At 67.9% G+C, this 115,343-nt stretch carries 83 protein-coding genes, 10 tRNA genes and 1 pseudogene (1 of these 94 running past the window's edge); 63 read left to right on the top strand and 31 right to left on the bottom strand.

Features of this window, described 5'->3' with window-relative positions; translation table 11 throughout:
* A protein-coding gene (locus AC07RM_RS34245; protein WP_495337315.1) for an acetate/propionate family kinase crosses the window boundary here: on the top strand, positions 1 to 660 show its 3' portion. 531 nt of this gene lie to the left of the window's left edge; the window shows 660 of its 1,191 coding nt (coding positions 532-1,191); the start codon falls outside the window, past its left edge; it ends in the stop codon at positions 658 to 660.
* Here the strand turns inward: AC07RM_RS34245 and AC07RM_RS34240 are convergent.
* Entirely contained in the window at positions 657 to 1,598 is a 942-nt protein-coding gene (locus tag AC07RM_RS34240) for a LysR family transcriptional regulator (protein ID WP_093340290.1), read from the bottom strand. The two genes, AC07RM_RS34245 and AC07RM_RS34240, sit on opposite strands and share 4 nt — an antisense overlap.
* An 81-nt stretch (positions 1,599 to 1,679) precedes the next feature.
* Here AC07RM_RS34240 and AC07RM_RS34235 point away from each other — a divergent pair, with 81 nt between their 5' ends.
* The 4 genes from AC07RM_RS34235 (at position 1,680) to AC07RM_RS34220 (ending at position 7,288) form a co-directional block, all read left to right on the top strand.
* Positions 1,680 to 4,619, top strand: a complete 2,940-nt coding sequence (locus AC07RM_RS34235) for a molybdopterin oxidoreductase family protein (RefSeq protein ID WP_495337314.1) — start codon at positions 1,680 to 1,682, stop codon at positions 4,617 to 4,619.
* A gap of 149 nt (positions 4,620 to 4,768) precedes the next feature.
* Positions 4,769 to 5,488 (top strand): 4Fe-4S dicluster domain-containing protein, encoded by a 720-nt coding sequence (locus AC07RM_RS34230; protein WP_431509974.1) that lies wholly within the window; start codon positions 4,769 to 4,771, stop codon positions 5,486 to 5,488.
* Positions 5,489 to 5,493: 5 nt separating this feature from the next.
* Positions 5,494 to 6,426, top strand: a complete 933-nt coding sequence (locus AC07RM_RS34225; RefSeq protein WP_495337313.1) for a dimethyl sulfoxide reductase anchor subunit family protein — start codon at positions 5,494 to 5,496, stop codon at positions 6,424 to 6,426.
* Between the two features lie 106 nt (positions 6,427 to 6,532).
* Positions 6,533 to 7,288, top strand: a complete 756-nt coding sequence (locus AC07RM_RS34220) for a helix-turn-helix domain-containing protein (protein WP_296781437.1) — start codon at positions 6,533 to 6,535, stop codon at positions 7,286 to 7,288.
* Positions 7,289 to 7,356: 68 nt separating this feature from the next.
* Here the strand turns inward: AC07RM_RS34220 and AC07RM_RS34215 are convergent, their stop codons facing one another.
* The 5 genes from AC07RM_RS34215 to AC07RM_RS34195 form a co-directional block, all read right to left on the bottom strand.
* On the bottom strand, positions 7,357 to 8,853 hold the full coding sequence (locus tag AC07RM_RS34215; RefSeq protein ID WP_495337312.1) for a carboxylesterase/lipase family protein: 1,497 nt from the start codon (positions 8,851 to 8,853) through the stop codon (positions 7,357 to 7,359).
* Between the two features lie 195 nt (positions 8,854 to 9,048).
* Positions 9,049 to 9,978 carry an SMP-30/gluconolactonase/LRE family protein gene (locus AC07RM_RS34210; RefSeq protein WP_495337311.1) on the bottom strand — a complete coding sequence of 310 codons (930 nt, stop codon included), beginning with the start codon at positions 9,976 to 9,978 and terminating at the stop codon, positions 9,049 to 9,051.
* A gap of 31 nt (positions 9,979 to 10,009) precedes the next feature.
* On the bottom strand, positions 10,010 to 10,468 hold the full coding sequence (locus AC07RM_RS34205; RefSeq protein ID WP_495337310.1) for a GNAT family N-acetyltransferase: 459 nt from the start codon (positions 10,466 to 10,468) through the stop codon (positions 10,010 to 10,012).
* Between the two features lie 9 nt (positions 10,469 to 10,477).
* Positions 10,478 to 11,434, bottom strand: coding sequence for a phosphate acetyltransferase (locus AC07RM_RS34200; RefSeq protein ID WP_495337309.1), 957 nt, complete (start codon positions 11,432 to 11,434; stop codon positions 10,478 to 10,480).
* Positions 11,435 to 11,447: 13 nt separating this feature from the next.
* A complete protein-coding gene (locus AC07RM_RS34195) occupies positions 11,448 to 12,491 on the bottom strand; it encodes a LacI family DNA-binding transcriptional regulator (protein ID WP_495337308.1) in 1,044 nt (347 codons plus the stop codon).
* A gap of 135 nt (positions 12,492 to 12,626) precedes the next feature.
* Between AC07RM_RS34195 and AC07RM_RS34190 the strand changes: the two genes are divergently transcribed.
* The 9 genes from AC07RM_RS34190 to AC07RM_RS34150 all read left to right on the top strand — a co-directional run bounded on the left by AC07RM_RS34190 (position 12,627) and on the right by AC07RM_RS34150 (position 16,752).
* Complete coding sequence (locus tag AC07RM_RS34190; protein WP_495337307.1) at positions 12,627 to 13,901, top strand: extracellular solute-binding protein; 1,275 nt, start codon at positions 12,627 to 12,629, stop codon at positions 13,899 to 13,901.
* Positions 13,902 to 13,935: 34 nt separating this feature from the next.
* Positions 13,936 to 14,859: a carbohydrate ABC transporter permease gene (locus AC07RM_RS34185; RefSeq protein WP_495337306.1), complete on the top strand. Its 924-nt coding sequence runs from the start codon at positions 13,936 to 13,938 to the stop codon at positions 14,857 to 14,859.
* Between the two features lie 5 nt (positions 14,860 to 14,864).
* Positions 14,865 to 15,698, top strand: coding sequence for a carbohydrate ABC transporter permease (locus AC07RM_RS34180; RefSeq protein WP_495337305.1), 834 nt, complete (start codon positions 14,865 to 14,867; stop codon positions 15,696 to 15,698).
* A gap of 536 nt (positions 15,699 to 16,234) precedes the next feature.
* Positions 16,235 to 16,311 (top strand) — tRNA-Leu (locus AC07RM_RS34175).
* Positions 16,312 to 16,318: 7 nt separating this feature from the next.
* Positions 16,319 to 16,396: transfer RNA gene (locus tag AC07RM_RS34170), tRNA-Pro, on the top strand.
* Between the two features lie 16 nt (positions 16,397 to 16,412).
* Positions 16,413 to 16,488, top strand: a tRNA-Trp gene (locus AC07RM_RS34165).
* A 19-nt stretch (positions 16,489 to 16,507) separates the two neighbouring features.
* Positions 16,508 to 16,583, top strand: a tRNA-Glu gene (locus AC07RM_RS34160).
* Positions 16,584 to 16,590: 7 nt separating this feature from the next.
* Positions 16,591 to 16,667, top strand: a tRNA-Arg gene (locus AC07RM_RS34155).
* 8 nt (positions 16,668 to 16,675) lie between these two features.
* A tRNA-Asn gene (locus tag AC07RM_RS34150) sits at positions 16,676 to 16,752 on the top strand.
* Positions 16,753 to 16,770: 18 nt separating this feature from the next.
* Here AC07RM_RS34150 and AC07RM_RS34145 read toward each other — a convergent pair.
* The 3 genes and pseudogenes from AC07RM_RS34145 to AC07RM_RS34135 form a co-directional block, all read right to left on the bottom strand.
* A complete protein-coding gene (locus AC07RM_RS34145; RefSeq protein ID WP_495337346.1) occupies positions 16,771 to 18,225 on the bottom strand; it encodes a YadA family autotransporter adhesin in 1,455 nt (484 codons plus the stop codon).
* Between the two features lie 549 nt (positions 18,226 to 18,774).
* Positions 18,775 to 20,997, bottom strand: a pseudogene (locus AC07RM_RS34140) (ESPR-type extended signal peptide-containing protein); the annotation flags it as partial.
* A 124-nt stretch (positions 20,998 to 21,121) separates the two neighbouring features.
* Entirely contained in the window at positions 21,122 to 21,811 is a 690-nt protein-coding gene (locus AC07RM_RS34135; RefSeq protein WP_495337304.1) for an acyl-homoserine-lactone synthase, read from the bottom strand.
* Between the two features lie 496 nt (positions 21,812 to 22,307).
* Here AC07RM_RS34135 and AC07RM_RS34130 point away from each other — a divergent pair, with 496 nt between their 5' ends.
* Positions 22,308 to 23,021 (top strand): autoinducer binding domain-containing protein, encoded by a 714-nt coding sequence (locus tag AC07RM_RS34130; RefSeq protein ID WP_495337303.1) that lies wholly within the window; start codon positions 22,308 to 22,310, stop codon positions 23,019 to 23,021.
* A 7-nt stretch (positions 23,022 to 23,028) separates the two neighbouring features.
* Here the strand turns inward: AC07RM_RS34130 and AC07RM_RS34125 are convergent, their stop codons facing one another.
* Positions 23,029 to 23,871 (bottom strand): hypothetical protein, encoded by an 843-nt coding sequence (locus AC07RM_RS34125; protein ID WP_495337302.1) that lies wholly within the window; start codon positions 23,869 to 23,871, stop codon positions 23,029 to 23,031.
* Positions 23,872 to 24,036: 165 nt separating this feature from the next.
* On the opposite strand from AC07RM_RS34125, the gene AC07RM_RS34120 reads away from it, so the two are divergent.
* The 15 genes from AC07RM_RS34120 to AC07RM_RS34050 all read left to right on the top strand — a co-directional run bounded on the left by AC07RM_RS34120 (position 24,037) and on the right by AC07RM_RS34050 (position 47,498).
* On the top strand, positions 24,037 to 24,753 hold the full coding sequence (locus AC07RM_RS34120; RefSeq protein WP_495337301.1) for an SIR2 family NAD-dependent protein deacylase: 717 nt from the start codon (positions 24,037 to 24,039) through the stop codon (positions 24,751 to 24,753).
* A 208-nt stretch (positions 24,754 to 24,961) separates the two neighbouring features.
* The gene (locus tag AC07RM_RS34115; protein ID WP_057597029.1) at positions 24,962 to 25,444 is read left to right on the top strand and encodes an Hcp family type VI secretion system effector; all 483 of its coding nucleotides are present in this window, start codon (positions 24,962 to 24,964) and stop codon (positions 25,442 to 25,444) included.
* 88 nt (positions 25,445 to 25,532) lie between these two features.
* Positions 25,533 to 28,760 carry a type VI secretion system Vgr family protein gene (locus AC07RM_RS34110; protein ID WP_495337300.1) on the top strand — a complete coding sequence of 1,076 codons (3,228 nt, stop codon included), beginning with the start codon at positions 25,533 to 25,535 and terminating at the stop codon, positions 28,758 to 28,760.
* Between the two features lie 29 nt (positions 28,761 to 28,789).
* A complete protein-coding gene (locus AC07RM_RS34105; protein WP_495337299.1) occupies positions 28,790 to 29,116 on the top strand; it encodes a hypothetical protein in 327 nt (108 codons plus the stop codon).
* A gap of 16 nt (positions 29,117 to 29,132) precedes the next feature.
* Positions 29,133 to 29,567, top strand: a complete 435-nt coding sequence (locus AC07RM_RS34100) for a DcrB-related protein (RefSeq protein WP_495337298.1) — start codon at positions 29,133 to 29,135, stop codon at positions 29,565 to 29,567.
* A gap of 34 nt (positions 29,568 to 29,601) precedes the next feature.
* A complete protein-coding gene (locus AC07RM_RS34095) occupies positions 29,602 to 34,140 on the top strand; it encodes an RHS repeat-associated core domain-containing protein (protein WP_495337297.1) in 4,539 nt (1,512 codons plus the stop codon).
* 26 nt (positions 34,141 to 34,166) lie between these two features.
* Positions 34,167 to 34,661, top strand: coding sequence for a hypothetical protein (locus AC07RM_RS34090; RefSeq protein WP_495337296.1), 495 nt, complete (start codon positions 34,167 to 34,169; stop codon positions 34,659 to 34,661).
* A 28-nt stretch (positions 34,662 to 34,689) separates the two neighbouring features.
* Positions 34,690 to 35,058 (top strand): hypothetical protein, encoded by a 369-nt coding sequence (locus tag AC07RM_RS34085; protein WP_495337295.1) that lies wholly within the window; start codon positions 34,690 to 34,692, stop codon positions 35,056 to 35,058.
* Between the two features lie 225 nt (positions 35,059 to 35,283).
* Positions 35,284 to 35,973, top strand: coding sequence for a DUF6088 family protein (locus AC07RM_RS34080; protein ID WP_495337294.1), 690 nt, complete (start codon positions 35,284 to 35,286; stop codon positions 35,971 to 35,973).
* A 22-nt stretch (positions 35,974 to 35,995) separates the two neighbouring features.
* The gene (locus tag AC07RM_RS34075) at positions 35,996 to 37,330 is read left to right on the top strand and encodes a DNA cytosine methyltransferase (protein ID WP_495337293.1); all 1,335 of its coding nucleotides are present in this window, start codon (positions 35,996 to 35,998) and stop codon (positions 37,328 to 37,330) included.
* Between the two features lie 465 nt (positions 37,331 to 37,795).
* On the top strand, positions 37,796 to 39,463 hold the full coding sequence (locus tag AC07RM_RS34070; protein ID WP_495337292.1) for a hypothetical protein: 1,668 nt from the start codon (positions 37,796 to 37,798) through the stop codon (positions 39,461 to 39,463).
* Positions 39,460 to 40,983 carry a hypothetical protein gene (locus AC07RM_RS34065; protein WP_495337291.1) on the top strand — a complete coding sequence of 508 codons (1,524 nt, stop codon included), beginning with the start codon at positions 39,460 to 39,462 and terminating at the stop codon, positions 40,981 to 40,983. Before AC07RM_RS34070 ends, AC07RM_RS34065 begins: the two co-directional genes overlap by 4 nt.
* 2 nt (positions 40,984 to 40,985) lie before the next feature.
* The gene (locus AC07RM_RS34060) at positions 40,986 to 46,466 is read left to right on the top strand and encodes an ATP-binding protein (protein WP_495337290.1); all 5,481 of its coding nucleotides are present in this window, start codon (positions 40,986 to 40,988) and stop codon (positions 46,464 to 46,466) included.
* A gap of 16 nt (positions 46,467 to 46,482) precedes the next feature.
* Positions 46,483 to 46,935: a very short patch repair endonuclease gene (locus AC07RM_RS34055; RefSeq protein WP_495337289.1), complete on the top strand. Its 453-nt coding sequence runs from the start codon at positions 46,483 to 46,485 to the stop codon at positions 46,933 to 46,935.
* Between the two features lie 275 nt (positions 46,936 to 47,210).
* Positions 47,211 to 47,498, top strand: a complete 288-nt coding sequence (locus AC07RM_RS34050; protein WP_495337288.1) for a hypothetical protein — start codon at positions 47,211 to 47,213, stop codon at positions 47,496 to 47,498.
* Here AC07RM_RS34050 and AC07RM_RS34045 read toward each other — a convergent pair.
* Positions 47,476 to 47,808, bottom strand: a complete 333-nt coding sequence (locus AC07RM_RS34045; protein WP_495337287.1) for a hypothetical protein — start codon at positions 47,806 to 47,808, stop codon at positions 47,476 to 47,478. The genes AC07RM_RS34050 and AC07RM_RS34045 overlap by 23 nt on opposite strands.
* Positions 47,809 to 48,132: 324 nt before the next feature.
* Here AC07RM_RS34045 and AC07RM_RS34040 point away from each other — a divergent pair, with 324 nt between their 5' ends.
* Entirely contained in the window at positions 48,133 to 49,560 is a 1,428-nt protein-coding gene (locus AC07RM_RS34040; protein ID WP_495337286.1) for a hypothetical protein, read from the top strand.
* A 108-nt stretch (positions 49,561 to 49,668) separates the two neighbouring features.
* Here AC07RM_RS34040 and AC07RM_RS34035 read toward each other — a convergent pair.
* The 6 genes from AC07RM_RS34035 to AC07RM_RS34010 form a co-directional block, all read right to left on the bottom strand.
* Positions 49,669 to 49,744: transfer RNA gene (locus AC07RM_RS34035), tRNA-Thr, on the bottom strand.
* A 25-nt stretch (positions 49,745 to 49,769) separates the two neighbouring features.
* On the bottom strand, positions 49,770 to 50,783 hold the full coding sequence (locus tag AC07RM_RS34030; RefSeq protein ID WP_093340257.1) for a class 1 fructose-bisphosphatase: 1,014 nt from the start codon (positions 50,781 to 50,783) through the stop codon (positions 49,770 to 49,772).
* A gap of 43 nt (positions 50,784 to 50,826) precedes the next feature.
* Entirely contained in the window at positions 50,827 to 53,544 is a 2,718-nt protein-coding gene (gene pepN / locus AC07RM_RS34025) for an aminopeptidase N (RefSeq protein ID WP_093340254.1), read from the bottom strand.
* Positions 53,528 to 54,214 carry an HAD family hydrolase gene (locus tag AC07RM_RS34020; protein ID WP_398500706.1) on the bottom strand — a complete coding sequence of 229 codons (687 nt, stop codon included), beginning with the start codon at positions 54,212 to 54,214 and terminating at the stop codon, positions 53,528 to 53,530. Before AC07RM_RS34020 ends, pepN begins: the two co-directional genes overlap by 17 nt.
* A gap of 49 nt (positions 54,215 to 54,263) precedes the next feature.
* A protein-coding gene (gene prfB / locus AC07RM_RS34015; RefSeq protein ID WP_495337285.1) for a peptide chain release factor 2 occupies positions 54,264 to 55,368 on the bottom strand; the annotation gives its coding sequence in 2 pieces (ribosomal slippage) (positions 54,264 to 55,286 and positions 55,288 to 55,368; 1,104 coding nt in all).
* A gap of 179 nt (positions 55,369 to 55,547) precedes the next feature.
* Complete coding sequence (locus AC07RM_RS34010; protein WP_093340251.1) at positions 55,548 to 56,369, bottom strand: MetQ/NlpA family ABC transporter substrate-binding protein; 822 nt, start codon at positions 56,367 to 56,369, stop codon at positions 55,548 to 55,550.
* A gap of 285 nt (positions 56,370 to 56,654) precedes the next feature.
* Between AC07RM_RS34010 and AC07RM_RS34005 the strand changes: the two genes are divergently transcribed.
* From AC07RM_RS34005 to AC07RM_RS33990, 4 genes are read left to right on the top strand one after another with little or no spacing between them, the layout of a single operon-like run.
* A complete protein-coding gene (locus AC07RM_RS34005; protein WP_495337284.1) occupies positions 56,655 to 57,548 on the top strand; it encodes a methionine ABC transporter ATP-binding protein in 894 nt (297 codons plus the stop codon).
* Positions 57,541 to 58,203, top strand: a complete 663-nt coding sequence (locus AC07RM_RS34000; protein WP_093340247.1) for a methionine ABC transporter permease — start codon at positions 57,541 to 57,543, stop codon at positions 58,201 to 58,203. The genes AC07RM_RS34005 and AC07RM_RS34000 overlap by 8 nt, the downstream gene beginning before the upstream one ends.
* Before the next feature lie 53 nt (positions 58,204 to 58,256).
* Positions 58,257 to 59,081: a MetQ/NlpA family ABC transporter substrate-binding protein gene (locus AC07RM_RS33995; RefSeq protein ID WP_208508281.1), complete on the top strand. Its 825-nt coding sequence runs from the start codon at positions 58,257 to 58,259 to the stop codon at positions 59,079 to 59,081.
* Positions 59,082 to 59,111: 30 nt separating this feature from the next.
* The gene (locus AC07RM_RS33990; protein WP_495337283.1) at positions 59,112 to 59,483 is read left to right on the top strand and encodes a hypothetical protein; all 372 of its coding nucleotides are present in this window, start codon (positions 59,112 to 59,114) and stop codon (positions 59,481 to 59,483) included.
* A 45-nt stretch (positions 59,484 to 59,528) separates the two neighbouring features.
* Here the strand turns inward: AC07RM_RS33990 and AC07RM_RS33985 are convergent, their stop codons facing one another.
* Both AC07RM_RS33985 and AC07RM_RS33980 read right to left on the bottom strand, forming a co-directional pair.
* Entirely contained in the window at positions 59,529 to 60,887 is a 1,359-nt protein-coding gene (locus tag AC07RM_RS33985; protein WP_495337282.1) for an LLM class flavin-dependent oxidoreductase, read from the bottom strand.
* Between the two features lie 7 nt (positions 60,888 to 60,894).
* Positions 60,895 to 61,713 (bottom strand): MetQ/NlpA family ABC transporter substrate-binding protein, encoded by an 819-nt coding sequence (locus AC07RM_RS33980; protein ID WP_495337281.1) that lies wholly within the window; start codon positions 61,711 to 61,713, stop codon positions 60,895 to 60,897.
* 108 nt (positions 61,714 to 61,821) lie between these two features.
* Between AC07RM_RS33980 and AC07RM_RS33975 the strand changes: the two genes are divergently transcribed.
* Positions 61,822 to 62,520, top strand: coding sequence for an aspartate/glutamate racemase family protein (locus AC07RM_RS33975; RefSeq protein WP_495337280.1), 699 nt, complete (start codon positions 61,822 to 61,824; stop codon positions 62,518 to 62,520).
* Here the strand turns inward: AC07RM_RS33975 and AC07RM_RS33970 are convergent, their stop codons facing one another.
* A complete protein-coding gene (locus AC07RM_RS33970; RefSeq protein ID WP_398501815.1) occupies positions 62,521 to 63,447 on the bottom strand; it encodes an alpha/beta fold hydrolase in 927 nt (308 codons plus the stop codon).
* Positions 63,448 to 63,573: 126 nt separating this feature from the next.
* On the opposite strand from AC07RM_RS33970, the gene AC07RM_RS33965 reads away from it, so the two are divergent.
* Entirely contained in the window at positions 63,574 to 64,635 is a 1,062-nt protein-coding gene (locus AC07RM_RS33965; protein ID WP_495337279.1) for an aldo/keto reductase, read from the top strand.
* 9 nt (positions 64,636 to 64,644) lie between these two features.
* Here AC07RM_RS33965 and AC07RM_RS33960 read toward each other — a convergent pair whose 3' ends face one another.
* From AC07RM_RS33960 to AC07RM_RS33950, 3 genes are read right to left on the bottom strand one after another with little or no spacing between them, the layout of a single operon-like run.
* Positions 64,645 to 65,238 carry a hypothetical protein gene (locus tag AC07RM_RS33960; RefSeq protein WP_495337278.1) on the bottom strand — a complete coding sequence of 198 codons (594 nt, stop codon included), beginning with the start codon at positions 65,236 to 65,238 and terminating at the stop codon, positions 64,645 to 64,647.
* Positions 65,214 to 65,429, bottom strand: coding sequence for a helix-turn-helix domain-containing protein (locus AC07RM_RS33955; RefSeq protein WP_093340234.1), 216 nt, complete (start codon positions 65,427 to 65,429; stop codon positions 65,214 to 65,216). Before AC07RM_RS33955 ends, AC07RM_RS33960 begins: the two co-directional genes overlap by 25 nt.
* Before the next feature lie 3 nt (positions 65,430 to 65,432).
* Entirely contained in the window at positions 65,433 to 65,987 is a 555-nt protein-coding gene (locus tag AC07RM_RS33950) for a DUF2975 domain-containing protein (protein ID WP_495337277.1), read from the bottom strand.
* Positions 65,988 to 66,086: 99 nt separating this feature from the next.
* Here AC07RM_RS33950 and AC07RM_RS33945 point away from each other — a divergent pair, with 99 nt between their 5' ends.
* From AC07RM_RS33945 to AC07RM_RS33935, 3 genes are all read left to right on the top strand, one after another.
* A complete protein-coding gene (locus tag AC07RM_RS33945) occupies positions 66,087 to 66,581 on the top strand; it encodes an aminoacyl-tRNA deacylase (RefSeq protein WP_208507902.1) in 495 nt (164 codons plus the stop codon).
* 103 nt (positions 66,582 to 66,684) lie between these two features.
* Positions 66,685 to 67,323: a glycerol-3-phosphate 1-O-acyltransferase PlsY gene (gene plsY / locus AC07RM_RS33940; RefSeq protein ID WP_093340229.1), complete on the top strand. Its 639-nt coding sequence runs from the start codon at positions 66,685 to 66,687 to the stop codon at positions 67,321 to 67,323.
* 9 nt (positions 67,324 to 67,332) lie between these two features.
* On the top strand, positions 67,333 to 67,686 hold the full coding sequence (locus AC07RM_RS33935; protein ID WP_093340227.1) for a RidA family protein: 354 nt from the start codon (positions 67,333 to 67,335) through the stop codon (positions 67,684 to 67,686).
* Positions 67,687 to 67,701: 15 nt separating this feature from the next.
* Here the strand turns inward: AC07RM_RS33935 and AC07RM_RS33930 are convergent, their stop codons facing one another.
* Positions 67,702 to 68,352, bottom strand: coding sequence for a retropepsin-like aspartic protease family protein (locus tag AC07RM_RS33930; protein WP_296796907.1), 651 nt, complete (start codon positions 68,350 to 68,352; stop codon positions 67,702 to 67,704).
* Positions 68,353 to 68,362: 10 nt separating this feature from the next.
* On the bottom strand, positions 68,363 to 68,848 hold the full coding sequence (locus AC07RM_RS33925) for a YajQ family cyclic di-GMP-binding protein (protein WP_093340224.1): 486 nt from the start codon (positions 68,846 to 68,848) through the stop codon (positions 68,363 to 68,365).
* Between the two features lie 45 nt (positions 68,849 to 68,893).
* Here AC07RM_RS33925 and murB point away from each other — a divergent pair, with 45 nt between their 5' ends.
* A complete protein-coding gene (gene murB / locus AC07RM_RS33920) occupies positions 68,894 to 69,952 on the top strand; it encodes a UDP-N-acetylmuramate dehydrogenase (protein WP_490879214.1) in 1,059 nt (352 codons plus the stop codon).
* A 25-nt stretch (positions 69,953 to 69,977) separates the two neighbouring features.
* Positions 69,978 to 70,811, top strand: a complete 834-nt coding sequence (locus tag AC07RM_RS33915; protein WP_495337276.1) for a glycine-rich domain-containing protein — start codon at positions 69,978 to 69,980, stop codon at positions 70,809 to 70,811.
* A gap of 74 nt (positions 70,812 to 70,885) precedes the next feature.
* Here AC07RM_RS33915 and argG read toward each other — a convergent pair whose 3' ends face one another.
* The 4 genes from argG to AC07RM_RS33895 form a co-directional block, all read right to left on the bottom strand.
* The gene (argG, locus tag AC07RM_RS33910) at positions 70,886 to 72,232 is read right to left on the bottom strand and encodes an argininosuccinate synthase (RefSeq protein ID WP_093340219.1); all 1,347 of its coding nucleotides are present in this window, start codon (positions 72,230 to 72,232) and stop codon (positions 70,886 to 70,888) included.
* 20 nt (positions 72,233 to 72,252) lie between these two features.
* On the bottom strand, positions 72,253 to 72,576 hold the full coding sequence (ppnP, locus tag AC07RM_RS33905; RefSeq protein WP_093340218.1) for a pyrimidine/purine nucleoside phosphorylase: 324 nt from the start codon (positions 72,574 to 72,576) through the stop codon (positions 72,253 to 72,255).
* A 129-nt stretch (positions 72,577 to 72,705) separates the two neighbouring features.
* Complete coding sequence (locus AC07RM_RS33900) at positions 72,706 to 73,350, bottom strand: hypothetical protein (protein WP_495337275.1); 645 nt, start codon at positions 73,348 to 73,350, stop codon at positions 72,706 to 72,708.
* A gap of 133 nt (positions 73,351 to 73,483) precedes the next feature.
* Entirely contained in the window at positions 73,484 to 73,855 is a 372-nt protein-coding gene (locus AC07RM_RS33895; RefSeq protein WP_398501165.1) for an ArsC family reductase, read from the bottom strand.
* Positions 73,856 to 73,890: 35 nt separating this feature from the next.
* Between AC07RM_RS33895 and folC the strand changes: the two genes are divergently transcribed.
* The 9 genes from folC (at position 73,891) to AC07RM_RS33850 (ending at position 81,307) form a co-directional block, all read left to right on the top strand.
* Complete coding sequence (folC, locus tag AC07RM_RS33890; RefSeq protein ID WP_296778954.1) at positions 73,891 to 75,210, top strand: bifunctional tetrahydrofolate synthase/dihydrofolate synthase; 1,320 nt, start codon at positions 73,891 to 73,893, stop codon at positions 75,208 to 75,210.
* A gap of 72 nt (positions 75,211 to 75,282) precedes the next feature.
* A complete protein-coding gene (locus AC07RM_RS33885) occupies positions 75,283 to 76,197 on the top strand; it encodes an SPOR domain-containing protein (RefSeq protein WP_495337274.1) in 915 nt (304 codons plus the stop codon).
* A gap of 22 nt (positions 76,198 to 76,219) precedes the next feature.
* Positions 76,220 to 76,705: a CvpA family protein gene (locus AC07RM_RS33880; protein ID WP_495337273.1), complete on the top strand. Its 486-nt coding sequence runs from the start codon at positions 76,220 to 76,222 to the stop codon at positions 76,703 to 76,705.
* 12 nt (positions 76,706 to 76,717) lie between these two features.
* The gene (gene purF / locus AC07RM_RS33875) at positions 76,718 to 78,217 is read left to right on the top strand and encodes an amidophosphoribosyltransferase (RefSeq protein ID WP_208507909.1); all 1,500 of its coding nucleotides are present in this window, start codon (positions 76,718 to 76,720) and stop codon (positions 78,215 to 78,217) included.
* Between the two features lie 44 nt (positions 78,218 to 78,261).
* A complete protein-coding gene (locus tag AC07RM_RS33870) occupies positions 78,262 to 79,479 on the top strand; it encodes an O-succinylhomoserine sulfhydrylase (RefSeq protein WP_082321975.1) in 1,218 nt (405 codons plus the stop codon).
* A gap of 11 nt (positions 79,480 to 79,490) precedes the next feature.
* Positions 79,491 to 80,882, top strand: a complete 1,392-nt coding sequence (gene gltX / locus AC07RM_RS33865) for a glutamate--tRNA ligase (RefSeq protein ID WP_495337272.1) — start codon at positions 79,491 to 79,493, stop codon at positions 80,880 to 80,882.
* A 72-nt stretch (positions 80,883 to 80,954) separates the two neighbouring features.
* Positions 80,955 to 81,030 (top strand) — tRNA-Ala (locus AC07RM_RS33860).
* 55 nt (positions 81,031 to 81,085) lie between these two features.
* Positions 81,086 to 81,161 (top strand) — tRNA-Glu (locus tag AC07RM_RS33855).
* Positions 81,162 to 81,230: 69 nt separating this feature from the next.
* Positions 81,231 to 81,307, top strand: a tRNA-Asp gene (locus AC07RM_RS33850).
* Positions 81,308 to 82,210: 903 nt separating this feature from the next.
* Here AC07RM_RS33850 and AC07RM_RS33845 read toward each other — a convergent pair.
* On the bottom strand, positions 82,211 to 83,107 hold the full coding sequence (locus AC07RM_RS33845; RefSeq protein ID WP_495337271.1) for an AraC family transcriptional regulator: 897 nt from the start codon (positions 83,105 to 83,107) through the stop codon (positions 82,211 to 82,213).
* 99 nt (positions 83,108 to 83,206) lie between these two features.
* Here AC07RM_RS33845 and AC07RM_RS33840 point away from each other — a divergent pair, with 99 nt between their 5' ends.
* Complete coding sequence (locus AC07RM_RS33840) at positions 83,207 to 83,968, top strand: SDR family oxidoreductase (RefSeq protein ID WP_495337270.1); 762 nt, start codon at positions 83,207 to 83,209, stop codon at positions 83,966 to 83,968.
* Between the two features lie 116 nt (positions 83,969 to 84,084).
* Entirely contained in the window at positions 84,085 to 84,669 is a 585-nt protein-coding gene (locus AC07RM_RS33835; RefSeq protein WP_495337269.1) for a BPSL1445 family SYLF domain-containing lipoprotein, read from the top strand.
* 22 nt (positions 84,670 to 84,691) lie between these two features.
* On the opposite strand, the gene AC07RM_RS33830 is transcribed toward AC07RM_RS33835, so the two are convergent.
* Positions 84,692 to 85,528: a plasmid replication/partition related protein gene (locus AC07RM_RS33830; protein WP_495337268.1), complete on the bottom strand. Its 837-nt coding sequence runs from the start codon at positions 85,526 to 85,528 to the stop codon at positions 84,692 to 84,694.
* 420 nt (positions 85,529 to 85,948) lie between these two features.
* Between AC07RM_RS33830 and AC07RM_RS33825 the strand changes: the two genes are divergently transcribed.
* The 10 genes from AC07RM_RS33825 to AC07RM_RS33780 form a co-directional block, all read left to right on the top strand.
* On the top strand, positions 85,949 to 86,473 hold the full coding sequence (locus AC07RM_RS33825) for a sigma-70 family RNA polymerase sigma factor (RefSeq protein ID WP_495337267.1): 525 nt from the start codon (positions 85,949 to 85,951) through the stop codon (positions 86,471 to 86,473).
* Between the two features lie 119 nt (positions 86,474 to 86,592).
* The gene (locus tag AC07RM_RS33820; RefSeq protein WP_495337266.1) at positions 86,593 to 86,847 is read left to right on the top strand and encodes a DUF4880 domain-containing protein; all 255 of its coding nucleotides are present in this window, start codon (positions 86,593 to 86,595) and stop codon (positions 86,845 to 86,847) included.
* A gap of 177 nt (positions 86,848 to 87,024) precedes the next feature.
* A complete protein-coding gene (locus AC07RM_RS33815) occupies positions 87,025 to 87,279 on the top strand; it encodes an MbtH family protein (protein ID WP_495337265.1) in 255 nt (84 codons plus the stop codon).
* Between the two features lie 2 nt (positions 87,280 to 87,281).
* Complete coding sequence (locus tag AC07RM_RS33810) at positions 87,282 to 88,031, top strand: thioesterase II family protein (protein WP_495337264.1); 750 nt, start codon at positions 87,282 to 87,284, stop codon at positions 88,029 to 88,031.
* Between the two features lie 102 nt (positions 88,032 to 88,133).
* A complete protein-coding gene (locus tag AC07RM_RS33805; RefSeq protein WP_495337263.1) occupies positions 88,134 to 93,464 on the top strand; it encodes an amino acid adenylation domain-containing protein in 5,331 nt (1,776 codons plus the stop codon).
* Entirely contained in the window at positions 93,464 to 98,074 is a 4,611-nt protein-coding gene (locus tag AC07RM_RS33800; protein WP_495337262.1) for a type I polyketide synthase, read from the top strand. The genes AC07RM_RS33805 and AC07RM_RS33800 overlap by 1 nt, the downstream gene beginning before the upstream one ends.
* Positions 98,071 to 103,842: a non-ribosomal peptide synthetase gene (locus tag AC07RM_RS33795; protein ID WP_495337261.1), complete on the top strand. Its 5,772-nt coding sequence runs from the start codon at positions 98,071 to 98,073 to the stop codon at positions 103,840 to 103,842. The genes AC07RM_RS33800 and AC07RM_RS33795 overlap by 4 nt, the downstream gene beginning before the upstream one ends.
* Before the next feature lie 2 nt (positions 103,843 to 103,844).
* The gene (locus tag AC07RM_RS33790; protein WP_495337260.1) at positions 103,845 to 106,937 is read left to right on the top strand and encodes a non-ribosomal peptide synthetase; all 3,093 of its coding nucleotides are present in this window, start codon (positions 103,845 to 103,847) and stop codon (positions 106,935 to 106,937) included.
* Positions 106,938 to 106,951: 14 nt separating this feature from the next.
* Positions 106,952 to 113,512 (top strand): amino acid adenylation domain-containing protein, encoded by a 6,561-nt coding sequence (locus tag AC07RM_RS33785; RefSeq protein ID WP_495337259.1) that lies wholly within the window; start codon positions 106,952 to 106,954, stop codon positions 113,510 to 113,512.
* Positions 113,512 to 115,343 (top strand): condensation domain-containing protein (locus tag AC07RM_RS33780; RefSeq protein WP_495337258.1); only part of this gene is annotated, 1,832 nt, incomplete at its 3' end. The genes AC07RM_RS33785 and AC07RM_RS33780, both read left to right, overlap by 1 nt.

The following is a 115,343-nucleotide window of genomic DNA, read 5'->3' as shown; positions in this document are numbered from 1 at the left end:
GGCGTGCGGCGCTACGGCTTCCACGGGCTCTCGTACGAATCGATCGCGCATCAGCTCGCGCGGCAGGCACCCGAGGCCGCGAACGGCCGCGTGATCGTCGCGCACCTGGGCAATGGCGCCTCGATGTGCGCCATCGCGCGGGGGCGTTCGGTCGCCACCACCATGAGCTTCTCGCCGCTCGACGGCCTCACCATGGGCACGCGCTGCGGCCGGCTCGATGCGGCCGTGGTGCTCTACCTGATGCGCTCGCGCGGCATGTCGGCCGATGCGGTCGAGAGGCTGCTGTTCCGCGAATCGGGCCTGCTCGGGCTCTCGGGCGTGTCGAGCGACATGCGCGCGCTGGAAGCATCGGACGCACCCGCGGCCGCCGAGGCCATCGACCATTTCGTCGAGCAGGTGGTGCAGCACATGGGCAGCCTCGCGGCGGCCCTGCGCGGCGTCGATGCGATCGTGTTCACGGGCGGCATCGGCGAGAACGGCACCGCGCTACGCGCGCGGGTGCTCGAAGACTGCGCCTGGATGGGCGTGGAACTCGATGCCGCTGCCAATGCCGGTGGGCAGGCGCGGATCTCGACCGGTAGCAGCTGCATCGGCGCATGGGTGCTGCGCACCGACGAGGAAGCCGTGATCGCGCGCCACACGGCGCGCGTGCTCGCCTAACCCGGCAGCGGCGCCACCGCCCCGCGCGGCACGCTCGCGCCGCAATGGCGCAGGAAGTCCGCGGTCGCGCGGCCCAGCAGCTTGTCGCGGTGCATCACGGTCGCGAGCCGCCGCGTGCCCGCGGGCAGTTTCGTGCGCAGCTCGACCAGGTGCCCGTCCTCCAGCGCCTGCGCCACCGTGTAGCGCGAGAGGCACGCCAGCCCCGTGCCCGAGGCCACCACGCGCTTGATGGCCTCGGTGCTGCCGAGTTCGAAACCCACCTGCACCTGCTCGAGGTTCTGGATCAGCCAGGCATCGGTGACCTGGCGCGTGCCCGAGCCATGCTCGCGCAGCACCCAGGTGGCCTGCGACAGCTGCCGGTGCGTGGCGACCCGGTCGGCCAGCGCATGGCCGGGCGCAGCCACGATCACGAGTTCGTCGGTGCGCCAGGCGCGCACCACCAGGTCGGGATGGGTCTGCGGCCCCTCGATGAAGCCGACGTCGACGTCGAAGCCCGCCACCGCGTCGATCACGTCGCGCGTGTTGGCGATGTGCAGGTGCACCTGGCTCTGCGGATGCAGCGCGGTCCAGGCCGACACGCGCTCGGGCAGCAGGTATTCGCCGATGGTGAAGCTGGCCGCCACGCGCAGCGGCGCCGCATGCTCGCCGCTGAACAGGGCCTGCACCTCCGCCGCCTGGTCGAGCAGCGCCTGGGCCTTGGGCAGCAGCGCGCGGCCGTTCTCGTTGAGTACCAGCCGGCGGCCGATGCGGTCGAACAGCAGGGCGCCGACCGAGCCCTCGAGGTCGGCCAGCGCGCTGCTGGCGGCCGACTGCGAACGCGCGATGCGGTCGGCCGCGGCACGCGTGCTGCCGCCGCGCGCGGTGGCCACGAAGACCTCGAGCTGGCGCAGGTTGAGGCGCAGGCGGGTCGAATTCTGCTGATCTGATTTTCCGGTCATCGTGAGCAATATTCTGCGCTTTTCCGTTCGATCGATGCTGCCTACCATCGGCCGGCCACGCTTGAAAACAAAGGACCGCCAGTGTTCAGTTTCCTGTCCCGCGAGCCCGTGCACGATCCGCTGGCGGCGCCCACGCCCACCGACCGGACCGAGGTCAAGACCACCACCTGCTACATGTGCGCCTGCCGCTGCGGCATCCGCGTGCACCTGCGCGAGGGCGAGCACGGGCCGGAGGTGCGCTACATCGACGGCAACCCCGACCACCCGCTCAACAAGGGCGTGATCTGCGCCAAGGGCTCCTCGGGGATCATGAAGCAGGTGTCGCCCGCGCGGCTCACGCAGCCGCTGCTGCGCAAGCCCGGCAGCGAACGCGGCGCCGGCGAGTTCGAGCCGATCGGCTGGGACCGCGCCTTCGAGATCCTGACCGAGCGGCTCGCGAAGATCCGCGCCACCGATCCGAAGAAGTTCGCGCTGTTCACCGGCCGCGACCAGATGCAGGCGCTCACCGGCCTGTTCGCGCGCCAGTTCGGCACGCCCAACTACGCGGCGCACGGCGGCTTCTGCTCGGTCAACATGGCCGCGGGCATGATCTACACCATCGGCGGAAGCTTCTGGGAATTCGGCGGCCCCGACCTCGAGCGCGCCAAGCTGTTCGTGATGATCGGCACCGCCGAGGACCACCACAGCAACCCGATGAAGATCGCCATCAGCAAGTTCAAGCGCGATGGCGGCCGCTTCATCTCGATCAACCCGGTGCGCACCGGCTACTCGGCCATCGCCGACGAATGGATCCCGATCAAGCCCGGCACCGACGGCGCGCTGCTGATGGCGCTGCTGCACGAGCTGATCGCGAGCGAGCTGATCGACCATGCCTTCCTCAAGCGCTTCACCAACGCGCCGCAACTGGTGGTGCTCGACGACTGCGAGCGCGAAGGCCTGTTTGCCTTCGACCCCGAGCGCGGCCCGCCGGGCGACGGCCGCCATCCGCACAACAAGCTGGTGTGGGACCGGGCCAGCGGCACCGTGAAGCCCGCCTATCCCGAGGGCATCGCGGACGGCTGCGATCCCGCGCTCGAAGGCCACTACACGCTGGCCGACGGCACGCGCGTCGCGCCCTCGTTCCAGCTGCTGCGCGAGCGCGTGGCCAGCTGCACGCCCGAATGGGCGCAGGCCATCACGGGCATCGATGCGGCGCGCATCCGACAACTGGCGCGCGAGATGGGCGAGACCGCGCTGCGCCAGGCCTTCGAGCTGCCGATCGCCTGGACCGATGCCTGGGGCAAGCGGCACGCCACCACGCAGGCGCGGCCCGTGGCCTTCCATGCGATGCGCGGGCTGGCCGCGCATTCGAACGGCTTCCAGACCGTGCGCGCGCTCGCGATCCTCATGAGCGTGCTCGGCACCATCGACGCGCCCGGCGGCTTTCGCCACAAGGCGCCGTACCCGCGCCACATCGTGCCCAACTACCGGGCCTTCAACGACCCCGGGATGATCCAGCCCAACACGCCGCTCAATGCGGCGCCGCTGGGCTTTCCGGCCAGTCCCGACGAGCTCGCGATCAACCCCGACGGCTCGCCGATCCGCATCGACCATGCCTTCTCGTGGGAGCATCCGCTGTCGGCCCACGGGCTGATGCACAACGTCATCACCAATGCGGTGAAGGGCGATCCCTACCGCATCGACACGCTGCTGATCTTCATGGCCAACATGGCCTGGAACTCGAGCATGAACACGATGGCCGTGCGCGAGATGCTCAACCGCAAGGACGAGCAGGGCGAGTACATGATCCCGTTCCTGGTGGTGTGCGACGCCTTCCAGAGCGAGACCGTGGCCTTCGCCGACCTCGTGCTGCCCGACACCACCTACCTCGAGCGCCACGATGCGATGAGCATGCTCGACCGGCCGATCTCGGAGTTCGACGGGCCGGTCGATTCGGTGCGCATCCCGGTGGTGCCGCCCACGGGGCAGTGCAGGCCCTTCCAGGAGGTGCTGATCGAGCTGGCCTCGCGGCTGAAGTTTCCGGCCTTCACCACGGCCGAGGGCGGCCGCAAGTACGCCGACTATCCCGACTTCGTCGTCAACTTCCAGCCGCAGCCGGGCATCGGCTTCCTCATGGGATGGCGCGGCAAGGACGGCACCGAGCACCTGCGCGGCGAGCCCAATCCCAAGCAGTGGGAGGCCTATGCGCAGAACAACTGCGTGTTCCAGTACCACATGCCCGAGACCATGCACTACATGCGCAACTGGAACCGCGAGTACCTCGACTTCGCGAAGGACAAGGGCTGGCGCCAGCGCAACGACCCGGTGCAGCTCGCGCTCTATTCCGACACCCTGCAGAGCTTCCGGCTCGCCGCGCAGGGCAAGAGTGCGGGCCGCCAGCCGCCCGAGGGCCTGCGCGAGCGCATCGCCACCTACTTCGATCCGCTGCCCTTCTGGTATGCGCCGCTCGAGGAGGCCGCGACCGACACCGCGGCCTATCCGCTCAACGCGCTCACGCAGCGGCCGATGGCGATGTACCACTCGTGGGATTCGCAGAACGCGTGGCTGCGGCAGATCCACAGCCACAACTACCTGCATGTGAATCCGGTGACGGCCGAAGCCGCGGGCATTGCCGATGGCGGCTGGTGCTGGGTCGAGAGCCAGTGGGGCAAGGTGCGCTGCATGCTGCGCTACAGCGAGGCGGTCGAGCCCGGCACCGTGTGGACCTGGAATGCCATCGGCAAGGCCGATGGCGCATGGCAGCTCGCGCCGGGCGCCGACGAGGCGCGCAAGGGCTTCCTGCTCAACCACCTGATCAGCGAGGAGCTGCCGTGCGCGGGCACGGCCAGCGGGCGCATCAGCAATTCGGATCCGATCACGGGGCAGGCCGGCTGGTACGACGTGCGTGTGCGCATCCGGCCGGCTGAGCCCGGCGAGCCCGAGGAGAGCTATCCGCAGTTCGCGAGCATGCCGAGCGCGCCCGGGGTGCTGGGCAAGACGGCGCAGGTGTTGACGTACTTTGCGGGGAGGGGGCGGAAATGATGCAGTGGTTGAAGGACTTGCTGGCGAGCGCCGCCCAGCCCCAGCCCGTGGCGGAAGCCGCTGGCGCCTTTCTCCCTCCCCCTCTGGGGGAGGGCGGGGGTGGGGGCAGCGGCGATGCCATCGGGTGCATTGCTTCTGCGAAGGCTGTCGTGCCCCCACCCCGACCCTCCCCCAGAGGGGGAGGGAGTCCGGCGAGCCAGCGCGCCGAGCCCGGCGAAACCCTCGCCAAGCAGCTCGCCCTCGTCATCGACCTCAACGTCTGCGTCGGCTGCCATGCCTGCGTGACCTCGTGCAAGCAGTGGAACACCTCGGGCAGCGCGGGCCCGCTCGCGGACTTCGAGCCCTATGGCGCCAACCCCACGGGCACCTTCTTCAACCGCGTGCAGACCTACGAGGCCGGTTCGTTCCCGAACACCGACACCGTGCACTTCCCCAAGAGCTGCCTGCACTGCGAGGACCCGCCCTGCGTGCCGGTCTGTCCGACCGGCGCGAGCTACAAGCGCAAGGAAGACGGCATCGTGCTGGTCGACTACGACAAGTGCATCGGCTGCAAGTACTGCGCCTGGGCCTGCCCCTACGGCGCGCGCGAGCTCGACGAGGAGCGTCAGGTCATGACCAAGTGCACGCTGTGCGTCGACCGCATCTACGACGAGCAGCTGCCCAAGGAAGACCGCAAGCCCGCCTGCGTGAAGGCCTGCCCGACCGGCGCGCGCCTGTTCGGCGACGTGAAGGACCCCGACTCCGAGGTCTCGCGCGCGATCCGCGAGCGCGGCGGCTATCCGCTGATGCCCGAGTGGGAGACCAACCCCGCCAACCGCTACCTGCCGCGCCGCAACATGGCGGCGCCCGCGCAGGGCACGCCGGAGTAGCGCGCATGCATCCCGCCTTCTCGATCCTCTTCTTCACCACGCTGGCCGGCGCCGCGCAGGGCCTGGTGGCCGCGCTCGCGCTGGCCGTGCTGTTCGGCCTCGGACTGTCGCCGGGCTTCCTCGGCAGCGCGCTGGCGCTGGCCGAGCTGCTGCTGGTCGCGGGCCTCGCGGCCTCGTTCATGCACCTGGGCCGCAAGACGCGCGCCTGGCGCGCGGTGCTGATGTGGCGCACCTCGTGGATGTCGCGCGAGGTGATCGTGCTGCCGGCCTTCATCGCGCTGGTCGCGCTGTGGTGGCTCGCGCTGCGGCTCGAGGTCGCGGCGCCCTGGTCGGTGCTGCTGCCCGTGCTGGTGCTGGGGGGCGCCGTCGCGCTGTGGTACTGCACCGCGATGATCTACGCCTGCCTGCGCTTCATCCAGGAGTGGGCGCATCCGCTGACCATCGCCAACTTCATGCTGATCGGGCTGTCGTCGGGCCTGGTGCTGGCCTGCGCGCTCGCTGCGGGGGCCGGCGAGGCGCGCTTCGTGCAGGCCTTTGGCCCATGGGCGTTGGCCTTCACGCTCGTGGCCTGGGCCGTGCGCGCGGTCACGCTGCGCCGCAATGCGCGGCTGCGCCCGCGCTCCACCCTGCAGTCGGCCACGGGCATTCGCACGCACAAGCTGGTGCAGAAGTCGATGGGCATGTCGGCGGGCTCGTTCAACACGCGCGAGTTCTTCCATGGCGCCTCGCAGCTCGCGCTGCGCCAGGTCAAGTTGGGCTTCCTGCTGCTGGCCTTCGCGCTGCCCGCGCTGCTGCTGGCCTGGGGCCTCGCGAGCGCGGCCGCGCTGCCGTGGCTGCTCGCGGTGCTGGTACAGGCGCCGGGGCTGCTGGCCGAGCGCTGGTTCTTCTTCGCGCAGGCACGGCATCCGCAGAACCTGTACTACCAGGTGGTGTCGTAGGACCGCTGCCCGTCGTCGAAGCCGCTAGGGGTTAGCACGCTGGCCGGATGCCGGGTGGTGATGCAAAAACACGCGTTGCCTTCCGAACGACAGGTTGCCCCCTCCGATGACCGACCACCTGTATTTCTTCAGTGCGAATTCCTACGTCTACGCCTCGCGCAAGGACGACTTCCCCGCCACCTCCAGGCCCCATGCGGTGCTGCTGTTCTCCGTCGACGGCACGCCGCTCACCTTGCGCACGCCGCGGCGCCAGTTCGTGGGCGGTGCGATCGCGGTGGCGCCGCAGACGGTGCGCACGCTGAGCATGTCGAACGCGGGCCTGGTGAGCATCAACCTGCCGCCATCGTCGCCTTTCTTCAGCGCCTTCAGCAGCATCGTGCCGCCGGGCGCGCACGTGCTAGAGCGCAAGGCCTTCAAGCCCTTCGACGGCTTTCTCGCCGGCATGCACGAGGGCGCGCGCAAGCCCGCGCAGGCCGAGGAGATCTTCCGCGACCTGGTCACGATGGCGGTGGAGCAGCTGCCGCGCGCGCAGCGCATCGACACGCGCGTGCTGCAGGTGCTGCGCTACCTCGACGAGGAGCCCGAGGCCTCGCTGGTCGAGCTCGCGCGCGCCTTCGAGCTGTCGCCGCACCGCATGTCGCACCTGATCTCCGATTCGCTCGGGCTGTCGTTCCGGGCCTACCAGGCCTGGCGCAAGCAGGTGCGCGTGTGCAAGCTGCTGTACTCGGGCCGCTCGCTCACCGACATCGCGCACGAGGCGGGCCTGAGCGACTCGGCGCATCTCTCGCACTTCTACCGGCACTGGTACGGGCAGAGCCCGTCGTACTCGCGCGACCGCGAGTCGGTGAAGTTCTTCTCCTGAACGCGCCCACCAAAAAAAGCCGCCGCGGGGCGAAACCCGCGGCGGCTTTCTTCTTCATGGCGGCGCGTTCAGCGCGGCATCTGCTTCGTCGTCACGGTCGAGAAGCCGGTCTTCACGATCGAGGGGATGCCGATGTCGAGGTACTGGTCGGCATCGTCGTACTTCGGCCAGGTCACGCCGACCTTGGCGACGTTGGGATCGGCCGTGGTCGCGAAGCGGGTCCACATGCTCATCACCTCGTCGCTGAGCTTGTAGTCGCGATCGCTCACGCCCGGATCGGGCGGGATGTCGGGGCTCGCGGGCAGCAGCGAGGTGCCGTAGATGCGCCCGACCGTGGCGAGCGAGCCGTACTGGTAGGACACCTCGAGCCCGTGGTAGGCCGCCACGCCTGCATTGGCCCAGTTCACCGGCACGTGCGTGAAGATGTAGGTGTAGATCGGCGACTTCTGCACCTTCACCATCTGCTTGAGGAAGTTGCCGCGCAGCGGGTTCGCCGCCGTGATCTCGGCGCCGCCGTTGCCCACCATGAAGGGCACGTCGCTGTGCTTGTTGTCGAGGATCAGGTTGCCGATGGTGTCGGGCAGCGACCAGTCGTCGACCGTGAAGGCCGTGGTGTAGCCGCTGCCGCTCGCGAACGAGGCCGCGACGATGTCCTGCCACGGCTTCTTGCGCAGCTCGTCGATGTCGGCCGCGCCCACCTTGGCCATCAGCTTCACGCCGAACTGCTCGGTCTGCGCGAGCGGTGTGCCGGCGGTGGTCCAGCCGGCTTCGGCAATGGCGCGGTGGAACAGCCCCTTGGCCAGCGGCGAGGCCACGAGCCAGTTGGTCTTCATGCCGCCGCCCGAGTGGCCCCAGATGGTGACGTTGCCCGGATCGCCGCCGAAGCCCTCGATGTTCGCCTGCACCCACTTGAGCGCCGCGACCAGGTCGAGCTGGCCGTAGTTGCCCGAGGACTTGTGGGCGGACTCGGCCGTGAGCGCCGGATGCGCCATGTAGCCGAGCGCGCCGATGCGGTGCTGCACCGTGACCGACACCACGCCGTGGTTGGGCAGGTTCGGCAGGTTGTCGCTCGCGCGGTTCACCGAGCCGGTGGTGAGGCCGCCGCCATGGAACAGCACCATCACCGGCAGCTTCTCGCCCTTCTTCTTCGCGGGCGTCGTGATGTTGAGGCGCAGCACGTCCTCGCCCATGCCCGATTCGGGCACGGCGTCGTAGACCGGTGACGCGGGGAAGGGCTGGGGCGCCATCTTGCTGTAGCTGGTGGCGGCATAGACACCGTCCCACGCGGCCGGCGGTTGCGGCGGTTTCCAGCGCAGGTTGCCGACCGGCGGCGCGCCGTAGGGGATGCCCTTGTACTGGTGCACCTGCGTGTCGCCTTCGCCGACCGTGCTGCCCGACACCTTGCCCGATGCGGTCTGGATCGGATCGGCATAGGCGTTCGCATCCGCCGCGGGCGGCGGATCGCCCCCATTGCCGCCCGATGCGGGCGGCAGCGGAATGAATCCGCTGCCGCCGCCACCACCGCCGCCGCATGCCACCAGCCCCGCGCTCAATGCGAGGGCCATGAACCACTTCATCCCCGTACCTCTGTCCTGACGTTTCATGTCTCCACACCTGGTTGTTGAGTGAGCTGGCATCGTAGGAACGCAGGTGCGCGCACGCTTGTACCGAGATGCTGTGCTGACGCGGGCGCGACAACAGCAACTCGGTACAAGCGCGAGCGGTGGGAATGTGCTTGCGCGGCGCGCGCCGCGCGGACTTCAGGCCTCGTGGTTCAACGCCAGCCCGGGCGTGGGCCAGTCGTCGATCGCGATCAGCCGCCCGCTGCCCGACAGCGTGACGAAGGCGGTGCGCAGGCCGGGACCGCCGAAGCAGATGTTGGTGGTGTAGCGGTCGGGCAGCGGCAGGTGCTCGACCTGGCCGCCGTCGGGCGCCACGATGCTGATGCCACCATGCAGCAGCGTCGCCACGCAGAGATTGCCGAGCGCATCGACCGCCATCGAGTCGAAGCGCTGGTAGTGACCGCCCGGCGAGGCGCAGAGCATGCGCCCGCCATGCGGCGAGGGCCAGCCGTCCTTGCGCACGCGGCCCGGCGCCACGATGTCGAAGGCCCAGACGCGCGCGCCCTCGGTCTCGGCGTAGTAGAGCGTCTGGCCGTCGGGCGACAGCGCGATGCCGTTGGGCGTCATCACGGGCCGTGCGATCGCATGCGCGGCGGCGCCATCGGCATGGCCGTAGAACAGGCCGCCGCGGTCCATGTCGCGCTCGCGCACCTTGCCGAGGTCGGTGAAGTAGAAGCCGCCATGCGCATCGAACACGATGTCGTTGGGCCCGCACAGCGCGCCGCCCTCGACCGTGTCGCAGAGCCGCTCGGCACGGCCGGTCGCGAGGTTCACGCGCTCGATGCGCCCGCCCGAGTAGTCGTCGGCCTGGCCCACGGGCCGCACGCTGCCGTCGGTCTCGGTGTGCCACTTGAAGCCGCCGTTGTTGCAGACGTAGACCGCGCCGTCGGGGCCGATCGCCGCGCCGTTCGGACTGCCGCCGAGATCGGCCACCACCTGCACCAGGCCATCGGGCCGCACGCGCGTGAGCGTGCCGCGCGCGATCTCCACCAGCAGCACCGAACCGTCGCGCAGGGCGATCGGTCCTTCGGGAAACTGCAGGCCGCTGGCGATTTCTCGGATCTTCATCGGGTGTCTCCTGGCGCGTGGACGTTGGGCCTCAGCGGTTCGAGAGCGCCTTCTGCATGAACACGCTGAGCGGGTCGTCGGTGTAGCTGCCGAAGGGGCCGCGGCGCTCGTAGCCTAGCGAAGCATAGAGGGCGAGGGCTTCGGGTTGAAACGGTCCCGTCTCCAGCAGAAGCAGCTTGCAGCATGCGTCGATGGAGGCGGACTCCAGCGCCTGAAGCAGCTGGCGCGCGATGCCCCGGCCCCGGAAGCCGGGTGCGACATACATGCGCTTGATCTCGCCCTGCGCGGTGTCGAGCACCACCGCGCCGCAACCCATGGCCCGCCCCGTGTCGTCGCGTGCGACGAAGAACAGCACATGGGGCTGCTTCAACGACGCGAGGTCGAGCGCGTGCCGGCTTTCGGGTGGGTAGAGTGTGTCTTGATAGGCATCAAGCTCGGCGATCAGGGCGATCACCTCGGGCTGATCGGGCGACTCGGGCGCAATGGTCATGGACGAAGGCTACCCCACGGCCTTGATGAGCCGGTCGCGCCCCGCCTTCGCGAGCATCGACGCGACGGCGCACGAGGCGAGCCGTGCCGCTTCCGAATCGGCGCGGCTCGTGAGGATCACCGGCACCTTGGTGCCGAGCACGATGCCGGCCGCATAGGCGCCGCCGAGGAAGGTGAGGCTCTTCGCGAGCATGTTGCCGGCATCGAGATCGGGCACGATCAGCACGTTGGCGCGGCCCGCCACGGGCGAGACGATGCCCTTGATGCGCGCGGCCTCGGCGTCGATCGCGTTGTCCATCGCGAGCGGGCCGTCGAGCTGCGCGCCCGTGATCTGGCCGCGGTCGGCCATCTTGCAGAGCACGGCCGCGTCGAGCGTGGAGGGCACCTTGGCGTTGACCGTTTCGGTGGCCGAGAGGATGGCCACGCGCACGGCCGGCATCAGCAGCGCATGCGCGAGGTCGATCGCGTTCTGCACGATGTCGACCTTCTCCTCGAGCGTGGGCGCGATGTTGATCGCCGCGTCGGAAATGACCAGCGGCTGCGCATGGCCGGGCACGTCCATCACGAAGCAATGGCTGATGCGGCGCGAGGTGCGCAGGCCGCCTTCGCGGCGCACCACCGCGCCCATCAGCTCGTCGGTGTGCAGGCTGCCCTTCATCAATGCATCGACCTCGCCGCGCAAGGCCATCGCCACGGCCGCGTCGGCCGCGGCATGGCTGTGCGGCGCATCGACGATGGCAATGCCCGAGAGGTCGATGCCGATCTCGTGCGCCGCCGCTTCGATCTTCGCGCGCGGGCCCACCAGCGTGGGCGCGATCAGCCCCAGGGCGGCCGAGGCGAGCGCCGCCTCGAGCGACACGGCATTGGCCGGATGTACCACCGCCACGCGCAGCGGCGGCAGGCCACGCGCGGTGGCGATCAGGCGGTCGTAGTGGGGATGCGTGGCGGTCGGTGTCGGCGAGCTCATGCGGGGTTCCTTCTTAGCGTGCCGGTGCCGCGGTGGAGCGGCGCACGATCAGTTCGGCCGGCAGCGTGACGCGCGTGGTGCCGGCGTCGACGCCCGCGATCTGCGCCAGCAGCGTGCTGACCGCGGCACGGCCCATGTCGGCCAGCGGCTGGCGCACGGTCGTGAGCGCTGGGTGCACCTGGGCCGCGGCCGCGACGTCGTCGAAGCCCACCACCGAGACGTCCTCGGGGATCCGCAGCCCATGCTCCTGGAACACGCCCATCAAGCCGAAGGCGCTCAGGTCGTTGGCGGCGAACACGGCGCTGGGACGTTGCGGCAGCGCGAGCAGCTGGCGCGCCGCGGTGCGGCCGCCCTCGAAGTCGTACTCGCCGGGCACCACCAGCGCCGGGTCGCGTTCGAGCCCGTGCACCGCGATCGCATCGTCGTAGGCACGGCGCCGCTCGAGCGCCGACTCGAACTTCTCGGCGCCCGCGACGAAGGCGATGCGGCGGTGCCCGAGCTCGGCCAGGTGCTTCATCGCGGCGCGCGCGCCGCCGTAGCTGTCGGACGCGACGCAGGGCAGCTCGCCCGGCTCGCCGGGGCTGTCGATCATCACCACCGGAAAGCGCTCCGCCGCCATCTCGGCCATCGGGTCGAGCCGGTAGGGCAGCAGGACCACCAGCCCTTCCGTGGACTGCCGCAGCAACTGCAGCACTTCGGCCGAGGGAGGCCGCTCGTGCGGGCCGCGCGAATAGACCAGGACCTCGATGCCGGCGGCGGCCGCCGTTTCGACCACGCTGCCGACGATGTCGGCAACGAACGGGTGGTTCAGGCGCGTGGCGATCAGTCCGATGACGCGGGGGCGCGTACCGGACTTGAAGGCCGCCCGGTGGCCCTCGTAGCCGAGCTCGGACGCGACCTTGAGCAAGGCGTCGCGGGTCTGCGACGAAACGCCGGGCTGGTTGTTGATGGCCCGCGAAGCGGTCATGACCGACACGCCGGCTGCCGCCGCGATGTCGGCCAAGGTGATGGTGGTCCGCGCCATGTCCTGGAGGTTGAAGCGTTGTACTCGGGGCATCATAACGTTCGGGTAACGCTCTTATGTAACGTTATTCACGGTTTCGCTATGGATTACATGGTATTTACCAGTATTGAGATAATTAACGTTAACAATATCGTTATGACGTCTGAATCTTCAGGAGTGGGCACGGCAATGAAGCCTCGGTCTTTCGCCGGCGGATGGGCCATTTCCGCCGGCTGCATCTTCGGCTATGTCGCGGCGCAGGGTGCCCCGACCATCACGGCATGGGACATCCAGACCCAGCCGGGCGTTTCGCGGGTGCTGCAGGACGCCGGCAAGCGCTTCGAGAGCAGCCATGCCGGCTACACGGTGCAGCGCTCGCCGATCGCCAACGAGGCCTACAAGGTCAAGTTGAAGATCGCCTTCGGCGCCAACCAGCCGCCGTGCGTGTTCGCCAACTGGGGCGGCGGCCTGCTGCGCGAGTACGTGAAGGCCGGGCAGGTGCTCGACCTCTCGCCCTACCTGGCCCGCGACGAGGCCTTCCGCGCGCGCTTTCTTCCCGGGGCCTTCGACGCCACCACCGTCGACGGCAAGGTCTATGGCCTGCCCGGCGAAGAAACCTCGGCGGCGGTCATCTTCTACAACACCGAACTCTTTCGCCGGCACGGCCTGAAGCCGCCGCGCACCTGGCCCGAGCTGATGGCGCTGGTGGGCACGCTCAAGGGGCTGGGCATCGCGCCCTTCGCGCTGGCCAACAAGTCCAAGTGGCCGGGCTCGATGTACTTCATGTACCTGGTCGACCGCATCGGCGGCCCCGATGCCTTTCGCAAGGCGGCGGCGCGCACGGGCGGGGAGGGCTTCGCCGCGCCGGCCTTCGTCGAGGCCGGCCGCTACCTGCAGGAGCTGGTGCGGGCGGGTGCCTTCGCGCCGGGCTTCAACGGGCTCGACTACGACGCCGGCGCCTCGCGCCGCCTGCTCTATGCGGGCAAGGCCGCGATGACGCTGATGGGCAGCTGGGAGCTCGGCAACATCCAGAACGAGAACCCGGCGTTCCGCAAGAAGGTCGACTTCTTTCCCTTTCCCACCGTGCCGAACGGCAAGGGCGCGGGCGATGCCGTCATCGGTTCGATGGGCACCAACTTCTACAGCGTCTCCAGCGCCTGCAAGTCGCCCGAGGCCGCGTACGCGCTGATCAAGACCATGGTCGACGACGAGGCCGTGCGGGCCCGGCTGGCCAACAGCCGCATGGTGCCGGTCAAGGGACTGCAGCTCGCCGATCCGCTGCTGCAGCGGCTGATGAGCACGGTCGTGAGCGCGCCGTCGGTGCAGCTGTGGTACGACCAGGAACTGCCGCCGCAACTCGCCGAGCTGCACAAGGACACGGTGCAGGCGCTGTTCGGCCTCTCGATGACGCCCGAGCAGGCCGCGCGGAAAATGGAGGCGCTGGCGGCGCGGATGCCGCGCTGAGCACCGGCCCGTGCCCGGACCAGGAGCCTTCATCGTGAGTTCGCGCGTCTCCGTCTTCGCATCGACGCCACGGCGCCGCGCCGCGCTGGCGCGGCGGCTCGCGCCGGTGGTGTTCCTGGCGCCGGCCGTGCTGCTGCTGCTGGTCTTCCTGGTCTATCCGCTGGTCGACAGCTTCCGTCTCTCGCTGTTCGAATGGAACGGCCTGGGCGCCGGCCGCGTCTTCGTCGGCCTGCGCAACTGGATCGAACTGCTGCACGACACGCAGTTCCGGCGCGCGCTGTGCAACAACCTGCTGCTGGCGCTGCTCTCGGTGCTGATCCAGCTGCCGATCGCGCTGGCGCTGGCCTTGCTGCTCGACCGCGCGGGCCGCGGCTCGCAATGGCTGAAGCTGCTCTACTTCCTGCCGCTGCTGTTCTCGAGCGTTGCGCTGGGCGTGGTCTTCAAGAACATCCTCGACCCCAACTTCGGCCCGCTCAACACGCTGCTGCAGGCCATCGGCCTGCCGTGGCTGGCGCAAGACTGGCTCGGCGACACGCGCCTGGCCCTGCTGTCCGTGGCACTCGTGGTCTGCTGGCAGAACATCCCGTTCCACATGATCCTGTTCCTGGCCGGCCTGGCTTCCTTTCCACGCGAGCTCGCCGAGGCCGCGCGCCTCGACGGCGCGCGTCCCTCCAAGGTGTTCTGGACCATCAAGCTGCCCTGGCTGCGCGGCACCATCCGCATCGCCGCGATGCTCGCCGTGATCGGCTCGCTGCGCTACTTCGACCTGGTCTACGTGATGACCGGCGGCGGTCCCGAAGGCGCCTCCGAACTGATGGCGACCTACATGTACCGCACCGTGTTCTCGTCCTACCAGCTCGGCTACGGCAGCACGATCGCCTCGGCGATGTTCCTGGTCGTGACGCTGATCGCCGCCCTCGGGCTGCGCCTGACGCGGCGCTTCTCGACCCCGGTGTGACATCCATGCTTGTTCGCTCCCGTCCGCTGACACTCGGCCTGGTCTGGCTGCTGGCCCTGGTCTGGCTCGCGGTCACGCTGCTGCCGATCGCCTTCATGCTGCTGACCAGCCTCAAGTCGCAGCAGGAGATGTTCTCGGGCAGCCTCTGGGCCTGGCCCGAGCGTTTCGACTGGAGCCACTACCTGTCGGTGCTGCGAGGCGGCTATGCGGGGTATCTGCGAAACAGCCTGCTGGTGGTCGGCGCCTCGGTGCTGCTGATCGTCGCGGCGTCGACGATGGCGGCCTACGCGCTCGCGCGCCTGCGGTTTCGCTTCAACCATGCACTGCTCGGGCTGATCGTCGCCGCGATGGTGGTGCCGCTGCACGTCACGCTGGTGCCCGTCTACCTGATGACGCGCAACCTCGGCCTCTACGACACGCTGTTCGCGCTGATCGGTCCTTACGTCGCCACCAGCCTGCCGGTCTCGATCGTCATCCTGACCGAGTTCATGCGCCAGATCCCGCGCGAACTCGAGGAGGCCGCCGAGATCGACGGCAGCGGTCCGTTCACCATCTTCCGGCAGATCTTCCTGCCCCTGTCCGGCCCTGGCATCGCCACGGTGGCGATCTACAACGGCATCCACCTGTGGACCGAATTCATCTTCGCCTACGTGCTCACCAGCTCGCCCGGCATGCGCACGCTGCCCCTGGCGCTGTGGGACTACCAGGGCGAGTTCTCGTCGAACATCCCCGCGATGCTTGCGGTGGCGACGCTCACCTCGCTGCCCTTGCTGGCCGCCTATGCGGTCGGGCAGGAGCGGATCGTCAAGGGAATGATGGCGGGCGTGCTCAAGGGCTGAGTGAGGCGCGCGATCGGAAGGCTCGCGAGGTCGATGCCGATCTCGTGCATTGCACCACGTCTAAATTTTTTCGATCGATGTGTTGACGACGGAGTAAAGACTATTTACAGTCCGACTCCTTCGCGCGGCAGACCGCGCCTCTTCGATTCCACCCACAGCATCACAGGACCCATCGTGACCACCGCAGCCCGCATTTGCATCGACAGCCTCCGACCCATGCCGGTCCGGCCGCTCGTGCGCGCTCTGCTGGCCGTCACGGTCGCTGCATGGCTGAACGAGAACCACAGATTGCATCCGGGTGGAGGACGCGCTTAGGCGACGACCTCCCAAGCGCTCTTTACCAAGAGGCCCGGACACCGAAAGGTTCCGGGCCTTTTCGTTTTGGGCCTGTGCAACGAACCCTTGACCCATGCAGCGATCGTGCTGCAGCGCATGAAGCCAGGCGGCCCATGCACGCTCCTTAAAAATTCGAAACGACGAGGCGGGGCCGCGATGGCGCGGCCCCTCACCTCGGCAAGCAAGAGAAAACACATTCAGCCTCGGTGACGCAATCGGTAGACGTGTCCGCCTTAGAAGCGGAATTCTGGGAGTTCGAGTCTCCCCCGAGGCACCAAATTTCTCTGGGTGTAGTGTCAATCAGGTAGACGACCTGCCTTGGAAGCAGGAGGCTGCAGGTTCAAATCCTGCCACCCAGACCATCTTCGTTCTTATCGTGCGTGTGTAGCTCAACTGGCAGAGCACTGGTCTCCAAAACCAGCGGTTGAGGGTTCGATTCCTTCCGCGCGCGCCACCTCGTTTTTTCTTTCTGCGTCTCGTTCGTCTAGCGGTGAGGACGCCGGACTTTCACTCCGGAAATCGCGGGTTCGAATCCCGCACGAGATGCCATCCTCATCCCGCGTTAGCTCAATGGATCAGAGCACCTGCCTACGAAGCAGGGGGTTGCACGTTCGAGTCGTGCACGTGGGGCCATTCTTTTTTCCCCGGTAGCTCAGCTGGTAGATGCGGCGCACTGTTAATGCGCAGGTCACACGTTCGAACCGTGTTCGGGGAGCCATCTTGCGGCGGGCGCGCATCACCACTCGTACCCCACGCCCACGCCCAGGCTGGTCTTCTTGCCGCTGAAGCCGCCATTGACCTTGTAGACCCAGTTGCCGTCCTTGGTGCGGTACGAGTAGCCGAAGGCCAGCGCACCGTAGCCCGAGTAGGAGCCCACGCCCAGCGACATCAGGTTCTTGCCGGGCGTCATGGCCTGCGGCAGGCTGCTCATCGCACTCGCGATGGCCACGCCGCTGTAGGCGATTCCCGCGGTCTCGGTCACCTGGTTCTGTACCTGCGAGAGCTGCTGCAGGTTCACCGCATCGCCCGGCAGCACGCCCGGCGCCACGTTGCCGATGCGCGTGCCACCCGGCGCCTGGCCGCCACCCAGCGTGATCTCGTTGTAGTTGACCGAGCCGTCGGGGTGGGTCGCGTATTGCACGCTGCCGGCCTTCACTGCATGGGCCGTGGCCTTGAGCTGCGCCACGTTGGTGGCGTCGCTGTCGGCCGTGCCCGCGGCCACGCCGGTGATCTGGCGGAACTGGCCCCTGGCTGCGTCGCCGACCGAGACCGCCGCCTGCGTGCTCGTGGTGGCCCGGATTGCCGCCGCCTGTTCGGGCGTGGCGCTCGGTGGCACATAGCCGGCCACGCCCGCCGCGGTGGAGGCGACCGAGCCCGCACCCAGCGCCACGCCGCCGGACTGCCGCACCACCGCGCCGAAGCCGATGGCCGTGCCTTGGGATCCGGCTTGCGCGCCCTGGCCCATGGCCACGCCGCCGTCGCCGGCCTGGGTGTCGGTACCGATCGCCACCGCGTTCCTGCCCGTGGCCTGCGCACCAAAGCCGATCGCCACCGCGCCCTCGGCCATGGCCTTCGCGCCGTTGCCCGCCGCGAAGGCGTTGTCGCCCTTCGCGATCGACCGCGGCCCGATCGCTACCGACTCCTGGCCGATGGCCTGGGAATCGTCAGCGGCCGAGTTGGCGTGGAAGTACTTCGTGCCGGTGTTGTAGATGTGGGTGATGTTGCTGTTGGCCGTGCTGAGCCCCGTCGACAGGCTGCCGATGCCGCTGACCGAAGTGCCGACGCTCGTCGACAGGCTGTTGAGATTGCTGTTCGTCGTGCTCAGTCCGGTCGACAGGCTCGCGATGCTGCTGGTGGCGGTGCTCAGGCCGGTCGATGTGGATGTCGAGAGGCTGTTGACGTTGCTGGTGACGGTGCTCAGGCCGGTCGATGTGGATGTCGAGAGGCTGTTGATGTTGCTGGTGACGGTACTCAGGCCGGTCGATGTGGACGTCGAGAGGCTGTTGACGTTGCTGGTGACGGTGCTCAGGCCGGTCGATGTGGACGTCGAGAGGCTGTTGACGTTGCTGGTGACGGTGCTCAGGCCGGTCGATGTGGACGTCGAGAGGCTGTTGACGTTGCTGGTGACGGTGCTCAGGCCGGTGGATGTGGATGTCGAGAGGCTGTTGATGCTGCTGGTGACAGTGCTCAAGCCGGTCGATGTAGATGTCGACAGGCTTCCGATGCTGCTGTTGGCTGTGCTCAGGCCGACCGAGAGGCTGCCGATGCCGCTGCTGACGGTGCTCAGGCCGATCGACAGACTGCTGATGGAACTGGTAGCGGTGCTCAGACCCGTGGAGGTCGACGTGGAGAGGCTGTCGATGCTGCTCGTCGCAGTACTCAAACCAGTGGATGTCGAGGTCGACAGGCTGTTGATACTGCTGGTTGCTTTACTCAAACCAGTCGACGTGGATGTCGAGAGGCTGTTGATGTTGCTGGTGACGGTGCTCAGGCCGGTCGATGTGGATGTCGAGAGGCTGTTGATGTTGCTGGTGACGGTGCTCAGGCCGGTCGATGTAGACGTCGAGAGGCTATTGACGTTGCTGGTGACAGTGCTCAAGCCGGTCGATGTGGATGTCGACAGGCTCCCGATGCTGCTGTTGGCGGTGCTCAGGCCGATCGACAGACTGCTGATGGAGCTGGTGGCGGTGCTCAGACCCGTGGAGGTCGACGTGGACAGGCTGTCGATGCTGCTCGTTGCGGCGAAGAACTGTGAGCCATTGATGGCGTCCGTGCTCTCGGCAGTCACGCGCCCGGCTGCGACGTTGATGATCTGGCGCTCGGCGTCCGGCGCGCCCACCGACACCACGCTGGCCGGTGCGACTCCCTTGAAGCCGTAGTACCTGCCGCCAATGGTCATGCCGCTCGTCGGATGGGAGGCAGCGGTCATGGAGCCTGCGCCCAGCGCGACGTCGCCCGGGTTCATGGCGTGGGACCGGTTGCCGATCGCCACACTGTCGTCGCCGCGCGAAACCGCGTTGGGCCCGATGGCGATGCTGTCGGCGCCGATGGCCTGGCTGTCGGGATCGGTGCTGTTGGCGTGAAAGTACTTGGTGCCGGTGTTGTAGATGTTGTCGACCGATGCGCTCAGGCTGCTGACGCTGCTGTTGGTACTGCTCAGGCTGGTGGACAGGCTGCCGATGCCGCTCATCGCTGTGCTGAGGCCGGACGAGGTCGAGGTCGAGAGACTACCGACGGCGCTGTGGGTCGTACTCAGCCCACTGGACAGGCTCGTGATATTGCTGGTCGCCGTACTGAGTCCCGTCGAAGAAGAGGTCGACAGGCTTGCGATGCTGCTCGTTGCGGTGCTCAAGCCTGTAGAGGTCGAGGTCGAGAGACTGCCGACGGCGCTGTGGGTCGTACTCAGCCCGCTGGACAGGCTCGCGATGTTGCTGGTCGCCGTACTGAGGCCCGTCGAGGTGGACGTCGACAGGCTTGCGACGCTGCTCGTCGTGGTGCTCAAGCCTGTAGAGGTCGAGGTTGAGAGACTGCCGACGGCGCTATGGGCAGTACTCAGCCCGCTCGACAGGCTCACGATATTGCTGGTCGCGGTGCTGAGGCCCGTCGAGGTGGACGTCGACAGGCTTGCGATGCCGCTCGTTGCGGTGCTCAGGCCTGTAGAGGTCGAGGTCGAGAGACTGTCGACGGCGCTATGGGCAGTACTCAGCCCGCTGGACAGGCTCGCGATATTGCTGGTCGCGGTACTGAGACCCGTCGAAGAGGAGGTCGACAGGCTTTCGATGCTGCTCGTCGCGGTACTCAGGCCCGTGGAGCTCGAGGTCGAAAGACTGCCGACGGCACTATGGGTCGTGCTCAGCCCGCTGGACAGGCTCGTGATATGGCTGGTCGCGGTACTGAGTCCCGTCGAAGCAGACGTTGACAAGCTACCGATGCTGCTCGTCGCTGTGCTCAGGCCCGTCGACATGGACGTCGAAAGCAAACTCACACCGGCCGAAAGCGAAAACGTCGCCGTGGAAAGCTGGCTCACGTTGACGGCATCCGTCGCGTCTCCGCCGGCCGCCACATGCGTGATGCGCCGTTCGCTGCCGGGCGCTCCCACCGAGACCTCCCCTATGGGCGTGACGCCGGCGATGTTCGCCGCGGCAAAGGGCCGATAGGCGGCGACGCCCTGCAGCGCGTCCAAGGAACTGGCAGTCCTGCTCGACGAGCCCAGCGCCACGCTGTCGTTATAGACCGCGCTGGCACCGCGCCCGATCGCGACGCCCGAGGCCGCCGACGCGATGGCCTGGCCGCCGATGGCAATGGCATCCGCGGCAGTGGCCTGCGCGCCCTTGGTTGCGTTGCTGCCAATTGCCACGGCGCCGTCGCCGGATGCGGTCGTCGAATCCGCCACGGACAGTGACAACGCATCCTTGCTAGCCGATCCGCCGATCGCGACGGCATTCTTCGCGGCCGCGTTGCTGCCATAGCCCATCGCGATGCTCGAGATGCCGGTTGCGCTCGATTCGAGCCCGAAGGCCGTGCTCCACTGTCCGGCTTTGCTGAGGAAACCGAATGCCGAGCCTCCCTTGCCCGTGACTTGCGCGAACGCCCCGTAGGCAGTCACCGCAGGAACGCCGCTCCCCGAAGCCATGCAGCCGGCAACGAGCGAGTAAGTGCCCGAACCGTCCGTCGCCGGACCTCCGCGCGCCGGCCCGTCCTGGGTCCCACCCGGATTCACTCGGCCTATGGTGCCGTTGGCGGTCGTTTCGCAGCCAGTGCTGTATATGGAGGTGATGACGTTGGCGGGCGCGGGACTTGGCCATCCGTGCAGCAACGCGAACACCGCGGCCGGCACCGCCAGCAGATGGAACGCCGAGGCCGTCGCGGCGCTGCCGCGCTTGCCGCGCGCCGACGAAATCTCCGACACCGCAACCCACGCCCCCAACGCCTCATTCCAAAGCGACCGATATGACTTGTTCATGAATCCACTCCCACCTCGCGCACGAAGCTTTTCTTGATGATGTGAAGCGCCCAGCCTTCCTGGCGATCGCTCCTGGAATTCACGCTGCGCGCACGACGCTCAGCGTGTGGCCGTTGCACGGCGGCTATGGCACGGCGGCCAGGCGAGGTCGCGGCAGATGCGCAGCGGATGGCTGCGCCTTGGGGCGGATGTCGCGTGTGCGCCTGGCGATGAGTTCCGGGTGTTCGCATGGCCCGGTGGTCGACATGCGCCGAGGCCTGGCACCCACTTCGATCCAGCAGGCGAAGACCGACCGGCCATCGACGATCTGTGGCGGTGCGGCGCGCTGTGCCTGGAAGCCGTAGCGGCGAAGCAGGCGCTCGATGCCCAGCGGCGACACGGTGATCAGCCGCCGGATGCCGTGCCGCGCGGCTTCGGCCAGTACCGCTTCGAGCAAGTCGATGACGATCGCGGAAGCGAACTGCGAGAGCGCGTCGCCGTCGCGCGCGAGGAAATCGGTGGCCGCGAAGCGCGAGAGCTCCCAGACCAGCGGGTCGCGCGGAGGCTGGGCGCCGCCCATCAGTTGGGGAAAGACCTCGCCCAGGAGGTAGGGATGCTCGGTCGGCAGCAGGCGTGCCGTGCCCACGATCTCGCCCGAAGCGCCGCGAGCCGCGACATAGAGGGTCTCGGCATGGTCGAACTGGTCGAGTTCCAAGCCATCCCGAGCGCTGAGCTTCCAGCCCAGTTTTTCGACAAAGACCCGGTGGCGATATCTCGCAATAGCCACCATGACGTCGGGCGCGAGTGCGCCCGGCTTTCCAGTCAGAATTTCCACGATGCCCGCTCCCCGCAAAAAGTTGTGCAATTCCAACTTGGGGGGAAATTAGGCGTAACTACCAAAATTAGTGGTTTTCGACCAATGAGGGTAACGGGGGCGTAATTCGTGACGAATGAATCAGGTTCAAACGGGAATTGAGTCGAAAGTGTTCGTGAGGCACTGGGATAAAAACCCCGAAAGCTCAATTCATTTTTGAGAAATTATCAGAAAACAAGTATTTCTATTTGGGTTGCAATCATTTCGTAGTGCTCTGTTCTGGTGCGAGCTTCGACCGACACAGGGCCTCTGGCTTCGGGAGAGAAGCGTCGAGGCTGACTGGAAGTTTTCCTCGTTGGAGAAAAAACCACGTCTCGCCCGCTCTTGCTCCGCGAAATAGACAACTAAGTTGCAAACGATTCTCTTTTGGCGCTCCTCCCATGGCACCGGACAAACCGAAAGACGAAGATTTGGAAATTCGATCTCGTTGGGAAACGGCTAAAAAAAGAGCACCACTATGGATGCATGGATTGAAGAGCATTCGGAGGAATTGCTGCGGGCGCGCGACAAGGACGCCGCATTCACGCAAATCCTCGCGGCGGCAAGAGACCTGGGGTTCGACCATTGCGCGTATGGCCTGCGATGGCCATTGCCAATTGCAAAACCCCGATTCCTGCTGATCAGCAACTATCCGGCAGGGTGGCGCGAACAGTACGAAGCCGCTGGCTATCTGGCGATCGATCCCACCGTGTCGCATGGCCGCCGATCGCAGAATCCGCTGATCTGGAGGGACGAGGTGTTTGCCGGTGCGCCGGAGTTGTGGGAGGGCGCGCGTTCCTTCGGGCTGGCCGTGGGCTGGGCGCAATCGAACTTCGATGCCAGCGGCGTGGTGGGCATGCTGAGCCTTGCGCGCGCGGGCGAGCCGATCACCGGCAGCGAGTTGCAGGCCAAGGAACTGCGCATGCGCTACCTGGTCTGCGCCTCGCACCATGTGCTGTCGCGCATGCTCTCGTCGCGCAGCGAAAGAGGGCCCGAGGTTTTTCTGACCAAGCGCGAGATCGAGATCCTCAAGTGGCTGGCCGACGGCAAGTCCTCTCGGGAGATCTCGGACATCCTCCACATCGCCTTCGACACCGTGAACTTCCACGTGAAGAACGTCATCACGAAGTTCGGCACGCCCAACAAGACCGCCGCGGTGGTCCGTGCGGTCTTGATGGGCCTCGTGGACTAGCGGGCGGTCAACCCGCCACGCGATAGACCGGCTCGCGCACCAGCGCCCGTGCCACCCGCCACGCCATCCACAGCAGCGCGATCGGCAGCACCACGGTCTGCAGCGCGAACAGCGCGATCAGCTTCACGATGCGCTCGGCCCAGTCCGAGGCCGAGCGGATGATCTGGTCGTAGGTGGCCTTGAGGTTCGGCAGCTTCGGCAGCCAGCGCTCGATGCGTTCCTTCCAGCCCTCCTGCGCATTCGGCTGCGCCTCCTGCGCGGTGTCGACCACGGCGGCCGGCGACTTCTCGATCAGCGCGAGCGCCGACTGGTACTCGTCGGCCATGAAGACGCGGTACAGCCCCTCGTTGGCCATGGCCGACAGCGGCACCGCGAAGCGCACCAGCAGCAGCCCGATCAGCAGCGACTGCAGCCAGCGCGGCGAACGGCCGCTGTGCCAGCGCCAGGCAATCCATGCCAGCGCCACCGCGCAGACCAGCACCGACATGTAAGCATGCGCGCCGATCTTCAGCAGCACGAGCTGGATGCCGAAGGACACGCTGGCCGCCAGCATGATGGCCGCGAACTGTTCGATCAGTTCGTTGAGCGGCTTGAGCGCCTGGCCCGGCGCAAGGCTCACGCCGATGCCGCCGGGCGTGGCGTCGACCTGCGTGCCCTGTGCCACCGACACCACCGCGCCAAGTGCGCGTGCCGCGGCGAAGGTGGTCAGGGCGCGCTTGAGTCCGTCCTCGACCTGCGCGCGCGCGGGCGTGTCGATCGGCGCGACCCAGCAGCCCAGAAACACCACGAGGGCGACGGCGAGAAGGTAGAAGCGCTGCAGCGGTCGGTTGGAGGTGGTGGTGCTGTTCATGGCTCGTGGTCGGATGCGTGCGCGCGGTCGCGTGAAGGGCCGCGGCGGCCTTCTGGCATTCTCGCGGCGCTCGGTCGCCGCTCGAAAGAATCCCGCATGGCGGGGTCGGTCGGGGTGTGCGTTCGACGCCGCCCCGGGTTTCTTGTTCCCTTCGGAGTCCTCTTCATGACAACCACCGTTCAACCCCGCAAGATCGTCGTGCTCTCGGGCTCGGGCGTGAGCGCCGAAAGCGGCCTGCCCACCTTCCGCGATGCCAAGGGCCTGTGGAACAACCATCCGTGGCAGGAGCTCGCGAGTCCCGAGGGCTGGCAGCGCCATCCCCAGACCGTGCAGGCCTTCTACAACGAGCGCCGCCAGAAGGCCTGGGCGGCTCAGCCCAATGCGGCGCACGCGGCCATCGCCTCGCTCGAGCCGGCCTACGAGGTGGTCATCGTCACGCAGAACGTCGATGCGCTGCACGAGCGCGCCGGCTCCACGCAGGTGCTGCACATCCACGGCGAGCTCGCCTATGCGCGCGGCACCTCGGAGCGGCGTCATCGCTACCGCATCGACGGCGCGGCGATCGAGATGGGCCAGCTGTGCGAAGACGGCACGCAGCTGCGGCCCGACATCGTGTGGTTCGGCGAATCGGTGCAGCACTTCGACGAGGCGCTGATGCACGTCACCACCGCCGCGCGCGTGCTGGTGGTGGGCACCTCGCTCGCGGTGCAGCCGGCCGCCTCGCTCGCGCGGTACGCGCACGCGAGTGCCGAGAAGGTGCTGGTGTCGCTCGAGATGGAGGAGGTGCCGCGCGGCTTCGCCTTCATGCGCGGCAGGGCGACCGAGCAGGTGCCGACGCTCGTCGCGCGATGGCTCGCGGAAGCGGAACGAGCCGGCACCTAGCGTGCGCCAACGCAGGCCCGTCATCGTGAGATGACGGGCTTTTTTGTGTCGCCTTGTTTCGGCCTTCGCGCCCAGAGCCCTTGAAAGAACCGATTGTTCCTAAGGTTCCGGGCGCGTAGTGCTTTTTTCGCCGTGACCTTCTGCACTGGCGAGCCCATCGCGCATCACCTACCTTCCAGGCGGTTTCAACGCAACACGGGAGCAGCTCATGGCGGTAGACATGTTCATGCGCGTCGAAGGCGCGAATGGCGAATCGAAGGACGCGAACCACAAGGACTGGACGGACATCAAGTCCTTCGCATGGGGCGCGACCCAGCCCGGCAACATGGTCAGCGGTGGCGGCGGTGGCGTGGGCAAGGCCAGCTTCAACGACCTGCAGGTGCTCGCGCGCATCGACAAGGCGGCACCGGCCGTGCTGAAGAACTGCGCCAGCGGCAAGCACCTGGGCAAGATCGAAGTGTCGGTCTGCAAGGCCGGCGGCTCGCAGATCGAATACACGCGCGTGACGCTCGAGGAGGTGCTGGTCACCTCGGTGCAGTACACGGCCGAGCAGGGCAGCGACGCAGTGTTCGTGCAGTACGCGTTCCAGGCTGCCAAGGTCAAGCAGCAGTACTGGGAACAGACCGACAAGGGCGGCAAGGGCGCCGAAACCCAGCTCGGCTGGAACATCAAGGAAAACAGGGAAGCCTGAGCACCGCGTGTGCAGGCCGGCGTGCGATGCGCGCCGGCTCGTGCGCGCCCGTGCGTTGCATCCGCTTCGTCGCTGAGTCCCCGGCCCCATGACCCGCAGCTTCATCGCCCACAGCGCGCTGGGCGAGCGCCTCAAGTTCCGTTCGATGACGGGGCAGGAGCGCATCTCCACGCTGTTCGAATCGCGCGTGCGGCTGGTCAGCGAGCTGCCCGGCATCTCGGCCAGGCAGATGCTCGGCGAGGACATGACGATCGAGGTCAACCTCGCGACCGAGCTCGGCGGCGCGGGCCAGCGCTTCATCAGCGGGCAGGTCACGCGCTTCGCGCGCGTGGGCAAGGACGACGGCGACATGCATGTCTACGAAGCCCAGCTGCGCCCCTGGCTCTGGTATTCCACGCGGCGCTCGGACTTCAAGATCTTCCAGTTCAAGACCGTGCCCGACATCGTGCAGGAGGTGCTCGCGCCTTACGGCTTCGGCATCGATGCGCGGCTGAGCGGCAGCTACCGCAGCTGGGACTACTGCGTGCAGTACGGCGAGACCGACTTCGATTTCGTGAGCCGGCTCATGGAGTCCGAGGGCATCTACTACTTCTTCGCGCATGCGAGGGGCAGCCACCAGCTCGTGCTGTGCGACGGCCCGGGCTCGCATGCGCCGCTGCCCGCCGGTCCGGTGAAGGTGCCGTACCACGCGGGCGTGCTCGCGGCGCAGATCCTCGAGCAGGACTTCATCGACAGCTGGCATCACGCCGAGGACATCGCCTCGGGCCATTTCGCGACCGACGACTACGACTTCAGGAAGCCCCACGCCGAGATCGACACGCTGCGCCGCCAGCCCGCGGGCCACAGCCGCGACAGCTACGAGATCTACGACTGGCCCGGCGGCTACACCGAACTGGGCGACGGCGAGAACTACGCGCGGCTGCGGCTCGAGCAGCAGACCGGCCGGCGCGAATCGATCGAGGCCGAAGGCAACCTGCGCCACATCGCGCCCGGCTACCTGTTCGACCTCGCGCGCCATCCGAACGCCGAGGACAACCGCCGCTATCTGATCGAGGCCGCGAGCCACGACTTCCAGGAGAACGCGCTGCGCGTGGCCGCCGCCGGTGCCGCCTACGGCGAATCGACCAGCAGCACCAGCTACCGCCAGGCCTTCGCGGTGGTGCCCGACAGCGCCCTGTACCGCGTGCCGCGCCTCACGCCGCGCCCGCGCACCACCGGCCCGCAGACCGCCGTGGTGGTGGGCCCCGCGGGCGAGGAGGTCCACACCGACGAGTACGGCCGCATCAAGGTGCAGTTCCACTGGGACCGCTACGGCCAGCGCGACGAGAACGCCTCGTGCTGGATCCGCGTTTCGCAGACCTGGGCCGGCGGTGGCTACGGCAGCATGCAGATCCCGCGCATCGGCCAGGAGGTGATCGTCGACTTCCTCAACGGCGATCCCAACCATCCGATCGTCACGGGCTGCGTCTACAACGCCGCGCAGATGCCGGCCTGGGAGCTGCCGCGCCACAAGACGCAGTCGGGCATCCAGACCCACTGGAGCAAGGGCGGTGGCGGCAAGCACATGCTGCGCTTCGAGGACAAGCGCGGCAGCGAGCACATCGAGCTCTCGACCGACCACGGCGCCACCCACCTGCACATGGGCTACCTGATGAACCAGGGCTCGGAGGTGCAGCGCAGCTACGGCTTCGAGCTGCGCACCAACGAGTGGGGTTCGATCCGCGCCGACAAGGGCCTGCTGCTGACCACCTACACGCAGGACTTCACGCAGCGCGTGTCGCGCGACAACCCCGACGGCCACGAACACATGGGCGCCGCGCTCGCGCAGAGCGGCGCGCTGATGCAGTCGGCCGGGCAGGCCATCGCCGCCACCAAGGCGCTGGTCGGCGCCATGGCCAAGGGCAAGGGCCAGCAGCTCATGGGGCTGGCGCAGGGCGTGCAGTCGCTGGCCGGCGCGGCGCAGGCGGTGAGCGCGCTGACGGGGGGCGATGCCTCCGACGAGGCCGGCGTCTCGGGCGATGCCGACCCCGCCATGGCCGATGCGCAGCGCATGCTCGACCTCTCGCGCAGGATCGACAAGCCCGTGGTCTCGATCGTGAGCCCCGAGGGCCAGACCATGATCAGCCCCAAGCCCATCGTCGTGAGCTCGGGCCAGAGCGTGTCGATGCGCTCGCAGTCGGCCATGACGCTCACCACCGGCGCCCAGCTCACGCAGCTGGTGGCGGGCGGCATGCTGACGCAGGTGGCCAAGGGCGGGCAGGTCAACGTGGTCTCGGGCGGCGACATCGTCTCGCATGCGAGCGAGGGCGCGATCAACCTCGTCGCCAAGACCGATGCCTCTGTGACCTCGACCGAGAGCAACGCCAACCTCGTGGGCCGCAAGTCGGTGCTGGTGCAGGCGGTGGACCAGGACGTGTTCGTGATGGGCAAGACCAGCATCTCGCTGATCTGCGGCAAGTCGTCGATCGTGCTGCTCGAGGACGGGACGATCCGCATCAGCGGCGTGAAGGGGCTGGTGAACTTCACGGAGGATCTGGATCAGCGGGGCGGGAAGATCTTTCTGAACTGCGAGGCGCCGGTGGGTGCGGCGCCGCCCGAATCGGAGGAAGAAACCGTCTCCGCGCCGGCCGTGCCGGGCGCCGCCGCGCCGGCGGCACCGCCACCCGGCACCAAGGTCGCGAAGCCGGCCTTCGCGCCGGCAGTGGCCGAGGAACCGCCGGCCACCGCCGCCACCCTCGCGGTGCCGAACTCGCCGAGCATGTCGCCCGCGCAGGTGAACCTCGGCGAGCTCAACGGCGACTTCACCCACCGCTGGAACAAGAGCTTTCCCAACGGCGTGCCGACCGAGCAAGCCAACACGCTGGTGGCGAACGGGAAGGGCGAGCTCTCGCTCGCCAATCCGGTGTCGGGCACGTCCGCGCACGCAGCGCCCGACCTCGACGTGTCGCGCAACCAAGAGGTGCTGGGCGTCTTCCATTCGCATCCCCAGATCGCCAACAACACCGTCTACACCGGCGTCTCGCTGAGCGGCGGCGACGCGGGCTACCTGATCAACACGCAGCAGAACGTGATCGTGGCCCAGAGCGGCGCCGACCAGTTCATGTACATGCGCACCGCCCAGACGCCCGCCAACATCAACAGCGACCTGCTCAACAAGGCACAGAACGCGCGGATCAACGAACTGGTGAACCAGCCCTCGGCCAGCCCCATGAGCTATCCCACCGCGACGCGCATCGCCGCGCGCGAGACGGCCGAGAAGCTGAATCTGGCCTACTACCAAGGCAACGGCGGCGTGCTCAACCGCGTGTGGCCCTGACACGCATGAATGCAGCGAGCGACCACCCCATGCCCAACGACGAAACCCTTGCCATCGAGGCCGAAGCCCTGCTGCGCGCCGCCGACGAAGCCATCGCGCGGCAGGACTGGTCCGCCGCCGGTCGCCAGATCGACCGCGCGCTGCAGCTCGTTGGCGACCACTACCTCTCGCCGCGCGCCATCGACTCGAGCGGCCAGACACTGGTGCTCGCCGACATCGAGGCCGCGCAGGGCCGCGAGTCGTCGGCCATCGCGGTGCGGCGCGGCGTGCTGCATTCGCGCATCGTGCAGCTGCGCGAGAAGCTGCGGCCGCCATCGACTCCGTCGACCTTCCCCATTCCTGGCCCTTCGCGCTGAAGCGGCCCGCACACTCATGCGCTATCACATCCAAGAAGGCCACTTTGACCTCCCCGACGACGGCCGCATCGACCGCTCGATGAACGTGCTCGCGATGCCCGACGGCAGCGGCGTCACCTTCATCGTGAGCCGCGACGCATTGCGCGCGCGGGAGACCCTGGCCGCCTTCGTCGAACGCCAGATGAACGACCTCAAGCGCCAAGTGAGCCAGCTGCAGGAGACCTCGCGCAACCCCATCGGCGTGGGCCCCGCCATGCGCAGCCTGGCCGCCATCGAGATCGTCACCCGCTTCAAGCAGAACGGCCAGGCGCTGCACCAGCGGCAGGCTGCCTTTCAGCTGCGCGACGGCCGCGCGGTGCTGATCCTCACCGCGAGCAGCCCCGAGCCCTTCGGCGAGAACGAGCTCGCGCTGTGGCAGCGCACGCTCGCGAGCTTCCAGCCCAGGGACTGACGCGGCACCGCGCCTGCGTGCCTCGCCATCGACCATGCCCGGCCAACCCGCAGCGCGCCTGCACGACCCCATCGCCCACACCAACGCGCATGCGCGCTTCTGGGCCAGGTTCGCCGGCGGGCTGATCGGCGGCATCGCCGTGGGCTTCGCGGCCGGCGTGGCCGTGGCGGCCGTGGTCGGCACCGGCGGGCTCGCGGGGCCGCTGGTGGCGGGCGCGGTGGTGGTCGGCGCGCGCATGGCCGGCGGCTACGTGGGTGCGAGCCTCGGCGAATCGATCGCCGATGCGCTGGTGCCCGAGACGCTCACCGTGACCGGCGCCATCACCAGCGCCTCGTCGGACGTGTTCGTCAACAGCAAGGCCGTGGGCGCGGCGCGCGCCTCGCCCGACATTCCGATGGACACCGTGAGCTGCTCGCGCGACTCGCCGCAGATCCTGCTGGCCGAGGGAGCCGAGACCGTGTTCATCAACCGCGGCGTGGCCTCGCGCAAGGACGACCACACCGAGTGCGGCGCCAAGGTCAGCGAAGGCTCGCCCAATGTCTTCATCGGCGGGCCGACCGCGCGCGTGCGCGAGGTGGCCGACGAGGTGCCGCTGATCTCGCGCATCGCCGTGACCGTGTTCAACCTCGTGATGATCTACAAGGGCCTGCGCTGCCTGCCGAAGCTCGCGCGCCAGGGCCGCAAGGCGCTGCCCTGCCTGATCGAGGGCGCCATCGGCGTGGGCATGGGCATCCACGGCCTGGTGAGCTCCTTCGGCAACCCGGTGCATGCGGCCACGGGCGGCAAGTTCCTCGGCGGCGAGGCCGAGCTCGACTTCCGCCTGCCGGGCGCGCTGCCCATCGAATGGCAGCGTTTCTACAGCAGCCACGACCTGCGGCGCGACGGCGCGCTGGGGCAGGGCTGGAACCTGCCCTATGGCTCGCAACTGCGGCTCGATAGGGGCGCCACGGGCGAGCCCGTGGTGGTGCTGATCGACACGCAGGGGCGCGAGGTCGAGCTGCCCGATCTCGAGGCGGGCTCGCGCCAGCTGTTCCTGCGCGAGGGGCTGGACCTCTGCCGCAGCGAGGGCGGCCATTACTTCATCCACGTGCCGGGCGGGCTCTTCTACCTGTTCGAGGCGCCCGCCGACGCAGCGCGCAACGGCCAGTTGCTGAAGCTCGCGCGCGTGGAAGACCGCAACGGCAACTTCATCGACCTGCGCCACGATGCGCGGGGCCGCCTCGTCGCGATGACCGACGGCACCGGTCGCCTGCTCGCGCTCGACTACATGGGCGAGAGCCCGCGGCTCGATGCCGTGCGCATTGCCGTCGGCGCGCCGGGCGAATCGCCGGGCCTGCTGGTGCGCTACCGCCACGATGACCACGGCCGCCTGGCCGAGGTGACCGACCGCAACGGCGTGGTGGCGCGGCGCTTCGCGTACGACGCGCAGGGCCTCATGTGCCTGCATGCCGACGCCGCCGGCCGCGAGTGCCGCTACGAATGGACCGGCACCGGTGCCGAGGCCCGCGTGGCGCGCCACTGGACCAGCGACGGCGAGCGCCACGAGGTCCGCTACCTGCGGCTGCGGCCCGACGACGCGCCGCCGCTCGACGACCCCGGCGTGGCCGTCGGCGAGACCCACGTCATTGACCAGCTCGGCCGTGGCTTCACCTGGCAGTGGAACGACGAGCACCAGATCCTCGGCTACACCAATGCCGAGGGCCAGTACTGGCGCGCCCGCTACAACGCGCTGCGCCAGCTCGTCGCCATCACCGAGCCCGACGGCGCCACCACGCGCTGCGACTACGACGCGCAGGGCTTCCCCAGCAGCCGCACCGACGCACTGGGCCGCACCCGCGGCACCGGCTGGACCGACTTCGGCCTGCCCTGGCGCGAAACCGAGGCCGACGGCAGCGCCCACGTCTACGCCTACAGCGACGAGGGCAACCTCGTGCGCGAGACCGATCCGCTGGGCCGGACCCGCAGCTACAGCCACGACCGGCGCGGCCTGCCCATCCTCGTGACCGATGCGCACGGCGGCCACAACCGCCTGCGCTGGAACGAGCGCGCGCTGCTCGTCGCCTTCATCGACTGCTCGGGCAAGACCACGCGCTACGACTACGACGGCTGGGGCCACCTGAAGACCGTGACCGATGCCGCCGGCCAGCAGACCCGGCTCACGCACGACGCCATGGGCCGGCTGCTTGGGGTGTCGCTGCCCGACGGCAGCCACCAGGGCTTCGAGCGCGACGCCGCCGGCCGCCTGGTCGGCGCCACCGATGCGCTGAGCCGCGCCACCCGCTTCGCGCTCGATGCGCGCGGCGAGCCGCTGTGGCGCCAGGACGCCGAGGGCCGGTGCTTCGCCTGGCAGCGCGACAGCGCGGGGCGGCTGCAGGCGCTGGTCAACGAGAACGGCCTGCGCTTCGAGTTCGTGCGCGACCGCGCCGACCGCATCGTGGAGGAGCGCCGCGTGGGCGGCACGCGCGTGCGCATCGCCTACGACGCCAATGGCCGGCCCGTGGCCATCACGCACTTTCCGGGCATCGGCGACGACGACCTGAAGCCGCGCGATGCCGGTGCACAGGGCGAGGCCTCGCCGCAGGGCGCGCAGCCGCTGCGCACCGAGCTCGTTCGCGATGCCGTCGGCCGGTTGATCGAGAAGCGCACCGCGAGCCACCACTACCGCTATCGCTACGACCTGCGCGACCGCCTCGTGGAGGCGCTGAAGCTCGAGGTGAAGGGCACTGGCGACGCCATCGCGTTGCAGCCGCTGCATCGCACACGCTTCGGCTACGACCTGCTCGGCCAGTTGACGAGCGAGACCGCCATCGACGAGCGCACCGGCGAGCAACACACGCTGCGGCACGAGCACGACGCGCTCGGCAACCGCACGCGCACCGTGCTGCCCGCGCTCGCGGGCGACCGCGACACCGTGCGCGCCTTCAACTACCTGCACTACGGCTCAGGCCACCTGCACCAGGTCAACGTCTCGCGCCAGCACGGCGACGCGCCGGCGCTGCACCAGCTCGTGAGCGACATCGAGCGCGACGAACTGCACCGCGAGATCGCGCGCAGCCAGGGTGCGCTGTCGACCCGCTTCGCGCTCGATCCGCTCGGGCGCCGCGCCGCCGCATGGTGCCGCCCCTCGTCGCTGGCCGCAGCCTTCACGCCCAACGACCCGGCCTGGCGCCAGGCCCTCGAGCGCGCCGGCACGCCCGAGGCCGGCGCGCTCGACGGCCTCGCGAAGGACTACGGCTACGACCCCGTCGGCGAGCTGCGCCGCGGCCGCCATTCGCTGCAGGGCGCCTTCGCCCACCGCTACGACGCCACCAGCCGCATCGAGGAGAGCGTGCGCGTGCCCCTGGGCGCGAGCGCGCAGGCGCCGCGTGGCGCCGCCAGCCACGAACGCTTTGCCTACGACCCCGCCGGCAACCTGCTCGATGCCTCGCTCGCGAACGAGGCCGCGCAAGGCGCCGTCGGCGGCCGGCTGCACGACAACCTCGTGCGCGTGTTCGAGGACAAGCGCTACAGCTACGACGGCCATGGCCGGCTCGTGCGCAAGCGCGCGGGCCGCCACACCGAGCAGCATTTCGAATGGGACGACGAGAGCCGCCTCGTCGCCGTGCGCACCACGCGCCGCCCTGGCACCGAGCACGCCACCACCCAGACCACCCGCTTCGACTACGACGCCCTGGGCCGCCGCGTCGCGCGCCACGACGCCTTCGGCAGCACCCGCTTCATCTGGGAGGGCATGCAGCTCATCGAGGAGCGGCGCGGTGCCCAGGTGCTGAGCTACGTCTACGAGCCCGGCGGCCACGCGCCCATGGCCCGGATCGAGGAGCGCTCGCCGGCATCGAACGGGGAGGGCGGCGACGCGGACCGCGCGAGCCGCTGCGAGATCTGCCACTTCCACACCAACCAGGCCGGCCTGCCCGAGGAACTGAGCGGCCCCGACGGCACCCTGCGCTGGCGCGCCAGCTACCGCACCTGGGGCGCCACCGTGTCGGAGCACTGGGAGGCCAGCACCCTCGACGGCCGCCCCGTGCTGCGGGCGGCGGCGCATGGCGACGAGGGACACGCATCGCTGGCCGAGCAGAACCTGCGCTTTCAGGGCCAGTACCTCGACCGCGACACCGGCCTGCACTACAACACCTTCCGCTTCTACGATCCCGACATCGGCCGCTTCATCAGCCCCGATCCGATCGGGCTGGCGGGCGGGGCGAACCTGCATCTGTATGCGCCGAATCCGGTGTCGTGGATCGATCCGTGGGGGTGGAGTTGCGGCGACCAGAAGATCAACTGGAAGAGCGTCAAGCAGTTCGGCCACGCCTTCTCGCGCCACGGTGCCGGCGCGAAGATCGCCAAGCAGCTCACCGACCGTGCGCGCGGCACCGGGCAGTCGCAGGGCCAGTGGCGCGACAACGCCGCGGCTGCCGAACTGCTGTCCGGCGTGAAGGCCACCGAACCCACGCGCATCGCTATCCCCGAAGGCATGGGACAGGTGATCCGGCCTGACGGTTCCGTCGTGCCGGCGCAATGGGCTATGGTCGTGCCCCGGGGCGATGCGATACGCACCGCTTTTCCCGTCGAATGAATGCTGGAAGCAAAGAGATTCGCCCGATGCATATTGAACTCAGAGTGGGGACCGACCTGCCGGCCGGCGCGCTGGCAGCTCGCACCTACGACCCGAACGACGACGACGTGCGCTCGATCCTCGCGGATGCTTGCGAGGCGCTCGAAGGCCATGCGGAGTTTCTGATTGCAGGCTTCGGCCAGGATCGCTGGCCCGTGGATGTGCGCACCGATCTGGCCGTGTTTCTCGAACAACTGCCCGATGCTTTGAGGGCCGTGCGAAGCGGCGAGGAGGCCGAGATCGATCTGTACGAACAAGGCATCGAGCGAACGCTCGAGCTGCAGCCGCAAGGCTCGGGCTATACCGTGCGCTGCGTCAGTCGCACCGATTGGCAGCCCGTGCCCGAGGTCGAGGCGTTCGAGGGGCAGGCCATCGCGACCATGCTGCTCGGCGTGCGCGACGCCTTCCTGCAGGCCTTGGCGCGGCTGGCGTCCGAGCTGCGCACGCATCCTTGGATCGTCGAATGGCAGGCCGCCGAGTGACCGCCGCGCGTATCCTGGCTGAAGCGAAGTGAGCTTCGAGGCAGGCAAGCCGCCGAGTGGACCGGGCCGAACCGTCGAGGCTGCGCGCGAGAACCTGCGCAACAACAAGAACGAAGAGATCGAAGGCACCTTCTGCCACGCGCTGTTCGAGGACCGAGTGTTCGACGAGGCGCTGCTCGTGCCGCTCATCGCCGACATCGAATGCGTGCTGGGTCAGGACGAGGTGAGCGTGCAGGACCGCCGGCTCGCGCACTGGGTGATGCTGGGCACGCTGCGCTGCCTGTTCTCGCACTTCGATGCGAACGATCTCTACAAGATCGAGAACCTCGATGCGGAGGTTTATGGGCGGTGGAGTGGGGACTACTTCGAGCGGTTTTGGGCGTTGATGTCGGGCTGACAGGCGGCGCGCATGCATTAGCGGAGCGTTCGATGCGTATCGAGCCCAAGGTAGCGCCCGACCTTCTGTCGCAGGTGATGCCGTCACGAGCCTATGACCTGCCGTGGTGAAGGCGATTGCCGTACGCTGCGGCAGCGGCGCGGGTCATCGAGGTCCTTGGAAATAATTGGCCATCTGATTCCCAGGATGTCAGAAACGACCCTATGATTCTGACACTTAAATATCATGATGACCCTGCCTCAGGCAATACTTGCGCACGCAAATGATCCTCTCGAAGCCAGGGTTCTCTCGCCGAAGGAGTTCCTCCATATGGGGAGTCGCACGGCAGTTGATCAGGCGTTCTCCAGGCTAGCAAGGGATGGGCATCTCATTCGTATTGACAGAGGTGCCTACGTTTTTCCTGCACAACCCGGAGGGCGCTACACCGCGCCGGCCGTCTCGAAGGTGGTCGAGGCGCTGGCGGCGATCTCCGGCGAAATCATCGTGCCTGATGGAATGGCGTCAGCCGTCTCTCTAGGGCTTGCTAGCCAAACGCGCGGGTCTTCGGGCTACGTTACCTCAGGGCGATCCAGGATCCTGTTGCTCGAACGGGACAAGGTCGTGCTAACGCATGCACCAAGTTGGATGCTCGCGATGGCAGGCGAGCCGGCCGGTTCTGCTATTCGCGCGATGGCGTGGAGAGGTCCAGGCAACATGTCCACCACGTTTTCCAAGCTGCGCCTCGCTCTTTCCGGCAGGGACTGGTCAATGCTGGCTGCATGCCGGTCGACGCTGCCATCTTGGATGGCCCGGGGTATAGGCGAGGAGATCTTGAGAACGTGCCCCACATTTTTCGTGCCTAGGCAAGGGGCCTCCACCACGCTGGGCCGCCGTGGTCTCCTTGAATCAACCAGCAGGCATACAGGTGTGTCCTAGCCAACGAAGTAAGCAGAGCGAGATGAGTACCTACAAGTTTGTTGATTTGTTTTCTGGGTGCGGGGGCCTTTCCCTTGGGCTCGCCATGGCTGGGCTAGAAGGGAAGTTCGCCATCGAGCGTGACGCGATGGCCTTCGAAACCTTTGCCGCGAACTTCCTGGACAAGCGCAAGTTGCCTGTCGGGAAGTTCGCCTGGCCTGAATGGCTCGAGCAACGTGCTTGGCCGATCGACGAGCTTCTTGAAAAGCATGTTGAGGATCTAGCCCAGCTCGAAGGTGTCGTGGAGGTTATGGCGGGGGGGCCACCCTGTCAGGGCTTCAGCTTCGCTGGTCGCCGCAATGAGGCCGATCCGCGCAACCAGCTTTTCAAGAAGTACGTCGAGGTCGTGAAGGCAATCAAGCCTTCCGCGCTAGTGGTCGAGAATGTTCCTGGCATGAAGTTCGCCCATTCAAAGAGAGGGGCCGCCGATGAGGAGGACGCGGCTACAACGGAGTCCTACTACGAGAAGCTAAAGAGGAGCCTGGAAGGCATCGGCTATCACGTTCATGCGGAGTTGGTCGATGCATCGCGCTTCGGCGTGCCGCAGAGGCGTACGCGGCTCATAGTGATTGGCTTGAGAGCAGACGTGGCTGCCTCGCTCGAGGGGGGAGTCCTTCAAGCCTTCAAGGAGCTAGAGCGCATGCGCATCGATCAATTGAAGGAGCTGAGGCTAACCGAGACGGTCGCGGCGTGCGAGGCAATATCTGATCTGGCGACGAAGCGCAGTCTCACGAAAGCGTGTGTAGACCCAAGGTCGCCCAAGGGATTCGTCGAGATCGAGTACAACGAGCCACTGACCCGGTATCAAGAACTGATGCACAAGGGTTGCCGCAAGGATGCGATGGACAGCATGCGATTGGCTCGGCATAGCGATGTCGTCCGTGAACGCTTTGCCCGGATACTCAAGGAGTGCCCGCGGGGAGTTCGCGTCAGCGAGGCGGACCGCAAGCAGTACAGCACCAAGAAGCACCGGATCTTCCCGATGGCTCCCTTGGATCCTGCCCCGACGATCACCACGTTACCCGACGATGTGCTGCACTATGCCGAGCCCAGAATCCTCACCGTCCGTGAGTGTGCCCGACTGCAGTCGTTTCCCGACTGGTTCCAATTCCGGGGCAAGTTCACGACTGGCGGGGATCGGCGAATGAAGGAATGTCCTCGATATACCCAGGTGGGTAACGCGGTGCCACCGTTGCTCGCGCGGGCCATCGGCCTTGCCATCAGGGCTGTGCTCGATGCTTCCCAGCAGGGTCTTGGAGAAAAGCCCGCGGCTGCAGATTGCGAGGTGGCCGTGCTCGACGAAATGGTCTTCGCATAGGAGTGATGGCTCATGCCGACAATATCGGGTGTTCAGCATGGGCCCGCACCCGTGTTTCCGCGCGCGCTGGTGGATTGGGCTGGGAGCCATTCAGGAGGGGTCAAGCGACTTTTCGATAGCAACAGCGGTCGTCCGGCGAAGGACTTACTTAAGACCAACCTGCTAGTGCGTTTGGAGGCGTGGGCCCGTTCACTGGCTTCGGGCGATTCATCCTGCCCGAGGGTTGTACTTCTAGTCGGCGGGCCGGGTAATGGGAAGACCGAAGCGATCGAATCGACCATCCTTTGGTTGGATGCGAGCCTAGGATGTGAGGGCCGTCTGGCAGGACAGCTGACCCATTCATTTCATCGCGTGGGTGGGATTCCACGAGTGGTCGAGGTAGACGCGGGCGCGCTTGCGAACCCTCCTCGGGAGCTTCATCTGAGTGTTGTCCAGGACGCCTCAACTACGGTCGGTAGGGAAGGGGTGCCTGCCGCCAACCTGCTTATCGAGGAGCTCGACAGCCTTGCGGAGCGAGGCGCCGCCGGCGTGTACCTGTGCTGCGTCAATCGTGGCGTGCTGGACGATGCGCTGATCTACGCGCTGGAAAATGGATTGGATGCATCCGAGAAGGTCCTAGAGGCGATCACCCGCGCGGTCAGCCTTGCTGCGGATGCACCTTCGTGCTGGCCGCTCAAGGGCTACCCGGGGATCGCGGTGTGGCCCATGGACGCCGAATCGCTGCTTGTGAAACCGGCCGGTCAAGCGATATCCCCCGCCGAGGCCCTCCTACTGCAGGCTACGAAATTCGAGTCGTGGCGAGCGTTCGGCTCTTGCGCAGCGGGTGACAAATGTCCCTTTTGCCACAGTCAGTCTTTGCTGTCGCAACAAGGCCCGCGAGATGCTTTGCTGCAGATCTTGCGATGGAACGAGTTGGCTAGCGGCAAACGCTGGAGCTTTCGAGACTTGTTTTCGTTGACTTCCTATTTGCTCGCGGGACATTTGTCGACCCGCGATGCGGTGCACGGGGATCCCTGCGCATGGGCAGCTGGACTCATCGAATTGGACAAGGATGCGCCGGGTGGAAAGCGCTTGTCCAAGCAGGCATGGGCTGCCCCATTTCGTGTCACGATGTCGAGCTATCAGCACGCCTTGTTCCACCGTTGGGACCGCGAGGCTTCCGTGGCCCTCCGCAGGGATCTCAAGGAGCTGGGGCTCGAAAATGACCGCACCCTTGCGGGCTTTCAGCAATTTCTGCATGAGCGTCGCGCGCCATACCTTCCCGCGACCATCGCCCCGTTGTTGGAAGGACTGGTAGACCTGCTCGACCCCGCCCTTGCAAACCCGGATAGCGAAGTCGCGGTAAGCGGCCGCACTACGGTCATGCTGCGTGAAATCGACATCCGCTTCAGCAGGTCCGTGCAAGAGGGGATTGAGTTCATCCGTCGATATCAGGTGCTTGCTCCCAATGAACTCGACCTGCTCAAGCGACTAGCAATTGCAGATGACCAATTGACCTATCCCGAGGTGCGTCGCAAGAGGCCAGCCGTGGCCAGCCGCATCCAGCAATTGCTTCGCGACTTTGCGGGGCGACTGGTGCGTCGAAGCATATGCACACGTTGCGCGGTGGTGCCGCATGCCGGTGTCCTCGCCGCCTTCCAGCAGGTGGTAGAGGATGACAGGAGCAACGCGCTTCACGACGTTGCAGATCAAGTTGAGCGACTGCTAAACAACGGGCAGGACTTCGAGGTGTCTTTGACGACAACATTTGGCCAGCCGCTGCCGCCCGCCCAGCGCCAAGCGACGCTCGTCGTGTCAAGCCAGCGGGTGGGCGTCGCGCGGCGCCAGGAGGAAGGCCGGCCAAGCTCTCCCATCTGCTTCCTGGAGGTAGGCAACGGCCAGTCCGCGCAGTCCATCGCGCTAACCTACGACCTGTTCAAGGCTGTCAGTGAGCTCGAACGCGGGCTATCTCCAGCATCCCTGCCTAGGACTGTCGTTGCCCTCCTGGATACCACTCGCGCGCGGCTGGCGGGACGCATTGTCCGTGACGCCGAAGTCCTGCGGCGTTCCAAGATCCGTATCGGTATGGACGGTACCGTTGTTGCCAAGACCTGGGACGGTTTCACGGCTCGGACGGAAAGGACTCGCGCATGACGCTCGCCAAGTTCAAGGATAGTCCGTGGCGCACCTCTCACTCCAGCTACGAAAAGTCAGCGCTGGCGATGAGCCCTGCGCCTGAATACGCGAGCTCAGACGTTCTAGTCTCTTCTTTGTACAGGACCATCGGTTTCGGAGCTCTTGGCGAGCGGGGTGTCCCGCAGGCCGGCAAGGACCACGACAAGCTTGTGCAAAAGCACCGCCGGAGGCGTTCCGCCCCTTCAGGCTCCTTGGTTCGGGCGGACACTTGGAACACTGTGATCCATGGGGTGCTCGAGAGCCCCAAGTTGCCCAATCAATCGTCCAAGCGGTTTCTCCAAGTCTCGCCACTAGTGCCGGCGCTTGCAGCCTTTTCAGGTTCCGCTCGCTTGAGTAGCAACTCGTGGCCAGCAGGGAGTCTCGTGCGGCGCATGGTCTGGCTGGGTGCCGTGGACGATGCCTCCGCGAGATCGCTGTGGGAGGCATTGTTCATCGCAATGGGCGTAGGCGAGAGCGACGATGTTTTTGCGCGCTGGCTTCAGCAGGAGGCCAGTGCATGGGCGGCCCCATCCCCGCCGTGGCATATCGACTTCCCTCCGTCTGATGAAGCCGGGGCGCTCGCAGGTCTCGGTGGAGCGGGGTCGCCCGCGCGGCAGTTCACCAGGGATCTGGCCTCCATCATTGCGGCGAAGGACGTGATGACGCGGCGCCAGTGGACCAGCTTGCTGGAGGCTGTTGTTAGGCTTGCAGCCGTTGCCCATGTTGCGTGGATATGCGATGTGCAGGCAAGGGTCTGGCGCAATGTCAGGGAGGCGGTAAGCGGCCAAATGGCTACTGCTGCGGCCCCCTCGATACCAGTGTTCCCCGAGGTTCCCCAGTACATGGTCTATGGTGGCAAGGCCCTGATGGGGCTCAAGGACCTGGTATCTGGCTACTTGCAGGCTCGGCTCGGCATCAATGCAGTCCTTTGGTCCTTGGAAGAGGCGGGCAAGCCTTTCGAAACCACGATCTCGACAAGTGAGAACGTACGCGCGCTATGTAGCCATGTGCGCCAAAACCGTGGTGGCCTGGTGAAGGCAGGAATCGAGAAAGCAATTCCTGAGATTCTAGAAAGCGAAGCTCGTGCATTGCTATGCAAGAAGGGGATTGGCTCGAACGTAATGGAGTTTGCGCGCCATTGTCTAGGCAGGAGGGATGCCGACAACCCATTGCTGCGCGGATATGACCAGGGATACGTTCTCAAGAAAAAGGGCAGCAGTCAGTCTAGCCCTTGGGTAGTGTCCCTCGGACCTGTCTCAGTCCTTGCGCTCACGCATTGTGCTCTCGCGGGGATGGAGGGACCGCGGTCGATACAGCGATTGGTCCGGCATCTCGCGGCCTACGGCGTATCCATTGACCGGAACGACATCGTCAGCAGTGACCTTGGGCACCAACTGAGGATGTTGGGACTGGTGCTGGACAGTCCAGATGCCGAGAGTGGAATGTTGCTGCTCCCACCTTTCCCGGTAGCTAGCGCGCCGGCCAACGAGGCCCGCTAAGAATGAACAAACTTTCCGAAGCGCTAGCCGCATACATCCGCAACAAAGTCATCGATGCTACTTCCGGGCGCAGTGGTGGACGTCTGGAGACTCGTTTCATATTCCACGGGCCTCCGCTGTCACTCCTACGTTCAGCCTATGAGGCCTTGATCGCTGGAGGTGGCATTGGAATCCGGAATGCAGACGGCGTGTCCTTGGCGCTACCCATCCTCCTGCAAGCCCCGCCTAGCGGCGATTGGGTCAGCAACCCCAGGGGCGGCGAGTCGGGCATCTGCGACGAAGGTCACTTGCTTACCCTGCGCAACGATCCGCACAACCCGAGCTTTGTAGCGCTGGTGCCGCCAGGTCAGCACCACAATAAGTCCGTGGCCTCAACAACCGACGAGTTCGGTGTCGGCGCCCAGAACAACAGCAGTCATGCCCCGTTCAGCGAATGGTGGGGGGACGCTTTTATCCGGGACCTGCTTACTCAGGCGCTGGAGGGAGTCGGGCTCGCCGGTGATGTCCTTAGGGAGGCGCGTGAGTTGGCAAGTGTTGCGGCCGAAGCTATCGACGACGTAGACGAGAGTGACGGGACGCACGCGGCCGCATGGCTCTTGCTGTCGCGCCTCTTTTCGATCCGTTCCGCAGGCCTTGGCCTGGAGCCGTGGCAAGCCGTCGCGCTCGCGTGTGGCTTGCCATCAAGCTCGACCCGCCTCTCGGCGAAGACTCTTCACGACGTCCTCAGCCAACTGGCGACTACCCTAGCCGATGGTTTTGGGACTGGCATCGCCCAGCTGCGACAAGGGGCGCCTACCGAGGTTAGTGCGGCGTTGGAGGAGTTCCTTGCTCATCTGCGCAATGGATGCGACGTGCCGACCGCGTTCGAGCGTGCGACCCCCGCATTCTATTTGCCCGGGAGTGGCCCGGAAGTTGCGCCGCCCCCTTCTTGGTGGGAAATCCTCACCGCGGAGAAGTGGTTGGAGCTCATGGCGGAAGAGCCCTTGGAAGCGGGTGACCTGCACATCGAATGTACGAATGCCATCTTTCCTGTCGGACGTGGCATGCCGGCGATCGTTCGTGATGGTGTGGTGCTGTCGATTACTGCGGGTGGTGCGGGCAGGCCGGTGCCCGGGGCGATAGGCTTGGAACGGAATGCTGGAAACGCGCGGACCAAGCAGGTAACCGTGCTTACCGCCAGCCAAGATGGCAGCTTCAGCCATCATGATGAAGGAGTGCCTGGCCACAAAGCTCCCATTGCATACAAGGCTGCAGCCGAGGACTTTAAATCGGCATCGATCAAGGTTATTTCGCTGGATCATTGGGCGCCGGGGATCCTGGTGTGTTGCCGTATGGCGAGCAAGCTGTCGCCGCCAAAAAAGCTAGCACGCCGACTCGCATCAGGCCCCGAGCTCGAGACCACGCTTGTTGTGCCTGGTTCCGGGCGTTACGAGCTCGTTGTATTTATCTCGACAGATGTCTCTATCGAAAGTGTGACCGGGGTCGGGGACGATGCGACTGAGGTCGATGAGGCGCGTGAGGAGCTCAAAGCCGTTCTCGTCAAGGAGGGGGAGTATCAGATCGAGATCGACGCGGATGGCAAGTATCAGGTTGACATCCGCCATCGTCGGTCCGGTGAAGGCACCTCGGAGACATGCCGTGTGTACGTGACCTGCACGGACATCGCAGTGGAAGGCTGTCGCAGCGAGTTCGAGCGCCTCATCAAGCTCAACCGCAAGCATCTGGAGCGCATTGACGGAAAGTCGGTGGTCCAAGTGGACAGGCATGCTCGGATATCCAGTCTCCAGTCTTGGCTCCTCGACGAGCAAAGCGTCGGGCTTTCTTTCTTGCCTCTGGTTCTGGCAGAGGACTATGCTGATGCTTGGGCTCCTCCTAACTGGAGCGAGGACGGCGGGACGGTGCTATCCAAGGGCCGTTTCCTCCACGACCCCCGTCCTGCGCCGGCCTTGTTCGTTCCACCGGCGAAGTTCATCGAGGCAAGAAAGGAGATTGCCAGGCGTATCAGAGAGACCGACGAACAATCCGGCCTGCTGGAGTTGGCAACGCTGGGTGCTTGGATCTCTCGCGATCCTGAGTTCAAAGGGTGGGTCGAGGCCTACCTCGATTCTTACGGTGCTTGGATCTCCTCGGATCCGGACATCGCCTGCTGGGTCGACCTGATCGCCGTCGCCTCGGTCGAGCCGGACGGGCGGACCCTCTCCCGCATCCCTGATGCTGTCCTGCTATCGCCACTGCATCCATTGCGCCTTGCGTGGCACTGCGTTGCGCAGCAAGTCCTGCACGAAGCGGTGGAGGGCGACACGCTGATGCCGTGCCCTGCCGCGAGCGTGCTCGATCCCGACTGCGTGCCTGATTTGCTGACACTTGCGTTGCAGGCGCCCGGTGGCATCGACTGGGAGGATTTCATTTCGGTCGAGTGCAGCTCCGATTACTGGTCCGTGCTCTGGAACGGCAAGCGTCTACGGCAGCTTGCTGACCGGTGCAGCAAGCCGCCATTTGACCACGCCTTCGGGATCACGGTCGGTGGAATCTCAAGTGGATTCAGCTCCGCTCAAGTAGCTAGGGCTCTTGAGGATGTCTCTGATCTCCTAGCTGCCAAGCCCCTTGTCAACTTGGTAGTCTCGAGTGCGGGGGGAGCGACGGATGCTTGCAACGAGGGGCTGGTGGCGTGGTCCTCCAAGCGGTTTGGGAACGGCGGCGTGGCCCGGGGGTTGGGTCCGCGCATGCTGGAAGTGTTTGATACACGTCCGCCTGAGTCGAAGCCTGACGAAGCGACGATCTCGAATCTTGCTGAGGACACGGGGGGGCGGGTCCGCTGGTTCAATGGACAGCCATCTGACGTGAAGCCAGATCTGGGCATCATCGCCCAATTGGACTCCGCGGAACCGGAGGCCACGGATGTTGGCATGCGGTCGCCACTCGGATTCGCTGGCCTGATCCGGCATCGTGTTCGCCGCCAATTGCCAGGAGCATTTCTCAGTGAATCCCGCCAGGGAAGGCAGATGCCTCTTAGTGGCGATGTGCTCGCGGACAAGGTCATGGCATGCATGCTGGCGATCGAGTGCTTGCTCGATCGCCGAACCGGGCTGCGGTTCGCGCCTAACGTCCATGCCGTCCAGGGGATGCTAGAGGAGAAGAAGGCCGACTTCGTCGCAGTGTCGTCCTCGGCCGTCGATCCGGCATGCTTCCTTTCCGGATGGATTGATGGCGCCTACCTCTGGGACTACGACTTGCCCTCATATTCGAGCCGCGCTGGCGACACGAGTGGCTACTACTTGTTGTCGACAGTCAAGGATGCCGACCGCGACAGACTTAAGCGTGTGTTGTCGAACCTCCCGGGCTGCAATGGCATGGGTGACGAGGCCGTTGGGAAGCTCCTCCTCGAAGTAGCGCGCCGCGGAGTTCCTACCGTTCGAGGCTTGTCCGGCGACAACTCTGGCGCTACCGGCGACCTGGGCTTGTTTGTGGCCGGCCGGTTCCTCCAGGATGAGTTCCGGGAAGCAGGCAACCCTTCCAGCCTGCTGCCCATCATCGGCGGTACTGCGGACGACGTCGGGGTTGCCATCATCGTGCCTGTTGATCCTTTCCGGGGCTACCTTACCGATATGGCGCGCTCGTTCGGGAAAGAGGCGTCCCTCTCCCGGCCCGACTTGTTAATTGTCGGTGCACGGCTCGGAGGTTCCGCTGTACGGATCCGGCTTACACCAGTCGAGGTGAAGTGTCGACAAGGTGGGGGATTCGGTAGGGCAGAGGCAATGGAAGCGCTTGCACAAGCCAGGGCGATGTCCGAGCTGTTTCGTGCTATGGCTACCCGGGCGAGGCAGTCGACCGCGTGGCGCCTGGCGTACCAGCATCTCTTGCTTTCGATGATCGGATTCGGGTTGCGCGTGTATAGCCAACATGGGGCGGTTGGAGCCCAGGCTGCGCGGTGGGCAGAGTACCACGAGCGCATCGCGTCCGCGATCCTAGGCGATGAGTCGTCCATCGTGGTCGATAGCGCCGGCCGCCTCATCGTCGTCGGCGGCTCCGACACGAGCGACTGCCATGATTGGGATCAAGACGGATTTTCTGAATCAGTGGTGATCGCTGCTAAGGACGCTGCAAGGATTGTCGTGGGTGACGCACAGGCTTTCTATGAGCAAGCACGTGCGAAGATTAGTGACTGGCAGCTCATGCCCATGCCAGACGAAGCAGGGCTTCAACAGAATAAGGAGTGCGAGGAAGTGCCCGGCCCCGATGGGGAAAATTCCGATGAGAACGTTCTTGTAGGCGAAGGAGAGCCGGCGCAGTCCGTCACGCCGCGGGGCTTGCTTGGCGCAGTTACGGGCGGCGATGCTGCCGATTGCACAGGCATCCATTTGGCGGTTGGCCGTACCGTCGACGGCTTTGAGTCGCGCGCGGTGTCGCTCAATGTCTCCGATACCCGCCTAAACCAGCTGAATATGGGCGTGGTTGGGGACCTTGGAACGGGCAAGACGCAGTTGCTAAAGTCCCTGATCCACCAGATCGTCGCATCGGCTGAGGAAAACCGCGGCCTCAAGCCGAGGCTCCTCATCTTCGACTACAAGCGAGACTACAGTAGCGCGGACTTCGTTGCAGCTACTGGCGCTAGGGTGGTCAAGCCAGCTCGGTTGCCGCTCAACTTGTTCGACACCTCGACGATGGGTGAATCTCCGGCGCCATGGCTAGATCGATTTCGCTTCTTCGCCGACGTGCTTGACAAGGTATACAGCGGCATCGGTCCCGTCCAACGTGACAAGCTCAAGAATGCGGTGCGCAATGCCTACGAAGGGTGCGCTCCAGAAGGGCGTGCACCAACGATCTACGACATCCACGCCGAGTATCGTGCGCTGCTCGGCGGTAAATCGGATTCGCCGATGGCAATCATCGACGATCTGGTAGACATGGAAGTGTTCACGCGCGATCCCAAGGAGGCGCTGCCCTTCGACCAATTCCTTGACGGGGTCGTCGTGGTGTCGCTTGACGCGCTTGGCCAGGACGACCGCAGCAAGAACATGCTGGTCGCGGTGATGCTCAACATGTTCTACGAGAACATGCTAAAGACGCCCAAGCGGCCTTTCGTGGGTACCTCGCCCCAGCTTCGAGTCGTCGACTCATACCTGCTTGTAGACGAGGCAGACAACATCATGCGGTATGAATTCGACGTCCTGCGCAAGCTGCTGCTGCAGGGGCGTGAGTTCGGCGTCGGTGTGATTCTCGCGTCGCAGTACCTCCGGCACTTCAAGGTTGGGGCAACCGACTATCGTGAGCCATTGCTGACTTGGTGCATCCACAAGGTGCCGAATGTGACCCCAACTGAGTTGGGGGCCCTGGGCCTTTCGTCGGAGCTAGGCGAACTTTCGGAGCGTGTTAAGTCACTGCCCAATCATTACTGCCTTTACAAGTCGTTCGATACCTCAGGAGAGGTGATCCGGGGTCTACCGTTCTATGAGCTGATGCAGCAAACTACGGGAAATTCGTAGCCACGGGGCGAGCGAGATGACGGACTTCCTGACCAAGGCGGAGCGATCGGAGCGGATGTCCCGAATCCGGAGTCGGGATACCAAGCCTGAGCTCGTGTTGCGGAAGCTGCTGCATGCACAAGGCCTTCGTTACCGTCTACACCCCACCGGGCTACCTGGAAGGCCCGACATGATTTTCCCAAGGCGGAAGGCTGCCGTGTTTGTGCACGGCTGCTTTTGGCATCGGCACGAGGGTTGCAATGTCGCGACGACACCTAAGACCAATACTCGGTTCTGGACGGACAAGTTCGAGCGCAACGTAAAACGGGACATTCGCAACCGTGCTTCCTTGGAGGAGCTTGGGTGGCGGGTGTTTGTCGTCTGGGAATGCGAACTTTCCTCTGGGGCAAGGGCGCGCTCCACGGCCGAGAAGCTAGCCCGGCAGATATTGGATCTGAGTGGGGGACAGCCGGAAGTGGGCGCCAGTTGAGCGTGACGACGTTCGTGCCCCACTCATTGGTGAGACACAAGGGTGAAACTTGACCTCTGCCATGTCAATGGCACCGACATCGACCGGCCCACAATTGTTCATCCCCAGGGCCTAGCCTAGTCTTCGTTCTCTCCCTACATTCCAAGGGGTCACGCCCCGCGCAAGCATCCCTATCAAGCGCGAAGGCGAGGCACAAAAGGCGACGGCCGAGGTGCGCTAACACCCCGGCCGTCTAACCAAGTGACGTGCACATACCTTGCAGGAGAGCACACCAAATGGCTGAAGAGATTATGGCCGGCGCCCCCGCGCCCTCCGCGTTCATCCCGCCCACCACGCCGGATGCATTCGATCTACTCGAGAACAAGTTGTCCCAGCTGCATGCGCTGCTGAGCAGTTGCTACGGCATGGGCAGCGACTGGTTCGAGGAGATAGGCCCGAAGCGGCGCGACATGATGATGTGGATCGCTTCGGACCTCACGCGCGATGCCGAAGACCTGCTGCAGGAGGTGGCGCCTCAGGTCCTGCGCGGCCCGGGCGCGCTCAGCAGCTCAGGCGCTGCTTGATCTCGCGCAGGCGCAGCGAGTGGGCCGAGAGAAATTCCGGCCGCGAATCTTCTTTGGATGCTCCGCGATAGCTGATCGGCCCGATGTCGTCGTTCGACGCGCGCGGCCCCGTGTTGCATGCCGGCGAGCAGTAGCGGCAGCCGTTGACCTGCCGATAGAACGCCCGAGCCGTCTGCATCGCCGAACGGCAGTCCTCGTGCCAGTCGAGCGACAGCGTGCTCACCGGATGCGGCCAAAAAATGCACCCCTGTGCGTGTACCTCATGGTCGCCATTGAGTTGTGCTGTCTTGTTGACGCAGTACTGTGGCATTTCGATCCTCTTGGCTCCTTTGCTTGGGGAGGATCGTAGGAGGGAGAGGGCGGGAGGTGAACGTCACTCCGGGTGATTGACAGTTTTCTGAAATTCGTTCACACAATCAGGTGCCGAGTATATTTTTCAGTTCTAGACTGAAATTGAGGGGATTTTCTAAAATCGACAGAGCCATGGCGAAATTTTGCTAAAAATAGCATTACTTTCTGATGGTCTATGTAATGGGATTTTAAAACCTGATGAATGACTGATGTTTTGTGAAGGGTGTCACCTTCAAGATGAAAAGAGTGGCATATTAAACGGGACGAAATAGAGAGGCCAATTATGGGTGAAGCGCGTCGTCGCGGGACTGCCGAGCAGCGAATCAAAGAAGCAATAGCACGCAACAAGAAAAAGTTATATGACGAGATGGGATTTGATGTAAATGATCCCATTAGTTTGTCACTACGCGCCGCATTGGACGCATTCCTTGCTCGACTAGACATAGGCGAGTGGGAGAGGCGTAAGGCTGCCGTTATTGAACGCTTGGGGCAAACAATTGGCCCAACCCTAGCAGAGGCTCGTCCAATAAGAGATACGCAAGACGAAATCGTTTGGTACCTCATGCTTGCCGAGCTTGCGCTAACTGACCCTCTGTGCCAGGAGACCAATCAGGCGGCAAGAACGCTTCCTGTGCTTTCAGCAATTGGAAGATTGTTGGTGCACAAGAAGAAAGTTGTGCGGCTCGAAGAAAAAATTACCGAGGCGCTTCTGGAATTCCGAAGCTCGCCTGATGGGGTGCTTTTTGAAATATTAGTGGCACTAAACTACGCCGCCGAAGGATGGGACGTGGAGATGCTCGAAACAAGGCCTCCATCTAAATCCCCAGATCTTAGGATTCGACGTGGTGAGCTTGAGTTTTTTGTTGAATGTAAACGGCAATCTCGGAAACCAAACTATAGTGAGCGCGAGCATCAAGCATTCTTGCAAATGTGGGAGGGAGTCCCAGAGCTAGTTCAGGCTACAGGTCAGTGGATTTGGATAGATATGATATTTCATCAAGAGTTAACGCAATTGCCGAAGAATTTCTTGACTCAAATCCTCGCCGAAACGGTAGCACTTGGGCAAGGAGAACGGATATTAATTGATAACCAGTGTGCGGCAATTCGGGTAAGGCCAATAGATCGAAAATCAGTTTTGAGGCATATGGCATCTAACAGGGTCAAGAAAAATTCGTCCATGCTTCGATCACTTCTTGGTGGAGACTGGGCTCCGCGAAATTCGAATGGGCCTATAGCAATGCTTGCAAAATATTCAACTGTTGCTGGATGCGAGGCTCTGCCATCTGGTCGCTTTGTTGAAGCGATTGCTTGGGCTATGGGAGGGACCAGAGCGTGTGATGCGCGGGAATCCATTGCAGCAAAAGCACGCGATGTTAAAAGGCTGCTCGTGGACGCTGTTAGACAGTTGCCATCAGATAGGCCGTCGATCATTCATGTGGCAGTAGAGACGCACGAAGGACGTGAGTCCGATCGTTTAAGAGATGAGAAAATTCGTGGGCTGCTTAATGTATTCAAAGTTGATCGGCCAGTGAGGGGGATATTTGTTCACTCAATTCAATACAACGAAGTCATCGATAAGACTTGGGAAGTCGACGAAACAGTCCAATGGTGGATAGGCTCGCACGGTGAGATCAAAAATGTTCCAATGCGGCTGCTTGTCCCTCCCGATACTGCGGTTGATCATCAAGCCCACTGGGAAATCTATCCCTAGTGAACGTTATCTATCAGATATGTTGAGAGGTTGGCGCTTTTTGAGCACTCTTTGAGTTCTCAGGAACAAAAAAACCCCTGATCCTTACGAATCAGGGGCTTTCTGTTTTGGTGCCGGAGAGATGAATCGAACACCCGACCTTCTCATTACGAATGAGCTGCTCTACCGACTGAGCTACACCGGCGAAGCCTGCGATTATAGCCAGGTTTTCAGGGCTTTTGAGCGTGGTACTGCGTCAGGCGCTCGACTTCGTTTCGCGAACCCAACATCACGCTGACGCGCTCGTGCAGCTTGGTGGGCTGCAGGTCGAGGATGCGCTGCTTGCCGTTGGTGGCGGCGCCGCCGGCCTGTTCCACCAGCCAGCTCATGGGGTTGGCCTCGTACATCAGGCGCAGCTTGCCGGCCTTCTCGGGCTCGCGCTTGTCCCAGGGGTACAGGAACACGCCGCCGCGCATCAGGATGCGGTGCACGTCGGCCACCATGCTGGCGATCCAGCGCATGTTGAAGTCCTTGCCGCGCGGGCCTTCCTTGCCGGCCAGGCATTCGTCGATGTAGCGCTTCACGGGCTCGTCCCAGTGACGCATGTTGCTCATGTTGATCGCGAATTCCTTGGTGTCGGGCGGAATCTGGATGTCTTCCTGCGTCAGCACGAAGCTGCCCTGCTCGCGGTCGAGGGTGAACATGGCGACGCCGTTGCCCACGGTCAGCACGAGGGTGGTCTGCGGGCCGTAGATGCAGTAGCCGGCGGCCACCTGCTGGGTGCCGGCCTGGAGGAAGTCGCCCTCCTGCACGCCGGGGTGCTCGTCGGGCTTCTTGAGCACGCTGAAGATGGTGCCGATGCTGACGTTGACGTCGATGTTGCTGCTGCCGTCGAGCGGGTCGAACATGAGCAGGTACTCGCCCTGCGGGTAGCGGTTGGGCACGACGTAGATGCTGTCCATCTCCTCGCTGGCCATGGCGGCGAGGTGGCCGCCCCATTCGTTGGCCTCGATCAGCACCTCGTTGGCGATGATGTCCAGCTTCTTCTGGATCTCGCCCTGCACGTTCTCGCTCTCGGCGGTGCCGAGCACGCCGCCCAGGGCACCCTTGTTGACGGCCTGGCTGATGCTCTTGCAGGCACGGGCAACCACTTCGAGCAGCAGCCGCAGCTGGCCGGGGATGAGGCCGTCGGCGCGCTGCTGTTCGACGAGGTAGCGGGTGAGGGAAATCTTCTGTTGAGCCATGAGGGTTCTTCGGTTTCTCTTCGATGCGTTGCTTGTGTGCGGATCAGCTGCCGGCCAGGGCGCGGGTCACGACCTCGTGGGTGTCCTTGCTCAGGTCGGGCTTGGCGGCCACGCGCGCGATGGCTTCGCGCGCGGCGCTGCGGTAGGGCTCGGCGAGCTTGCTCCAGCGGTCGAGGGCGCGCGCGAGGCGGGCGGCCACCTGGGGGTTGAGGGCGTCGAGCTCGATGACGCGCTCGCTCCAGAACACGTAGCCGGCGGCGTCGGGGCGGTGGAAGGCGCCGGGGTTGGCGCTGCAGTAGCTGAAGATGACGCTGCGCGCGCGGTTGGGGTTCTTCAGCGAGAAGTCGGGGTGCTTCATGAGCTGCTTCACCAGCGGCAGGATGTCGCCGCCGCGGTCGCTGGCACCGGCCTGCAGCGAGAACCACTTGTCGATGACCAGGGCCTCGTTCTTGAACAGGGCATGGAAGCGCGCGAGCGCCTGCGCGGCCAGGGTGTGGCCCGAGGAGACGAGGGCGTTGAGCGCGTTGAAGCGGTCGGTCATGTTGCCCGCGTCCTTGAAGCGCTGCAGGGTCTTGCCGGGCCAGACGGTGTCGCCCGACGAGCGCGCGGCCAGGCACAGGAAGTTGAGCGCCATGCCGGCCAGGGCGCGGCGGCCCGAGCTCAGCGGATCGGGGCTGTAGGCGCCGGTGTCGTGGTGCGCCTCGTAGGCCTGCTGCCAGTCGCTGAACAGGGCGGTGGCGAGCTGGGCGCGCATGGCTTCGCGCACGAGGTGCACGCGCTGCGGGTCGACCACGTCGAGCTGCTCGGCGATGTAGGTTTCCGACGGCAGGGTGAGCACCAGCTCCTTGAAGGCCGGGTCGAGCTGCGGATGGCGCAGCACGCTGCGCATGGCCTCGAGGTAGGCCTCGCCGAGCACCGGGGTGGTGTCGGTGGCCAGGGCGGCGATGCCCTGCAGCGCGGCGCGCAGGCCCAGGCGCTGGCCGGCTTCCCAGCGGTTGAAGGGATCGGGGTCGTTGGCCAGCAGGGTCAGCAGCTGGGCGTCGCTGTACTCGAAGTCGAGGATCACCGGCGCGCTGAAGCCGCGCAGGATCGAGGGCACGGGCTCGGCGTCGAGGTTGGTGAAGGTGAACTGCTCGCCGGCGCGCGACAGCACCAGGGTGCGGGTGCCGGCGCTGCCTTCGGCCTCGCCCTCGAGCTGCACGGGCAGCTCGCGGCCGCTGGCGTCGAGCAGGCCGAGGTTGAGCGGAATGACGAACGGGTCTTTGTTCGGCTGGCCCGGGGTGGGCGGGCAGCTCTGCAGCACGCTCAGGGTGTAGCTGCGGTTGGCGCTGTCGTACACGCCGCTGGCCTTCAGGCGCGGGGTGCCGGCCTGGCTGTACCAGCGCTTGAACTGGGGCAGCAGGCGCGCGAGTTCGGAATCGGGATTGGCATCGGCGATGGCCTGGGCGAAGTCGTCGCAGGTCACGGCCTGGCCGTCGTGGCGCTCGAAGTAGAGGGTGATGCCCTTCTCGAAGCCCTTGCGGCCCACCAGGGTCTGCATCATGCGAACGACCTCGGCACCCTTCTCGTAGATGGTGACGGTGTAGAAGTTGCTGATCTCGATGTAGCTGTCGGGCCGCACCGGGTGGGCCATGGGGCCTGCATCCTCGGGGAACTGGGCGGTGCGCAGCACGCGCACGTCCTCGATGCGCTTGACGGCGCGCGCGGAGGCGTCGGCGCACAGGTCCTGGCTGAACTCCTGGTCGCGGAAGACGGTGAGGCCTTCCTTCAGCGAGAGCTGGAACCAGTCGCGGCAGGTCACGCGGTCGCCCGACCAGTTGTGGAAGTACTCGTGGCCGACCACGCTCTCGATGTTGCTGTAGTCGGCGTCGGTGGCGGTGGCCTGGTTGGCCAGAACGTACTTCGTGTTGAAGATGTTCAGGCCCTTGTTCTCCATGGCGCCCATGTTGAAGTCGCTGGTGGCCACGATCATGAAGCGGTCGAGGTCCAGCGGCAGGCCGAAGCGGGCCTCGTCCCACAGCACCGAGTTGATCAGCGAGTTCATCGCGTGCTCGGTCTTGTCGAGGTCGCCGGCGCGCACGTAGACCTGCAGCAGGTGTTCCTTGCCGCTGCGCGCCTTGATGCGCTGCTCGCGCGCCACCAGCTTGCCCGCGACCAGCGCGAACAGGTAGCTGGGCTTCTTGAAGGGATCGACCCACTTGGCGAAGTGGCGGCCCTCGGGCAGGTCGCCGTGCTCGACCAGGTTGCCGTTCGACAGCAGCACCGGGTAGGCGGCCTTGGCGGCGCGCAAGGTGACGGTGTACATCGCCATCACGTCGGGCCGGTCGAGGAAGTAGGTGATGCGGCGGAAGCCCTCGGCCTCGCACTGCGTGAAGAAGGTGTCCTCGCTCACGAACAGGCCCATCAGCTTGGTGTTCTTGATGGGGCAGCAGGTGGTGAAGAGCTCGAGCTCGAACGAGCCTTCTTCCGCCGCGGGCAGGCCGTCGAGCACGAGCTGGTCGCCTTCCATGCGGAACGAGGCGCCCTGGCCGTTGACCAGCACGCGCGCGAGGTTGAGCTCGTCGCCGTCCAGGCGCAGCGGCTGCGCCGGCACGTCGGGGTTGCGGCGCAGGCGCATGCGGTTGAGCACGCGGGTCTTGGCCGGGTCGAGGTCGAAGGTGAGGTCGACGGTGTCGATCCAGAAGGCCGGCGGTGCGTAGTCTTCGCGGCGGATGGCGTTCGGTGCGGCTTGGGCACCGCTGAAATCAGGCAGCAACGGCATCGAGGGTCTCCAGAAAATTCGAATGGGCGAGTTCGTTGTAGTCGCGCACGGCGGCGATCACGTGGGGGCCGGCGAGTTCGGTGGCGCTGTGGGTGCTGCACACGGCCACGGCGCGCATGCCGCCGCGGCGCGCGGCCTCGATGCCGAAGGGGGCGTCTTCGAACACGATGCAGCGTTCGGGCGCCACGCCGATGCGGCGCGCGGCCTCGAGAAAGATGGCGGGCGTGGGCTTGCCGCTGAAGCCTTCGTCGCCGCCGACGATGGCCAGCGGCAGCGGGTCCATCTTCAGGCGCGACATGGCGAACTCGATGTTGTGGCGGTCGCCCGCGGTGCCCACGGCCACCTTCAGGCCGCGCGCGACGGCGGCCCTGGCGAAGGCGGTGAAGCCTGCGACTTCGGTGAAGTTGTCGCTGAACATCGCGCGGTAGATCTCTTCCTTCTCGTGCACCAGCGCCAGGCACTCGGCGTCGGACAGCTCGCGCTCGAACAGCTCGCGCATGCACTCGGCGCCGGTGCGGCCCGTGGTGCGCGCGAGGATGTCGCTCACGTCGAGCACCAGGCCGTGGCGCGCCACGAACTCGACCCACGAGCGCGCATGCCAGGGCATGGAGTCGATCATGGTGCCGTCCATGTCGAAGATCAGGGCTTCGACCTTGCCGTTGAGGTTCATGCGGGGCTGCGCGGGTGGTTGCGGTGGTGACGAAAAGGAAGAGGCAGGATCAGACGCCCTGCTTGAGCGAGGCTTCGATGAACACGTCGAGGTCGCCGTCGAGCACCTTCTGGGTGGCCGAGATCTCGACGTTGGTGCGCAGGTCCTTGATGCGGCTGTTGTCCAGCACGTAGCTGCGGATCTGGTGGCCCCAGCCCACGTCGGTCTTGCTGTCCTCGAGCTTCTGCTGCTCTTCCTGGCGCTTGCGCATCTCGTGGTCGTACAGGCGCGAGCGCAGGCGCTTCCACGCCACGTCGCGGTTGCTGTGCTGGCTGCGGCCGTCCTGGCACTGCACCACGATGCCGGTCGGGATGTGCGTGAGGCGCACGGCCGAGTCGGTCTTGTTGATGTGCTGGCCGCCCGCGCCGCTGGCACGGAAGGTGTCGGTGCGCACGTCCGCCGGGTTGATCTCGATCTCGATGGAGTCGTCGATCTCGGGGTAGACGAAGATGCTCGCGAAGCTGGTGTGGCGCCCGCCCGAGGAGTCGAACGGCGACTTGCGCACGAGGCGGTGCACGCCGGTCTCGGTGCGCAGCAGGCCGAAGGCGTAGTCGCCCTCGACCTTGATGGTCGCGCTCTTGATGCCGGCGGTGTCGCCCGGGGTCTCGTCCTCGAGCTGGATCTTGAAGCCCTTGCGCTCGGCGTACTTGGTGTACTGGCGCAGCAGCATGCTGGCCCAGTCGCAGGCCTCGGTGCCGCCGGCGCCGGCCTGGATGTCGACGAAGGCGTTCAGCGGGTCGGCCGGGTTGTTGAACATCCGGCGGAACTCGAGCTGCTTGATGTCGGCTTCGAGCGTGGCGGCGTCATCGGCGATGGCCTGCAGGCCGTCGACGTCGCCTTCTTCCTTCGACATCTCGTAGAGCTCGGTGTTGTCCGACAGGCCGCTGGTGAGGCGGTCGAGCGTGACGACGACGTCGTCGAGCGACTTCTTTTCCTTGCCCAGTTCCTGGGCCTTCTTGGGGTCGTTCCAGACGTTGGGATCTTCGAGCGATGCGTTGACCGTCCTCAGACGTTCGGCTTTGGCATCGTAGTCAAAGATACCTCCGGAGATCCACCGTCCGCGCGCTCAGGTCCGCAAGCGTTGCGCCGATCTGGTTGATTTGTTCTGCGTCCATGGGGTGGTCCTGACTGTGTGGGTTGGCGAGGGGAGGAGGGGCGTGCCCTCCAGGGAACCCGCCATTTTCTCACGGGTGGCGGTTGACCCCATGGGGAGTGCCATTCCGGTGTCGCCAAAGGCGAAAAGCCCCCTGGGCGCGGCGCGCGCAGGGGGCCGGGAGGGCGTGGAGCGGCGGCGTCAGAACGCGGGGACCAGCGCGCCCTTGAACTGGGTCTCGATGAAGCTCTTGACCTCGGGCGACTGGTAGGCCGCCACCAGGCGCTTGGCCCAGGGCTTGTCCTTGTCGGCGCGGCGCACGGCGATCAGGTTGGCGTAGGGGCCCTTGGGCGATTCCTTGATGACGGCGTCCTTGTTGAACGAGAGGCCGGCCTTCTCGGCGTAGTCGTTGTTGATGGCGGCGATCACGAGGTCGTCGAGCGAGCGCGGCAGCTGCGCGGCGTCGAGCGGCACCAGCTTGAGCTTCTTGGGGTTGGTCACCACGTCGAGCGGGGTGGCGGTGTTGTTCTTCACGGCCTCGGGCTTGAGCGTGATCAGGCCGGCCTGCTGCAGCAGCAACAGCGCGCGGTTGCCGTTCGACGGGTCGTTCTGGATGCCGACCGCGGCGCCCTCGGGCAGCTGGTCGATGCTCTTGAGCTTCTTCGAATAGAAGCCCAGCGGCGCGGTGATGGTCAGGCCCACGGGCACGAGGTCGAAGCCGCGCGCCTTGATCTGGTTGTCGAGGAAGGGCTGGTGCTGGAAGGCATTGGCGTCGAGGTCGCCGGCCGCGAGCGCGGCATTGGGCAGCTGGTAGTCGTTGAAGACCACGACCTGGACCGTGAGGCCGTCCTTCGCGGCGACCTTCTTCACCACCTCGAAGATCTGCTCGGCGTTGCCGACCGAGATGCCGACCTTGACGGTGTTCTTGTTGTCCTGGGCCTGGGCGCCGCCGGCGATGCCGCCGAGGAGGGAAGCCGCCAGGGTGGCGGCAAGGAGGCCGCGGCGGCGAAGGATGCTGTGCATGGTTGGAGTGGCGCTGCGCGCTCGAAAAAGAAAGGCGCGAATGTGGCAGCAGGCGGGCGCGATGGGAACGAACCAATGCGCATATCCATATGGGAGCCCCTGCTCGCTTTATGGTGTATGTGGTTGAACGTCGGCGCCTCTTTATGTGATTTCAGGAATAAGCATCGCCCGATTTGTTCGTTCCCTTTCGATGCCTTTCTTTTCATACTCGGCACCTTTTTGCGAATCCGTGGCCGATGGTTTTTCCTGGCGGCCGCACGCATCCGTTCCTTGGTTCCCCCAGACATGAGCAACCCATCGTCCGACCCGGCCCGCGGCAGCGCGGAACCGGTCATCCGCCTCCAGTCGGTGCAGAAGTCCTTCGCGCTGCCCAGCGGCGAGGTCTTCGACGCCGTGCAATCGCTGTCGCTCGACATCCAGCAGGGCGACGTGTTCGGCCTGATCGGCAAGAGCGGCGCCGGCAAGTCGACCCTTCTGCGCCTGATCAACCTGCTCGAGCAGCCCGACGCGGGCCGCGTGCTGGTCGGTGGGCGCGACCTGACGACGCTGTCGCGCCGCGAGCTGCGCGACACGCGCCAGAACATCGGCATGATCTTCCAGCAGTTCAACCTGCTGCAGAACGCCACGGTGTTCGACAACGTGGCCTTCCCGCTGAAGATCCACGGCCGCCATTCGCGCGCCGAGATCGATGCCCGCGTGCGCGAATGCCTGGCGCTGGTGGGCCTGTCGGAAAAGATCGACACCTACCCGGCCCAGCTCTCGGGTGGCCAGAAGCAGCGCGTGGCGATCGCCCGCGCGCTGGCGCCGCGCCCGCAGGTGCTGCTGTGCGACGAGCCCACCTCGGCGCTCGACAGCGAGACCACGCGCTCGCTGCTCGAGACGCTGCGCGACATCAACCAGAAGATCGGCGTGACCATCGTGATCGTGACGCACGAGCTGTCGGTGGTCGAGGTGCTGTGCCGCAACGTGGCGATCCTCGAGAAGGGCCGGCTGGTCGAGCAGTTCGAGGTCGACGCCGCGCCGAGCGAGGTGCGCAAGACCGCGCTGGGCCGCGAGATCGACGAACTGGTGCGGCGCCGCGAGCGCGATGCACGCGAAGCGCGCGAGGCTGGCGAAGCCGCCTCGGCCAGCGCCCCGGTTGCCACCCAACGCAGCGCGCTGGAGGTGGCCTATGTTTGAGAACATCGCCCCCATCCTTCCCGAGCTCTGGGTCGCGACCGGCCAGACCTTCATGATGCTGGCCATCGGCCTGTCGGCCGCGGTGCTGATCGGCGGGCCGCTGGGCATCCTGCTGTTCCTGCTCGGCCCGGGCCAGTCGCTCGCCAACCGGCCCGCGTTCCTGATCCTGAACTGGCTCGTGAACACGGTGCGCTCCTTCCCCTTCATCATCCTGCTGGTGGCGTTGGTGCCGTTCACGCGCATCATCGCGGGCACCTCGATCGGGCCGCTGGCCGCGGCGGTGCCGCTGTCCTTCGCGGCCATTCCCTATTTCGCGCGGCTGGTCGACCAGTGCCTGCGCGAGGTGCCGCGCGGCGTGATCGAGGCCGCCCATGCGATGGGCGCCTCGGAGCTGCAGATCGTCTGGCGCGTGCTGGTGGTCGAGGCCCGTTCGGGCCTGGTGCTGGCGCTCACGGTGCTCGCGGTGAGCTTCCTCTCCTACTCGGCGATCGCCGGCGTGGTGGGCGGCGGCGGCATCGGCGACCTGGCCATCCGCTACGGCTACTACCGCTTCCAGACCGACGTGATGGTGCTCACCGTGGCGCTGCTCGTGGTGCTGGTACAGATCCTGCAATTCGTCGGCAACACCGCGGCGCGCAGGCTCGACAAGCGTTGATTCGTTTCTTCTCCCGTTCCCTTTTCTCTTTCTTTCCTGCAAAGCCTTCCGTCATGACCACCGCACTGCTGCGCCGTTCCGTCCTCGCCCTTTCCCTCGCCGCGCTGTCGCTCGGCGGCCTCTCGCTGCCGGCGCAGGCGCAGGACGCCAAGAAGAACCTCACGATCGGCGGCACCGCCGGCTCGAACATCGACCAGCTCAAGCAAGGCATCGTGCCGATCCTCGAGAAGAAGGGCTACAAGGTGAAGCTGGTCGAATTCAACGACTACGTGCAGCCCAACCTGGCGCTGGCCCAGGGCTCGCTCGACGCCAACTTCTTCCAGCACCAGGTCTACCTGAAGAAATTCGCGGCCGACCAGAAGCTGGACCTGGCCGAACTGGTGCAGGGCCCGATCGCGCCGCTGGGCGTGTACTCGACCAAGCGCAAGACGCTGGCCGACCTGAAGGAAGGCGACCGCGTGACGCTGCCGAACGACCCGAGCAACCTGGCGCGCGCGCTGGTGCTGCTGGAGCAGAACAAGCTGATCACGATCAAGCAGGGCGTCGATCCGCTGCGCGCTTCCGAGAAGGACGTGGCCGACAACCCCAAGAAGCTGAAGTTCATTCCGCTCGAGGCCGCACAATTGCCGCGCTCGCTCGGCGACACCGAGTACGCGATCATCAACGGCAACTTCGCGATCTCCTCGGGCCTGAAGCTCACCGAAGCGGTGGTGCTCGAGAAGACGCCCGACTACTACCTGAATGTCGTGGCCGTGAAGACCGCGGACAAGAACACCGCCTGGGCCAAGGACCTCGTGGAGGCCTACCACTCGAAGGAGTTCAAGACGGTGGTCGACACGAAGTTCCAGGGCTACGCGAAGCCCAGCTTCCTGCAATAAACCAACTACTTTCCTGAGAGGGACCTTCCCATGCCCGTGCTGGCCGTGTTCGATTCGCAAGCGAGCTGGAGCGACACCCATGTGTGCGACGGCTGGATCACCGACCGGCTGGCCGCGCAGGGCGTGCGATGGGGGCGCGAGGACGCCCCCGCGCCGCTCGCGGGCGAGGAGGTTCGCGTGCTCGGGCAGGCCGGGTTGTTCTACGTGCCCGAGGGCGAGGGCTATCTGGGCCTGCTGCTCGAGGCCGGCGAATGGGTCGCGCTGCCGGTGGGGCGGGCCCGGGTGTTCTTCGACGACGGCGAGGGCGCGGACGATGTGCTGCCGCATGCGGCGCTGCCGGGCTTCGAGGCCTTCGTCGAAGAGGTGCTGTCGTTGACGGGGAACGACGCGGACGAGGGCTGAGGCCCGCCGCCGCCGCTCCCCCGGCGGCGTTTCTCTTTCTTCTTTCTAGGCCGCCAGGCGCTGCGCCGTCCGACCTTCGGGCCGCGCCAGTCCGAGGTGATCGCGCAGGGTGCGCCCCTCGTACTCGGTGCGGAACAGCCCTCGCTTCTGCAGGATCGGCACCACCCCGTCGACGAAATGTTCGAGCCCGTGCGGCAGCGCATCGGGCATCAGGTTGAAGCCGTCGGCCGCGCCGCCCTTGAACCAGTGCTCGATGTCGTCGGCGATCTGCTCGGGCGTGCCCACGATCACGCGGTGGCCGCCGCCGCCCGCGAGTTCGCGGATCAGCTGCCGCACCGTGTAGCCATGGGTGCGGCCCGCCGCCACCACCGCGTTGAAGAAGGTGTGGTTGCCGTTGCCATTGCCGGGCAGCGGCAGGTTCTCGGGCAGGCGCTCGTCGAGCTTCAGGCGATCGGGCGTGATGCCCAGCGTGCCCGCGATGCGCGTGAGGCTGTAGTCCCACGGGATCAGGTCGACCAGCTCGTCGCGGCGACGCAGCGCCTCGGCCTCGGTGCCACCGACGATGGTGGTGAGGCCCGCGAGCACCTTCACCGCGTCGGGGCCTCGGCCCAGTTCGGCCGCGCGGGTCTTGAGGGCGCGCGCATAGGCCAGCGATTCCTCGAAGGACTGCGAGGCCGAGAACACGGCCTCGGCATGGCGCGAGGCCAGCTCGCGCCCGTCGGCCGAGGCGCCGGCCTGCACCAGCACCGGATGGCCCTGCGGCGCGCGCGGCAGGTTCAGCGGGCCCTGCACCGCGAAGTGCTCGCCGCGGTGCGCGATGGCGTGCACCTTGGTGGCGTCGACGAAGCTGCCCGTGGCCTTGTCGCCGACGAAGGCGCCGTCTTCCCAGCTGTCCCACAACGCCTTCACGATGTCGGCGAACTCCGAGGCGCGCGCGTAGCGCTTCGCATGGTCGGGCGTGGCCTCGAGGCCGAAGTTGCGCGCCGAGGGCAGGTCGGCCGTGGTCACCATGTTCCAGCCCGCGCGGCCGTTGCTCACGTGGTCGAGCGTGGAGAAGCGGCGCGCGATGTTGTAGGGCTCGTTGTAGCTGGTCGAGGCGGTGGCGATCAGGCCGATGTGGGTGGTGGCCGCGGCCACGCAGGCCAGCAGGATGGTGGGCTCGAGCGCGGTGATCGGGCGGAAGTGGATCTGGTCGACGATGGCCGCGTTGTCGGCCAGGAAGATCGCGTCGAGCTTGCCCGCTTCCGCGATCTGCGCGGTGCGGATGTAGTGCTGGATGTCGGCGAAGGCCCAGGGGTCGGCCTCGGGCAGGCGCCAGGCCGAGGGCACGAAGCCCGAGTGCAGGATGTTGACGTTCAGGTGCAGCCGCCGGGGAGGCGCGCTGCGGGTGGCGGAGCCGCTCATCGGGCGATCACTTCGAGAAGTAGTCGGGCAGGCGGTAGCCGGCCCACACGGGATTGGCGAGGAAGACGCGCTGGAACTCGGCCGACTGGTAAGCGGCGACGATGTCCTTCGCGAACTTCGCGTTCTCGTTGCCGCGCTTGACCGCCACCACGTTGACGTAGGGCAGGGTCATGTCCTCGAGCTTGAGCGCCTCGGTGAGCTTGAGGCCCGAGGCGACGGCGAAGTTGCCCTGCACGGCGGCCAGGTCGGCATCGGCCAGCGAGCGTGGTGCCTGGGCGGCATCGAGCGGCACCAGCTTCAGGCGCTTGGGATTGCTCGCGATGTCGCGCTCGGACACGCTCAGCGGGTTCACGCCGGTCTTGAGCTGCACCCAGCCGATGGCCGCGAGGATGTTGAGCGCGCGCGCCGCGTTCACCGGGTCGGCCGGCAGCGTGACGGTGGCGCCGTCGGGCACGCTGGCGAGCGACTTGTGGCGTTGCGAATAGAGGCCCATCGGCGGCGTCGGTACGTGGACGATCGGCACCAGGTCGAAGTTCTGCTGCTGGTTGGTGGCGTTGAGGTAGAGCGTGTGCTGGAAGATGTTGGCGTCGATCTGGCCGCGCTCGACTGCGTCGTTGGGCTGCACGCCCTGGCTGAACTCGACGTACTTGACGGTGTAGCCGAGCTTGGCGAGCTGGGGCTCGATGCCCTTGGTGAAGGCGTCGCGGTACGGGCCCGGCATGAAGCCGACGCGCAGGTCGGCGGCCTGGGCCGCGCTGGCGAGGCCCAGTGCGAGGGCAAGGCCGCCGGCCAGGGCCAGGCGGCGGGAAAGGGCGAGAGGGCGCATGAGGGAGGGGCTCCAGAACTGAACCGGGCACTCTAGGAGCCGGTGTCGCGCGCGCGAACGAATATTCGTAAGCTTGCATATGCGGACAGCGGCCATAGGATCGCTGGCATGACCCAACACATCGGAATCGTGGGCTGCTCCGCCGAAGGCGCGGCCCTTTGCTACAAGACCATCTGCGTGGAGGGCGCCGCGCTGCTCGGGCCCCATGCGCACCCCGAGGTGTCGATGCACACGCCCTCGCTCGCGGACTACGTGCGCTGCCTCGATGCGGGCGACGTGGCCGGCGTGGGCGAGCTGATGCTCGCTTCGGCGCGCAAGCTGCAGGCCGCGGGTGCCGACTTCCTGATCTGCCCCGACAACACGATCCACCAGGCCTTCGAATACGTGGCGCCGCGTTCGCCGCTGCCCTGGCTGCACATCGCCGAGGTGGCGGCCGACGAGGCCGTGCGGCGCGGCTTCCGGCGCATCGGCATCACGGGCACGCGCTGGCTGGTCGACAGCGAGGTCTATCCGTCCAGGCTCGCGGCGCGCGGCCTCGAGTACCGCCGGCCGAACGCGCAAGAGCGCGACGAGACCGGGCGCGTGATCATGGACGAGCTGGTCAACGGCATCTTCAGCCCCGAGGGCGTGGCGAGCTTCCAGCGCGTGATCGAGCGCATGAAGGTAGAGGAGGGCTGCGACGCGGTGGTGCTGGGCTGCACCGAGATCCCGCTGATCATCAGCGATGCGAACTCGGCGCTGCCGACGCTCGATTCGACGCGACTGCTGGCGCGCGCGGCGTTGCGGCGGGCGGTGCAGCCGGCCTGACTAGGCGAGGAAATCCTCGATCAGCTTCGCCACCCGCTGCGGCTGGTCGTGGTGCAGCATGTGGCCGGCATCGGCCAGCTGCTCGATGCGCACCGAGGGCACCGAGGCCAGCCGCTGGTGGAACTCCTCGAGCGTGTAGCGGTTCTTCCACCAGCCCTGGAGGCTGTCGTCGGCCGCCTCGATCATCAGCGTGGGCGCGGCAATGCGCGCATAGAGCGCGCGCACCTCGTCGACGCGGAAGATGTTGGCGTTGATGACCTTGTGCGCGGCCTCGCCGAGGATCTGCCAGCGCGCGCTGCCATCGGGCTGCGCGCGGCTGGCCGACCAGTGGCTCGCGAGCCAGTCGGCCTTGTCCTGCGACAGCCGCGGGTTGGTCTTCATGAGCCGGCGCGCCACGCCGTCGACGGCCGAGTAGCCCGCGAGCTCGAGCTCGCCGCGGTGCAGCCGCTTGAGCTCGTCGATCCACTGGCCGTAGCGCGCGGGCGCTTCCTCGGGCTGGCGCGCGGGCATGCCGAAGCCCTCGAGGTTGACCAGCCGGCGGATGCGCTCGGGCCGCACGCCCGCGTAGTGCATGACGACGTTGCCGCCCATGCTGTGGCCCACGAGGTCGACCGGGCGCGCGGCCTCGCCTTCGCCCGCGTAGTGGTCGAGCAGCCATTCGAGGTCGGCCAGGTAGTCGGGCAGCCAGTAGTTGTCGACCCCGCCGCCGTCGGTGAGGCCGAAGCCGCGCCAGTCGGGCGCGACGATGAAGCGTTCCTCGGCCAGCGCGTCGACCACGAACTGCCAGGAGGCGGCCACGTCCATCCAGCCGTGCACCAGCACCAGCGGCGGCCGCTCGGCCGAGGGCTGGCCCCAGAGGCGCACGTGGTAGCGGAGGTTGCGCACGGGCACGAATTCGCTGCGCGAGGGACGGAGGGCGTGGTACATGGCTCCGATGATAAGGAGCCGGGTCGAAGCGCACAGTCCGCCAGACGACAGTGGCGTGACGGCCGCGCCGCTCGGGTTTGGCGCCACCGCCAGCGCGCCGCGGAGCCCGGCGGTACATTTCCGCGCATGCAAAAAATCAGACTCGGTCAGAGCGACCTTCACGTCACGCCCATCTGCCTCGGCACCATGACCTTCGGCGAGCAGGTCGACGAGCCCACGGCCCACGCCATCCTGGCGCGCTCGCTCGAGCGCGGCGTCGACTTCATCGACACGGCCGAGATGTACTCGGTGCCCACGCGCCAGGAGACCTACGGCGCGACCGAAACCATCATCGGCAACTGGTTCGCGGCCAACCCCGGCGCGCGCCGGAAGCTGACGCTGGCGAGCAAGGTCGCGGGCCCGCTGCGCAACACGCCCTGGGTGCGCGAAGGCGTGGGCATGACGGGCGCGGACATCGTGGCCTCGTGCGAGGCGAGCCTCAAGCGCCTGCAGACGGACGTGATCGACCTCTACCAGATCCACTGGCCCGAGCGCCATGTGCCGGCCTTCGGCAACATCTACTACGACCCGGCCAAGGAGGTCTCGCAGACCCCGATCCGCGAACAGCTCGAGGCGCTGGCCGGGCTGGTGAAGGCCGGGAAGATCCGCGCCATCGGCCTGTCGAACGAGACGCCCTATGGCGTGCACGAGTTCGTGCGGCTGGCCGAGGAGCACGGGCTGCCGCGCGTGGCGACGGTGCAGAACGTCTACAACCTCGCGAGCCGCGGCGCCGAGAACGGCCTCGACGAAACCATGCACCGGCTCGGCGTGTCGCTGCTGGCCTATTCGCCGCTGGCCTATGGCCTGCTGACCGGCAAGTACGACCAGAGCGGCATCACCGGGCCGGACGCGCCGCAGGAAGCGCGCATCACGCGTTACGAATCGGTGCGCAAGCTGCGCTGGGGCCGGCCCGACGCGCTCAAGGCCGCGCGCCGCTACAACCAGCTCGCGCTCGACAACGGCCTCACGCCGGTGAAGCTCGCGCTGGCCTTCTGCTACACCAAGTGGCAGGTGGCGAGCACCATCATCGGCGTGCGCACGGTCGAGCAGCTCGACGAGGACATCGATGCCTGGGGCACGACGCTGTCGCCCGAGCTGCTGGCGCAGATCGACGCGATCCGCTGGGAGATCCGCGACCCCGCGGCCTGATCTTCTCGTTCAGCGCGCGCATTCGCCGCGCGCGGCCGCCAGCGCGAGCGCGGGCAGGCTCAGCAGGCCCATGTCGCCGCCCTTGAACTGGCCCTTCATGCAGTCGCCGCGCGCGGCGCTCGACAGGCCCGCGCTCAGGCGCGTATCGAGCGCGGCGCGCGTGCCGGCCGGGTTCAAGGCCTGGTTGGCGCGCTCGGCGAACGAGGGTGCGCGATCGCTGTCGCGCAGCGCGCGGCGGGTGGCTTCGGAATTCAGGATCAGCGGGGTGGGCGGTGATGCCACTGCAGCGGGCGCTTCGGCCGGGGCGGCGATGGCATCGCGCGGTGCCGGTTCGGGCCTTGTCGCGCTGCGTGTGGGCGCAGCCCGGACGCGTGGCGTTGCAGGGGGCGATGCCCTGGGCTCCACCCGCACCGGCGCTGCGCGCGGCTTCGGCACATCGACCCATGCGATCTCGACGACCCGCTGCACCGGAAAGACCGGCCGCGCGTGCGGCCGCATCGCCACGAGCAGCAGCCACAGCACCGCCACGTGCGCGGCGACCACGGCCAGCACGAGCGCCGGCAGGAACAGCCGCCGCATCAGTCGCCCGCGTCGCTCCGCCATTCGAGCAGGTCGCCCGGCTGGCACTGCAGCGCCTCGCAGATGCGCTCCAGCGTGTCGAAGCGCACGCCGCGCACCTTGCCGCTCTTGAGCAGCGAGAGGTTCTGCTCGGTGATGCCCACGTGCTCGGCCAGCTCGCGCGAGCGCATCTTGCGCCGCGCCAGCATCACGTCGAGGTTGACGACGATGGGCATCGCTCAGACGAAGCCCGCGTTGTCGTCGGCCAGGCGCCGTGCCTCGACCATGACGCGCGCGATCGCCACCAGCACCGCGCCGAACAGGATGTGCAGGCCGTCGAACCACGAGAAGCTCAGCGCCAGGAAGCGCTGGCCCGGCGGATTGCCCAGGCTCTGCGCCACGGTCATGAGGCCGCGCGCGAGCGGCAGCAGCAGCGACAGCAGCAGCACGGCCCAGGCGAAGCGCATCAGCGCGTCTTGCGCGGCGGCACCGAACACGCGGCCGTGGCGGTACTCGCCGAACAGCCGCCAGATCTGCCGCAGCGCGTACAGGCCGCCGCCCACGGGCAGCAGGCTGACCAGCGCGGTGCGCCAGCGCGCGGCCTCGTCGGGCGGCGGGCCGGGCAGGCCGAGGAAGCTCGCGGCGCCGAGGAAGCCGGTCCATTCCCAGCGGTGGGCCAGCAGCAGGAGCAGCGGCTGCACGACGAGCAGCACCGCGCCCGCGAGGGCCAGCGCTTGGACGACGCGGGCATGCCGCGCGAGATGGAGCGAGGGCGGGGCTGGCGTATGCTGCATGGCGCACCCATGTTGGTTGTGAATCGATAAGAGTTTATCGTAAAACAATAAGTTTTTTGCTGAAACGCTCCTGAAGGGGTGCTGTCCTTACCGTTTGCCATGGCCAAGAAGAACGCCCACGTCTCCGAGACGCCCGCCACCCAATTGCTGCGCGCCCACCAGGTCGCGTTCACCGAGCACCCCTACGAATACATGGAGCACGGCGGCGCCCAGCGCGGCGCCGAGATGCTGGGGCTCGATCCGTTCATGGTGATCAAGACGCTGGTGATGCAGGACCAGGACGCCAAGCCGCTGGTGGTGCTGATGCATGGCAACCGCACCGTGTCGACCAAGAACCTCGCGCGCCAGATCGGCGCCAAGTCGGTCGAGCCCTGCAAGCCCGAGGTGGCGCAGCGCCACAGCGGCTACATGGTGGGCGGCACCTCGCCCTTCGGCACCAAGCGCGAGATGCCGGTGTACGTGGAGGCGACGGTGCTCGCGCTGCCGCGCATCGTGCTCAACGGCGGGCGGCGCGGCTACCTGATCGGCATCGACCCGCAGGTGTGCGTGCAGCTGCTGGGCGCGACGCCGGTGGAGTGCGCGCTGGCAGAATAGCCGGCTCCTGCGATTCGATCGCCGGCGCTGCGCGTCCCGCCCGGGGCGCATCGGCGCGGCGATGCGTCCCCCGAAGAACAACACCGATCCGCGGAGACCCGCCTTGACCTTTCACCTGCCTACCCTGATCGCCATCGTGGCGTCGTACCTGCTCGGCTCGCTGTCCTTCGCCGTCATCGTGAGCAGGGCGCTCGGCATGGCCGACCCGCGCAGCTACGGCAGCAAGAACCCCGGCGCGACCAACGTGCTGCGCTCGGGCAACAAGGGCGCGGCGCTGGCCACGCTGCTGCTCGACGCGATCAAGGGCTGGGTGCCGGTGTTCGTGATCCGTCATTGGGGCGCGCAATGGGGCCTGGACGACGGCGTGGCCGCGGTGGCCGGCGTGGCCGCCTTCCTCGGCCACCTGTACCCGGTGTTCTTCGGCTTCCAGGGCGGCAAGGGCGTGGCGACGGCCGCCGGCGTGCTGGTCGGCATCGCGCCCTGGCTCGGGCTCGCGACCGGCGCCACCTGGCTGATCATCGCGGTGTTCTTTCGCTACTCGTCGCTCTCTTCGCTGGTCGCCGCCTTCTTCGCGCCGGCCTACTACCTGATCGGCGGCGGCATCGCGTGGCCATTGAGCCGCACGGCGCTGGTCGCCATCATCGTCATGAGCCTGCTGCTGATCTGGCGGCATCGCGAGAACATCCGCCGGCTCGCCGCCGGCACCGAGTCCAAACTGGGCTCCAAAAAGAAAAAGGACTGAAGGATCACCATGGGCACCATCACCCGCTTCCACGTCGGACCGCGTCTTTCCGAGACCGCGGTGCACAACGGCACCATCTACCTCGCGGGCCAGGTGCCCGACGACACCACGCAGGACATCCGCGGCCAGACCCAGCAGGTGCTGGCCATGGTCGACCGGCTGCTGGCCGAGGCCGGGAGCGACAAGTCGCGCATCCTCATGACGCAGATCTTCCTGGCCGACATCGCCGACATCACGGCGATGAACGAGGTCTGGGACGCCTGGATCCCGGCCGGCAACACGCCGCCGCGCGCGACGGTGCAGGCCAAGATGGCCAATGCCGGCTACAAGATCGAGATCGTGGTGACCGCGGCGCAGGCCTGATCGGGCCGCGCTTTCTCAATAGCGCTTCTCGAGCACCATCTGGTCGGCGTCGCGCCGCATCGAGAAGCGGTTGATGAAGCTGTTGCCCAGCAGCACGAAGGGCATGGACTGCGGCGAGACGATGGCCTCGAGGTCGTAGACCTCGACGTCGCCCACGCGCACCGAGCGCAGCCGCAGCAGATAGCCGGGCGCCACGCCGTTGGCGGTGTTGACCTGCACTGGCCGGCCCTTGCTGTAGTCGAGGCCGATGCGCTGCGCGTCGGCGACCGACATCGCGACCGTGGTGGCGCCGGTGTCGAGCATGAAGGTGACCGGGCGATCGTTGATCAGGCCCTGGGTCATGAAATGGCCGCGGCTGTCGGCCGGCAGCACGATGCGGTTGCCGCTGCCGCCCGAAGGGCCGCTGCCGCCGATGCTCACGGGCGTGTCCATGCGCAGCGTGACGCGCTTGCCCTCGGACTCGACCACCGCCTGCTCGGACTGCAGCGAGACCAGCTTCACGCCCTGGAAGCTTTCGCCCACCGCCACCGTCTTGGGCGCGCTGCCGTTGACGATCAGGATCGCGCGGCTGCCGATGGTGCCGGTCAGCATGACCGAGTCGGCCGCCTGGGCCGACGGCGCCGCCACCGCGGCCAGAACGAGCGCGGCGACGGCGAATGCCTTCATGGACCGGGGCTCAGTCGCGGAAGTTGTTGAAGGACAGCGGGGTATCCGGCACGTCCTTCTTGATCAGCGCCATGGCGGCCTGCAGGTCGTCGCGCTTGGCGCCGGTGACGCGCACCGCGTCGCCCTGGATCGCGGCCTGCACCTTGATCTTGCTGTCCTTGATCAGGCGCTGGATCTTCTTGGCGATGTCGCCCTCGATGCCGTTCTTGATCTTGATGACCTGCTTGACCTTGTCGCCGCCGATCTTCTGCACGTCGCCCTTGTCGAGGAAACGCACGTCGACGCTGCGCTTGGTGAGCTTGCTGCGCAGGATGTCCTCGACCTGCACGAGCTGGAACTCGGCATCGCCGGTCATGGTGATTTCCTTGTCCTTGAGCTCGACGGCAGCCGCGGTGCCCTTGAAGTCGAAACGGGTGGCGATTTCCTTGGCGGTGTTCTCGACGGCGTTCTTGACCTCGGGCAGATTGGGTTCGCAGACGGTGTCGAAAGACGGCATGGGCTCTCCTCAGATGTCACGGTAGCTGGATGCGACAATTCTCCCATGATCGTGGAGCACAACGTCCCGCTGCAGCCGTACAACAGCTTCGGCATCGTCGCGCGCGCGCAGCACCTGGTGCGCATCGCGAGCGAGGCCGACCTGGCCGCGCTGCATGCCGACACCGAATGGCGCGACGCGCCGCGTTTCGTGCTGGGCGGCGGCAGCAATATCGTGTTGACCGGCGACGTGAAGCCGCTGGTCCTGAAGGTGGAGATCCAGGGCCGCCGGCTGGTCGAGGAGACCCCGCGCGCCTGGATCGTGGAGGCCGGCGCCGGCGAGGTCTGGCACGACACCGTGCAGTGGACCCTGGCGCAGGGCTACCCGGGGCTCGAGAACCTCGCGATGATCCCGGGCACGGTGGGCGGCTCGCCGGTGCAGAACATCGGCGCCTATGGCGTCGAGCTGCAGGACCGCTTCGATTCGCTCGATGCCTTCGATCTGGAAACCGGCCGCAGCTTCACGCTCGACGCGGCGCAATGCGCCTTCGGCTACCGCGACTCGGTGTTCAAGCACGTGCGCGGCGCGGGTGGCGCCAACGACTTCGGCCTCGCGGGCCGCGCGCTGATCACGCGCGTGCGCTTCCGGCTGCCCAAGCCCTGGAAGGCGGTGGCGGGCTACCTCGACCTGGAACGCAGGATGGAGGAAACCGGCAACTTCACGCCCGATGCGAACGACATCTTCGACTGGATCTGCGCCATCCGCCGCGCCAAGCTGCCCGACTGGCGGGTGCTGGGCAACGCGGGCAGCTTCTTCAAGAACCCAACGGTCACGCCCGAGCAGTGCGCCGACATCATCGCGCGCGAGCCGAAGATCGTGCACTACCCGATGGACGACGGTAGCATCAAGCTCGCGGCCGGCTGGCTGATCGACGCCTGCGGCTGGAAGGGCAAGTCGGTGGGCAATGCCGGCGTCTACGAGAAGCAGGCGCTGGTGCTGGTCAACCGCGGCGGCAACGAGAACCCGGTGACGGGCGGCGAGGTGATGACGCTGGCCAAGGCGATCCAGACCAGCGTGTACGAGCGTTTCGGCATCCGGCTGGAGCCCGAGCCGGTGGTGGTCTGACCCGGCATCGTCCCGGCCTGGCCGCATGGATCTCGACTTCCTGCACCTGAACTACCGCCGGCGCATTTCCGCGCTGGTGTGGCTGCGGCGGCTCGTGATCCTGGCGGCGATCGCCGCGCTGGTGTTCTCGCGCGGGCGCTGGTGGAGCGTGGCGCTGGGATTCATCGGCATCGGCCTGCTGGTGGCGGTGATGGGCTGGTTCGAGACCAGCCTGCGCCGCCAGTTCATCCGCGAGGCGCGGCTGCCGCCCTTCCTGGTCCACAAGCTGATCGCGGCCCATCCGCAACTGAGCCGGCGCGACGCCGAGCTGGTGCTGCGCGGCCTGCGGCAGTTCTTCATGGCCCACCTGCGCAGCGGGCGCAAGTTCGTCGGCATGCCCTCGAAGGTGGCCGACACCGCCTGGCACGAGTTCATCCTCCATACCCAGGGCTACCAGCACTGGTGCCAGGCGGCCTTCGGTGGCCTGCTGCACCACACGCCGGCCGAGGTGCTGGGGCGCGACCCCAAGCGCAACGACGGACTGCGCCGCAGCTGGTACTGGGCCTGCAAGGAGGAGAGCATCGATCCGCGCAAGCCGGCGCGGCTGCCGCTGCTGTTCGCGCTCGACGTCAAGTTCGGCATCGAGGGCGGCTTCAACTACGTGCCCGACTGCCGCGACATCGACCGGCAGGCCGGCTCCGATGCCCACTGCGGCACGAGCTTCGGCGAAGGCGGCTCGTCGAGCGGTGGCTGTGGCGGCGACGCGGGCGGCTTCGGCGGCAGCGAATCGAGCGGCGGCGATGGCGGCGGCGGGGATTCGGGCGGTGGCGATGGCGGCGGTTGCGGTGGGGGTTGCGGGGGCGGAGGCGGCGGGGACTGAGCGCCCCGTAACGGTGGCACCAAAGAAAAAAAAGCAGGCGCGAGGCCTGCTTTTTCGTTGCGGCTTGGAAAGGCTTACTCGCCCTTGCCGCTGTCGTCGTTCGTGAGCTTCGGCAGCGCCGCGCCCTGGCTCGAGGCCAGCAGGCCGGTCTTGGTGTAGATGCCGAGCTTCTCGCGCGTGTCGACGATGTCGAGGTTGCGCATCGTCAGCTGGCCGATGCGGTCCAGCGGCGTGAATGCGCCCTCGACCTTCTCCATGCTCAGGCGTTCGGGCTTGTAGGTGAGGTTCGGCGACTCGGTGTTGAGGATCGAGTAGTCGTTGCCGCGGCGCAGCTCGACCGTGACCTCGCCGGTGATCGCGCGCGCCACCCAGCGCTGGGCGGTTTCGCGCAGCATGATGGCCTGCGGGTCGAACCAGCGGCCCTGGTAGAGCAGGCGGCCCAGGCGGCGGCCGTGGTCGCGGTACTGCTCGATGGTGTCCTCGTTGTGGATGCCGGTCACCAGTCGCTCGTAGGCGATGAACAGCAGCGCGAGGCCGGGGGCCTCGTAGATGCCGCGGCTCTTGGCCTCGATGATGCGGTTCTCGATCTGGTCGCTCATGCCCAGGCCGTGGCGCCCGCCGATGCGGTTGGCCTCGAGGATCAGCTCGACCAGGTTGGGGTAGCTCACGCCGTTGAGCGCGACCGGCACGCCTTCCTCGAAGCGCACCGAGACGGTTTCGCGCTTGACCTCGACCTCGTCCTTCCAGAAGGCCACGCCCATGATCGGCTGCACGATCTGGATGCCGCTGTTCAGGTGCTCGAGGTCCTTGGCCTCGTGCGTGGCGCCGAGCATGTTGGAGTCGGTCGAGTAGGCCTTCTCGGCCGACATCTTGTAGGCGAAGCCGGCCTGCTGCATGAAGGCCGACATTTCGGCGCGGCCGCCGAGCTCGTCGATGAAGACCTGGTCGAGCCAGGGCTTGTAGATCTTCAGGCTCGGGTTGGTCAGCAGGCCGTAACGGTAGAAGCGCTCGATGTCGTTGCCCTTGTAGGTGCTGCCGTCGCCCCAGATGTGGACGTCGTCCTCCTTCATGGCCGACACCAGCATCGTGCCGGTGACCGCGCGGCCCAGCGGCGTGGTGTTGAAGTAGGTGACGCCGGCCGTCGTGACGTGGAAGGCGCCGGCCTGCAGCGCGGCCAGGCCTTCGTTGGCGAGCTGCGCGCGGCAGTCGATCAGGCGCGCGTTCTCGGCGCCGTAGAGCATCGCCTTGCGCGGGATCTCGTCGTAGTCGGGCTCGTCGGGCTGGCCGAGGTTGGCGGTGTAGGCGTAGGGGATCGCGCCCTTGTTGCGCATCCAGTGCAGCGCCGCGCTGGTATCGAGGCCGCCCGAGAAGGCGATGCCGACCTTCTGGCCGGCGGGAACGTTTTGGAGGATGGTCGACATGCTGGGAGGCTCCGTGCGGTTCAGCCGAAGTGGCAGATGTAGCTGTAGGGCTCGCCGCTCACGCGGATCTGGAAGCTGGAGTTGCCCGGAACGTCGAACTTCTGGCCGGGGCCGGAGGCGATCCACTCTGTGGTGCCCGCGAGCTGGTATTCGCAGCTGCCGGCGGTGCCTTCCATGATCTCGGGAGCGCCGGTGTTGAAGGTCAGGGTGGACGGCAGGATCACGCCGACCGATTTCTTCGTGCCGTCGGCCAGCGTGAGGCTGTGGCTCACGCACTTGCCGTCGAAGTAGACATTGGCCTTGGTGGCCACAGCGGCGCTGTTCAGGGTGTCGGTAATCGTCATGGAATGGCGCCGGCGCCGGGGGCGTTCGGCTGGTCGAGGACGGCACCGCGCAGGCGGCGCACCCCTCAGGGGTTGGAGAAGTCCTCGATTTTAGGGGCTTGGCCGGCGGCGCCTGGCCGGCCGGCCGCCTCAGCGGTGCCAGCCGTGGTAGCCGCCGCCGCGCCAGCCGCCGTAGCCGCCGCGGTAACCGCCGTAGCCCCGGTAGCCGCCGCCCCAGCCGCGCGAGTAGCCGAGGTTCAGCGAGATGCCGACCGGCGGATAGACGTAGGGCTGCGGATAGGCATAGGCCGGCTGCACGTAGACCGGCGCCGGATAGACCGCGGCCGGGTAGGCGGGCTGGGCATAGACCGGGGCCGGCTGCGTGCCCGACACCACCACGCCCGGCTCGGGCACGACGTCGTCCCAGGGCGAGCCCGTGGCGTACTGCTGGCCTTGCTGCTGCGGCGGTTGCTGCGCATAGCCGCGGTTGTCGGTTTCGACCGGGTAGGGCGTGAGCTGGTTCTGCGGCGTCACCGGCGCGGTGGTCACGCCATAGGCATTGGCCTCGACGGGGATGGTGGCGCCCGGCTGGTAGTCGGTGCGCGTGGTGTAGCGGCGGCCGTTGTACTCGTAGGTGACGTTGTAGCTGGTGCCGGTGCTGTCGCGCACCGGCGTGGCCGAGAGCACGCGCGCCTGCACGGTCTGGCCCGACTGGGCATGGACCATGCCCGCGCTGGCGGCGAGGACGCCGGCCAGCGAGAGGCCGAGGACGGTACGGATGGTCTGGGTATTCATGTTGGAGACTCCTGCGGATCGGACGCGGTGCGCTGCGAGGGGAGCCCAGCTGCGCCCGGTCCGGGTTCGACGCCGGCCCGCCAGGCGGGTTCCGGCATTTACACGGCGTTCACAGCACGGTTTTCACAGTCGCTTACAGCGTCTTGGCCCATTGTTCGGCGTCGAAACCCGCGGTGATGTCGGCTTGGCGCGCCTTTTGGTGCCAGTCCACCACCGGCCGCTTGATCAGGCTGGGATTGGCGAGCAGCACGGCGCGCGCCGAGGCGGCGTCGACCACCGATTCGCGCGTGGCGTCGTCGAGCTTGCGCCAAGTGGTGCCGCGGCGGTTGACCAGCGTTTCCCAGCCCAGCGCGGCCAGCCAGCGGTCGAGCTCGGCCTCGGGCACGCCCTGTTTCTTGAAATCGTGGAAGCCGTAGGCGATGTCGTGGTCATCGAGCCAGGCGCGGGCGCGCTTGACGGTGTCGCAGTTCGGAATGCCGTACAGAGTGGTCGAAGGGGTTGTCATGGCGCCGATGATGCGCGAGCGGCGGGTGGGCGACAATCCCGGCCTCCATGGAAACCCTGAACGACTGGCTCGAGCGCGCCGAGCGACTGCATCCCAAGAACATCGAGCTCGGACTCGAGCGCGCGCGCGAGATGGCCCAGCGCATGGCGCTGCGCTTCGGCTGCCCCGTGATCACGGTGGCCGGCACCAACGGCAAGGGCTCGACCTGCGCCATGCTGGAGTCGATCCTGATGCACGCCGGCTATCGCACGGCGGTCTTCACCTCGCCCCACCTGGTGCATTTCGAGGAGCGGCTGCGCCTGTCGGGCCAATCCGTCGATGCTTCCAAACTGATAGCAAACTTCGAAGCCGTGGAAAAGGCCAGGGGCGACATGCCGCTGACCTATTTCGAGTTCACGACGCTCGGCATCCTGCGCTGCATGATCGAGGAGAAGCCCGATGTGGCGATCCTCGAGGTCGGCCTCGGCGGCCGGCTCGACGCGGTCAACATCATCGATGCCGACTGCTCGGTGATCACCAGCATCGACCTCGACCACATGGAGTTCCTCGGCCCCGACCGCGAGAGCATCGGCTTCGAGAAGGCCGGCATCCTGCGCGCCGGCAAGCCGGCCATCGTGAGCGACCCGATGCCGCCGCAGAGCGTGATCGACCATGCCGAGGCCATCGGCGCCGACCTCTGGCGCTTCGGACGCGACTTCAACGTGTCGGGCGACAAGCAGCAATGGGGCTGGAGCGGCCGCGGCCGGCGCTACAGCGGGCTGGCCTATCCGGCGCTGCGCGGCGCCAACCAACTGGTCAACGCGGCCGGCGTGCTGGCGGCGCTCGAGTCGCTGCGCCAGCAGCTGCCGGTGACGGCGCAGGCGATCCGCAGCGGCCTCGCGATGGTCGAGTTGCCGGGGCGCTTCCAGATCGTGCCGGGCCAGCCGGTGCTGGTGCTCGACGTGGCGCACAACGCGCACGCGGTGGCCGCGCTGGCCGAGAACCTCGACGCGATGGGCTTCTACCCGACCACCCATGCCGTGTTCGGCGTGATGGCGGACAAGGACCTGGCGCCGATCCTCGCGCGCATCGGGCCGCTGATCGACCGCTGGTACTTCACCGACCTGCCGACCGCGCGCGCCGCCAAGGCGGCCGACCTGCTGGCGACATGGCAGGCGCAGAACACGCGCAAGGACGCCGCCGGCGAGGTCTTCGCCGACCCCATGCAGGCGCTCCAGGCGGCCATCGAGCGCGCGGACCCCGCTGATAGAATCGTGGTCTTCGGATCGTTCTTCACCGTGGGCGGCGTGCTCGAGCATGGCACCCCCCGGCTGCAAGCCAAACACCTGTCCTCAACCTTGTCGCCCGGCGGCTGATTCGCAGGTCGATCGCGCCGGATTCCGCAGCTTCCCGCATCACTCGCAGCACTCCTTCAGGGACCGAACTTCATGGCGTTTTTCAAGTTCCGCGCGCGCGGCCCACAAGGCAACGAAGGACGCAGCGCACCGGCTGCGGTGCCGGCGGAAAGTGTCGAATCCATGCGCCGTCGCGCCCGCCACCGCCTGCTGGGCGCCGCGGTGCTGGTGCTGCTGGGCGTGATCGGTTTCCCGCTGCTGTTCGACACCCAGCCGCGCCCGGTGTCGGTCGACATCCCGATCGAGATTCCCGACCGCAACAAGGTCAAGCCGCTGCCGGTGCCCCAGGCACCCGCGCCGGCCGCCACCAGCGGCAGCGACAACGGCGACACCCGCGTGGCCGCCGCGACGCCGTCGCGTCCCCCGGCCGCATCGAGCGGCGGCATCATCACCGAGACCGCCGACGGCACCGAGATCGATGCCTCGGGCCGGCCGGTCAACAGCGCGCAGGCGCCGGCTCCCGCGCCGGCCAAGCCGGCCGAACCCAAGCCCGAGCCGAAACCGGAGCCCAAGCCGGAACACAAGCCCGAAGCCAAGCCCGAGCCCAAGCCGAAGCCCGAACCCAAGCCCGAACCCAAGCCCGAGGCCAAGCCGGAACCGAAGCCCGCGCCCAAGCCCGCCGCGGTCGACGACGGCGCGCGTGCCCGCGCGCTGCTCGAAGGCAAGCCGATCGCCGCCGCGCCCGCCACGCCCAAGCCCGCCGCCGCGTCCGACGACAACGGCCGCTTCGTGGTGCAGGTCGGTGCCTTCGCCGATGCCGACAAGGCCCGCGAGGTGCGGCAGAAGCTCGAGAAGGCCGGCCTCAAGACCTATGTGAACGTGGCGAAGACGGCCGACGGCGAACGCACGCGTGTGCGTGTCGGTCCCTTCGGCTCGCGCGCCGAGGCCGACAAGGCCGCCGAGCGGGTGAAGGCCTTGTCTTTGTCGGCCGCGATCCTCACCTTGTAATTCGCCACCGCCTGTAGTCGCCGTGGCCTTGCTCGACTGGATCGCCGTCGCACTCATCGTGGTGTCGATGCTGTTCGGCCTCGTGCGCGGGCTGGTGTTCGAAGTGATTTCGCTGATCGGCTGGGTGGTGGCGTTCGTGGTGGCGCAGTGGTTCGCGTCCGATGTGGCGGCCTGGTTGCCGGCCGGCGATCCGCAGGCGTCCTGGCGTTATCCGCTGGCCTTCGTGCTGCTGTTCGTGGCGGTCGCGTTCGGCGTGGGCCTGATGGCCTCGCTGACGCGCAAGCTGATCGCCGCCGTGGGATTGCGTCCGGTCGACCGGATCCTGGGCGGTGCCTTCGGCGCGGCCCGGGGCGCGGTGGCGCTGCTGGTGTTGGCAGTGGTTGTTCATTTGCTGGCGTTGAGCGACAGTGCCTGGTGGCACGAATCGCGCAGCGCCGTTGTTCTCGACGTGGCATTGCAGAGCCTGAAGCCTGCATTGCCCGAAAAATTGGCAAGCTACCTGCCCTGAGAGGATCGCTTCATGTGTGGAATCGTCGGCGTTGTCAGCAACGCACCCGTCAACCAGCTGCTCTATGACGCGCTGCTGCTGCTGCAGCACCGCGGCCAGGATGCCGCCGGCATCGTCACGCTGCAGGAACGCAAGTTCTTCATGCACAAGGCCAAGGGCATGGTGCGCGACGTGTTCCGCACCCGCAACATGCGCGCGCTGCCCGGCAGCGTGGGCCTGGGCCAGGTGCGCTATCCGACCGCCGGCAACGCCTACAGCGAGGAAGAGGCGCAGCCCTTCTACGTCAACGCGCCCTTCGGCATCGTGCTGGTGCACAACGGCAACCTGACGAACGCCCATGCGCTGCGCGCCGAGCTGTTCTCGACCGACCACCGCCACACCAACACCGACAGCGACTCCGAGGTGCTGCTCAACGTGCTCGCCAACGAGCTCGAGCAGTCCTCGCACGGCGTGCCGCTGAACCCGGCCGAGGTCTTCGCCGCGGTGCGCAGCATGCACAAGCGCCTGCGCGGCTCGTACGCGGTGGTGTCGCTGATCGCGGGCCACGGCCTGCTGGCCTTCCGCGATCCCTACGGCATCCGCCCGCTGTGCATCGGCCGCAGCGCCGACGGCACCGTGATGGTGGCCAGCGAATCGGTGGCGCTCGAGGGTTCTGGCCATACCTTCGAACGCAACGTGCTGCCGGGCGAGGCGGTGTTCGTCGACATGCAGGGCCAGCTCCATTCGATGCAGTGCGCCGAGGCGCCCACGCTCAATCCCTGCATCTTCGAGTTCGTGTATCTCGCGCGTCCCGACTCGGTGCTCGACGGCATCTCGGTCTACCAGGCGCGCCTGAACCTCGGCGAGACGCTGGCCAAGCGCGTGGTCTCGACCGTGCCGCCGAACCAGATCGACGTGATCATCCCGATCCCCGAATCGAGCCGCCCGAGCGCGACGCAACTCGCGCACCTGCTGGGCATTCCGTACCGCGAGGGCTTCGTCAAGAACCGCTACGTGGGCCGCACCTTCATCATGCCGGGCCAGGGTGTGCGCAAGAAGTCGGTGCGCCAGAAGCTCAACGTGATCGCGAGCGAGTTCAAGGGCCGCAACGTGCTGCTGGTCGACGACTCGATCGTGCGCGGCACCACCAGCCGCGAGATCGTGCAGATGGCGCGCGACGCCGGCGCGCGCAAGGTCTACCTCGCGAGCGCCGCGCCGCCGGTGCGCTACCCCAACGTCTACGGCATCGACATGCCGACCAAGGACGAGCTGGTGGCGCACGACCGCACCGTGGAAGAGATCCGCGAGCTCATCGGCTGCGACGCGCTGATCTACCAGGACGTCGACGCGATGAAGCGCGCCATCGGCTCGCTCAACGGCAAGCTCGACGGCTTCGATGCCTCGTGCTTCGATGGCGTCTACGTCACCGGCGACATCGACACCGAAGCCATCTCGCGCATGAACGGCAACCGCCCGCGCATCGAGGAGACCGAAGAGGATTCCTCGCGCCTCGCGCTGCCCAACCTGAGCTGATCTTCTTCCGACATTCCTCGTTGGCCTCGCGCCCGAAAGTTTCCGTGACCGATCGACCCCTGCCTCCCGGCCTGCACCGCGACACGCTGGCCCTGCGCACCGCGCTCGAACGCAGCGTGCATGGCGAGCACTCCGAAGCGCTCTACCTCACCAGCGGCTTCGTGCAGCCCGACGCCGAGACCTCGGCCCGCCGCTTCGCCGGCACCGAGGAAGGCTTCACCTACGCGCGCACCTCGAACCCCACCGTCAGCAGCTTCGAGCGCCGGCTCGCCGCGATGGAAGGCACCGAGGCCGCGATCGCCGCCTCCAGCGGCATGGGTGCGATCCTCATGATGTGCATGGGCCTGCTCAAGGCCGGCGACCACGTCGTGTGCTCGCGCTCGATGTTCGGCTCGACCATCAACCTGATCGGGCGCGAGTTCGGCAAGTTCGGCGTCGAGACCACCTTCGTCTCGCAGACCGACGTGGCCGAGTGGCGCGCCGCGGTGCGCCCCACCACCAGGCTGCTGTTCGCCGAGACGCCGACCAATCCGCTGACCGAGGTCTGCGACATCCGCGCGCTGGCCGACGTGGCGCACGAGGCGGGTGCGCTGCTCGCGGTCGACAACTGCTTCTGCTCGCCCGCGCTGCAGCGGCCCGCCGAGCTCGGCGCCGACCTGATCATCCATTCGGGCACCAAGCACCTCGACGGCCAGGGCCGCGTGATGGCGGGCGCGATCTGCGGTCCCTCGAAGCTGATCGTCGACGTGTTCGGCCCGGTGGTGCGCACCGCGGGCATGGTGCTGTCGCCGTTCAATGCCTGGGTCGTGCTCAAGGGTCTCGAGACGCTCAACGTGCGCATGCAGGCGCACTGCGCGAACGCGCTGGCCGTTGCGCAATGGCTCGAGGCCCAGCCGGGCATCGAGCGCGTGTACTACCCGGGGCTCGCCTCGCATCCGCAGCATGAACTGGCGATGCGCCAGCAGGCCGGGCAGGGCGGGGCGGTCGTGTCCTTCATCGTGAAGGGCGGCGATCCCGAGACCGCGCGCGCCAACGCCTTCCACGTCATCAACAGCACCGAGGTCGTGAGCATCGCCACCAACCTCGGCGACGTGAAGACCATCATCTCGCACCCGGCCACCACCTCGCACGGACGGCTGTCCGAAGCGCAGCGCCAGGCGGCCGGCATCGGCCAGGGCCTGATCCGCCTCGCGGTCGGCCTCGAGCACGTCGACGACATCAAGGCCGACCTGTCGCGCGGCCTTTCCACCCTGAATTTCTGAATCCCGCCTCCATGACCGGCAAAGTCCGCACCCGCATCGCTCCGTCTCCCACCGGCTTCCTGCACCTGGGCACCGCGCGCACCGCGCTCTATTCGTGGGCCTATGCGCGCCACCACGGCGGCGAGTTCGTGCTGCGCATCGAGGACACCGACGTCGCGCGCTCCACGCAGGATTCGACCGACCAGATCCTCGCGTCGATGCACTGGCTCGGCCTCGACTACGACGAAGGCCCGATCTACCAGATGCAGCGCCTCGAGCGCTACCGCGCCGTGATCGCGCAGATGCTCGAAGCCGGCACGGCCTACCACTGCTACGCCACGCCCGCCGAGCTCGACGAGATGCGCGAAGCGCAGAAGGCGCGCGGCGAGAAGACCCTGTACGACCGCCGCTGGCGTCCCGAGCCCGGCAAGGTGCTGCCGCCCGTGCCCGAGGGCGTGCCGCCGGTGGTGCGCTTCTGCAACCCGCCCGAAGGTGACGTGACCTGGAACGACCTCGTCAAGGGCGAGATCACCATCAACAACCGCGAGATCGACGACCTCATCATCCTGCGGCCCGACGGTGTGCCCACCTACAACTTCGCCGTGGTGGTCGACGACTGGGACATGAACATCACGCACGTGTTCCGCGGCGACGAGCACATCAACAACACGCCGTGGCAGATCAACATCTTCCACGCGCTCGGCGCGCCGCTGCCGCAGTTCGGCCATGTGCCCGTGATCCTCGGCGACGACGGCCAGAAGCTCTCGAAGCGCCGCGGCGCCGTGAGCGTGACCGCCTACGAGGACAACGGCTACCTGCCCGAGGCGATGCTCAACTACCTCGCGCGCCTCGGCTGGAGCCACGGCGACGACGAACTGTTCACGCGCGAGCAGATGGTGAGCTGGTTCGATGGTTCGCACCTGTCGAAGAGCCCCGCGCAATGGGACGCGGCCAAGCTCGCGTGGGTCAACGCGCAGTACATCAAGGCCAAGCCCGATGACGCGCTCGTGCCGCTGGTGGCCGCGCAACTGAAGAAGCGTGGCATCGAGGCCGACGATCGGCTCGCCGCCATCTGCGCGCTGTTCAAGGACCGCTGCGAGACCACGGTCGCGCTGGCCGATTGGGCCGCGGCCTTCTATGCCGACGTCCACGCAAGCGACGCGGATCGTGCGCAACACATCACCGATGCGGTGAAGCCTGCGGTGGCCACGCTTGCGGATAAACTCTCCACCCTTCCGACGTGGGACAAGGCGACGATCGCCGCGGCCATCAAGGAAACCCTGGCTGCGCATTCGCTCAAGATGCCTGCTCTGGCGATGCCGGTGCGTGTTCTCGTGATGGGAACCCCACAGACGCCATCGCTCGATGCGGTCCTCGCGATTTTTTCTAAAGAAAAAATCATCGAGCGTTTGAAAGTGGCCTAAAAACCGGTCTATAATTTGAGGCTCGACACCGACACAAGGTGATTCTGAAAAGAAGCACTGGAATGTCAAAGAGGGGGTATAGCTCAGCTGGGAGAGCGCTTGCATGGCATGCAAGAGGTCATCGGTTCGATCCCGTTTACCTCCACCATCAAAAGTGTCGAGAAGAGAAGAAGTGCTGATCGCAGCACGGTTCCTAAGGTTTTGACCCTATCGTCTAGAGGCCTAGGACACCACCCTTTCACGGTGGCTACCGGGGTTCGAATCCCCGTAGGGTCGCCAGTTTCATGCAAGTGAAGCAGGCACGAGTCGTCAACACTCGGCTCCGCAAGGAGTGAACGTTGTCTACCAGGAGTGGTAGTTCAGTTGGTTAGAATACCGGCCTGTCACGCCGGGGGTCGCGGGTTCGAGTCCCGTCCACTCCGCCACATAAAGCAACGGGCTACGCGAGCAATCGCGTAGCCCGTTTGTCTTTTTGGGGATCCGAGCCGAACCCTCCATGGATTTGGTTGGCATCGTCGACCTGGCACCGGCGGGAGTGGAGCGGCTCTTGTCGAGCTGGGGCGCTTCGCTGACGTCGCCCACATTGCCGGCACCACCTGCGAGCGAGTCGGTGACGCGCTGACGGTGCGGTAGCCGCTGTCTTCGATCGCGACTCGTCCTCACCCGGGCTTGGGGCGGCGGTAGGAGTTCTTGAGCGATCGGGACGCGAACTCGACTTTGGCTCGAGTGACGTCGTCCTCGGCGTGCAACTGCAGCTTCTTGCAGTTCGCGCATTGGTACAGCCGCAGCCAAGGGAGAAGTCGCATCCATGGTCGGCGCTCTACGCGGTAGAGATGGTCGACGGTGCAATCACAGGCCTGAAAAACGGACATAGCCAAACAATTAGTGCGAAAGTTGCACTCATTATTTGCTTGTAATCGTGACAAATTTCACCGTTTTCCGTGGGGGGTTGTGAGGTGACCCACAGCTAGCTCAAGGTTCGTGGGGGCTCCAGGAACGCGGGCCAATTGGCGGGCTCCGTTGCTCGGGGCTGCAGCAGCGGCGCCACGTTCTCGCAACGCCCAGGGCTCAGTTACTCTCGCCACAACTTAGCGACGCCCCCAAACGAACAAAGCCCGCACAAGGCGGGCTTTGAAAATATGGTCGTGAACTCTTACGCGGTCCACGCTACGGCAAAGATTCCTTTGCGGAAGTCATTGTTGTTTTTCTCGTCGTAGTGACTTCGACGCGCTGGTGTGAGATTCAGCTTGCCTGGCCAGGCAACGCTCGGGCGTTCCGAGCGAAGGCGCATTGTAGCAGGCCCGTGCATGCGATCCCGCGAGCGAGGATCACGCACGTCGTGCGTAGCGTCCCGGCGGTAGCCCCACATGCCTGCTGAATGCGGTGCTGAAGGTGCTCGCCGAGCTGTAGCCCACGCGTTCGGCGACCTCGGCGATCGCGACGTCGTGATGCTTGAGCAGGTTCTTCGCAAGCGCCATGCGCCAGGCCAGCAGATATTCCATCGGCGGCAGGCCGACCGCGCGCGTGAAGCGATCGAAAAAAGCCGAGCGCGACAGTGCGGCCTTCTGCGCGAGCTGGGTCACGGTCCACGGCCGCGCGGGATCCGCGTGCAGTTGGCGCAACGCGAGCGCGAGCCGCGCGTCGGTCAGTCCGCGAAGCAGGCCAGGGGGCGCATCCTCGCTTGAGGACGAACGCAGCGCCTCGACGAGCAACACTTCCACCAGGCGCGTAAGCACGAGCTCGCGCCCGGAGCGCTCCTCGCTCGACTCCTCGCCGACCAGCCGCACCAGCACCGAGAGCCGCTCGACGCCGCGCACGTGCACCAGCGTCGGCAGCAGCGAGACCAGCAAGGCCGCGTCGGGCGAATCGAACACGAAATAGCCGCCGAGCAGGCGCACGTCGGGCGGACCATCGCGCCTGCCATGGCGCACCTCGCCTTCGGGAGCGGGCGCGAGCTTGGGATCGATGTGAACGGGCGCGGCCGCTTCGAAGCTCGACAGTGTGAAGCCCGGCGTTGCCGGCATGAGCACGAAGTCGCCCGCGTCGAGGACGATGGCTTCCTCGCCCTCGACCGCGAGGCGGCAACTCCCGCTGATCACCGCGCAGAAGCTGGGCTGGCCGAAATCTGAATAGCGGACCGCCCATCGGCCGGCGCCGCTGATGCCTTTCGAGAACACGGCGCGCGGATTGAGCAACGCGATGACCTCTGAGAGCGGATCGTTCATGGCTGGACGTTCGCAAATGAATCCTGGACTTTTCATTGTAGATGGTCCGGTTTTCTCTGGATATCGTTCGCTCCCATGTCAACCACTCGGCAAGCACCCATGAAAACCGTCCTCATCACCGGCTGTTCGTCCGGCTACGGCCTCGAGACCGCACGCCATTTCCTGTCGCAGGGCTGGCGCGTGATCGCCACCATGCGCACGCCGCGCGAAGACCTGCTGCCGCGCGACGAGGGGCTGCGCATCGTGGCCCTCGACGTCACGAACCCGCAGAGCGTCGCCGCCGCACTCGAGGCGAGCGGACCCATCGACGTGCTCGTCAACAACGCAGGCATCGGACTGCTCGGTGCCTTCGAGGCGACGCCGATGAGCACCACGCGCGAAGTCTTCGAGACCAACACCTTCGGCGTGATGGCGATGACGCAGGCGGTGCTGCCGCAGTTCCGCGCGCGCCGCGCCGGCGTTGTGGTGAACGTGACCTCGAGCGCCACGCTGGCACCGATGCCGCTGGTCGCTATCTACACGGCCAGCAAGACGGCCATCGAGGGATTCACCGGTTCGCTGGCGCACGAGCTCGCAGCCTTCGACGTGCGCGTGAAGCTGGTGCAGCCCGGCTATGCGCCGAGCACGAACTTCACGAGCAATGGCCAGTCGCGCATGGAGGGCTTGATCCCGCCGGCCTATGGGGCCTATGCGCAGCAGGTCTTCGCGTCTTTCGCGGGCATCTCGGCAGTGACCACGGCATCCGACGTGGCCGAGACCGTGTGGCGTGCCGCGAACGACGAGTCGGGGCAACTGCGCTTTCCGGCAGGCGCCGACGCGGTGGCGCTGGCCCGTTCGAGCGCGCCTTCTGCATCGGCTTGAGTTGGCGTAGGCGGTCTTCCACAGCGCGCGATGGGGCGATGTGCGCGCCGTAGCATGGCCAGGCCCGCATCGTCGCGGGCGCGGTTTGCGTCATGTTTTCAGCAAAGGAGTTCGCCATGCCCATCTCTTCGCTTCGTGCGGTGGCCGTCGTCTGTGCAGTGGCTGCGAGCAGCATCGCCTTCGTCGGTTGCACGACCACGCGTCCCGACAACCAGGCCAGCAGCGCGTCCTCGCGTGCATCGATCGACGCGCAGGTCGATGCCTCGCTGTCCAAGCTCTACGACTCGGTGCGCGGTTCGCGCGAGCTCGTTGCCAAGTCGAGCGGCGTGCTGGTGTTCCCGGCGGTGGTCGGCGCGAGCATGGGCGTGGGTGCGGAATACGGCCGCGGCGCATTGCGCGTGAACGGCCGCACGCAGTCCTACTACAGCACGACCTCGGGGTCGATCGGCTTCCAGGCGGGCGCGCAGTCGAAGGCCGTGATCTACCTGTTCACCACGCAGGCCGCGCTCGACAAGTTCCGCAGCAGCAAGGGATGGACGGCCGGTGCCGATGCCACGGTGGCCGTCGCGACCATCGGCGCCAATGGCAGCATCGACACCAACACGATCCGCCAGCCCGTGGTGGGCTTCGTGCTGACGAACGTGGGGCTCGAGGCCGGCGTCTCGGTGCAGGGCGCGAAGGTGACCGAGATCGCGCTCTGACGCGAAGCCGGCCGCCGCGCGCTCAGGCGGCGGCCAATTGCAGCTGCAGCGTGGCGATCTGTTCGCGCAGCGCCTTGTTCTCGGTTTCGAGCGCCGCCACGCGCTGCTTCAGCGCCTGAACCTGCTCGGAATCGGGCGCCTCGAAAGGCGATTCATTGTCGGACGAGGTTTCGGCTTCGTCCTCGCGCGGCTTGCGCTTCGCTTCGCGCGCACGCTTGGCCGCGAGCTTCAGTTCGTCCTTGCCCGCATTCGCGGCAGCCACCTGCTCCTCGGCGGGCAGGCTCGCCACGGCAGCGGCGGCGTTGATCGAGATGGTGCCCGACTTCACCGCGGCCACCACTTCGGGCGCGGCCTGCTTCTGGATCTTCTCGATCATCTGCACCTGGGTGCTGCTGATGCGCGCGGCCTTGGCGATGGCCTCGCGGCTGTTGAGCGGCGCGGGCGGCGGCACGCTTGCATCGTCGCTGCTCGCGGCCGAGCTCGTGGGCGCATCGGCATCCGCGGTGGCGGACGACGCATTCGCCGTGCGCGCGCGACGCTCCGTCACGATGTCCTTCTTGCGCAGCGCGAGCACGCCGCGCACGAAGTCCGAGATGCTGCGCCGGCCCAGGTGCTGGTCGATCATCCACAGGTGCACGTCCTCGATCGACTGGAAGCGCGTGTTCTGCACGGTCTGGAATGGCAGGCCGTGCTTCTGGCAGATCGCATAGCGGTTGTGGCCGTCGACGAGAACGTCCCCCCACAGCACCAGCGCATCGCGGCAGCCTTCGGTAAGGATGCTGCGCTCGAGGGCTTCGTGCTCCTCGGGCGTGAGGGGATCGATATAGGCTTTGAGTTCTTCGTTGACGACGATGTTCATGGAGGCGCGATCGGACTGAGGGGCGGAATTCTAGAGGGCCGCCGATGTCGCGCGGTTGGCAACGAGAGTCGCCTCCATGCAATGACGCAACGCGTCGAATCATCGACGTGCGCAATGGCCGACATGCAATCGCTGACGCATGTCTGTCAAACAATCTGAGCTATCATCGCCCGCCACCGCGCAAGCCAATGCGGGCCTGATGTTCCTTTCGCGGAACATCGTTTCGGTCCCGCTGCAACGTCAGTTCCCCCCCAAGTTTTTTTCGTCCTGATTCCTCGCCCGAACGCGAGTTCAGAGGTGCCCGGAAACATGGTTATAGATAGGAATGATTCGTATTCTGCTTTGGATTACCAAAGTAGTAATCAGCGATCTGCAGGATTTGCGCCGCCCATTTCGTCCCGCTCATCAGAGGTGTTGCACATGCCATCGCATTTGTCCGAGCCCTCGCTCGGAGAAGTCTTCATCGCCCATCGAGCGCAGTTGTGGCGCGTGGCCCGCAAGATCGTCAATACCTCCGATCTGGCGGACGACGTGGTGCAGGATGCCTATCTGAAGATCGTCGACGGCGCTTCGGAGCGACTGGCCGACAAGCCCATCGGCTATTGCTGCCAGGTGGTGCGCAACATGGCGCTCGACTACTGCCGGCGCCATCGCGTCGAAGCGAACTACCGCACCTTCGACGTGGATGTGGAAGTGCTCGAGATCCCGAACGTCGAGACGCCCGATCGCCGCATGCGCGAGCGCCAGGTCATCCATGCGATCGATCGCGCGCTCGCCGAGCTGCCGCCGCGCACGCGCCTGGTCTTCGAGCTCTATCGCCTCGAGGGGCTCACGCAACGCGAGATCGCGGTGCGGCTCGGCTGCGCGCTGGGCCTCGTCAACGGGTTGATCGCCGACGCCGCGGCCGCCATCAAGGGCTGCGCCCACCTGCTGGACGCCGACTGACGGCGCGCTGACCGCCCATGCCGGCGGGTATCGGTACGGTTTGGTATGGTTCGTGCCTGCTGCGATGGCAGTGCGGCGCCGCGAGGCGCCGGCAAGAACAACGCGAACCACCCTCTGGCATGACTCAAGACAAGAACGATCCCGTCTGGAATGCCGCGTGGACGTGGGTGCAGCGGGAATACGACCGCGACACCTTCGACGCCGCGGCGCGGGACGAGATGACGACATGGCTGGCCGCCGATCTGGCCCACCGGCGCGCCTACGACAAGGCGGCCCGCCTCTGGTTGCTGGCCGGCATCGTGCCGCCGGTCAACGACATCGGCAGCGACGACATTCCTCACGACGACACCGGCAACGAGCCCGGCAAGCACTGACGCACCTTCGCGCGGCGGCCGCACCGCCGCCGTGCACGCATCCGGGGCTTTCGACCCCGTGCGAAATGAACAGATGACCCGCTGAAGCGTCCTGTTGAGCAGGAGCGTCCTTCAGAGCGATGGCCGCATGGGCCGATCGCCGGCGTTCCTCCTGTTCAACCGCACAAGGATGCCTCGATGTCTACCAGCTGCTTCGACCGCGACGACGAAACCTTTATCGTTCTGGTCAACCAAGAAGACCAATATTCCATCTGGCCGCACTGGAAAGCCGTGCCGGGCGGATGGACCGCCGTCGAAGGCGTCAAGGGCGACAAGAAGACGGTGCTGGCCTACGTCGAGCAGACGTGGACCGACATGCGTCCCCGCTCGCTGCGCGAATGGATGGTCGCGCAGGAAGGTCGGTCCGCGGCCGCCGAAGGCGCGATCGGCTGAGCGTGGCCGCGCCGGAGCTTGCGCTGCTGTGCCTGCCTTGTGCCGGTGCGAGTGCCACCATGTACCTGCGTTGGCGTCGTCTGGTGCCGCAATGGGTGCGGATCGTGCCCGTGGAGCTGCCGGGCCGTGGCGCGCGCATGGGCGAGGCGTTCATCGAGGACTTCGATGCGCTGGTGGCTCGGCTCTGCGCCGAGCAGGCCGCGTCGATGCAGGGGCGCTTCGCGCTCTTCGGCCACAGCATGGGTGCGCTGCTGGCCTATGGCATCGCGCGCCGCCTGCATGCCGAGCGACGCGCGCTGCCGCTCGCGCTGCTGGTGTCCGGCAGCGCCGCGCCTTCGTGCCGCGATACCGAGCGCTTCAAGGACAAGAACGATGATCAGGCGCTGATCGCCGATCTGCGCAAGCAGGGCGGCACGCCCGAGGAGGTCTTCGCCAGCGAGGAGCTCATGCGCATCACCCTCGATGTGCTGGCCGCCGACTACCGCGTCTGCGAAAGCTTCCGCCATCTCGAGCAAGCGCCGCTGCCGCTGCCGATCCACGCCTTCGCGGGCCGCGACGACGACATTGCCGCGCCCCGTGTCGAGGCCTGGTCGCAACAGGCCGCCGCGGGCTGCACGCTCGACTGGTTCGACGGCGGCCATTTCTTCCTGCGGCACGGCGAAGGCGAATTCCTGAATGTGTTGTTGCGGCGGCTGTACCGGCACGGGCCGGTCGTGCCGAGCGGCGGCCGCGTGGCCTCTTCGGTGGCCTGACGATGGTCATGGCACGGGAGCGAACGGCTGGGCGGCGGTGCGTGCATGCATCCCAATGACGCGGCCCCGATGCCGCTTTTCGATCGTCTGGAGGCTAGAGAAATGACAAGCAAGGCAGTGGCGCCGGCATCCGCATCCGCACGGCCCGCGCAAGGCAGGCCGCGCAATTTCGTGGTCCATCTGCGCGCACTGGCGCGGCATCGTGCCGACGATGTCTGGCTCACCGTCGTCGACGAGATCGCTGGCGTCCATCGCGAGCAGGCCTTCAGCTACGCCGAGTTCGAGCGCCGCGTGCGCGCGCTCGCCGCGCTGCTGCAGCGCGATTTGTCCCAAGGCGACCGCGCGCTGGTCATGCTCGACAACGGCGAGCACTATGCGATCGGCATGCTGGCCTGCTTCTACGCAGGCGTGATCGCGGTGCCGATCTTCCCGCCCGAGTCGGCCCGGCCCCAGCACTTGGCGCGGCTCGCGGGCGTGGCCGCCGATTGCGGCGCGCGCTGCGTGCTGACCACCGCGGCGCTCGAAGCGGCCATCGCCGCAACCTCGCCGACGCAGTTCGCCGGCGCCGCGATCCTCGCCGTCGACGCGGTCGACGACGCGCTGGCCGAGGCCTGGCAGCCCTTCGATCCGGCCGACGACGACATCGCCTTCTTGCAGTACACCTCGGGCTCGACCTCGGCGCCCAAGGGCGTGATCGTCACGCACGGCAACCTGATGGCCAACGAGCATGCGATCCAGGTCGGCATGGGCATCGGGCCCGACGACAAGTTCGTCTCGTGGGCGCCGCTCTATCACGACATGGGCCTGATCGGCGGCCTGCTGCAGCCGCTCTACAGCGGCATCCCGCTGGTGCTGACCTCGCCGCGCCATTTCCTCGAGCGGCCGGTGCGTTGGCTCGAGCTGATCTCGCGCCACCGCGCCACGCTCAGCGGCGGCCCCGACTTCTCGTTCCGGCTGTGCCTCGAGCGCGTGAAGGACGCGCAGCTCGCCACGCTCGACCTGTCGAGCTGGCGCGTGGCCTACACCGGCGCCGAGCCGGTGCGCGCCGACACCGAGGCCGCCTTCATCGAGCGCTTCGCCGCCGCCGGCTTCGATGCCGGCGCGGCCTATCCCTGCTACGGGCTGGCCGAGGCCACGCTCTATGTCACCGGCGGTCGGCGCGGCGACGGCATGGTCGCGCGCGCGTTCTCGAGCGCGGGCCTGGCCGCGGGGCAGGGCACGCCGAGCCTGCCGGGCGAGGGCGGCATGGTGCTGGTCGGCTGCGGCGGCGTGGCGGTCGAGCATCGCGTGGAGATCGTCGATCCCACCACGCAGGCGGTGCTCGAGGGCGGCGCCATCGGCGAGATCTGGATCGCCGGCGCGAGTATCGGCGCCGGCTACTGGGGCAACGAACGCGCCTCGAGCGAGACCTTCGTCGAGCGCGACGGCCTGCGCTGGCTGCGCACCGGCGACCTCGGTTTCTTCCATGACGGCCAGCTCTACGTCACGGGCCGCATCAAGGACCTGATCATCGTGCGCGGCCACAACATCTATCCGCAGGACATCGAGCGCGTGATCGAGGCCGAGGTCGAGGCGGTGCGCAAGGGCCGCGTCGCGGTCTTCGCGGCCCACGGCCCCGACGGCGAGGGCATCGGCGCGGCCGCCGAGATCTCGCGCAGCATGCAGAAGCTGGTGCCGCCGCAGGTGCTGGTCGAGGCGCTGAGCGCCGCGGTCAGCGAGGTGTTCGGCGAGCCGTTGTCTGCCGTGGTGCTGCTCAACCCGGGCGGCATGCCCAAGACCACCAGCGGCAAGCTGCAACGCAGCGCCTGCCGCGCGGGCTGGCTCGACCGCAGCGCCGATGCCTATGCGATCCACGAGCGCGGTCGCTTCGTGAAGGGCGGCCCCGCCTCCGACGTGACGGTCGAGGCGGCGCTCGACGAGACCGAGCGCGCCCTCGATGCGATCTGGCGCGAGGTGCTGCGCCAGGCCGACGCGCCCGCGCTGCCGCGCGACGCGCACTTCTTCGCGCGCGGCGGCAGTTCGCTGACCGCCACGCAGGCCGCGGCGCGCATCGCCTCGCAGTGGCAGATCGACTTCCCCGTGCGGCTGCTGTTCGAGCAGCCGCGCCTGCATGCGTGCGCGGCCACCGTGCGCCGGCTGCTGGCCGAGGGCCGGCGCGAGCGTCCCGCCCCCGTCGCCGTGCTGACCGCGGCGCAGCGCCAGCAGGGCCTGCCGCTGTCGCATGCGCAGGAGCGCCAATGGTTCCTGTGGCAGCTCGACCCGCGAAGCGCGGCCTATCACATGAGCGGTGCGATGCAGCTGCGCGGCGCCCTCGATGCCGATGCATTGCGCGCCGCGCTCGGCGACCTGGTCGAGCGCCACGAGTCGCTGCGCACCGTGTTCCGCGCGGGCGCGGACGGCGTGCCGATGCAATGGGTTCAAGAAACCTCCGAAGCGAGCGTCGAGATCGTCGACCTGCGCGCGCGGCCCGCCGACACGCGGGATGCGAGGCTGGCCGAGGAAGCACGCCGCATCAAGGCCACCCCCTTCGATCTCACGCAGGGCGGCCTGCTGCGCGTCGCGCTGCTGCGCACCGCCGACGAGGTCCAGCTGCTGGTGGTCGCCATGCACCACATCGTCTCCGACGGTGCCTCGATGCAGGTGCTGCTCGAGGAACTGGCCGCGGGCTACGCGGCCCGCCTGCAGGGCCGCGCGGCCGAGGTCGCCGTGCCCGCGCTGCAGTACGCCGACTACGCCTGCTGGCAGCGCGACTGGCTCGCGGCCGGCGAGGCCGAGCGCCAGGCCGCCTGGTGGCGCGCGCAGCTGGGCCATGAGCACCCGGTGCTCGAGCTGCGCACCGACCGTCCGCGCCAGCCACGCGCGAGCTACCGCGCGGCGCGCCGTGGCTTCGAGCTGCCCGCGCCGCTGCTCGCGCGGCTGCGCGCGCTGGCCCAGGCCGAGGGCGCCACGCTCTTCATCGTGCTGCTGGCGGGGCTGCAGGTGCTGCTGCACCGCTACACCGGCCAGCAGGACATCCACGTCGGCGTGGCCATCGCCAATCGCGGTCGCCTCGAGTTCGAAAGAATCGTCGGCCTGTTCGTCAACACGCTGGTGTTGCGCAACCGGATCGATGGCCGTGCTCCGCTGGCGGGTGTGCTCGCGCAGGCCCGCGACGCGGTGCTCGGCGCGCAGGCGCACCAGGACCTGCCGTTCGAGCAGCTCGTGCAGATGCTGCAACCCGAGCGCAGCACGAGCCTCAATCCGCTGGTCCAGGTGATGTTCAATCACCTGGTCGAGGACTGGGGTGCCCTGCGCCGACTGGGATGGGAGGCGCCCGCGAGCTCCGTGCAGCCCGACCTGGAAGCCCAGTTCGAACTGGTGCTCGAGGCACGCGAAAGCCTCGAGGGTCCATTGAGGATGGATCTGATCTATGCGGCCGAGTTGTTCGATGCCGAAACCATCGAGCGCATGGCGGGCCACTACCTCGCGGTGCTCGAAACCATCGCCGCCGATGGCGGGCGCGCGGTCGGCGACGTGCCGCTGCTCGTGGCGGCCGAGCAGGCCGAACTCGCGCAATGGAGCGTCAACGCCCACCGCGAAGCCGATGTCGAGCCGGTGCATCGCACGATCGAGCGCCAGGCGCGGCGGCAGCCCGATGCCGTCGCATTGCTCTTCGCCGACGAGACGCTGCGCTTCGCCGAACTCAATCGCCGCGCCAACCGCCTCGCGCACCGGCTGATCGCGCTCGGCGTGCGGCCGGACGTGCGCGTGGGCATCGCGATGGAACGCAGCGTCGAGCTGGTCGTCGGCCTGCTGGCCGTCCTCAAGGCCGGCGGCGCCTATCTGCCGCTCGATCCCGAATTTCCGGCGCAGCGCCTGGCGCACATGGCGCACGAGAGCGGCATCGGCCTCCTGCTCACGCAGCGCGCCACCCGTGGCTGCGTCGACGCGCGCGACGGCCTTGCGGTGCTCGAGATCGACAGCCTCGACCTCAGCACCGAACCCGAGTCCGACCCCGACGTGGCGCTGCATGGCGAGAACCTCGCCTACGTGATCTACACCTCGGGTTCCACCGGCAAGCCCAAGGGCGCGGCCAACCGGCACCGTGCGCTGCACAACCGGCTGGCCTGGATGCAGCAGGCCTACGGCATCGGCCCCGGCGACACGGTGCTGCAGAAGACGCCGTTCAGCTTCGACGTCTCGGTGTGGGAGTTCTTCTGGCCGCTGATGCACGGCGCGCGGCTGGCCGTGGCGGCACCGGGCGATCACCGCGATCCCGCGCGCCTGGTCGAGCTGATCCGTCGGCATGGCGTGAGCACGCTGCACTTCGTGCCCTCGATGCTGCAGGCCTTCCTGAGCCATCCCGGGGTGGAGAGCTGCACCAGCCTGCGCCGCATCGTCTGCAGCGGCGAGGCCCTGCCCGCCGAGGTCCAGAACGAGGTGCTTGCCCGCCTGCCGCAGGCCCGGCTGTACAACCTCTATGGCCCGACCGAGGCAGCCATCGACGTGACCCACTGGACCTGCCGCGACGACGGCGAAAGCCTGGTGCCCATCGGCCGCCCGATCAGCGACACCCAGGCCTGGGTGCTCGACGCCGAGCTCCACCGCGTGCCGCGCGGCGTGGCCGGCGAGCTCCATCTCGGCGGCGTGAACCTCGCGCGCGGCTACCTGAACCGCGCCGGCCTCAGCGCCGAGCGCTTCGTGGCCGATCCCTTCGGCGATGGCGGCCGGCTCTACCGCACCGGTGATCTGGTGCGCTGGAACGCCGAAGGCCAGATCGAGTATCTCGGCCGCATCGACCATCAGGTCAAGATCCGCGGCCTGCGCATCGAGCTCGGCGAGATCGAGGCCCAGCTCGCGGCCCAGCCCGAGGTTCGCGAATCGGTGGTGGTCGCGAAGGAGGGTCCGGCCGGTGCCACGCTGGTCGGCTATGTCTCGCCGCGTGGCAACGCGCCCGTCGACACCGCCGTGCTGCGCGAGCGCCTGGGCCAGTCGCTGCCCGACTACATGGTGCCGCGCGCCATCGTCGTGCTCGATGCGCTGCCGCTCAATGCCAACGGCAAGGTCGACCGCAAGGCGCTGCCCGAGCCCGACGGCCTGGCGGGCGCGCGCGCCTACGAGGCGCCGCAGGGCGAGGTGGCGCGCACGCTCGCGGCCATCTGGTCCGAGCTGCTGCAGGTGCCGCAGGTCGGCCAGCACGACAACTTCTTCGACCTCGGCGGCCATTCGCTGTTGCTGATCCGCGCGCACCGCCTGCTGCAGGACCGGCTGCGCATCGAGCTGCCGCTGGTCCAGCTGTTCAAGCACCCCACGGTCGAGTCGCTGGCGCGCGCCATCGAGCAGGGCGGTGGCCGTGCCGAGGCCGCGGCCGCATCGGCCGCCATCGACGAGCGCGCGCTGCGCCAGCGCGCCGCCATGCTTCAACGCCGCAAGGCCGCAGAGAGAGTCCACTGATGTCCACGCCCGAGTCCTTCGACGCCGTTCCCGGCGAACCCACCGGCCTGGAGATCGCCATCGTCGGCATGGCCGGGCGCTTTCCCGGCGCCGACGATGTCGATGCCTTCTGGCGCAACATCCGCGACGGCGTGGAGTCGATCCAGCGCTTCTCCGACGAGGAGCTGCGCGCGCGGGGCGTGCCGCAGTCGGTGCTCGAGGAGCCCGACTACGTCAAGGCCGGCGTGCGCTTCGAGGGCTTCGACCAGTTCGACGCCGCCTTCTTCGGCTACGCGCCGCGCGAGGCCGAGACCCTCGATCCGCAGCAGCGCATCTTTCTCGAATGCGCCTGGTCCTCGCTCGAGCACGCGGGCTGCGATCCCGCGCGCTGGCAGGGCAAGGTCGGCGTGTACGCGGGCGAGGGCGCCAACGTCTACCTGATCCGCAACCTGCTGCCCTCGTTCGACCTCGGCGCCCACAGCGGCATCGCCGACCTGCTGGGCCTGATGAGCGGCAACTCGGGCGGTTCGCTGTGCACGCGCGTGGCCTACAAGCTCGACCTGCGCGGCCCGGCCGTGAGCGTACAGACCGCCTGCTCGACCTCGCTGACGGCGGTGCACACCGCCTGCCAGGCGCTGCTGGCGCACGACTGCGACATGGCGCTCGCGGGCGGCGTGTGGCTCAACCTGCTGCAGGAAGGCGGCTACCGCTGGCAGGCCGGCGCCATCCTCTCGCCCGACGGCCACTGCCGCGCCTTCGACGCCGAGGCGGCCGGCACGGTGATCGGCAGCGGCGCGGGCGTGGTCGTGCTCAAGCGGCTCGACGAGGCGCTGCGCGACGGCGACACCATCCATGCCGTCATCAAGGGCACCGCGGCCAACAACGACGGCTCGGCCAAGGTCGGCTTCACCGCGCCCAGCGTGGACGGCCAGGCCGAGGTGATCCGCGCGGCGCAATTGATCGCGGGCGTGTCGGCCGACACCATCGGCTATGTCGAGACCCACGGCACCGGCACCACGCTCGGCGACCCGATCGAGATCGCCGCGCTGACCCAGGCCTTCCGCGCCGACACCGAGCGGCGCGGCTTCTGCGCCGTCGGTTCGGTCAAGACCAACATCGGTCACCTCGACGCCGCCGCTGGCGTGGCCGGCCTCATCAAGGCCGCGCAGGCGCTGCGCCACCGCGTGCTGCCCGCGAGCCTGCATTTCCGAGCACCCAATCCGCAGATCGATTTCGCCCACAGCCCGTTCTACGTCAACACGGTGTCGAAGCCCTGGCCCGAAGGGCCGGTGCCGCGCCGCGCGGGCGTGAGCTCGTTCGGCATCGGCGGCACCAACGTGCACGTGGTGCTCGAGGAGGCGCCCGTTGCGCCCGCGCCTCGGCCCGCGGAGGGCGAGCCGTCGTGGCAGGTGCTGCCCGTGTCGGCCAGGGACGAGGTCGCGCTGGCGCAGGCGCGCGCGCGGCTCGCCGCCGAGCTGGCGGCGCCGCCGCAGGCATCCGGCGCGCCCGCGCTCGAGGACGTGGCCGCCACGCTGCAGGACGGACGCCGCGCCTTCGAATGGCGCAGCGCCGTGGTCGCGAACGGGTCGGCGCTGGCCGCGCAGATGCTGTCCTCGCCGGCGCTCGCCGCCACCCGCGCACCGGGCTCGGCGCCGGAGGTGGCCTTTCTCTTTCCGGGCGGCGGCACCCAGCACGCCTGGATGGGCCAGGCGCTCTATCGCGACAGCCGGGTCTTTCGCGAGACCCTCGACCGTTGCGCCGCGCTGCTGCGCGCGGACAGCGGCATCGATCTGCTCGAACTGCTGTTCCCTTCCGCTGGCGACGAGCAGGCGACCAACGAGCGGCTGGCGCGCATCGAGTTCGCGCAGCCCGCGCTGTTTGCCGTCGAGTACGCGATGGCGCGCTGGTGGATGCATGCCGGCGTGGTGCCGTCGATGATGCTCGGCCACAGCCTTGGCGAGTACGTGGCGGCCTGCGTGGCCGGCGTGTTCTCGCTCGAGGACGCGCTGCGCATCGTGGCCGCGCGCGGCCGGCTGATGCAGACGCTGGTTCCGGGTGCGATGACCGCAGTGCCGCTGTCGGAAGCCGAGGTCGCGCCCTTCCTGTCGACCGGTTGCGACCTGGCCGTGGTCAACGGCGAACAGCTCTGCGTGCTGGCGGGCCCGATCGATGCGATCGAGCGCGCCGAGGAGGCGCTGCGTGCGCGGCAGCACCTGCCGCGCCGCCTGCATGTGTCGATCGCTTCGCACTCGCGCCTGGTGGATCCGATCGTCGCCGAGCTCGAGCGCCTGACCGCGTCGGTGCCGCGCCATGCACCGCGCATTCCCTTCCTGTCCAACCTCAGCGGCCAGCCGATCACGGCACAGGAGGCGACCAGCCCCGGCTACTGGGGCCGGCACCTGCGCGGCACGGTGCGCTTCGTCGACGGCCTGCGCGGCCTGCTCGCCACGCCGGGCCGGGTGCTGCTCGAGGTCGGCCCGGGCGAATCGCTGAGCGCGCTCGCGCGCCAGCATCCGGACGCGAAGTCGGCCCTCGGCATTTGGGCCAGCCAGGCCCATCCGCAGCAACATGCGCGCAATGCGCAGCAGCGCGCGGTGGCGATCGCCAACCTGTGGACCGCGGGCGTGGACATCGGCTGGGACGCCCTGCGCGAGGGCGCGCCGCGCCGTCGCGTGCCGCTGCCCGGCTATGCCTTCCAGCGCCGGCGCTTCTGGATCGAGGCCGGCGAGAACGCACGGCCCGTGGAGCCGCAGGCGCCGGGCCTGTTCTACCGCCCGGTCTGGAAGCGCGCGGAGGCCGTGGCCTCCGCCGCAACGCCGGCGCAGGCTTCGCCCCAGGGCTGCACGCTGGTTCTCGGCGATCTCGACAGCTTCACCGACCGCCTCGGCAGCCTGCTGCGCGCGCGTGGCGACCGCGTGGTGCTCGCACTGCGCGGGACGAAGTTCGCGCGCACCGCCGAGCGCCAGTACACGCTGCGCCCGGCCGAGCGCGCCGACCACGAGGCGCTGCTGCGCGAAGTCGAGTCCGAAGCCGGGCCCGTGACCGAGCTGCTGCACCTCTGGAGCCTCGATGGCGGCACTTCTTCCGCGGCGTCCAGTGGCGCCGTGTTCGAAGCCGGCTATTTCAGCCTGCTCGCGCTGGCCCAGGCGCTCGACGCGGTCGACGGCGCCAGCCGGCCGCCGCTGCGGCTCGCGGTGGTCACCGACGGCGTCGAGGACGTCGCAGGCACCGAGGCTCTCGCGCCCGAGAAGGCCACGGTGCTCGGCATCGCCAAGGTGCTCGCGCAGGAGTACCCGGCGATCGCCTGCCGCGTGGTCGACGTGGTGCGGCCCGCGCCCGAGAGCCCGGCCGAGGCCGCGCTCGCGCGCCGCATCGTCGAGGAGAGCGCGGCAGCCGATGGCGAGTTCGTCGTCGCATACCGCGGACCGCATCGCTGGACCAAGGCCTACGAGCCGCTGCCCGCGCAGATGCCGGGCACGCAGCGGCTGCGCCAGGGCGGCGTGTACCTCATCACCGGCGGGCTTGGCAGCGTGGGCCTCGCGCTGGCCCGCCATCTGAGCCGGCAGTGGCAGGCCAGGCTGGTGCTGCTGGGCCGCAGCCCCCTGCCGGCGCGCGTCGACTGGCAGCGCCTGGCATCGGATGCGGGACAGCCCATCGCGCTGCGGCGCCGGCTCGAGCAACTGCTTGCGCTCGAGGCCGAGGGCGCGCAACTGCTCGCGCTGCAGGCCGACGTCACCGACGCCGCGCAGCTGCGCGGCGCGCTGGACGCCGTTCACGCGCACTTCGGCCCGGTCCATGGCGTGGTGCATGCCGTGGTGCAGCCCGACCGCGGCATGATCGCGCAGCGCACGCAGGCTTCGGTGCAGGCTGCCTTCGCGCCCAAGATCGAGGGCACGCGCGCGCTGTTCGAGGCGCTGCGCGACGAACCGGTCGACTTCGTGCTGTTCTGCTCGTCGGTGGCGGCGCTGATCGGCGGCCTCGGCCGCAGCGACTATGCGGCGGCCAACGCCTACCTCGATGCCTTCGCGAACGCACGGCGCCGCGAATCGTCGCTGGCGGTGTTCTCGGTGAACTGGGACGCCTGGCGCGACGTCGGCATCGCCGCCGACATGGACATGCCCGAAGGCGTGGGCCTCGACGAACGCACCGGCGTGCTGGCCTTCGAGCAGATCGCCAACGGCCCCGACCTGCCGCAGACGGTGGTGTCGATCACGCCGCTGGCAGCGCGCCTGCGCCCGCTCGAGGGCCTGCTCGATGCGCTGGACGACGGCACGCCCACCGCCGCCGCCGAAGGCCGCGCCGGCCATGCGCGGCCCGTGCTGCCCACGCCCTATCTCGCGCCCGAAGGCGACCTGGAACAGGGGCTGGCCGAGCTGTGGCGCGAGGCGCTGGGCATCGAGCCGGTGGGCGCCAACGACAACCTGTTCGAGCTCGGCGGCGATTCGCTGCTCGCCATCCGCTTGCTGGCGCGGGTGCGCAAGGTCTATGGCGTCGAGCTGCATCCCGCCGCGTTCTTCAAGGCGCCCACGATCGCCGAGCTGGCGGTGCTGGTCGAGACCGTCCTGATCGAGGAGATCGAGCGCGAGGCCGCCGGCGAGGCCGAAACGACCACCACGAGTCTTTCATCATGAGCGAGAGCAAGGATCTTTCCGCCCGCCGCGCGAAGCTGTCGCCGGCGCAACTGAGCCTGCTGCAGCGCCGCCTGCGGCGCGAGGGCGGCCACGGTCCCGCCGCGCCGCCGCGCTCGCGCGAGGCCATCGCGAAGAGCATCGACGATGGCGGGGCCGCACCCGTCTCCTTCATGCAGCAGGGCCAGTGGTTCCTGTGGCAGCTCGACGCGAGCAATACGGCGTACCACGTCGGCGGCGCCCTCGGCTTCTCGGGGCCGCTGGACGTGGCCGCGCTGCAAGCCGCGGTGCACCGGCTCGTTCAGCGCCACGACAGCCTGCGCACCGTGTTCGGCCTGAACGCCGAAGGCTTGCCCGAACAGCGGCTCGACGCCGCAGCGCGCATCGAGATTCCCTTCGTCGACCTCAGTGCGCTGGATGCCGCGATGCGCGCGCTGCGCCATCGCGAGGCCGTGCTCGAGGTCTGCCGCACGCCCTTCGACCTGACGACCGGCCCGCTGCTGCGCGGAAAGCTGTTGAAGATGGAGGAGGGCGAGCACCACTTGCTGCTGACGCTGCACCACATCGTCTCGGACGCGTGGACCGTCGAGCTCATCCTCGACGAGCTGGCGCAGCTCTACGCGCAGCAACTCGATGGCGACGCGGCCTTCGCGGGCGGCGAGCCCGAGATCCGCTACATCGACTTCGCCCGCTGGCAACACCGGTGGCTCGAGAGCGAAGAGGGGGCGCGGCAACTGGCGCACTGGCGCCGGCGGCTCGGCGGCCATCCGCCGGCGCTCGATCTGGCCACCGACCGTCCGCGTTCGGGCCTGAACGGCTACAGCGCGGTGCAGCATGTGCTCGACCTGCCGGCGACGCTCGTGCTCGAACTCAAGCAGCAGGTGCGCGCGCAGGGCGGCACGCTGTTCATGGCGCTGCTCGCGGCCTTCCATGCGCTGCTGTTCCGCCACACCGGGCAGGCGGAGATCCGGGTCGGCGTTCCTGTCTCGGGGCGCACCCGCCCCGAGATGGCGGGCGTCGTGGGCGCCTTCATCAACACCGTGGTGATGGATGCGCGTCCGGATGCGCGCATGTCGCTGGCCGAACTGCTCGCGCAGGTGCGCGACACCGCTTTCGAGGCGCAAGCGAACCAGGAACTCCCCTACGAGCGGCTGGTGCAGGCACTGCGTGCCGACCGCGACTCCGCGGGCACGCCGCTGTTCCAGGTCATGTTCAACCATCTGGGCGAAGGCGACCGCCCGCTGCGCGGCTGGCCGCGGCTACGCGTGCGGCGCATCGACCTGGAGGAACGCGCGGCACCCTTCGAACTCACGCTGGAAACCATCGAACGCGAGGACGGCGGCATCCGCGCCGCCTTCCGCTACGCGGCCGAACTGTTCGAGCCCGCCACCATCGCGCGGCTCGCGGGCCACTACCAGCGCGTGCTCGCGGCGCTCGCGGCCGATCCGCGGCAGGCGCTGGGCGCGCTCGCGCTGCTCGACGACGCGGAGCAAGCGCAGCTCGCGGCCTGGGGCGTGAACACGGCCAGCCATGGCGAGGCCGAGCCGGTGCACCACCTGATCGCGCGGCGCGCCGCCGCGCATCCGCAGGACGAGGCGCTGGTCTTCGGCTACGAGACGCTGAGCTACGCCGAGCTCGAGCGCCGCGCCAACCGCCTTGCGCACCGGCTCGTCGCCCAGGGCGTGCGGCCCGAAAGCCTCGTGGGCGTGGCGCTGGAGCGCGGCAGCGAGCTCGTGATCGCGCTGCTCGCGGTCATGAAGGCCGGCGGCGCCTACGTGCCCATCGACCCCGACCATCCGCCCGACCGCGTCGCCTACATGCTGGCGGACAGCGGTCTCGCGCTCGTGCTCACGCAGCAGCGCCTGCGCGAACGGCTGCCGGCCGATGCGGGCGTGGCGGTGCTGGCCATCGATGCCCCGGACGCGAACGACGCGCCGGACCACGACCCCGCCGTGGCATTGAACGCGGAGAACCTCGCCTACGTGATCTACACCTCGGGCTCCACCGGCAAGCCCAAGGGCGCGGCGAACCGGCACCGTGCGCTGCACAACCGGCTGGCCTGGATGCAGCAGGCCTACGGCATCGGCCCCGGCGACACGGTGCTGCAGAAGACGCCGTTCAGCTTCGACGTGTCGGTGTGGGAGTTCTTCTGGCCGCTGATGCACGGCGCGCGGCTGGCCGTGGCGGCACCGGGCGATCACCGCGATCCCGCGCGCCTGGTCGAACTGATCCGCCGGCATGGCGTGAGCACGCTGCACTTCGTGCCCTCGATGCTGCAGGCCTTCCTGGGCCATCCCGAGGTGGAGAGCTGCACCAGCCTGCGCCGCATCGTTTGCAGCGGCGAGGCCCTGCCCGCCGAGGCGCAGAACGAGGTGTTCCGGCGCCTGCCCGGTGTCGGCCTCTACAACCTCTACGGCCCGACCGAGGCCGCGATCGACGTGACGCACTGGACCTGCCGCGACGATGGCCGCAGCCAGGTCGCGATCGGGCAGCCCGTCTCGGGCATCCAGACCCACGTGCTCGACGCCTCACTCAACCTCGTGCCGCCGGGTGTCGCGGGCGAGCTCTACCTGGGCGGCATCGGCCTTGCGCGCGGCTATGCGAAGCGTCCGGGCCTGACCGCGGAGCGCTTCGTGGCCGATCCCTTCGGCCAGGGCGGCCGGCTCTACCGCACCGGCGACCTGGTGCGCTGGAACGCCGAGGGCCAGCTCGACTACCTCGGCCGCCTCGACCACCAGGTGAAGATCCGCGGCCTGCGCATCGAACTCGGCGAGATCGAGGCGCAACTGCTCGCGCATCCGCAGGTGCGCGAGGCGGTGGTGGTGACGCAGCAGGGTGCCGGCGGCGTGCGGCTGGCGGCCTACGTCTCGCTGCGCGGCGGCCAGGCCTCGCCGCCCTTCGACGCGCAGGTGCTGCGCGAATGGCTGGGCCGCATGCTGCCCGAGTACATGGTGCCGTCGCTGCTGATGACGCTGTCCGGCCTGCCGCTCAACGCGAACGGCAAGATCGACCGCAAGGCGCTGCCGCCGATCGAGGCCGCCGACACCGGCGCGCACGAGCCGCCGAGCGGCGCGCTCGAGGAAGCGCTGGCGTGCGTCTGGCGCGAGCTGCTGGGCGTGGCGCAGGCGGGCCGGCAGGCGAACTTCTTCGAGCTCGGCGGCCATTCGCTGATGGCCGCGCAGCTGGTGTCCCGCCTGCGCACGGGCGCGGCACTGCAGTTGCCGCTGCGCGAGGTGTTCGAGCATCCGGTGCTGCGCGACATGGCCACGCGCCTCGTGCCGGTGGTCGCCGGTGCGTCGTCGCCGCCGCCGCTGATGCCGGTGGCGCGTGCTGCGCAAATAAGCCTGTCGCCCACCCAGCACCGCCTGTGGCTCGTCGATAGGCTGTCGAGCGATGCCTCGCGCGCCGCCTACAACATGGCGACCGCGCTGCGCTTCGAGGGGCCGCTCGACCCGGTCGTGCTGCGCCGCGCGCTCGAGACGCTGGTGTCGCGCCACGAGGTGCTGCGCATGGCCTATCCCGGGAACGACGAGGGCGAGCCGGTCGCCACCATCGCGCCGATGGTCGCCTTCGACCTGCCCTGGGTCGACCTGTCGCCGGTCGCGCCCGAGACCGAAGCCGCGCGCATCGACGCCGCGCTGGAGGCGATGGCCGCGCAGCCCTTCGACCTGGCGGCGGCCGCGCCGCTGCGTGCCTCGCTGCTGCACCTCGGCCCCGGGCGTCATGCGCTGCTGCTGTGCGTGCATCACATCGCCTTCGACGGCTGGTCGGGCGCGATCTTCGCGCGCGAGTTCGTGGCCGCGTACGAGGCGCTGCGCGCCGATCGTCCCTCGACCCTGCCGCCGCTGCGCGTGCAGTACGCCGACTATGCGGTCTGGCATGCCCGCATGCTGGAGGCCACGCGCGCGCAGGACGCGGCCTTCTGGCAGCGCTATCTGGACCATGCGCCGAAGGGCTCGCGCCTGCCGGTGGACGGTCCGTCGCCGGGCGCCGCGGGACAGGCGGGCGACAGCCTGCGCGTGCCGATCGAAGGCGCGCTGGTGGAAGCGCTCGCGCCGTTGGCGCGCGCGCACCGGACCTCGCGCTTCGTCGTGATGCTCGCGGCCTTCCTCGCGCTGGTGCATCGCGAGGCCGGTGTCGACGATCTGGTCGTCGGCACCGACGTCGCCGGCCGCGACCATCCCGAGCTCGAGAAGCTCATGGGTTTCTTCGTCAACGTGGTGCCGCTGCGCTCGCGCCGCGACGAGGCGGCACGCTTCGGCGACTGGCTGGCGCGGGTACACGAGGGCGCGCAATCGGCGTTCGCGCACGGCGGCGTGCCTTTCGACCGCATCCTCGACCTGGCCGGCATCGGCCGCGCGCAGGGAACGCCCGTGCGCATGCTGTTCGTGATGCAGAACACGCCGGCCAGTCGTTTCGAGATTCCGGGCCTGCGCATCGACGTGGTGCCGCAGAAGGTACGGCATTCGAAGTTCGACATCGCCGTCTTCCTTCACGAGGGAGCGCGCGAGTGGACCGCCGAGTGGGTCTACGACACCGCCCTGTACCGCGGCGAATCGATCCGGCGCTGGGCCGCCGACTGGTGCGCGCTGCTGCGGCAATTGGTCCTCTCGCCCGATGCACGGGTCGAGCAACTCTTCTCAACACCTGTTCGCAAGGAATCGCCCATGAATCCGATGCCGTCGCCCCAGCTCGGCAAGCTGGACAAGCTCAAGAAATTCGCGGCCCGGCCATCGGCGGCCCCGGCTTCCGTCGCCCGCGCTACTGCCGCATCGCGGCCGCAGGTCAAGACCTCCTTCCTGTCCGAGGGCCGCGAGTTCCCGCTGGTCATCGAGCCCGCGAGCGCCGGCTTCGACGCCCTCGCCTGGGTGCGCGAGCACCGCGGCTTCGTCGATGACGCATTGGCGCACCACGGTGGCCTGCTGTTCCGCGATTTCGGCCTCGAGACACCGCAGGACTTCGAGGCCTTCGCCGAGAACGTCGAGCCCGAGCTCTACGGCAGCTACGGCGACCTGCCCAAGAAGGAAGGCGGGCGCCGCACCTACCGTTCCACGCCGTACCCGGAGCGGCAGATGATCCTGTACCACAACGAGAGCGCGCACATGGACCGCTGGCCGCGCAAGCAGTGGTTCTATTGCGAGCTGCCGTCCCGCGTGGGCGGCGCCACGCCCATCGTCGACTGCCGCGAGATGCTGCGGCGCCTGCCGGCGGACATCGTGGAAGCCTTCGAGCGCAAGGCGCTGACCTACGTGCGCACCTTCACGCCGCACCTGGACGTGAGCTGGCGCGATTTCTTCAAGACCGACCGGCGCGAGGAGGTCGAGGCCCGGCTGGCCGCCGGTGGCATCGAATGGCGCTGGCTCGACGAGGACACGCTGCAGACGCGGACCCACTGCCCCGCGGTCATGAGGCATCCGCTGACCGGCGAGCGCGTGTTCTTCAACCAGGTGCAACTGCACCATCCCGCCTGCCTCGAAGCCGACGTGCGCGAGGACCTGCTCGCGCTGGTCGGCGCCGAACGCATGCCGCGCCATGTCTGCCATGGCGACGGCACGCCGATCGACGACGAGACCATGGCCATCGTGGGCCGCGCCTACGAGGCCTGCGCGGTGCGCTTCGACTGGCGCAAGGGCGACGTGGTGATGCTCGACAACATGCTCGCGGCCCATGCGCGCGACCCCTACGAGGGGCCGCGAAAGATCGTCGTGGCCATGGGCGCGATGTTCGAGCGCTCTGCGCTGCGGGCCGCCGAGGCGGTGGGGAGCGCATGAAGATGGAAGACCGGTTCGAGAATTTCGAGGCGGCCCTGCCGTTGAGCCCCGAGCAGCGCGCCGTGCTCGCGATGCACCGTGGTGCCGCGCTGCGGCCGCTCGCGATGTCCGTGGCCATCGAGGGCGCGATCGAGGAAGGGCGCCTGCGTGCCGTCGCGGCCGAGGTGCTGCAGGCACACGAGGCGCTGCGCCTCGCGGTGCGCGAGGCGGCCGATCCGCTCGCCTGGCGCCAGCAGCCGCGCGCCACGCTGAGCGCCAGCCACGCGCAGGCCGATGCGCCGATGCAACCACGCGAAGGCGGCATGGTACGGATCGGGCTGGACCGAGTCGACGCATCGACGCATCGGCTGACGCTGTCCGCCCATCCGCTGGCGGCCGATGCGGCCAGCCTCGCGGGGCTGGTCGCGCGCATCGCCGAGGGCTGTGGCGACGCGGCCGCGGCCGAGGCGGCCGAGCCGTTCCAGTACACGCAGTTCGCGGCCTGGCGCGATGCGCTCGCGCACGACGACGAGGACGATGCGGTGAAGGGGCGCGCCTACTGGGCGAACTACCTGGCCGGTGCCGAAGCGCCGGCCGCGCCGCGTCTCGCGACACGGCAAGGCGATGCGACGGATGCGCCGTCGGCGCGCCGCGTCGTCGAGCGCGTGCTCGACGCGACGCTGTCGGCGCGGCTGGAGGCCTTGGCCGGAGCGCGGGGCGTCCGCACCGCCGAACTGCTGCAGGCCGCCTGGTGGGCGCTGCTCGCGCGGCTCACGGGCTTCGCGCGCTTCGCCGGCGGTTGGCAGCACGACTGCCGCCTCGACTACGAGGTGATGCAAGGCGCCATCGGCGTCTACGAGAAGGTGCTGCCGCTGCGCGTGGAGATCGGCGCCGAGGAGCCGTTCGCCGACTGGCTCGCGCGTTGCGCGGCGCAGCTTCGCGCGCACGTCGAGGCGCAGGAGTACGCGGTGCTCGAGGCGGCGGCCGACACGGTCCCTCCGGCCGTCGGCTTCGCGCTGCGTGCGCCGCAAGACCTGCCCGCGTCGTGGCGGGTGACGCAGCGGCCCGGACCGCTGCCTTGCTTCGAGCTCGCGCTCGACGTCGAATGGTCGCCGGCGCGCGCCGTGTTCGCACTGCATGCGCAAGAGGCCTGCCATGGCGAGGCCGCGATGGAGCGCCTGCTGCAACAGCTCTTCGCGCTGCTGCAGGCGGTGGCGGACCAGCCTGCGACACCGATGCAGGACCTGGTGCTCATCGATGCGGACGAGCGCCGGGCGCTGCTGTCCCTCGAAGGCGCGGCGCTGGATGTGGGCACCCAAGGCATCGCCGGGCGCATCGCCCACTGGGCACGGGCGACGCCCGACGCCCCCGCGATCGAGGAGGGCGCGCACTGCCTGAGCTATGCGGCGCTCGACGCCCGCATCAACCGCATGGCGCGCTGGATGCAGGCGCAGGGCGTGCAGCGCGACGCGCTGGTCGCGCTCGCGCTGCCGCGATCGCTCGATTTGCTGGTCGCGATGCTCGCGGCCTGGCGTGCGGGCGCGGGCTACCTGCCGCTGGAACCCGAATGGCCCGCGGCGCGCCGCGCCGCGGTGCTCGCCGACGCCCGGCCGGCACTGCTGCTGCAGGCCGAGCCGGTGGGCGACGCCGCGCCCTCGAGCTGGCGCGTGGCGACGGCCGGCGAGATCGACCTGTCGGCCTTCGAGGCTGGCGCACTCGACGTACCGGCCGGTCCGCGCGACCTGGCCTATGTGCTCTACACCTCCGGTTCCACCGGCAAGCCCAAGGGCGTGGTGATCGAGCAGGCGCAGTTGCTCAACTACGTGGCGGCCGCCTCCGCGGCGATGGGGCTCGACGCTTGCCGGCGTTGGGCGCTCACGAGCACCGTGGCGGCCGACCTCGGCAACACCGCGCTGTTCGGCGCCTTCTTCAACGGCGCCTGCCTGGTGGTGGCCGGCGCGGAAGCGACGCACGATGCCGCCGCCTTCACGCGCTTCATGGCCGCGCAGCGCATCGATGCGCTCAAGATCGTGCCCTCGCACCTCGAGGCGCTGCTCGAGGCCGAGGCGCCGGTGCTGCCGCGGCTGCTGGTGCTTGGCGGCGAGGCCGCATCGCGCTCGCTGCTGGCACGCATCGCGCGCGTGGCGCCCGGTTGCACGGTCTACAACCACTACGGCCCGACCGAGACCACGGTCGGCGTGATGGTGCACCGGCTCGAGGCCGGCGCGGCCTTCCCCGACCAGCTGCCGCTGTCGCGGGTGCTGGCCAACAACCGCGTGCGCGTGCTCGATGCCGCGCGGCGGCTCGTGCCCACCGGCGCGCTGGGCGAGCTGTACATCGGCGGCGCGCAGCTGTGCCGGGGCTACCTCGGCGGCGTCGCGTCGGAGGCCTTCATCGACGACCCCTTCGCCCCTGGCGAGCGGCTCTATCGCACGGGCGACCTGGCCTGCGTGCTGCCCGACGGCGCGGTGCGCATCGCGGGCCGCGCGGACCACCAGCTCAAGGTGCGGGGCTTTCGCGTCGAACCGGGCGAGATCGAGGCGGTGCTGCTGGCGCAGGAAGGCGTGCGCCAGGCGGTGGTGCTGCCCGTGGCCGTGCCGGCCGGTGGCGTGGAGCTGGTGGCCTGCGTGATTGGCGAGACCGGCCTGGTGGCCGGGCTGCGCGAGCGCCTGGCCGCGCTGCTGCCCGCGCACATGGTGCCGGCGCGCTGTGTCGAGGTCCAGGCATTCCCGCGCCTCGCGAACGGAAAGATCGACCGCCTCGCGCTGGCGGCCGCCATGCCCGCCGGCGCGCCAGCCGTCACGCCGCAGGACACGCAGGCGCCGCGCGATGCGCTCGAACAACTGCTGGCCGCCGCCATGGCCGAGCTGCTCGGCCGTGCATCCATCGGCACCGACGAAGACTTCTTCGAGCTCGGCGCGCATTCGCTGCTGGCGATCAAGCTGGCCGCGCGCATCCGCCGGCTGCTGCGCGTGGAGATCGCGCCGGGGCTGGTGTTCGACCACCCGAGCGTCGCCACGCTGGCGCGCGCGGTGCGCACCGCCAGCGCCGATGCCGCGCAGACCGACCGGCTCGCCGATGCCTGGCGCCTCGAAGCCGAGGCCACACCCTCTTGAACGGAAAACGCCCGATGAACGAGACGACGATGCCGACGCACGCGGACCCTGAAGCGATTGCCGCCTGCACGGCGCCCGGGGAGGCCGTCGCGATGTCCTTCGCGCAGCAGCAGCTCTGGTTCCTGCAGAACCTGGAGCCGGAGCTCACGGCCTACAACCTGCCGCGGGTGTTCCGCCTGCAGGGGGCGCTCGACGCCGATGCGCTGGAGCGCGCGTTCCAGGCGCTGGTCGAGCGGCACGCGGTGCTGCGTACGCGCTTCTTCGGCCGCGACGGTGCGGCGCTGCAGCAGGTGCAGGCCGAGGCCGCCTTCGGCCTCGAGCGCATCGATCTGCGCAGCGAGACGCCCGCGCTGCGAGCGGAACGGCTCGATGACGCGGTCCGCCGCACCGTCTCGCACGTGTTCGACCTGGGCGCGGCGCCGGCGCTGGTGGCGCGGCTGGTGCGGCTCGGCGACGAGGAGCATGTGCTCGCGATCTGCCTGCATCACATCGTCTCCGACGCGTGGTCGAACCCGATCCTCGCCAGGGACCTGGCCGATGCCTATGCGGCGGCGCGGCGCGCGCCCGGCGCGGTACGCCTGCCGGCGCTGCCGCTGCAATACGCGGACTACGCGCGCTGGCAGCGCGAGCGCGAGGCCTCGGGCGGCATGCAGCGCGACCTGGACCACTGGAACGCGCACCTGGGCCCCGAGGTGCCGGCGCTGGACCTGCCGACCGACCATGCCCGCCCCGAGGCGCTGGGCTTCGAGGGCGCGGCCGTGCACTTCGCGCTCGAGGCGCCGCTGTGCGCAGCGCTGCTGCAGCGCTGCCGCGCCGAGCGCAGCACGCCCTTCGTGCTGATGTTCGCCGCCTGGCAGGTGCTGCTCGCGCGCTACAGCGGCCAGTACGACTTCGCGGTGGGCGTGCCGTCGGCGGGCCGGCATCGCGAGGAGCTGCACGGGCTGCTGGGCTTTTTCGTCACGACGCAGGTGTTCCGCGCGCGGCTCGCGCCGCACATGCCGCTGCGCGACATCTGCCGCCAGGTGCGCGGCGACGTGCTGGCCGCGCTCGAGCACGCCGACCTGCCGTTCGACGTGCTGCTCGCCAGCCGCGGCGACCGGCGCGAGCCGGGCCGCACGCCGCTGTTCCAGGTCATGTTCGGCCTGCAGATGGAGGACGGCGCGACGGGCCCCGCGTTCGAAGGGCTGGAGGTCGAGCCGTTGCCCGCGCCCGACCGCAGCGCGAAGTTCGAGCTCTCGCTCGACCTCACGATCGCCGGCGCGCAGCTGCGCGGCCGGCTCGAATACAACACCGCGCTCTACGGCCAGGCCGGCATCGAGCGGATGGTGGAGGCCTACATCGAGGTGCTGCGGCAGATGGCGGCCGACATCGAACGCCCGCTCGGCAGCTTCGCGCTGACCGACGCCGTCGATCGCCAGCGGCGCGCGCCGTGGGAGGGCGCGCCGCACCGGCAGCACCCGGTCGAGTCCATCCCCCGCCTGTTCGAGCACCAGGCCCGCACGCGGCCCGGCGCCGTCGCGCTGGCCTTCGGCGACGAAGTGCTGAGCTACGGCGAACTGAACGCGCGCGCCAACCGGCTCGCGCATCGCCTGCTGTCGCGCGGCGTCAAGCCCGAGACACTGGTGGGCATCGCCGTGGAGCGCTCGGCCGACACCGTGGTCGGCCTGCTGGCGATCCTGAAGGCCGGCGCGGCCTACCTGCCGCTGGACCCCGACTACCCGCGCGATCGGCTGGCCTACATGATCGAGGACAGCGGCACCGCGCTGGTGCTCACGCAGCGGGCGGTGCGTGAGAAGGTGCCGGCCCCCGGCAGCGTGGCGGTGCTCGAGATCGATGCGCTCGATCTGTCGACGGAGCCCGCGAGCGATCCGGGCGTCGCGGTGGGGCCGGAGAACCTCGCCTACGTGATCTACACCTCCGGCTCCACCGGCCGGCCCAAGGGCGCGCAGCTGTGCCACCGCAACGTGGCGCGGCTGCTGGCCGCCACCGACGCGTGGTTCGGCTTCGGACCGGACGACGTCTGGACGCTCTTCCATTCCTATGCCTTCGACTTCTCGGTGTGGGAAATCTTCGGCGCGCTGTGCACCGGCGGCAAGCTGGTGGTGGTGCCCTACTGGGTCAGCCGTTCGCCCGAGGACTTCCTCGCGCTGCTCGGCCGCGAACGCGTGACGGTGCTCAACCAGACGCCCTCGGCCTTCGGGCAACTCACGCGCCTGCCGGCGCTGGACGACGAGGGCGTGGCGGCCGGCCTCGCGCTGCGCTGCGTGATCTTCGGCGGCGAGGCGCTCGAGCCCGAGACGCTGCGGCCGTGGATGGACCGCTTCGGCGACCAGTCGCCACGGCTGATCAACATGTACGGCATCACGGAAACGACGGTGCACGTGACCTACAGGCCGATCACCCGACTCGACCTCGACGGCGGGCGCAGCCCGATCGGCGTGCCGATCCCGGACCTGGGCCTGCGCGTGCTCGACGACGCGCTCAACGCGTCGCCCATCGGCGTGCCCGGCGAGCTGCATGTCGCGGGCGCGGGCCTGGCGCGCGGCTACCTGGGGCGGCCGGGCCTGAGTGCGGAGCGCTTCATCGCCGATCCCTTCGATGGCGAGGGTGGCCGGCTGTACCGCACGGGCGACCTGGTGCGCTGGAACGAGCAAGGGCAACTGGAGTACCTGGGGCGCATCGACCACCAGGTGAAGATCCGCGGCTTCCGCGTGGAACTGGGCGAGATCGAGGCCAGCCTGCTGGCGCAACCGCAGGTGTGGGAAGCGGTGGTGGTGGCGAGCGAAGGCGCGCTGGGCGCGCGGCTGGTGGGCTACGTGTCGGGCAGCGGAATCGACACCGCGCTGCTGCGGCAGAAGCTCGCCGAGACGCTGCCGGACTATATGGTGCCCGCGGTGCTGGTGGTGCTCGATGCGCTGCCGCAGAACGCGAACGGCAAGGTGGACCGCAAGGCATTGCCGGCGCCGGAGTTCGCGAGCGAACAGGCCTACGAGGCGCCCGCGGGCGAGGCGGAAGAGCAGTTGGCGGCGATCTGGGCCGAGGTGCTGGACGTGCCGCGCGTGGGCCGCAACGACAACTTCTTCGAGCTCGGCGGGCACTCGTTGCTCGCGTTGCGCCTGCTGGAGCGCGTGCGTGACCAGGGCTGGTCGGTGCAGGTGCGCACCCTGTTCCGGCATCCGCAACTGGCCGCTTTCGCGCAGGCATTGGCACAGGAACAGGGCCGGCGCGCGGTGGTCGTGCCGCCGAACCTCATTCCCGAGGGATGCGGGGCGATCGAGCCGGCGATGCTGACGCTGGTCGACCTCGACGCCCAGAAGATCCGGCGCATCGAGGCGCAGGTGGCTGGCGGCGCGGCCAACATCCAGGACATCTATCCGCTGGCTCCGCTGCAGGAGGGCATGCTCTTCCATCACCTGCTGCAGGGTGCGGGCGATGCCTATGTCATCCCGCACCTGCTGAGCTTCGACAGCCGTGCACGGCTGGAACAGTTCATCGACAGCTTCGACCAGGTGATCGCGCGTCACGACGTCCTGCGCACGGGCGTGCTGTGGGAAGGGCTGGAGTCGGCCGTGCAGGTGGTGCACAGGCAGGCGAAGCTGCCGTTGCAATGGCTGCAGGCCGACGAGGCGGGCGACGAGGCGAGCGACGGATTCGCCAGCGTCGAGGCGCGCCTGAACGCGCATGTGGACCCGTCCCGCTATCGCATCGACGTGCGCAGCGCGCCGATGATCCGCGCCGTGGCGGCGCACGATCGCGCGCACGGGCGCTGGCTGCTGCAGCTTCCGAGCCACCACATGGCGCTGGACCACACGACGCTGGAGCTGCTGGTCGAGGAGATCGCGCTGATCCAGCAGGGCCGCCAGCAGGAGTTGCCCGAGCCGGTGCCGTTCCGGCGCTACGTGGCGCAGGCGCGCCTGGGCGTGAGCCAGGCCGAGCACGAGGCCTTCTTCGGCGAGATGCTGGGCGACGTGGACGAGCCGACGGCGCCCTTCGAGCTGCTGGACGTGCAGGGCGATGGCACGCGGGTGGTGGAGGCGCGCGTGCCGCTGGAGGCGGCGCTGGCGGCACAGATCCGCGGCCAGGCGCAGCGCCACGGAGTGAGCGCGGCGACCTTGTTCCACCTGGCGTGGGCGCTGGTGCTGGCCAAGACCACGGGCAAGGACGACGTGGTGTTCGGCACGGTGCTGTTCGGCCGCATGGAAGGCGGCGAGGGCGGCGGGCGGGCACTGGGGCTGTTCATCAACACGCTGCCGGTGCGGATCCGGCTGGGCGCGCAGGACATGGTGCAGTGCCTGCGGCAGACGCATGCGGCGCTCACGGGGTTGCTGCACCACGAGCATGCGAGCCTGTCGCTGGCGCAGCGCTGCAGTGGCCTGCCGGGGGGCACGCCGCTGTTCTCGGCGCTGCTCAACTACCGCTACACGCCGAAGGCCGAGGCCGCCGGCGACGGTGGGCCGCAGGCTTCGGCCTGGGAGGGCATGGAGGTACTCGGGAGCAGGGAGCGCACGAACTATCCCGTGGCCCTGTCGGTGGATGACGAGGGCGAAGGCTTCACGCTGGTCGGGCAGGTCCACGAGTCGGTGAACGCGGCGCGCGTCTGCGGCTACATGCAGGCGGCGATCCGCGGCGTGGTCGATGCGCTGGCGCAGCGACCCACGCAGCCGGCCTGCGAGCTGGAACTGATCCCGGAGCACGAGAAGGACGAACTGTCGAACTGGGGCCTGAATGCGCAGCGCTACCCGGATGCGCTGCCCGTGCACGGTCTCTTCGAACAGCACGCCGCGCGCAGGCCGGAGGCGGCCGCGCTGGTCTTCGGCGACGAGACGCTGAGCTACGGCGAGCTCAATGCAAGGGCCAACCGGCTGGCGCACCACCTGATCGCCCACGGGGTGAGACCCGAAAGCTGCGTGGGCATCGCGGTGGAACGTTCGATCGAGATGGTGGTGGCGATCCTCGCGATCCTGAAGGCCGGCGGCGCCTATGTGCCGCTGGACCCCGACTACCCGGGCGACCGGCTGGCCTACATGGTCGAGGACAGCGGCATCCGGATGCTGCTCACGCAGTCGCATCGGGTGGCGCGCCTGCCGTTCGCCCACGCGTTGGTCACCCTCGAACTCGACACGCTGGACCTGCAAGCGCTGCCCGCGCACGATCCGCGCGTCGCGCTCGATCGAGGCCATCTGGCCTACCTGATCTACACCTCGGGCTCCACCGGCAGGCCCAAGGGCGTCGGCATTCCGCATGGGGCCCTGGTGCAGCATGCGCAGGAGTCGGTGCGCTTCTTCGGCCTGACGCCGGCGGATCGCATGCTGCAGTTCTCGACGCTGAATTTCGACGGCTTCGTCGAGCAGACCTTTTCGCCGCTGGTTGCGGGCGCCGCCATCGTGCTGCGCGGACCGGTGCTCTGGGACAGCGACACCTTCTACAGCGAGCTGATCGACCGGCAGATCAGCGTCGTCGACCTCACCACCGCCTACTGGCTGATGCTGGTGCAGGACCTCGCGCGGCACGGCGTGCGCCCCCATGGGGCGTTGCGGCAGATGCACGTGGGCGGTGAAGCCATGCCGCCCGAAGGGCTCAATGCCTGGCGCAAGGCGGGCCTGGCGGGGGTGGCGCTGCTCAACACCTACGGTCCGACCGAGGCGACCGTCACGGCGTCGATCCTCGATTGCGCCCCCTATCTCGAAGAAGGCCACGAACTGCCGCGGCGCATGCCGATCGGCGTGCCCCTGGCCGGCCGCGCGCTGCGCGTGATGGGCAGCGATTTCAATCTGGTGCCCCAAGGCGCGGCCGGAGAACTGTGCATCGGTGGCGCCTTGCTGGCGCGCGGCTACCTGGGGCGGCCGGGGCTGAGCGCGGAGCGTTTCATCGCCGATCCTTTCGATGGCGAGGGTAGCCGGCTGTACCGCACGGGCGACCTGGTGCGCTGGAACGAGCAAGGGCAACTGGAGTACCTCGGCCGCATCGACCACCAGGTGAAGATCCGCGGCTTCCGCGTGGAGCTCGGCGAGATCGAGGCCAGCCTGCTGGCGCAACCGCAGGTGCGAGAAGCGGTGGTGGTGGCGAACGAAGGCGCGCTGGGTGCGCGCCTGGTGGGCTACGTGTCGGGCAGCGGAATCGACACCGCGCTGCTGCGGCAGAAGCTCGCCGAGACGCTGCCGGACTACATGGTGCCCGCGGTGCTGGTGGTGCTCGATGCGCTGCCGCAGAACGCGAACGGCAAGGTGGACCGCAAGGCGCTGCCGGCGCCGGAGTTCGCGAGCGAACAGGCCTACGAGGCGCCCGCGGGCGAGGCGGAAGAGCAGCTGGCGGCGATCTGGGCCGAGGTGCTGGGCGTGCCGCGCGTGGGTCGCAACGACAACTTCTTCGAGCTCGGCGGGCACTCGCTGATGGCCGTTCGGGTGGTGTCCCGGGTGCAGGCCGCCATGCGCGCCGATCTGCGGATCCAGGACATCTTCCTGCACCCGACCTTGCTCGCCATGGCCGCCAGCATCGCGGCGGCCGGACAGAAAACCCCCATCGACGAGTCCCTCCTGGACATCGACGCATTCATCGACAGCATGGAGACAGCCTGATGGAAACCACGGCAACCCGCCGCATCGCAGAACGTTTTTCCCGACTGACTTCCACGCAACGCCGGGCGGTCTACGAGAAGATCCGCGCCGAAGGCCTGACCATCGGGCAGTTTCCGATCCTGGCGCGGGATGCCTCGACCTTGGAGCGCTGCCATCTCTCGTACGCGCAACTGCGGCAGTGGTTCCTCTGGCAGCTGGACCCGCGAAGCACGGCCTACCACATCCATGGCGCATTGAGGCTCGAGGGGTCCCTGGACACGGAGGCCCTGCGCGCGAGTTTCGCGGCCCTGGTGGCGCGTCACGAATCGCTGCGCACCGTGTTTCGCGCCGAAGCCGACGGCCTGGCCGAACAGGTGATCCGCGAGGACATCCATTTCGACATCGAGCAGGTGGACCTTGGCGACGTGGCACCGGCAGAGCGCGCAGCGCGTGCCGACGAGGTCGCCCGCGGCTTGAGCGCGGTGCCGTTCGACCTGACGGCCGGCCCGCTGCTGCGCGTGGGCCTGATCCGCCTGGCGGCCGACGACCACATGCTGGTGGTGGTGATGCACCACATCGTGTCGGACGGCTGGTCGATGCAGCTCGTGGTCGACGAACTCGTCACCCTTTACCGGGCGCACGCCAGCGCCGAGGCGTCGGGCCTGCAGCCCTTGCCGATCCAGTACGCCGACTATGCGATGTGGCAGCGCAACTGGCTGGAGGCGGGGGAAAAGGACCGCCAGCTCGCCTACTGGACGCAGCAGCTGGGCAGCGAGCAGCCCGTGCTCCAGCTGCCCGCGGACCATGCGCGCCGCGCCGACGGCAGCTACCGCGCGGCGCGGCATGACTTCGAGCTTCCGGGCGATCTGGCCAAGGGCCTTCGCGCCCGCGCCCAGGGCCAGGGCGCGACGCTGTTCATGGCGCTGCTCGCGGGCTTCCAGGCATTGCTGAGCCGCCACACGGGCCAGGAAGACATTCGCGTGGGCGTTCCGATCGCGAACCGGAACCGCGTGGAGACCGAAGGCGTCGTCGGCTTCTTCGTCAACACGCAGGTGCTGCGCAACGTGGTGGATGCGCGTGCGAGCCTGTCGCAGGTGCTGCTGCAGGCACGCGATGCGGCGGTGGGCGCGCAGGCCCACCAGGACCTGCCTTTCGAGCAGCTCGTCGAAGCGCTGCAACCGCAGCGCAGCCTGGTCACGAATCCGTTGTTCCAGGTGATGTTCAACCACCAGCGCGCGGACTTCCGTTCGCTCGAAGACCTGCCGGGCCTCCGGTTGACCGCGCACGACCTGGGCGTGCAGGCGGCGCAGCTCGAGCTCGCGCTGGACACCACCGAGGACACGGACGGCCGCGTGCGGGGGACGTTTCGCTACGCGGCGGAGCTGTTCGATGCGCGGACGATGGCGCGCATGGTCGGCCACTACCTGGCGGTGTTGCGGGCCCTGGCCGAGACGCCGCGGCAGGCGGTGGGCGACGTGGCCTTGCTCGACGAGGCCGAACGCAAGCAGCTGAAGGCCTGGAGCGAAAACGATCGGCGGCATGCCGGGGCACGGCCGGTGCACGAGCAGATCGAGCAGCACGCGCGGCAACGGCCCGATGCGACGGCGCTGCTGTTCGGCGACGAGGTGCTGAGCTACGGCGAGCTCAATGCGCGGGCCAACCGCCTGGCGCACCGCCTGATCGCGCTCGGCGTGAAGCCCGAGCGCTGCGTGGGCATCGCGATGGAGCGCTCCGTCGAGATGATGGTGGCCATCCTGGCGATCCTGAAGGCCGGTGGCGCCTACGTGCCGCTGGACCCCGAGTACCCGGCGGACCGGCTGGCCTACATGGTGGCCGACAGCGGCCTGTCGAT

The organism is Variovorax sp. GW821-FHT09B05 (assembly GCF_059418265.1).
This window is presented reverse-complemented; position numbering and strand designations above follow the sequence as displayed.

Bases quoted from the DNA above. Each gene is read 5' to 3' on its own strand.
- AC07RM_RS34180 (WP_495337305.1), top strand. From the start codon at position 14,865: ATGCTTGTTCGCTCCCGTCCGCTGACACTCGGCCTGGTCTGGCTGCTG.
- gltX (WP_495337272.1), top strand. From the start codon at position 79,491: ATGACCGGCAAAGTCCGCACCCGCATCGCTCCGTCTCCCACCGGCTTC.
- AC07RM_RS34115 (WP_057597029.1), top strand. From the start codon at position 24,962: ATGGCGGTAGACATGTTCATGCGCGTCGAAGGCGCGAATGGCGAATCG.
- AC07RM_RS34195 (WP_495337308.1), bottom strand. From the start codon at position 12,491: ATGCCCCGAGTACAACGCTTCAACCTCCAGGACATGGCGCGGACCACC.
- AC07RM_RS34130 (WP_495337303.1), top strand. From the start codon at position 22,308: ATGGATGCATGGATTGAAGAGCATTCGGAGGAATTGCTGCGGGCGCGC.
- AC07RM_RS34205 (WP_495337310.1), bottom strand. From the start codon at position 10,468: ATGACCATTGCGCCCGAGTCGCCCGATCAGCCCGAGGTGATCGCCCTG.
- AC07RM_RS33785 (WP_495337259.1), top strand. From the start codon at position 106,952: ATGAACGAGACGACGATGCCGACGCACGCGGACCCTGAAGCGATTGCC.
- AC07RM_RS33995 (WP_208508281.1), top strand. From the start codon at position 58,257: ATGACCACCGCACTGCTGCGCCGTTCCGTCCTCGCCCTTTCCCTCGCC.
- AC07RM_RS34065 (WP_495337291.1), top strand. From the start codon at position 39,460: ATGACGCTCGCCAAGTTCAAGGATAGTCCGTGGCGCACCTCTCACTCC.
- AC07RM_RS33980 (WP_495337281.1), bottom strand. From the start codon at position 61,713: ATGCGCCCTCTCGCCCTTTCCCGCCGCCTGGCCCTGGCCGGCGGCCTT.
- AC07RM_RS33965 (WP_495337279.1), top strand. From the start codon at position 63,574: ATGCAAAAAATCAGACTCGGTCAGAGCGACCTTCACGTCACGCCCATC.
- AC07RM_RS34050 (WP_495337288.1), top strand. From the start codon at position 47,211: ATGGCTGAAGAGATTATGGCCGGCGCCCCCGCGCCCTCCGCGTTCATC.
- AC07RM_RS33835 (WP_495337269.1), top strand. From the start codon at position 84,085: ATGCCCATCTCTTCGCTTCGTGCGGTGGCCGTCGTCTGTGCAGTGGCT.
- AC07RM_RS34125 (WP_495337302.1), bottom strand. From the start codon at position 23,871: ATGAACAGCACCACCACCTCCAACCGACCGCTGCAGCGCTTCTACCTT.
- AC07RM_RS34100 (WP_495337298.1), top strand. From the start codon at position 29,133: ATGCGCTATCACATCCAAGAAGGCCACTTTGACCTCCCCGACGACGGC.
- AC07RM_RS33840 (WP_495337270.1), top strand. From the start codon at position 83,207: ATGAAAACCGTCCTCATCACCGGCTGTTCGTCCGGCTACGGCCTCGAG.
- AC07RM_RS33915 (WP_495337276.1), top strand. From the start codon at position 69,978: ATGGATCTCGACTTCCTGCACCTGAACTACCGCCGGCGCATTTCCGCG.
- AC07RM_RS34090 (WP_495337296.1), top strand. From the start codon at position 34,167: ATGCATATTGAACTCAGAGTGGGGACCGACCTGCCGGCCGGCGCGCTG.
- AC07RM_RS34210 (WP_495337311.1), bottom strand. From the start codon at position 9,978: ATGAAGATCCGAGAAATCGCCAGCGGCCTGCAGTTTCCCGAAGGACCG.
- AC07RM_RS33990 (WP_495337283.1), top strand. From the start codon at position 59,112: ATGCCCGTGCTGGCCGTGTTCGATTCGCAAGCGAGCTGGAGCGACACC.
- pepN (WP_093340254.1), bottom strand. From the start codon at position 53,544: ATGCCGTTGCTGCCTGATTTCAGCGGTGCCCAAGCCGCACCGAACGCC.
- AC07RM_RS33985 (WP_495337282.1), bottom strand. From the start codon at position 60,887: ATGAGCGGCTCCGCCACCCGCAGCGCGCCTCCCCGGCGGCTGCACCTG.
- AC07RM_RS33900 (WP_495337275.1), bottom strand. From the start codon at position 73,350: ATGAATACCCAGACCATCCGTACCGTCCTCGGCCTCTCGCTGGCCGGC.
- AC07RM_RS33805 (WP_495337263.1), top strand. From the start codon at position 88,134: ATGACAAGCAAGGCAGTGGCGCCGGCATCCGCATCCGCACGGCCCGCG.
- AC07RM_RS33950 (WP_495337277.1), bottom strand. From the start codon at position 65,987: ATGCAGCATACGCCAGCCCCGCCCTCGCTCCATCTCGCGCGGCATGCC.
- AC07RM_RS34095 (WP_495337297.1), top strand. From the start codon at position 29,602: ATGCCCGGCCAACCCGCAGCGCGCCTGCACGACCCCATCGCCCACACC.
- AC07RM_RS33795 (WP_495337261.1), top strand. From the start codon at position 98,071: ATGAGCGAGAGCAAGGATCTTTCCGCCCGCCGCGCGAAGCTGTCGCCG.
- AC07RM_RS34045 (WP_495337287.1), bottom strand. From the start codon at position 47,808: ATGCCACAGTACTGCGTCAACAAGACAGCACAACTCAATGGCGACCAT.
- AC07RM_RS34240 (WP_093340290.1), bottom strand. From the start codon at position 1,598: ATGACCGGAAAATCAGATCAGCAGAATTCGACCCGCCTGCGCCTCAAC.
- AC07RM_RS33895 (WP_398501165.1), bottom strand. From the start codon at position 73,855: ATGACAACCCCTTCGACCACTCTGTACGGCATTCCGAACTGCGACACC.
- AC07RM_RS34030 (WP_093340257.1), bottom strand. From the start codon at position 50,783: ATGGCTCAACAGAAGATTTCCCTCACCCGCTACCTCGTCGAACAGCAG.
- AC07RM_RS33960 (WP_495337278.1), bottom strand. From the start codon at position 65,238: ATGGCGGAGCGACGCGGGCGACTGATGCGGCGGCTGTTCCTGCCGGCG.
- AC07RM_RS34200 (WP_495337309.1), bottom strand. From the start codon at position 11,434: ATGAGCTCGCCGACACCGACCGCCACGCATCCCCACTACGACCGCCTG.
- AC07RM_RS33970 (WP_398501815.1), bottom strand. From the start codon at position 63,447: ATGTACCACGCCCTCCGTCCCTCGCGCAGCGAATTCGTGCCCGTGCGC.
- AC07RM_RS33885 (WP_495337274.1), top strand. From the start codon at position 75,283: ATGGCGTTTTTCAAGTTCCGCGCGCGCGGCCCACAAGGCAACGAAGGA.
- AC07RM_RS34020 (WP_398500706.1), bottom strand. From the start codon at position 54,214: ATGAACCTCAACGGCAAGGTCGAAGCCCTGATCTTCGACATGGACGGC.
- AC07RM_RS33925 (WP_093340224.1), bottom strand. From the start codon at position 68,848: ATGCCGTCTTTCGACACCGTCTGCGAACCCAATCTGCCCGAGGTCAAG.
- ppnP (WP_093340218.1), bottom strand. From the start codon at position 72,576: ATGACGATTACCGACACCCTGAACAGCGCCGCTGTGGCCACCAAGGCC.
- AC07RM_RS33830 (WP_495337268.1), bottom strand. From the start codon at position 85,528: ATGAACATCGTCGTCAACGAAGAACTCAAAGCCTATATCGATCCCCTC.
- AC07RM_RS34225 (WP_495337313.1), top strand. From the start codon at position 5,494: ATGCATCCCGCCTTCTCGATCCTCTTCTTCACCACGCTGGCCGGCGCC.
- AC07RM_RS33930 (WP_296796907.1), bottom strand. From the start codon at position 68,352: ATGAAGGCATTCGCCGTCGCCGCGCTCGTTCTGGCCGCGGTGGCGGCG.
- AC07RM_RS34190 (WP_495337307.1), top strand. From the start codon at position 12,627: ATGAAGCCTCGGTCTTTCGCCGGCGGATGGGCCATTTCCGCCGGCTGC.
- AC07RM_RS33825 (WP_495337267.1), top strand. From the start codon at position 85,949: ATGCCATCGCATTTGTCCGAGCCCTCGCTCGGAGAAGTCTTCATCGCC.
- AC07RM_RS34010 (WP_093340251.1), bottom strand. From the start codon at position 56,369: ATGCACAGCATCCTTCGCCGCCGCGGCCTCCTTGCCGCCACCCTGGCG.
- AC07RM_RS33975 (WP_495337280.1), top strand. From the start codon at position 61,822: ATGACCCAACACATCGGAATCGTGGGCTGCTCCGCCGAAGGCGCGGCC.
- AC07RM_RS34080 (WP_495337294.1), top strand. From the start codon at position 35,284: ATGATGACCCTGCCTCAGGCAATACTTGCGCACGCAAATGATCCTCTC.
- AC07RM_RS33935 (WP_093340227.1), top strand. From the start codon at position 67,333: ATGGGCACCATCACCCGCTTCCACGTCGGACCGCGTCTTTCCGAGACC.
- AC07RM_RS34220 (WP_296781437.1), top strand. From the start codon at position 6,533: ATGACCGACCACCTGTATTTCTTCAGTGCGAATTCCTACGTCTACGCC.
- AC07RM_RS34040 (WP_495337286.1), top strand. From the start codon at position 48,133: ATGGGTGAAGCGCGTCGTCGCGGGACTGCCGAGCAGCGAATCAAAGAA.
- AC07RM_RS34055 (WP_495337289.1), top strand. From the start codon at position 46,483: ATGACGGACTTCCTGACCAAGGCGGAGCGATCGGAGCGGATGTCCCGA.
- AC07RM_RS34060 (WP_495337290.1), top strand. From the start codon at position 40,986: ATGAACAAACTTTCCGAAGCGCTAGCCGCATACATCCGCAACAAAGTC.
- AC07RM_RS34075 (WP_495337293.1), top strand. From the start codon at position 35,996: ATGAGTACCTACAAGTTTGTTGATTTGTTTTCTGGGTGCGGGGGCCTT.
- purF (WP_208507909.1), top strand. From the start codon at position 76,718: ATGTGTGGAATCGTCGGCGTTGTCAGCAACGCACCCGTCAACCAGCTG.
- AC07RM_RS33800 (WP_495337262.1), top strand. From the start codon at position 93,464: ATGTCCACGCCCGAGTCCTTCGACGCCGTTCCCGGCGAACCCACCGGC.
- AC07RM_RS33945 (WP_208507902.1), top strand. From the start codon at position 66,087: ATGGCCAAGAAGAACGCCCACGTCTCCGAGACGCCCGCCACCCAATTG.
- AC07RM_RS33820 (WP_495337266.1), top strand. From the start codon at position 86,593: ATGACTCAAGACAAGAACGATCCCGTCTGGAATGCCGCGTGGACGTGG.
- AC07RM_RS34120 (WP_495337301.1), top strand. From the start codon at position 24,037: ATGACAACCACCGTTCAACCCCGCAAGATCGTCGTGCTCTCGGGCTCG.
- AC07RM_RS34005 (WP_495337284.1), top strand. From the start codon at position 56,655: ATGAGCAACCCATCGTCCGACCCGGCCCGCGGCAGCGCGGAACCGGTC.
- AC07RM_RS34110 (WP_495337300.1), top strand. From the start codon at position 25,533: ATGACCCGCAGCTTCATCGCCCACAGCGCGCTGGGCGAGCGCCTCAAG.
- AC07RM_RS33790 (WP_495337260.1), top strand. From the start codon at position 103,845: ATGGAAGACCGGTTCGAGAATTTCGAGGCGGCCCTGCCGTTGAGCCCC.
- murB (WP_490879214.1), top strand. From the start codon at position 68,894: ATGATCGTGGAGCACAACGTCCCGCTGCAGCCGTACAACAGCTTCGGC.
- AC07RM_RS34215 (WP_495337312.1), bottom strand. From the start codon at position 8,853: ATGGCCCTCGCATTGAGCGCGGGGCTGGTGGCATGCGGCGGCGGTGGT.
- AC07RM_RS34000 (WP_093340247.1), top strand. From the start codon at position 57,541: ATGTTTGAGAACATCGCCCCCATCCTTCCCGAGCTCTGGGTCGCGACC.
- AC07RM_RS34105 (WP_495337299.1), top strand. From the start codon at position 28,790: ATGCCCAACGACGAAACCCTTGCCATCGAGGCCGAAGCCCTGCTGCGC.
- argG (WP_093340219.1), bottom strand. From the start codon at position 72,232: ATGTCGACCATCCTCCAAAACGTTCCCGCCGGCCAGAAGGTCGGCATC.
- AC07RM_RS33845 (WP_495337271.1), bottom strand. From the start codon at position 83,107: ATGAACGATCCGCTCTCAGAGGTCATCGCGTTGCTCAATCCGCGCGCC.
- AC07RM_RS33955 (WP_093340234.1), bottom strand. From the start codon at position 65,429: ATGCCCATCGTCGTCAACCTCGACGTGATGCTGGCGCGGCGCAAGATG.
- AC07RM_RS33815 (WP_495337265.1), top strand. From the start codon at position 87,025: ATGTCTACCAGCTGCTTCGACCGCGACGACGAAACCTTTATCGTTCTG.